This window comes from Coleofasciculus sp. D1-CHI-01, from assembly GCF_040218875.1.
GTDB lineage: Bacteria > Cyanobacteriota > Cyanobacteriia > Cyanobacteriales > Coleofasciculaceae > Coleofasciculus.
The window spans coordinates 1-108,525 of record NZ_JAVJQP010000028.1; the positions used below are offsets into that span (position 1 = coordinate 1).

Sequence of the window (108,525 nt, forward strand, 5' to 3'; positions counted from 1 at the left end):
TGATCAAGTTTATTCAAAACCCGCCCTGACCGAGTGTGAGCGTTTTAGATATGTGTTTCCCCAGTAGGGGCGGGTTTAGGACTTTCATTATTGCCATTGATGATCAACTTTATTCAAAACCCGCCCTGACCGAGTGGCTCTTGTCCCTAACCCCATAAGCACCTATTTCAACACAATCATTTGATTGGTTTGGGCTGATTGGCAAGCAGCGTCTCCAACCTGAAGCGCATATAAACTGGCTTCACTCGACACATACAGAGACTTTCCATCCACCAGATGATCCAATACCATTTGCGTATCTTGAACAAATAAACCGCGACGCCCTGCTACAGTGATGGGTTGTTCTTCCTCACCGCGAATTAATTTACCTTGATCGCTCTCAAATACCAACGTACCTCGATCACCGTGGACTTCAAACGTCCGCAACCTCTGCCAAAATACGTCTCCTTTACCATAGGTGACGTGGGCAATTAAACCTTTGGCAAACTGTAATTGAGCCGTACATAGACAGGCACTATAATAGTTTGAGTGCTGCCAAAACTGAGCATTACAGCTAACGGTTGCGACGTTGCCAAATAAATTAGTAAATCGATGGATGTGGGGTAATGCGGCTTTAAAGGGAAAGCCAAATAAGTCCCGATGGTATGTCCAACGCTGCGGTGCTGGATGTTTCGGCACAATTGTGACATATCGGGTATAAAAAGGAGTGCCAATCTCTGGTAATGATTGCTGTAAGGCTTGATGTAAGCCGCCTAATAGCTCAATATGTTCCACATGTAGGAGTTTGCGTTGAGCTTGAGCAAGGGCAATTAGGGATTCGGCTTCTGTCGGATCAAGGGAAATCGGATATTCGACAACAACATGCTTCCCTGCGGTTAAAGCCGCCCTGACAATCGCCCCATGATCGCGATTAATTGTACAAACAAAGACTAAATCCACATCCGGATGTGCTACCACTTGTTGCCAAGACTCGACAGCGCTAGTTTGGTGACGTTGTACAAAGTCTTGCACCGTTTCGGGGGTATGCCCACTGACAACCACAAGCTGCGATCGCGCATCCGCCTGTAAGGTTTGCGCCCGCTGGTTGGCAGCGTATCCAGTCCCGACGATACCAGCCCTAATGGGCAGTTGATCAATCATTTGTGAATGAGTCCTCGCTTCAAAATCCCCCTATTCAGCGACTATAAACCAATAGCTTTCTGGTTATTTTACCTTATTTTGCTTTCTCGAAGACTCTTTTTTCAACAAAGCACCAAATCCGAGAGCGACACCTGAACCGAGGATAGTCAAGGGTTCGGGAACTGGTTCGCTAGTGCCTACTTTGATTTGATACGCAAGGTTAGAGCGAGTCGGTTGATCTCCAGTCCAATCGAAGCTGACTGTACCCGTCAGCGTAAACGGTGCTGAGATATCTTCAACCAACACATAGTCTACATCGTCACTATCGTCATCACTTGGAGCAGAAAAGGTATTCAAACTATCAATATTAAGCCGTACATTGCTGTTGGCTGTTTCTTTGGTACGAATATATATCGTATCAATTGGATCGCTAAAAGCTTGGCTGCTTAGTAGTGTTCCACCAACGTTATAGTTGACTGTTGAGCCAGTATACTCCAGTGTGAAATCATAGACTGTACCATTCCCCCAGACAAACTGAGCGGATTGCACAGGAGTCCCAGCTTTATCATTAATCCCTAACTCTCGCTCAGCAGGGTTCAAACTGTTATTACCAATTCGCCCTTCCGCCACGAAGACTTCGGTAAATTCCCCACTATCAATTAACCCATCGAACTGGTCATCGGTAAAGTCAGGTAGACTCGTGACTGTAGCGGCACTGGCAACACCCGAAACGAGAGACAGACCCACAGTGGCTAAACCAACGCCTAAAGCAACTCCAGCCGTTCGGAACGAAAATTTTGAGTAGATGCTATTCATAGTTACACCCCGTATATGTACTTACCTAACAGTATAATTCTCTCAAGAGAGAATTTCTGTGAAGTGTTGATGAAGTAAGATCCAAATCCTAGCGCAAAATCCATAGTTATGTTAAGTCAACAAAAATTGTCAATATTTTTTAAGTAGGGTCGCATTTTCATGCCAGCCAATAAGGAAAAACTGGAGCATTGTCTATAGTTATTCTCAATTAGCTAGACAGATGTTAGCTGAATATCCCAGAATCAACCCAATAGAGGCTGTTGGGAAAAAAAAGCATTAGGAGAGTTGATATCTAAGTAGTTTCTTGCGGTTGAACTTAACTCTAATGGCACTGAAAAGCGTGCATTTTTGGCTCGCCGAAACTCTTGATATAGCGTAGGGTGGGCATTGCCCACCAACATACCAGTCAATACCATTCAACTTAACTCCCCTCGCCCAAACGATATCCCTTCCCGTATACCGTGTGAATCAATGGGGCTTCACCAGGAGCCTCTATTTTTCGGCGTAACAAGCGCACTAAAGCCGCTAAGACATTACTACTAGGTTGTTCTTCATCCTGCCACAACTGCTGATAAATTTCCCTATGAGTCAACAGTTGACCCGAATGACGCATAAAATAGTCCAGAAGCTGAGTTTCTTTTTCTGAGAGTTCAATTAATCGTCCATTGCGATAGGCGAGTTGATTGTCCACATCCAGTTCTAAAGAAGCGACACGCAACCGAACAGGCGCATTGGTTTCCGTCGCCATTGAACGCCGCAGCAAGGCGCGAACCCGAGCCAGTAATTCTCGCAATTCAAAGGGTTTAACTAAATAATCATCCGCCCCTGCATCCAATCCCATCACCCGATCATCAAGGGTGTCTTTAGCCGTAAGGAAGAGAACCGGCGTCGTTTTCCCTTGCGATCGCAACTGTTGACAAAGCTCTAACCCCGACTGATGCGGTAACATCCAATCTAGTATAAGTAAGTCATAGTCGCTTTGCATGGCTAACTGGCGTCCCGACTGTCCCTCATACGCCACATCAACCTCGTATCCCTCGCGTTTCAGGACTCGGCTTAAAGGATCGGTGAGTTCAACTTCATCATCAACCAACAGAATACGCATTATTTGTCATTCGTCATTTGTCATTCGTCAGGAATAACAGGGAATAGGGAATAGGGAATAGGGAATAGGGAATAGGGAATAGGGAACAAGGTAAGGTAGAGTTTTGAGTTAACTTCCCCAGCTTCCCCAGCTTCCCCAGCTCCCCCAGCTTCCCCAGCTTCCCCAGCTTCCCCAGCTTCCCCAGCTTCCCCAGCTTCCCCAGCTCCCCCAGCTTCCCCAGCTTCCCCAGCTCCCCCAGCACCTCTGCTCTCCCAACCGACAACTTTTCCAGCGATACACTATATCATGGTGGATATTGCTGCGCTTAAAGATGCCAATGTCTGTGTCCCGGCTCAATGTAACCGAAGGCTGGCTAGAAGCCAATCAGCAGTATTTGATGGGAGAGATTGCGCGAGTGCGTCAAGCCTTGGAACGCAAGAGTGATCAAATTATGACAGGGATCTCTCTCACCTTAACTAATGGCTTCTATCCCAATGGAAATGGTTCCTACCATCAACCCGACACATCGCTTTCACCGCCTCCCTTGTTAGATCAGCTTTGCCAAATGTTTGGGCTATCCTCATTTGAGCGAGATTTACTGCTGTTATGTGCGGGGATGGAATTTGAAGCCTCTTGGGGGTTGCTCTGCGGCATCGCTCAGAGTAATGAACAAATGAATTATCCCACATTTGCTCTAGCGTTGAATATATTACCCCATGGACATTGGGGAGCGCTGACGCCTGATGCACCGTTGCGCCACTGGCGGTTAATTGACGTGGGTGAAGGGTTTACATTAACCAGTAGTTCGCTACGGATTGATGAGCGGATTTTGCATTACCTGCGCGGCGTGCAATATATCGATGAGCGCTTGGCGAGTATGGAGGAACCGATGCCTTTACCGGGTATTTTGGTATCCTCTCATCAGCAAAGTGTGCAACAAATTGCTACAACCTGGTTACAGGTGGGCGAGGGTACATTTCCGGTGGTGCAGCTATGTGGAGAAGATGTTACCAGTAAACGGGCGATCGCACGAGCCGTATGCGATCATCTAGGGATTAATCTCCATGCCCTTTCTGCTGAATCTTTACCCACAAATACCAGTCAACTGAATATCGTTAAGACTCTCTATGAACGGGAATGGGCATTAAGTAGCACGGTTCTAATGCTCAACTGTGATCATCTCGAAACCAATGATCCAGCCAGAGAAAGCGCGATCGCCCGTTTCCTCGAAAGCCTGAACACACCCTTAATTGTCACCAGTCGCGATCGACGCCGCCAACGCCAGCGCCCAATTATTACCATTGATGTCCATCATCCCACCAGTGATGAGCAGCGTTTAATTTGGCAAAACGCTTTAGCCGATAAAGCCGCAAAACTTGAGCCTTCAATCAATCTATTAGTCTCTACATTTAACCTCAGCGCCCCCAATATTCATACCGCTTGCTTAACCATCAAAGGAATGGATAGTGAGACGCCCGAAGAAGATGAACAACCTATACAACCTATAGACGAAGAAAGCTACAACCCATCTGCCCTTCCACCCTTTACCACTAAATTGTGGGACGTTTGCTGTATTCAAGCCCGTCCCCGCATGGAAGAATTAGCCCAACGAATTGACACAGCCGCCACTTGGGACGATTTAATTTTGCCGGACAGAGAACGCACTGTCTTGGCAGAAATTGTCACCCATGTGCGCCACCGGATGAAGGTCTATGAAAGTTGGGGATTTGCTGGAAAAAGTCGCCGGGGGCTGGGAATTAGCGCTTTATTTGCTGGTGCCAGTGGAACCGGGAAAACCATGGCAGCCGAGGTGATCGGCAAAGAGTTACGATTAGATGTTTATCGGATCGACCTCAGTTCCGTTATTAGTAAATATATTGGAGAAACTGAGAAGAACTTACGCCGGGTTTTTGATGCCGCAGAAGGAGGCGGATCAATCCTGTTATTCGATGAAGCAGACGCATTATTTGGTAAGCGTTCTGAAGTCAAAGACTCTCATGATCGCCATGCCAACATTGAGGTCAGTTATCTGTTGCAGCGCATGGAATCCTATCGAGGGTTGGCGATTTTAACCAGCAATATTAAAAGTGCCTTAGACCAAGCCTTTCTGCGCCGGATTCGCTTTATTGCTCAATTTCCTTTCCCCAACGCGGAGCAACGCCAAGAAATTTGGAAACGGATCTTTCCGAAACAGACACCAACCGAAAAGCTCGATTATCGGAAATTGGCAAAATTGAATGTGGCAGGGGGTAATATTCGCAGTATTGCCATGAATGCAGCGTTTCTAGCGGCAGATGCTGGGGAAGCCGTGCAGATGAAACATATTTTGCAAGCCACTAAGAGCGAATATGTGAAACTAGAGCGACCTTTAACCGATGTGGAAATCAGGGGATGGGTTAAATAAGAGGTTTAGGGATTGTCACAATTCATGTAGAGACGTGTCATGGCATGTCTGCCAATTTTATGTAGGGGCGGGTTTAGGGACAATTGTAGGGGCGGGTTTAGGGACAATTGTAGGGGCGGGTTTAGGGACAATTGTAGGGGCGGGTTTAGGGAATCAATTCAGATATCCACCAATAACGGAACAACAAAACCCGCCCTCCCCACCAATAACGGAACAACAAAACCCGCCCTCCCCACCAATAACGGAACAACAAAACCCGCCCTCCCCACCGATAACGGAACAACAAAACCCGCCCTTCCCTAGGATTGCTATCGGAGGATGTCACAGGAAATTGCTAGCCTAGAACCATTAATACTCAACAATCTATCCCAGAAGGTCAAGCCATGAGTAACCGGGAAACCCGAAAACTTGTCCACCAGGAAACCCAAACCCTTGCCCGTGAAGTCAAAACCCAGGCTACCATTTTAGGCGGACTCGTCGCGGCGATGTGGGGTTTGGAACTCATTGATTTAGTTATTTTCCAAGGCGCACTCGACAGTTATGGTATCTTACCCCGAACAATTATTGGGTTAAGGGGTATTCTATTTGCCCCATTTCTCCATGGTGGTTTACCTCACCTGATTGCTAATACGGTTCCCTTTCTCACCCTCGGCTGGTTTGTCATGTTACAAGAAACCAGCGACTTTTTTATTGTCACCGCCATCACGATGGTTGTTAGTGGTTTAGGGGTTTGGCTGATTGGTTCTCCCGGTGTTCACATTGGCGCTAGCGGTCTAGTTTTTGGCTATCTGGGTTTTCTGCTATTGCGTGGCTATTTTCAACGCAATATTCCCTCGATTTTACTTTCCCTTCTCGTCGGATTTCTCTATGGAGGCGCAATTTGGGGGATTTTACCAACGGTTCCTGGTGTATCCTGGGAAGGACATTTATTTGGGTTTATTGGTGGAATTATTGCTGCACGCCTGTTATCTCAGCGTAAGGGATGAGGAATGGGGAAGCATGTAGAGACGCGCCATGGCGCGTCTGGAAGATGAGGGAGATGGGGGAATTAATTCAACACTTGATCGGGGCGGGTTTAGTTACCTTTGGGTTAAGTAAGAAACGATAATAGTGAAACCCGCCCCTACACACCGCCCTCGAAGGTTGTAAAGGGTCAATATGTTCCCAATTATTAATGGCAAAACAAAAATTTCCTTATTTGGTTGGTTCTAAATGGACAGCCACACAACAAACCTGGGGTTGGCGACATTTTCAAGTTGTCAATCGCAAAAATCAGGGTCAATGGGTTTTTGCCGAAATGGTGGCATCCTGTGACCCGACTGTTCGCTTTTGGCTGAATGCTAAACAGCTTAAATATCGCGATCTCTGGCAACCGGGGTGGCAGTCTTTACAAGAAATGAAGGAAATGGAAGAGGATGAATTATAAAGTGAGGGGTTGGCTGGAGGAAAAAAACCGTTCAATGAATACTCAATAGGATATAAATATCCCGATCCTATAAAAATAGTGTTGCTCAGGTAAGGTCTTATGAAAAATCATTCGTCAAAGTTAATTATTGCTTTAGCTTTCATCATTTTTCCGTTGAGTTGTGCTGCTTCTACCAGTGGTAGAATTTGCCAGTATAATCCTGATTCTGGAAAACCTAATCCTTTGGGAATGAGGTCATATATTACCATTACAGAAGACGAGGGAAGTACGATTGTTACTTATGAACAGTTCCCCTCAAATGTTGATGAAAATGTTACTCTGACAACGAAACGGGAACTCACGTTTCATGATACTCCCTTGGACACAGCGCGGGTTATTCTCCTGCAAAACAAAAATTACTATTCTGAGTTAGTTGGGTATGATGACCCCGAAGGATTTGCCCCTGTTAATGAAGTACTAACCTGTGAGTCAAACTGATGGGAGGTTACGTTTGAATATCTAAAGGAAAAATGAGCGTAGTCTAAGGCTCTAATTGTAGGGGCGGGTTTAGCCACTGTAGGGGCGGGTTTAGCCACTAAAACTAGCTTGTTACCAATAGCTGAACAACAAAACCCGCCCTTGCTGGTTACCAATAGCTGAACAACAAAACCCGCCCTTATTTACAAGGCTAAGATGTATAAATAAGTCAATATAATCACATGAAAAGGTTATTAATTACAGGTGTTAGTGGATTTTTGGGTTGGCATACTTGCCAGTTGTCAAAACGAGAATGGAATGTCTATGGAACTTGCCTTTCTAAATCTGTCAATAGTTCAGATATAAACATACTAAAAGTTGATTTAACTCATTTTCAGGAAGTTAAGCAGATTTTCCAAACTATTAAACCTGACGCGGTTATTCATACGGCGGCTCAATCGAATCCTAATTTTTGTCAGGTACATCCCCAGGAAACGGAGACAATAAATGTTACAGCCTCTGGGGATATCGCGGGACTTTGTGCGGATTATGGCATTCCTTGCATATTTACATCTACTGACCTGGTATTTAATGGTTTAAATCCACCCTATCGGGAAACTGATCCGGTTTCACCAATTAGTTATTATGGCGAGCAAAAAGTTAGGGCTGAGACTCTGATGTTGACCCGTTATCCTCGGACAGCAATTTGTCGAATGCCTTTAATGTTTGGTCAGGCTACACCAACGGCGAACAGCTTTATCCAGCCATTTATTGAAACGTTACGAGCAGGAAAAGAGTTAAGGTTATTTATTGATGAATTTCGCACACCTGTGAGTGGAACCACCGCAGCGAAAGGCTTATTGTTAGCCCTGGAGCAGGTTCAAGGATATCTGCATCTGGGCGGAAAAGAGCGGATATCACGCTATGAATTTGGTCGTCTCCTGGTTGATGTGTTACGATTACCCAAGACTGGATTAGACACTTGTCACCAAGCTGATGTAGAAATGCCTGCGCCAAGACCTCCAGATGTTTCCTTGGATAGTTCCAAGGCGTTTGCGTTAGGATATAATCCTCTATCCTTGCGAGAAGAATTAGAGGCATTGTGGGGAAACAAGAAATTCTAAGTATCTAATTTATTTTCAATAGACTGTAGGGGAGCAAACCTTGCACCCCCGACGATGCACCCTATAAAACCCAGAAATTACATTAGGATGATTAGTTTACCTTATTCTTCTTTCTCGAATGCTCTTGCTTGAGTCCAACTCCAAAGCCTAATGCGGCGGCTGAACCAAGGATTGTCAGGGGTTCAGGAACAGAAGGAAGTTTAGTTATTTTGTAGGAAACAGAATCACTGAAGTCTCCATTGATCAAAGTTGCTCCTCCAGTTACCATGCCACCAATTTCTTGCGGAAGTGGCAGTATGTCAAATAGAGTGAGACTCTGAGAAGACGTGCTGAACAGCATATCGGTTTGGGAACCATTGGTAACAAATTCCCCTTGAACAAATTGGATATTTCCCAAGTTTAGAGCAACCGACTCAATTGCATCCATTGAATCGTTGGTGGTGAAGTCACCTATATCTACGTTGTTTATTGTTGTTGAACCCCCCAGTGCTGGTGATACAACGTCTATACCATTGATTCGTAGATCATATTTCATTGAAGCGGCTGTAGCCGGGGATACATTGACCATCGTTACGGTAGCGGCAGTGGTAGCAACTGTGAATGCAGCCAGCCACGGTGAGTAGCTAAATTTCATAAATTGGAAACCCTGTAGTAAGTGAAACAACTGTGACAATTAAATGACTAATAAAGGAATGTTTCCTCTATCTTTAGAAGTATTTATAAAACTATACTTATTTGTCTTTGTCAAGTCAATCTCATTGATTATTCTTTATGCTTTATATAAGTTAAGTGATAATTTTAACAATACACAGATTTTGTATTGCACGTTACATTTTATAGCTATAACTAAAACTAGCAATTATATGCCAGAAACAGGATGTATGATTGGGTGTCTAGGTATTTATTCAGTGAGAGGATAAAGTCATAATTTCTACGGGAATTCGCAAGATAATCTTAGCGAAGTGAGATAAGCCGAACTTAAATTTAAGCGATCGCGGCAACTCTTGCCAGGAAACTGGGACAAAGCCAAAGCGCCTGTAGAACTGGGCTAAGCGCGTCCCCAAGCATTCCAGATAAAGGGGGTGGCTGGCTTGGCTAATCAGATGCTGCGTCAGCAGGGTTCCCAAACCGCGATCGCGCCACTCTGGGGCGACAACTAAACTCCCTAACTCCTGGGCGTCAGCAAACTGGCGTAACTGCCCACATGCTACCACCTGTCCCTGACATTCAATCACCCAGAACTGTTGCCATCGTAACTGCGTCGGATCAAGTTTTGCCCCCAGTACCAATCGGAAAATCGCGCCCCGATCCCCAGAATCGGCGCGTCGGAGGGTACAGTTGGCGGGTAGAGAAGGCTGACTCGTATGCATATAGGATGATTTATTGGGTGCGATCGCTGATTTTAATGGTTCGAGAGTACCCGAAACCTGATACATTTACCGAGTATCGGCTCTTCAAATTTATGGATTGACTATGAAAGTCTTGGTTATTGGTGGCGATGGTTATTGTGGGTGGGCAACCGCCCTGCATCTATCCAAAAAAGGATACGACGTCGGGATTATGGATAACCTGGTGCGCCGTCACTGGGATATGAAACTGGGTGTAGAAACCCTGACGCCAATTGCACCGATTCAACAACGTATCCAGCGTTGGCAGGATCTGACGGGTAAATCCATTGACTTGTTCGTCGGGGATATTACCGACTACGATTTCCTGATTAAATCCTTGCATCAGTTTGAACCGGAGGCAATTGTTCACTTTGGCGAACAACGATCTGCCCCATTCTCGATGATTGATCGCGAACATGCGGTACTGACTCAGGTGAATAATGTCGTAGGGACATTAAATATTCTCTACGCCATGCGACAAGACTTCCCTGATTGCCATTTGGTCAAACTGGGGACGATGGGTGAATATGGCACGCCGAATATCGATATCGAAGAAGGCTATATCACCATCGAACATAATGGGCGCAAAGATACCTTACCCTATCCCAAACAACCCGGTAGCTTCTACCACCTCAGCAAAGTCCACGATAGCCATAATATCCACTTTGCTTGCAAGATTTGGGGACTAAGGGCAACGGATTTGAATCAGGGCGTCGTCTACGGTGTCTTAACCGAAGAAACCGGAATGGATGAGATGCTGATTAACCGCCTCGACTACGATGGCGTTTTCGGTACTGCCTTAAACCGTTTCTGTATCCAGGCGGCGGTGGGTCATCCCTTAACGGTATACGGTAAAGGGGGACAAACCCGGGGCTTCTTAGATATTCGGGATACCGTGCGTTGTGTCGAACTGGCGATCGCGAATCCGGCTGATCCGGGTCAATTCCGCGTATTTAACCAGTTCACGGAAATGTTCAGTGTGGGCGACTTAGCCGTGATGGTGAAAAATGCTGGAACCCATTTGGATATCGATGTGGATATTAAGCACCTGGATAACCCACGAGTTGAGTTAGAACAGCACTATTTCTACGCCAAAAATACTTGCCTATTAAGTTTAGGACTCCAACCCCATTACCTATCGGATTCCCTGATTGATTCCTTACTCAACTTTGCCAGCAAGTACAAGCACCGTGTAGATGAAAAACAAATCTTACCTAAGGTGTCTTGGCGGCGCTAACTCTCTCGACCATCGGTTCAGGATTCAGGGGTAGGGAAGATATAAAATATCAAGAAAAATGGGGGTTCCGGTGATGGATGTTCCTATTTTTTCAACCCAGCTCAGTCTAGAACAGTTCACACTGATCACTGAACCGATGGTTTCAATCATCTGCTGTATGTTCCGAGAGCTTGTCATCACAATGATAAAATCGGCAATTCTGCTCGTGTTTGTAGTCTTACCCGGTTTCGCTGTCTCTGCTATCAGTGCTTATTATCTTGTGCCAGAATGGGTAGAATTAGAGCGTCACCATGCTTATTACCAGAAGTTGTCTCAATCTCCGTCCTCAACAATGCGGGATTTATCCATTGCCCAAGCCGCAGAAAATAGACATCGAATTAACTGTTTTGCTGAAGGTGTGGGCGTTTTACTAGGGGGAATTATCGCCGCCATTGGTATTCATGGACTCTGTACCTTACCGCCAAAAAACGCTGAAGATCCTTAGTTGTTCTAACTGTCGCCATCAAGGTGAGGATGAATAGTACTGAAATTTTGGCTGGTGGGTTTCGACTTCGCTCAACCCACCCTACGGTATATAAGGATTTCGGCGATCCAAAAACGTTGATTTTAGTGCCATTGAGGTTAGGACAGATATAATGGCTGAGACCCTATATCCAGTAACAACCCTCCTACCTTCTGCCTCCTGCCTTCTACCGTTTGCAATACCACTCCGCACACAGTCACACGATCATGCGAATTGCCTTATTCACTGAAACCTTTTTGCCCAAAGTTGATGGAATTGTCACGCGACTGCGGCACACGGTTGATCATTTACAACGCAATGGTGACCAGGTTCTGGTAATCTGTCCAGATGGTGGACTCACAGAACACAAAGGTGCCAAAATTTATGGCGTTTCCGCTTTTCCATTACCTTTATATCCCGAACTGAAACTGGCATTACCTCGACCCGCGATTGGTATGGCGTTAGCTGAATTTAAGCCGGATGTAATTCATGTGGTGAATCCGGCGGTATTAGGGTTAGGAGGACTCTATTATGCTAAAGCGATGCAAATTCCTTTAATCGCGTCCTATCATACTCATTTACCCCAGTATCTTCAGCATTATGGGTTAGGGATGTTAGAACCGGTGATGTGGGAATTAATTAAGGCAAATCACAACCAAGCCCAGCTTAATTTATGTACCTCGACGGCGATGGTTGAGGAATTGAGAGGGCGAGGGATTGAACGATTGGATTTGTGGCAACGGGGGGTGGATACAGAGACATTTCGTCCCAGTTTGGCGTCTGAGGACATGCGATCGCACTTGTCTCAAGGACACCCGGAAAGTCCCTTGCTGCTGTATGTGGGGCGGTTGTCGGCGGAAAAGGAAATTGACCGGATTAAACCCGTTCTGGAATCCATTCCCGGTGCGCGTTTGGCATTAGTGGGCGATGGACCCCATCGCAGCGCCCTAGAAAAACATTTTGCCGGAACTCCTACCCATTTTGTCGGGTATCTGACGGGTGAACCGTTAGGATCTGCCTTTGCGTCAGCGGATGCGTTTATTTTCCCCTCCCGTACCGAAACCTTGGGATTAGTGCTACTCGAAGCAATGGCGGCGGGGTGTCCAGTTGTTGCGGCGCGTTCAGGTGGGATTCCCGATATTGTCACCGATGGGGTGAATGGCTATCTGTTTGACCCCAGGGATGAACAAGGCGCGATCGCGGCGACTCAACGTCTGTTTCAGGAACAAACCGAACGGGAAACCTTACGCCAAAACGCTAGGGCGGAAGCGGAACGCTGGAGTTGGTCAGCCGCAACCCGTCAGTTACAACAGTATTATCAGGGCGTCGTATCAGCGCGATCGCTCTTACCTGTGGCTTAATTTAGGATATTCATTAGGGCACGATATTCATTAGGGCACGATATTCATTAGGGCACGATAATATCGTACCCCTACCCCATCAATATCAATGATCCCTAAACTGTTGTAGGGGCGACCCGCTTGCATTAATTAACAATTCCATTCCATTCAAGTTGCTCGGGTCGCCCTTTCCTCAGCGTTAAGATATTGGAGCCTTAGCGCGTCCCGGTGAAATCAAATTCACCGAAGGATTACCCAAAACGCGATCGGGTAAAATCATGCGGCGGTTGTTGCGATCGCTCGCTGCGGGTCAAGAGGTAACAGGCGATACTTCGACCTTAGAAGATCGTAGCGTCCTCGACAAATTACGGGGTGGCGCTTAATGCGGAGAAGCTTGTAGAGACGTAGCATGCTACGTCTGGGAGCAGGTGAGATTGTAGCTGATCAATGTAGGTAGGGGCGCAAGCCTTGCGCCCCTACTCAGGTTCTGCATCAAACCTATTCGCTTAAGCGATCGCCTTCTACAATGAAAGCATCAGACCAAATTCGAGGAGAAAGTCATGGCAGCAGAACGAGAATTTGATGATGCTCTACATGAAGCTGGCTTAGAGGCGGCTAAGGTACTGAAAGAGTTTCTCAAGAATCCACCAGAAGGAAACGCTGAAAACGACGCTAACATGGTCAAAGTAAAAGTTGCGCTTCAGGTATTGGCGATCGCCAATGATCTACCCACTCCCCCATTTTTTATCGATTCAAGCAATCAAGCTTAAAATAGCCGGAAAATCAGTTCCGACAATCACAATCAATTGATAGACGTTTCGGCGAAACGTCTCTACCTTCTCCCGCCACACTTCGCAGGCGTGAATATCGCGGCGGGAGTTGTATAGCACTACGCACTCTAGTTAGGACAAATGAAGAAAAATTCAAATCCTTCAATCCCTTGATGAGTAAGCGTTTTTATTCACTATTGCCCATTGCCTATTGCCTAGCGCGTAGCGCTATACAATCTAGCTTTGGCGACTTTTTCGATAGGGAATTTCAGAGTCAGTCAGGTTGGATTGGATAGGTTCGTAGTAACGGCAAGACTGACAAGGACCCTCTGGATTAACCGCACAACGCACAAGTTCAGAATTCGCATTATATTCACAACTCGCATCGCCCAGCACCCAGCGCCCATCAACCAAACTTTTCTCCGTCGGACGTGAAGCCGATTGGACGTATAGGGCAATTTTATGTAAACGATAACGCCCAGATTTTAGAAGATAGCGATGGCGACGCTCTAAAACAGCATAGGTTTGACCGTTATAGTCAAGATAATTACCCGGCTGGGGAGTCCAATCTAATCGGATATTACCCAGACTCTGACGCGATTGCGTCAGGATTAGCTCTGCGGGAAGAGAATCTGGCTCCATAGTGAGTGATAGGTGTGATGATGACTACACTTGGATGGTATCGCAATCATTGTTGTCATTCGTCATTCGTCATTCGTCATTTGTCATTCATCCTTTGTTGACTCCCCCATCTTCCCATCTCCCCATCTCCCCATCTCCCCCAACTCCCCCACGCCTCCCCTGGGGTGTGGGGTCTGACCCATATCCCTCAAATGGTTAGGATAGTTCATATTGGATAAAAGTGTTGATTCAATGCAACGGTCAGGAAACTCAGTAAATCCAAGGCGGTAGGGGTTTCAGTTTTCAACACCTCGGCTTACCTCGACTTCGCTTGGTAACACGCTCGGTTTTGACGCTGAATTGCGACAGACTTAATTGCCGCGAAGTCAAAACGTCAATCGGAGGTTCTGTCGGACTGCTGTCTATGTAAGGGGACTTGTTTCCTCCCCATACATAAATGACAGAGGATTCCATTCGTCCCCTCACCAACCCAGATTTTCGATGAAAATTTCAGTGAGACTTATACCTGGTGCGCTATCTGATTTATTCGCTCAAGCTAGCAGTTCTGGTAATAGGTAAAATCGAGGGAGGGTATTGCCCCTTGCCCCTCTCTGTTATCATTAATCGCTTTATTTCTACTTAGGGACTTGCGGCTTAATAATATACCAATCAAGCTTGGCTGAGTTGATGAATACAGCTTTCCTCACTGGTACTTTATTTTTACGCAGCTCCCTTAGCCCAGAGAAGCGCCATTACTCATATTCGGTTGGGTGAAATTCGATCAAGGACAGGTTTTGTGGATTGGTTATCGGTTACAAACTCTCTGGAGCGCGTCAATCCGCCCCGACAATAGTGTGACTTCACTCTTTTAGAATGGACAGAAAAAGAAGGTACAGAGTTAGATTATTGACAAGTTGCTACGTGGCGGCTTGATTCGATTCCTTTCGGTTTAGTTGATAGTTATTTTCTACGACTTCCTATTTGCCACGTCTCTTTTCTTTAAGCCGATTCAACTTAATCAGGAGTCTTGGGGAATAGTATTTTGACCTTCCAATAATCTTAGATAGGAATAGGGTACAGATAGGGGCCAAGTAATTGTAGCCACAACGAAACAAACTCCACAGCTCAGTCTATCGTCTTCCGATAACGTATTATCTTCTTTTAAACAGGTAAACCACTTGTTTAACAAGCGCACCGCTACGACTAAGTAAAGACTAACTGAGCTAACTAGCATGATATGCAACATGAGAAACTTACCTTCAAGAATTGTTTTTTCAGCGCTAACGGCTGGTTAAGTCCTTCGCTTTTTATCTAGTATACTGAACGAATTGCTTCCCAAAAGCCTATACTACCTATATTTACACAATCTTCACTGTCGCATTTTTTCCTTAACTGTATCTTAATAAAGGGAGTTGTTATCCGTCGCCGTTTTGTGATACTCAGGTGAACGGAGTCTGGCAGTACGTGTCAAGTAGAGAAATGCAGTTGGCGATCGCACCCAAATGAGCCACCTCATAGCCATGGGTGTTTTGTGTCGGGAAACTCAAGCAGGCGGCGCGGGCAACATGACCCAACTTCATGGCAATAGACGCATCGCTGCCAAACCCACTAATTGTGGCAAGCTGTAAAGGAACACCAATCCCATTCGCCGCCTGTCGCAGTTCCCAGTTGAGTCCCTCATCGTAAATCCCGTAGCCATCCTGAGACAACAGCACAGGTGCTTCCCCATCTTCAATTGGGTATTCTGAGGAAAGAGGGCAGATTTCTAGGGCGATTAAAGCATCAAGCGAGTGATTTTGGCTAAAATACAACGCGCCAATTGCGCCAACTTCTTCCTTCGCCGACGCCACTAAATAGGTATCTACAACCGGAGTTTTCACCTGTTCTGCGAGGCTCAACAGAATCGCCACAGACGCTTTATTATCCAAAGTATAACTGGCAATGTAATCCTTGAGGCGTATGGGTCGCTTGCGGTGTTTACCCACAACCATGCGCGTTCCGGGGCGCACCCCAGCGGCGACAAGTTCAGCCAGAGTACATTTCGTTTCCACCCAAGCCTCTTCCCAACGTAGGGGAGCGGTTTCTTGTTGAGCTTTTTGGGGCGATTCATGGGAAACATGACGTGATCCAAACGAAAGAATGCCACTCAAGGTTTGATTATCACCCAATAAATCGACAACTCCTTCCCCATACACCCAAGGAAATGAGCCGCCGAGTTTGCGGACTTGTACTCGTCCCAGTTCGTCTATCGATTTAACAATACCGCCAATTTCATCTTTATGAGCGGTAATCGCAATCGATCGCTCAGAGGTTTGACCCGGAATTTTAGCAATAATATTCCCAGCTCGATCCTGCCACGATTCAACGCCTAAGCCTTGCAATCGACTGATCAGAAGTTGATCAATTTCCCGTTCTGCACCACTAGGAGAATGATGCAGCACTAACTCTTCAATAGTATTAAATAAATGGTCGTAATTTGAGGACGGCATGAATGCGATAAAGTCACGCAATAAAGGCGAATACTACTGATCTAAGCTAGCTTCATTCGTAGTTGCGCTTGTAGTTGCGCTTGTAGTTGCGCTTGTAGTTGCGCTTTAGCGCCATAAACACCTCAGCGCTGACTATAAATCTATGGATGTATTACATCGATTCATAAAACGCTTACGTCAGTGCTATTCAGCTCAAATCAACCAACACGATAACATACTCGTTCTATATCGGCAATAACAAATAATTCAACATTTAAAGCAAGAGACGTTATTGATACCAGACACAAAATTCCCATCCCTGTAGGGGCGGGTTTAGGGATTAATCTTTCTAGCGTGTGATAATTGAACAGGCAAAACCCGCCCTTCCTATCCCCTAACTTATCAGACGAATCAGATTAGGCGTGAGAATCGTCCTGGTTAAGGTTCAGTGGTTGTCGCCTGGAAAAAGGATTGCGCCTCAAACCCTAACCCCTGTGCCAAAACCGAGTTAGGAAATTGCCGAATCGTTTGATTGTACTGTTGTACCGCCTGATTATAACGCATCCGTTCTACCGCAAGGCGATTTTCTGTCCCGGTTATTTCATACTGAAGGTTCGTAAATAATTGACTCGATTGTAACTGAGAGTTATTGGCAGCATAGTCTTGGAAACGGTTAATTGCTTCATTCACTTCTTCGACAGCCGCCGCTTTTTTCTCTGGGGTATCCGCTTGTAAATAAGCCTGACGAGATTGCTGCAACAAAGACACAATTTCTTTTTCGTGTTCGCTGTAAGCTTGAGTGACTCGAACTAAATTAGGAATCAAATCAGCCCGCCGTTGAAGTTGATTTTCCACTTGCGCCCATTTAGCCTGAACCACAGAAGCATGGCGGGAAAATGAGTTATATGTCCCGATACTCCAAATCGCACTAACAGCCAGAATACTTGCACCAATTGTCGCTAGAATTTGGCGTTGTTTTTGACGCCGATTTTGCCGCGATCGCACCTCTTGAATTGCCTGTTGAATAAACTCTCCTGGAATCTGGGCTTCTGTACCCGCTTGTATGAGTTCGGAGGCGGAGTAAGCTTGGCTATGATTCGCATAATTGCGAGAGGCTAATTCTAAAACCTCTGACGTCATTGACTCAGGAATTCTCTTATCTAAATTATTCATTGTTTTACTTCCTTTTCATGGAATTTAAAGAAATTACCAACTCCCTCCAGCACCACCACCACCACTAGAACCACCACCGAAGCTACCACTGGAACCACTGCTACCACTACTCCCACTGGAACCTGTGCTGCCACTGTAACTACCATAACTGCCACTGTAGCTACTACTGGAAGAACGGCTACTACTTGAACTGCCACTAGAACTACGACTTGAACGGATTATTATTGCCTTTTCTTGGGAATAATCACAACATTTGCACTCGTCAATAATGAAGCGTTGACTTAAGCTATATGGCATCATTGCTTCTCTACGAGTTACGGTTAATTCTTGACAGTGAGGACATTTTTGATAAGATTGAGAATCTAAAACATAAGCCCGGATGTGAATTAACCGTAAAAGCATTTTTTTGCTACAGTGACGACAGTGCCAACCTTCAAATCTAACACTACCCAACTCTTGAGCAACTTTCTCAGGTTTGGTGAGCTGAGATGCAACTAAAGTTGACTTGACTTTTCTCAAGGACAAATGACAAGAGTTACACCGCAAAGACGGATCAGAATAGTATCGTTCCATGAATCGGGGAGAAAGAGGAATAGCAATAATTGCTCCTGAAATTAATGCTGAACTGATAATAACCCCCACTTGTCCAAATAAGTATCCCATTAAATAACCTATAATACTCTGGACAAAAAACACAAGGAAAAGAAAAATAAAAGGAATTAAAATCAGACCCCCTAGAATAACCGACCAGAAACCTGTTACTATTGCGAATATAATGAAGATAATGATTGTTGATCGATTAGTAGTCTTGTAGCGCGAGTGAAGCTTCTTAATTGCCAGTTTTAATAGCTTACATCCAATAGCTAAAGAGGTGACAATTATTCCAATTAAGACTCCAATATTTGCTAGAGGGGTAATCGCAACAGAAAATAGTACCAGAGCAAAAGTAGCAGAAAACGTGACCAGATAAGCGAAAATATAAGCTTTACGTTCAGGTGTATATCCTTGTTGTACTCGCGATCGCCCTGTTGGTGTAAGATAAATTGGATTACTGATTTTCTTGAACTGACGGTATCCTATCCAGGACAATAGTATACCGACCACACCCATTAACGCAATCCTGCCACGATGAGTAGCACTTAGAGATATCTCAGCTAGGGATATATCAGTAGGATTGGCTGAAAAAGAATGAGTGTTTTTATCTTGTAAAATCTTCACTAGCGCTTTCGTTCCCGCTAATACACCACCATCAAAGTCACCTTGTTTGAATCGGGGTGTAATCTTATCTTCAATAATCTGTCCAACCTGAGCATCCGGTAAAATTGGCTCAACTCCATAACCCGTTTCAATTTCAACGCGACGATCGCCAACTGACACCAAAAATAGTACACCATTATCTTCACCGATTTTGCCAATTCCCCAATAATTAAATAACTCTGTTGTAAATGCTTTTGGCGAAGCCAATGGTGCTGTTTCTGGCACAGTAACTACGGCGACTTCTATCCCCTTTTGTGCTTCTAACTCAGAAATCATTTGATTAAGTTGAGTTTCTGTAGAATCACTAAGGATATTTGCCATATCCGTCACCCAAGTGCCATTAACTTGTTGCGGATTGGGAACATCCTGTACAGTTAAGGCATAACTCAAATAAGGAAATAGGCAAAGCGCTAGACAAAATAGACTTGCCACAATTAGGCGTTGCAGTTTGGAAACTTTCATGGTTTAATTCTCCAATTAAACACAAGGTAAAATACATCATAAAAAAGAGTCTTAAAGGATGTCCGTGGAAATCGAGCCACTGTCTGATTTACCAACTCCCTCCAGCACCACCGCCGTCACTAGAACCACCGCCAAAGCTACCACTAGAACCGCTGCTACCGCTGGAACATGTGCTGCCACTGTAATTGCCATAACTGCCACTGTAGCTACTACTAGAAGAATGGCTATCTCTTGAACGCCTGCTAGGAGGAGTCGGCAAACATGGAATTGTTTCTGTTTGCTCTTGGTGATAATCACAACATTGACAATCGCTAATAATCAGACATTTACCCATACTATTTGTTGTTGCTCGCGTCACCATATTTTTAGTACGAGTTATCGTCAATTCTTGACAGGAAATACATTTATAAAAATTCTTGTAATTTTCTACATAAGTGCGAATGTGAACACCCAGACAATTCGGACATTGCCAACCCTTCAGTTGAATACTACCTATCGTTTCTGCCACTTTTTGAGGACGAGTGAGGTGGGATTGCAAATCGTCAGTACCGATGAGTTGCATGGGATATTTACAGTCAGCACAATGCATAGGTCGGTGGTTGAAGTCGGAATTCAAGTTTTGGGATACTCGCGATCGCGCATTGGGTTTGAGGAAGATAGCATTGGCTGATGGCGTTAAGCCGGGAATCGCTTCTTTAACTTGTTCCTGGTAATCACAACAGTGACACTCTTTATCAACCAATTGTTCACCCTTTTGATTCCAAGTAGGTACTCTCAGCACCTTTTCAATCTTGCGAGTGACAGTTAATTCCTGACAAGTGGGACATTTGTCAAAGTCTGATGAGTCGGAGACATAAGCAAAAATATGCACACCAAGCCCAGTTAACTGAGGATGACACCGAGGACATTGCCAACCTTTAAATCGAATACTACCGATGTCTTGCGCCACTTTTTCCGGTTGAGTGAGCTTAGAGTCTAGTGCGATCGCATCAAGTCGTTCCAATTGCTGCTGACAATCGGCACAGTGTAAAGAGCGATCGCGATGGAGACGTGCTTGAGTGCGGGTTTTTCCTTCCGGTTTTACCAATATTCGACGCTTTATTCCCGAATGGTTTCTAGTCGCTATGAGTAGAATAATTGGCAAACTAGACAACAATAATAGGACACATACGATAACTAACCAACTGATTAAAGAGGATTTGTTTTCAACCGAATATCGAGTATTGTGGCTAGTCGAGTCAGTATGGGCTTGAGGGGTTTGAGAAGGAGAAGTTGATTCAGCGCTTAGTACAGAATTTGTCGAATTTATTTCACCTCCCAACTGCACAACTAATGCTTGGGTTCCAGCTAATGTTCCTTCGTCAAAGTCACCTTGCTTAAACGGCGGAGTAATTTTAGTGTTGATAATTTTGGCAACCTGAGCATCGGGTAAAATGGCTTCAATACCATATCCGGTTTCAATCTCGACGCGGCGATCACCCGTGGAAATCAAAAACAGTACCCCGTTGTCCTGATCAGCTTTACCAATTCCCCAGTGATTGAACAACTTAGTGGTGAAAGCTTTAGGTGATGGCAACGGAGAGGTTTCAGGTAAAGTCACCACCGCAATTTCTGTGCCATTTTTCGCTTCTAACTGGGAAATTATCTGATTGAGTTTGCTTTCAGTATCCTGACTGAGAATATCTGCCATATCCGTTACCCAAGTACCATTTAGCTGCTGAGGATTAGGAACCTCTTCAACGGTTAAGGCTTGGGCAGAAAGAGGAAAGAGAAGCGTTAGACAGAATAAAACTCCCAAAATAATTGGTTTAATTTTAAGTAGAAACTGTTTCATCTTTCTAATATTCAATAAGAAATGTGAGAAACTTAATCACGATTACCAATCTCCACCTGCACCGCCGCCGTCACTATCACCCCCGTCAAAATCGCTGCGGTATTCATTCCCTTTAGAAATCACCACCGCAACCGCCACCACCACTAGAACCACCACCGAAGCTACCACTGGAACCACTGCTACCACTACTCCCACTGGAACCTGTGCTGCCACTGTAACTGCCATAACTACCACTGTAGCTACTACTCGAAGAACGACTACTCGAAGAAGTGCTGCTATAAACAGGGCGTAAACGTGGGATTGTTTCTGCTTTCTCTTGGTGATAATCACAGCAGTGACAATCGCTAATAATCAGCCATTTACCCGTGCTATTTGTTGTTGCTTGCTTCACCATCTTTTTAGTACGAGTTACTGTTAATTCTTGACAGTGAGGACATTGATAAAACTTACTGGAAACCGCCACATAAGTGCGAATGTGAATACCCAGACAATTCGGACATTGCCAACCCTTCAATTGGATACTGCCTATCGTTTGTGCCACTTTTTGGGGACGAGTGAGGTGGGATTGCCAATCATTATTACCTATTAGTCGCATGGGATATTGACAATCGGTACAATGTTTGGGTTGGTTGAAGTCAGAACTCAAACTTCGGGACACTCGCGATCGCTCATTGGGTTTGAGGAAGATAGCATTGGCTGGTGGCGTTAAGCCGGGAATCGCTTCTTTAACTTGTTCCTGGTAATCACAACAGTGACAATCTTTATGCACTACTTGTTCACCCTCTTGGTTCCAAGTGGGTTCTTTCAGTATGGTTTCAAGCTTGCGAGTTTTAACCAATTGACTCCAGACGATGTATCCGAATTTGATGGCTGAACAGACGGTGAAGGATTGCGACGAATTGGGTCAGTATTCGTTTGAGGTGTTGGCAATTCGGTTGACTCTGGAGTAATGGATTGTTTTTGAGGGTTAGCTGGTATCGGATTAACTGCACCGCCTAATTGCACAACCAATGCTTGGGTTCCGGCTAATGTCCCTGCGTCAAAGTTTCCTTGCTTAAAGAACGGAGTAATTTGAGCTTCGATAATCTTGCCAACCTGAGCATCGGGTAAAATTGGTTCAATACCGTATCCAGTTTCAATCTCGACGCGGCGATCACCCGTGGAAATCAAAAACAGTACACCGTTGTCCTCATCAGCTTTACCAATTCCCCAGTGATTAAATAATTCAGTGGTAAAGGCTTTAGGTGATGCGGCTGCAGATGTCTCAAGTACAGTCACCACCGCAATTTCTGTGCCATTTTCAGTTTCTAATTCAGAAATTATTTGATTCAGTTTATTTTCGGTATCCTCACTGAGAATTTCTGCCATATCCGTTACCCAAGTGCCATTCACCTGCTGTGGATTGGGAACCTCTTCAATGGTTAAGGCGTGGACAGAAAGAGGTGAGAAAACAGTTATACAGAATGGAATTATCCAAATAACCTGTTTGATTTGACCTGCAAAGCATTTCATAAATTCAATCTCCGATAAAAATTGCTAAAAACCTGACGCTGTTTGAGTTTGACGATAAAACTTTCAACATTGTCACTTGGTTTAGCTATTTCTTACTCGGAGTTAAGTCCTGCTTTTTATGCAAGATATCAATTGTTGTCAAATTTATTCATAGACTGACGACAACAATGCCAAATCTGAGTCATTTGAGATCTTGCCGTACAGGGAATAAACTCCAAGTAATCTAACGTTGTCCAAAATCCAAGTAAATAATAAGGCTTTGTCGGCAAATCGCTACTAAGAATGAAGCATTTGTATCTAAAATTTGAAAAACTTCATAACGATTACCAATCTCCACCTGCACCGCCGCCGTCACTATCACCCCCGCCAAAATCGCTACTACTGCTACTATCGCTACTGCTACTGCAATCATCACTACTGCTATACCAAATAGCACTGCTAGAACTACTGTTATCCCAGCTACTATCATTTTGCCAGTCACTACTGCCACTCGAAGAAGAACGGTTACTATTCTTGCGAAAACGACTGTGGGAACGCTTACCCCTTGATTGACGTGTAGACTGGTAAATTATGACAATTGGTAGTCCCACGAGTAACAATAACACTATCAATCCTATCCAGGTGGATATATTAGCCTGAGATACTTGGATCGAAGACTGGGAATTAGTCGCGATGATGCGATCAAATTTAGGCGTCTGGGAAAAGTTAATCGGACTAATTTCACTCTGTATGTTGTCCATGATAACCTCTAATAAACTATGACCTGCTGGCTATTGATTGAAAACTGGAGAGGTTTCGAGTCTGGATGTTGATGCAAATGTCGATGTCGTTTTGTTCAGATTGTAATGACAACAAATTTGAGTAGAGGGCGACCCAACCTAATTGAATGGAATGGAGTATTTAATTAATGCAAGCGGGTCGCCCCTACAGTCCAGGCTACGGGTGTTTCGGATTATCAATAAGGAGCGATCGCACTCAAGGGAGGCTGCTTAGAAATCACCGCCAGCGCCACCACCGCCACTGTCTCCGCCACCAAAACTACCACCACCGGAATCGCCACCACCACTGTAGCCACCGCCACCATAGTCACCGCCACCGTAATCACCGCCCGTGTAACCGCCGCCTGTGTAACTACTACTTGAAGAACGGCGACGCGAGGAACGACGACTCGAAGAACTGCCATTACTATTGGCGACTAGAAAAATCACGACCGTTGGCACACCTAATAGTACGAGTAATGCCAGTAAAGCTTCTCCAGAGGATTTATATATCTTAGATTGGGACTCTAAAGACGTAGTATGACTAGCGACTTCAGTATTCATTTTAGCCGTCGGCAAATCGGAATTAATCGGATTGATTTGGTTGTCGGTGTCTTTACTAACAATCGCTGCCATTTCTGTGGCAAAACCGCTATTCACGGGTTGCGACTTGGTAACGTTTTCAACTGTTAATGCTTGTGCCGCAATGGGTGAAAAAACTGTGAGGCAAAATGGAACTGTCCAAAGTATCTGTTTGAGTTTAGGGGCAAAAGATTTCATGATTTCAATCTCCGAAAAAACTTGATGTTGATTGGGTTATGTGAGAACGCTGTAAATTCTTGAACCTGCGTCGTCTGTCTCTTACTCGCTATTAAGTCTTGGCTTTTATGCGAGAGGTTGATTGTTGTAATATTTCTTTACAACTTGATAGTGTCGATTAACTAACTTAAGGGTTGGTAGAAAGTGATGCGATCGCTGATGGCGAAGACAGCGCCACTACAAACCCAGCTAAGGGAGTGTATCTTAGACTCAAGAGTTTGTAGTCAGCGCTTGACTTATGGCACGCTTGGTGTAACTACGAACCAATATTGATTCCGTTTAGAAACCACCACCGCCACCGCCACCGCCACTGGAACCGCCGCCAAAGCCGCCACCACTGGAACCACCGCCACCGCTGCAACCGCCGCCGCCACTGGAACCGCCACCGCCAAAGCCGCCACCACTGTAGCCACTGTAGCCACTACTTGAAGAACGACGACTACTAGAACGATAACCGCTAGAACTGCTATCACTATTTAGGGCTAGAATAAGCACTCCGACGGGTATGCCCAATAGTATAAGTATTGCCAGCAAAGCCTCGTTAGAGGATTTATAAATACTGTCTTGTTGCTCAAAAGATGTAGTATCACTCGCGACTACAGTACTCGTTTCAGTAACCAAGGCTTTTGTTTCGTTGAATGTGGTTTCTTCAACAGTTAGGGCTTGGGCAGCCAGAGGGGAGAAAATGGTTAAACAAACTGGAACTGTCCAAATCATCTGTTTGAGTTGACGTGCCAAAGGTTTCATGGTTTTAATCTCCGATAAACTGTTGATGTTGATGAGGTTATGGGGGAAAACTGTATTTTTTTGAAGTTGAGTGATTTGTCTGTTATTCATGGTTAACTCCTTAGTTGTCTACAAAAGGTCAATTTGAGGAATGATGTTTCACACATTTAGCAAGCATCTGTTATCGACTGAATGTGGTCAAAATCTGTAATGATAAGCGAACATGAGTTAGAAACCACCACCGTCACCGCCACCACCACTGGAACCGCCGCCAAAACCACCACTACTTGAACCACCGCCACCACTGGAACCACTGCAACCGCCGCCACTACTGTAGCCACTGTAGCCACTACTCGAAGAACGACTACTACCAGAACGAGAACTACTAGAACTGCTAGAACTGCTATCGCTATTTAGGGCTAGAATCAGCACTCCAACAGGTATGCCCAATAGTATGAGTATTGCTAGCACAGCTTCGTTAGACGACTTATAAATACTGTCTTCAGGAGATGTGGTATTACTCGCGACTACAGAACTCGTTTCGGTAACGACTGCTTTTGTTTCATCGAATGTGCCTTTTTCAACGGTTAGGGCTTGAGCAACCATAGGTGAGAAAAGGGTGAGACAAACTGGAACAGTCCAAAGCATCTGTTTGAGTTGACGTGCCAAAGGTTTCATTGTTTTTATCTCCGATAAACTGTTGATGTTGATGAGGTTATGGGGGAAAGCTGTATTTTCTTGAAGTTGAGTGATTTGTCTGTTATTCACGGTTAACTCCTTGGTTGTCTGCAAAAGGTCAATTTGAGGAATAATGTTTCACACGTTTAGCAAGCATCTGTTATCGACTTGAGGCAGTCAAAACCTGTAATGATCCAAGCGAACATGAGATTAGAAACCACCACCGTCACCGCCTCCACCACTGGAACCGCCTCCAAAACCACCACTACTAGAACCACCGCCACTACTAGAACTAACACTGACACCGCAACTACTAGAACTACCGCCACTACTGGAACCAACTCTGACACCGCCACCGGAAGAACGACGCCTGGAACGAGGTTTGGAACGACGCTTGGAAGAAGAGTTACTATTGCGATTCGCGGCGAATAGGACAATGATTCCCACAGGTACTCCTATGAAAAGGAGTAATGATTGCAACGTTCCTCCAGAAAAGGTTTCTTGTTGAGATGAAGATACAGTCATCGTGCTATTGGTCGTTTCTCTATTTGCTTGTAACGTTTGGATAGCATCGCTTGTTTGGACGTTATCCCCTAAGTGAATAACCAATGCTTTGGTTCCGGCTAATGTTCCTCCGTCAAAGTCACCTTGCTTAAAAGGCGGAGTAATCTTAGTTTCGATAATCTGACCCACCTGGGCATCAGGTAAAATTGGTTCGATACCATATCCGGTTTCAATCTCGACGCGGCGATCGCCTGTGGAAATCAAAAACAGTACACCATTGTCCTCATCAGCTTTGCCAATCCCCCAGTGATTGAACAACTCAGTGGTAAACGCTTTGGGTGATGGGGATGGAGAGGTTTCCGGTACAGTCACAACGGCAATTTCTGTACCATTTTCAATTTCCAACTCAGAAATCATCTGATTAAGCTGGCGTTCCGTATCCTGACTGAGAATATCTGCCATATCCGTTACCCAAGTGCCATTTCGCTGTTGGGGATTAGGAACCTCTTCCACGGTTAAGGCGTGGGCGGAAAGCGGTGAGAGGACAGTGAGACAGAAGGGAACTGCCCAAATTGCCTGTTTGATTTTAGTGGTTATTGTTTTCATGATGTATTTCCTCTAAACGTTGGAGTAAGTTCGCTACAGTCATCAGGCTGCACTTGCTGAGACAGAATCAGTTTCCCAAGGATGAGATGAAATAGGTGACTTTTCTGCCTCACATAAAAAGGCGATCGCAGGCTTGTTAATGCATAGAGAGGACATTTGCGTGAGTGATTGTCCCGGTTGGTGGATTTCTACATCCGTCAACACAATGAAATTTCGAGAATTATTGAGCATATCGGAGAGTCGAGAACGATAGCTATTAGGAAGGGCAGAAACTGCCATATCACCAAATATTTGAACGTTATTTAGGGTTAAAATCTTGACTCTCATCGAATTCTTCCTCAAATTTCACTCATGCTGTCTGCTGACACCCTGTTTGTTTTTACTCATTCTTGTGAGCTATTTATGTTATAGCCTCCTTGAGTGAGCCTTGTCAAGGGGGAAGTACAAACTTTAAACCGCCTTAGGATTCAACGCCAACCGAAAGCTTAACGTCCTATAAAGACTACTGGATGGGAGTTTGAGTCAATTTAAACCGTACAAAATGCCCTGGAAAGTGGAGGAACGTGAGTTATGTGAGTTATGTGAGATATAGATCAACCCCTACAACAGTTAGGACTGATAACCCACCTGCATAAGAGAGGAGCAGGGGGAGTAGGGGAAGCAGGAGGAGTAGAGGAAGATAAAATCTTGAAATATCATTGAGGCGAACCATGGCAAACATCCACAGCTTTACCCCTCAGCCCACAGCCGATGGCTCATTCACCTTCTTTTCTGAAGCGTTTGGTGAATATTTCCACAGCACTCAAGGGGCAAAAACGGAAGCGTTATTAAAATTTGTGGAACCTTGCCACTTGAAACAAAAAGCCCAACAGCAGGTTGTGCGTCTGCTGGATGTCTGCTACGGCTTAGGCTACAATACGGCGGCGGCTTTAGAAACGATTTGGACAATTAACCCCAGATGTCGAGTTGAATTAGTCGCTCTGGAATTAGACCCGACTGTACCGCGAAGCGCGATCGCACATCATTTTCTCAGTGGCTGGAATCACCCGATTCCCGAACTCCTAGAGTGTCTGGTGACAACCTCAGAAGTTAAAACGGATCAGCTTCAGGCGCAACTTTATTTCGGCGATGCCAGAAAAAGCATCCAGCACTTGTCTCAGTTGAACTTTCAAGCTGATGCTATTTTTCTCGATCCCTTTTCTTCCCGTCGCTGTCCCCAATTATGGACGGTGGAATTTTTCCAGCATTTAGCCAACTGCTGCGCCAAAACAGGTAGACTAGCAACCTATTCCTGTGCGGCTGCTGTCCGTAGCGGCTTAATAACGGCTGGATTTAAGATTGGTCCGACACCCCCTGTCGGGGGACGACAACCGGGAACCGTGGCAAGTTTTGACGCTTCCACTCTACCCCCTCTCTCAGAGCGATCGCGTCAACATTTGCAAACCCGTGCGGCTATTCCCTATCGTGATCCTCAACTTGCGGATCAGGCTGAGATTATTCTGCAACAGCGGCAAATTGAGCAGCAAGCCTCTACTCTCGAACCCACCTCCCACTGGCAAAAACGTTGGTCAGCGAAAGAGGGATGAGGGAGCGAGGGGAAGCAGGGGGAGCGGGGGAAGCAGGGGAAGCAGGGGAAGATGAGGGAGATGGGGAAGAATTGTAGAGACTCCTCCGGTGGAACGTCTTTTGTAGGGGCGGGTTTTACCACTCACGTTTCGTTTTGACCCCTGATATAACTAAACCCGCCCCGACCTCACCGTTCAATTATCACAAATGACGTAGCTTGCTTCTCAAGGGTAGCGAGTATGACGAATGACAAAGGACAAATGACCAATGACTAATGACTAATGACTAATGACTAATCCCCCACAGGAACGCAGCAACACCTAGTAAACACAAGATACCAGATATCCCTGCTAAGGGATTATCTCCTATTCCCGTTATCCATATCGGTCCTTTTCTGGTATAAGAAATCAGTTTGGCTTCCTGAAGACAGGTTAATCCCCAAATCCAACCCGCATGAAGTCCCCAGGCTAAGCCTAAACTCCCCCCATTCACCCACCGGGCTAAAACTAATACCATACCCATTAGCCACAATCCAGGGACCTGAGGGATCGTCTCTTGTTGTTCCCAAATCAAATGCAATAGAGCAAAAATCAGACTGGATATTACCGCCGCTATTGCTAGAGAATAGTCCTGTTGGAGTTCCGTCAGAAGGAACCCGCGAAACACCAATTCCTCGATTAATCCAATCCCTAGTCCTATTCCACATATTGGCAGTCCAATCCGGGTCAATTGCTGCCAATTTTCTCCATGCCAATCCACCCAGCCTACTAGCCATTGTCCCGTAAAGCTGATTCCTAAACTCAAAATTGCCACGCCCAATCCCCCGACTAAGGATATCAAAATCCGCGTCGTCCAGTCCCAGCCATAGTCGGGAAACGATGTATCTTCTATCTGTGTTGCCCCCCAGATAATTAGGGGGGCAATGAGGTAAAGAACAGCGACGAAGGGCAACTTTTTCTGTGCTGCCAAAGGCTTAGGAGGATGCCATTTCAGTCGGGTTGCGATCGCGATGGCTAAAGGCAACCACAACAAAGACCAAGCCAGAAAAAAAACCGCGACTTTTACCAGCGCCGATGCGCTTATTAGCCAAATAATACACGGATTATCTGCCTGATCAAAAATAGCCATAAGCGCGATCGGCAAACGGTGAGGAGCTATAGTTTTTACGCAGCTGCTTTCATGCTGCCAAGGATGGATAATGTGAATTACCCATCCTTTTTAGCATGAGCTGCCTCAAACCCCTGCGGCTTCTAATTCCTCTTCAGACTCCTCAGATGTATCCAGATCCACCTGCTTGAGATGGATATGCTTGTAGCCCAGTTTAATTTCAAACTCATCACCGGGCTTTAATCCCATTTCCTGAGTGTAGGTTGAGCCAATCACAATCTGACCATTTTTATGGACGCTGACTCGATAAGTCGGTTCCCGACCACGACCATCTTTTGCTCCCTCTGGATCTAGGGGAACACCTTTCGCCGCTAACACCGCATCATAAAAATCAGTTAAGTTGACGCGGGTCTGACCTGTTTTACTTTCGGAGTAATAGCCACAGCGTTTTGCTGTTTCTCGCCGAGGCAAGTGAGAAAGCTCTTTTACTTTTTGAAGTAAGGCTTTCCCCGTTAATGCATTAGCTTGGGTCTCTGCCATAATTTCACAGACTATCCTTTATTTTTCAGGATGGTAAACGTCGTATGCTGCCAAGTGTATTTGGCTATATAAAAAATATATCGTTAAATCTCTGGTTTTGGTCAAGATTTTTTTGATCATTTATTAAAATTTCTAGGAATTTGAGCCATAAGGATTTTCTGGAGACGCCAAAGCCGCTTCTTAGGTTAAAATTTTAACCAAGATAGGACTCCGTGGCAAAAGATCGAACCTGAAGTATGTTCAGATCAGTGATCCATCTGGAGACTTGGCAGGTCATCTGGGAAAAATTTGACCAGACACAAGGGAGAGAGCATCTATCAGCAGAAAATCAACACTCCCAAGGATGAATGGTGAGTAACCGCCGATTGTCTTAGACTGTAGTCAGTTTGCTAAATATCGTGGCTAAATGCTCACGGACAAGTTGAGCGAGTGCCTTCTGGCAATATTTCTCATCTATATTTATGGGCGACCAGGAAATGAGGGGGTGATGGTCAATGGGTAGGTTGTGACTCCTGAGAAGGTGGTAATTTTCATATAGGTGTTGAGATACAAAGAGAGCATATCACTATGCAAGTTGCCTTTAAAATCATTCGACAGACTCAAAATACCTCCCCCACTATCGAGACTTACAAGTTAGATGTGGAGGAAGGAAACACGATTCTGGAGTGCCTGAATCGGATTAAGTGGGAGCAGGATGGAACCTTAGCGTTTCGCAAGAATTGTCGCAACACAATCTGTGGTAGCTGTGCGATGCGGATCAATGGTCACTCCGCACTGGCTTGTAAAGAAAATGTGGGCAATGAATTGGCGCAGATTCCTGAGCATCATCGTCCAGAGATTCCGGAAATCACAATTGCCCCCCTAGGTAATTTGCCCGTGATTAAGGATTTAGTCGTGGATATGCGGAGCTTTTGGGACAACTTAGAAGCGGTTGAACCCTACGTTAGCACAGCCGGACGAACCATTCCAGAACGGGAATTTTTACAAAGTCCCCAAGAGCGATCGCGCCTGGATCAGAATGGTAATTGTATCATGTGTGGCGCTTGTTATTCAGAATGTAATGCTCGCGAGGTTGATCCCACATTTGTTGGTCCTCACGCCCTCGCCAAAGCCCAACGTCTAGTCGCCGATTCTCGCGATACCGCCATAGAAAGTCGCCTGGAAAACTACAATCAAGGCACTAAGGGGGTGTGGGGATGTACCCGCTGTTTAATGTGTAACGCCGTTTGCCCAATGGATGTCGCCCCCATGGATCAAATCGGTAAAATTAAACAAGAAATTCTGACTCGCAAAGACAAGCAAGCCAGCCGATCAATCCGCCATCGCAAAGTCTTAATTGATTTGGTCAAACAAGGAGGTTGGGTTGATGAGCGCAAATTTGGTATCCAAGTGGTGGCGAACTTCTTCCGAGATATTAAAGGAATGCTCAGTTTAAGTCCCCTCGGATTACGGATGCTAGCCCGTGGTAAATTCCCCCTAGGATTTGACGCCTCCGAAGACACCGCCCAAGTGCGATCGCTGATTGAATCCGTCCAAACTTTAAAATCTGAGACACCAGAGGAAGAAATTTTACCAAAATCATGACATCTCAAACACCCACCCCAGAAGAATCGACAACAGAAACCCCCAACCAACCCGAACCCGCTTTTGGGTGGACACCTTACGCCGAACAAATCAACGGACGGTTTGCCATGATCGCATTTGTGGCTTTATTGCTGATTGAGTTGATTACAGGTAAAGGTTTGTTAACCTGGTTAGGTTTGATTTAAAGGGAACAGGGAACAGAATAGTGTAGAGACGTAGCATGCTACGTCTCTACACCCCCATCTCCCCACACCCGACACCCGATATCCGACACCCGATACCCGATACCCGACACCCTGACTACCAACGAGAATCGTGCGTCACTGAATTCCCCCCAATCGCCACCGCCCGTAAATTGTATGATCCGGTTTGTCCGGCTTCATAAGCATTTGCCATTAACAAATAGATCCCATCGCTGGGTAAAATCACCGATAATCGGGCATTGGTGCCACCACCGCTATCATCATCTTGGGCTAAATCATTACCATTGGGATCAAGCAAAATTAAATAAGAATCGATTTCCCCACTGGTCATATCAATTTGCACTCGCTGACCTGCCTTGCCTTCAAAGGCATAGATGTCAAAGAAGCTGTTATCGTCCGCTAAAACATGACTTCCTTGACCCAGCCGACCGGGAATCACTGTACCATTTAGGGCTAAGGGTTGGGGAGGGCGGTGAGTCGGGGAGGGGCTGGGCTGCTGCACCGTCTGGGGCGCACGTCCATTGCGTACAGCCGCCAGAAATGGGCGAATTCTATCAATGCTAATCGCAAAGCCAATTCCTAGATTCCCCCCGCTAGGACTGCCCAAAATTGCTGTATTCACCCCAATTAACTCACCTTGAGAGTTCAGTAGGGGTCCACCAGAGTTTCCTGGATTAATTGTGGCATCGGTTTGAATTAAGCCCCGTTGTTGGTCAATACGGCTAACAATCCCGACTGTAAACGTGCCTTGAAACCTGCCAAACGGATTGCCAATGGCAAATGCCCGTTGTCCAACTTGCACGGGGCGAGGAGCCAGAGAAATCGTCGGTAAATTGCTAGGAGTGCGAATTTTGAGAACCGCTAAGTCTAGACCATTATCCCCAAACGCTACCACATCCGCGCTCAGGCGTCTGCCATCGTAGAGCGTTACCGTAACCGTCGGGAAACCTGCGACAACATGAGCATTGGTGAGGACTAATCCATCGGCGCTAATAATACTGCCACTGCCTGTACCTTCTACTGTATCAATGGAAACTACTGCCGGACTAGCTTGTTGATAAACCTGAATATTAATTTGTTCATCAATATCTTGAGCCACTGCCACTGTTGAGCATAGCCAGAGATTCAGCCAGTCAATTGGTGCGATCGCGTGGAGAGTCGTAGCACCAATCGCAGTCACAGTAGCAAGGATTCCCGATATAGCAATACGCAGGCGTTTGGTACTCATGGTTGATGGTCATTGAACCTCAAGGTCTAGTTTTATGGTGGCTTATGATTAAATCATTGATCAGTAATTATGTGACAATTTTTTGGGGATACACCGTAGGAAAAGCTGGGGGAGCTGGGTAAGCTGGGGGAGCATGTAGAGACGTAGCATGCTACGTCTGGGAGCCGGGGGAGCAGGGGAAGCCGGGGGAGCAGGGAGAGAAAGTTATATCTTTGAATGCAAGGTGTTATTATCACTTAGGTTTTTTCCCTTAAAACTTTCTGCCTTGGAGACTTTGGCTATATGTAACAGAGAGCTGAACCAATAAAAGTGAGCTAGCTCCTATATGTGAGTCCGGCGAATGACGTAGCTTGCTTCTCGAAAAGCTAGTATGACAAATGACAAATGACGAATGACGAATGACAACTTATTCAGCGCAAGGTCTTAAGTTGGAGCTGCGCTTCATTATATTGATCAATTCTGCCGTTGTCGAGATGTAGCTTAGAGGCTTGCTCGAAGTCGTTAATCGCTTCCATTGTATTTCCTAGTTCAGCATGGGTTAATCCTCGACCCGAGTAAGCAAAGGCATTATTGGGATTAAGTTGAATGGCTTTGGTATAATCGTCTAGAGCGCCAGAGTTATCGCCAAACTTTCGGCGGACAAGGGCGCGATTGGTGTAGGCGACGCTGTTGTTGGGATTGAGTCGAACGGCTTGGGTATAATCTTCGAGCGCTCCTTGGTTATCGCCTAACTTACGACGAATTTCCCCACGATTAATGTAAGCATTCTCATAACTGGGTTCAATGCGAATCGATTGGCTGCAATCTTTGAGTGCTTTTTGATAGTCTTTAAGATTTAAGTGGGCAATACAGCGATTGTTGTAAGCGATGTGGTTATTTGGATTCTGAGTAATCGCTTCCGTACAATCTGCGATCGCGTCTCGATAGTTTCCTAGGTTAAACTTTGCCTGACAGCGATTTGTGTAAGCCATACTATCGGTAGGGTCAATCGCGATCGCTTGGGTATAATCGTCTACAGCACCCTGATAGTCTGCCAAATGAAATCGGGTTCTGCCTCGATTGTAATAAGCCTTAGCATTATTGGGATTTAACTCAATAGCTTGCGTATAATCTGCCATGGCTTCTTGTTGATTACCCATCGCCCCCAGCACTAATCCTCGTGCCGCGTAAGCTTGGGCATTTTTGGGATTGAGCTGAATTGCTTGATCGAGATCTGCAATCGCAGCTTTATACTGGTTCAGTTGGTAGTTGCTAATTCCTCGATGGTAGTACACTTGAGCATCATTGGACTTTCGTTGAATTAATTCGGTAAAATCTTCTACAGCGCCTTGCCAATCTTCCAAATCGTAACGGGCTAGTCCTCGCTGATAGTAAGCATTTGTATTACTTGGAGCAAGCTCGATAAGTTTAGTGTAGTCTTCTATAGCGGCTTGATGCGCTCCCAAATCATCGTAAGCTATTCCCCGATTCCCATAAGCTAATGGGTTGTTAGGATTAAGCTGAATTGATTCATCAAACGCCTCAATCGCGCCCTGCACATTACCACTTTTTAGTTGTTCCACTCCCTGTTCAAAAAACTCTTGGGCTTTTATCCGGTCTGGATTTTGTCTTAGCAGCCCCATTAATCCCAGCCCAATGGCTAAACTTATTCCTCCCACCAAAATGGGCAAACGCCATCGCTTCAGTCTGGATTGATTAGCTGATTTCGGCAATGCTTTTTCGGGAAATATTTCCCAATTGCCAGAATCAGCAATGGATGTTTGGGTCGAGGTGGATATCAGGGGGGATTCTACTTCGGGTTCAGGGGGTTTAGCTGCCAAGGTTAGCATTTCTTGAAACCGGATTAACCCTTGATCGTCCTTGGGCTGTTGACCGGATTTTTTCAACGTATTTAAGGGATGATCGGGAACAAATTCTTCGACTAGATAAAATTTTTTATTTTCGACAAAATAGTTAACAATATCTGGATTTTGGTTGGTTTGTGCCAACCGTTCCAGGGTTTCAGATTTATGAGTCAAGAGAAATTGCAGCCTACGAAGTGCCTGAGGATTTTTTGTGGGCAACTTGAGTTGTCGGATCACGCAAACCGGGCAATCGGGATGGCGAGTATCGGCGGCTAGGTAAATTAATCCTGAGACACCTGAGCCTAAAATCCTGACAACGCGATAACGATTATTGAAAACCTGATCGATCATGGCAGCCTAGCACCTGGCTTATCGCCCTAAAGCATCCGTTTGGGGTCATTTTCAGTGTAGTCTGATCCCGAAAGGGAAAGGGGACAGGGTGTAGGGTGTGGGGTATGGGGTGTGGGAAAATTCACTCCTGTTAACAATCTCAAGGAGAGACTTGGGGAGCATCAAGAGCCTCATTTTTTTATCCCGAACCACCAGAACCGAACCGACAAGCATCCTATTTTTACCTTTATCTTCCCGACACTCTACCCCCTACACCCCACACCTTGCCTACTCTTCACGTTTCTTGTCAGCCCTTCAGTCTAACTGGATTACACCCTCTGTCTGGTTAAATCTAGGATTAATTCCGCTAACTGGGGAGTTGCGCCAAGGGGTTCACCGAACTCAAGTTGGAGTTGAGGGTATTGTTGTTGTAGATCAAGGACAGATTGCGCGATCGCGTCTGTAATTCCACCAGCAAACAAAAAATAAGGCACAATGGCGATATGCTGATATCCAGCCTCCGCTAAAGTAGCGACTCGTTGACTGAGCGTTGGTTCGATTGACCAATAAGCGTCGATTGCGCCTAATTTCTGGGCTAAGGTGGCGACTGGCTGGTTACCACCAGGGCGACGTGTGCCATGAGAGATTAAAATTTTAATCGGAGCATTTAGGGGTGGCTGTTGATTCACCAGCAGTTGTCCTAAATGGGGATGTACTCCGATATGAGGTTGCAGGTTGATGGTTAATTTTTCCCCTAACCGTTGTTGTGCGATCGCTACTTCTTCCGGGATATCCTCCATCACATGTACCCCCGGTAAGAGAAATAAGGGCAAAGCTTGGATCTGCGGGTAGCCAGTTCTTATCGCTTGAGTCGCAAACTGACAAATTTGTTCATGTAAGGATAGAGGTGCTAGTTCTAACGTGGCAGTTCCGACGCGAATCCTCAAGGCTTGACTTGCCTCACCTTGACTCGCTAACTGCTTCTGGAGTAACTGTGCCAATTCCTCTAGTCCTCGCTGAGGACGTGGATCTCGGCTTCCGTGAGCAATAAGTAGATAAGCAGAGGAGCTAGGCAAGAGTCTTAATCGTTAATGAAGATTACTTAGTAAACAATTGTATCGTCTGAAGTCGGAATTATAAATTATAGCGCTACAAACCCCCATCAATGGAAGAATATCATCGGTTGGCGAGAGTTAAAATTTGTCCAGTTACCGTATTTCATTCAATTTGGAAAATGGTCGATCATGGAGAGAATATATCACTTACCGCTCTGTCTGCAAGAAAATATGGCAAAAGAATATGGAAAAGACACTGTATTGGAGCAATTAACCATGATTGAGCATCACTACTGGCTGTGGTATTCCAACTATTTCGCTCAAATCGTTGCCGCCGTTGATGTTCAATCGGACAAGTAAGCGATTAGCATTGAATCGTTTCTTTCTCTCGTTTCAGGAATGGTAATGAAGTGGGAGAAGAATGAGTGGAAACGTAATTCCAATTTCGCTCTTGACGATTACCTCCTTTACTCCGCAAGAAACCCACTAAGTTTTGCAAAAGTGATGGCGTAATCCCTTGTTTCTCTGACGCTTTAGACAACTGAGCGGGTAAATGCTCAATTTCTTGAGTGGGCAAAATACCAGCCAACAGAGGTACTTCCTCAACTAAACCTACAGTCATCAGGGTAAATGCGACATGCTGCACTTGTTCAACGGGAACATTTAGTTCTTTTGCGATCGCAGACAACGAAACTGTCCCTTGCGCTCGTTCCCATACTTGCTCCTCTAAAGGATACAAGCGATAAGCAGGACTACCCGCCATGATACTAGCTAATCCTGAATTTGGATCAGGTAGTTTATCATGGAGATTATCCCAATTTTTCAGTAATCGCAACCCTCTCAATGTGGCTTCTGTCGCTGAGATGCTCAATCCCGTCATTTCTTTGGTGGGTATGGGAGCGTTTGGAATAAATTTAAACTGACCTTCCTTGAGTTCAAATAACGTACACACTCGCTGCAATACCTGATTCTGAAAAAGCTGCTTTAAATGTTCGATTGACAAGATTCCGTGATGTTTGAGGCTCAACCCCAAGGGTTTATCAGTTGGACATAGCTGTACAAGTTTTGTTACTACGCGCTGGCTCACTCCCATCTGTTCAGCAATCAATTTCACTAACCCTTGATGATCTAATTGATGTGCTGCCGCCACAATACGTCCCTGGTAAACCCAAATGTAATAAATTGTGTTGAGTGGAGTGGGATCTTCTGGCAATGCTCCTAGCGTCAACACTCCAGTTTTCTGTCCTTTCTCTAGAAACTGGAAAATTTCTGGTATTGAAAAGTCGGATAAGGAACTGGTAATCGACATAATTGTTGAATTGAACGCTACGCAGGATAATTTTCTCTACTACTAACGCATACTACGCTTTATTGGCTTAGTTCGTAAGGTTTCAGCCGCCTTGCTTTTCAATTCTTTACTAGCCGTGAGCAAATTGTCGGTTTTTTGTTATCTACTATACGAAAATCCAGTGATTTGCTGCCAGAAACCTGGCATTTAGCGCTAAAGGTTTGCTCTAAAATACTAAAATTTGTTAAGCTATCGGCTCAGTCTTTATTCCTAAGTATCTATACCGGCTCCCAAACCGATCAAGGGGATGCATGGCACTATTGAGTATGTCATCTCAATTTGATGCTTATCCTGCTGGTGGATTACCTCAGTAAAATCACTGAATAATTATCTAAGATGTTAGCGATTGCTCACAATCTTAAATCTAAACAAAAATCACAAACTCTAACCTTGTAAAAATTGATACAGTTAAATCCTTGAACTTGATCAGGACGAGAGTCAGAAGGAATCACCAGTGCTTGCTGTGGAGCATCGAACCTGCCTGCGATCGCGAAGATGATTCCTATCCACGCGGACTATGATGTTGAAGTGGTGGAAGGCAAGTTGGAATTGGACTTGGGAGAGTACGAAGCCAAGGTTTTAGTCTGGCAGTGATACAAGTAAACTATTCCGGCTTACAGGGGATTGCTTAAATTCCCTGCTCTCTCCTGTTCCCTGTTGCCGAGGAAGATGGGGAAGGTGGCTTATCATAGTATATAGGGATGTATGTAGGGATTAAGCATAAACGACTGTCTGGGTTCATCTAAAAGGTGGACATCTTGCGAGTAGTGGTTTAAAGCACTAAAACAGGGCAAGCAGGTTCCTGGGTTATTCACCATTAAAAACCTGCATGTAAACCATGATTCGGCGCGACTTCCTCCCCAACGCTAAGATGGGGTATCCAGCCGCCAAAGATGGATGAATAATCAACACTCAAGCCAGTTTAGACTTATAATTTTGACACAAGTCCCCACCTGAGCTATGTTTAACCGTTTCCAAGATCTATTTTCTAAGGGTAAAAAGGGTATCGGGATAGAATTAGCACCAGAACGTATTAGTATCGCCCAACTGCGAAAGCAAGGTCAGGGCTACAAGCTGGTGAGCCTTCATACCCACGAAGTTCCCGAAGGTTTGTTTGACGGAGGGAAGATTATCGATGCCGCCAGTTTAGCTGAACTGGTGACTGAAATTCTCGATGAACATAAACTCAAAGTCGAGCAAGTCGCCACGGCTGTCCCCATGCGGGAAGCGGTGATCCGAATTATTCCCATTCCCGCTGAACTTGATGACACTGAACTGCGAGATATGGTTCTCAACCATGAAGCTGGTCTATACTTACCCTATCCGCGCGAAGAAGTGGATTTAGATTACCAAAAACTGGGCTTCTTCATGGACGAAGATGGGATTGAAAAAGTACAAGTCTTGCTGGTGGCAACACGCCGCGAGGTGACTGACACCTATCTGGATACCTTCCAACTGGTGGGGTTAAAAGTGGATGTCCTGGAAATCAATAGTTTTGCCCTGATTCGCACCATCCGCGAGCAACTGCGACAATTTGCTCCCCAAGAAGCGGCTGTATTGGTGGATATAGAATTTGATAGTACCGAAATTGCGATTATTGTCGATGGTGTCCCCCAGTTTTCCCGCACCGTTCCCATTGGCACATTCCAACTCCAGAGTGCCTTGTCGCGGGCGATGAATTTACCGACATCCAGAAACACGGAACTCTTGCAGGGAATGACGATACCCAACACCCCGGTGGATGGCATTCGCACAGGTGCCACGGGAATTAATCCGGGAATGGCAGCACTGCTGAGAGTTTTAGGTGAACTCGCCGATGAATTGCGTCGTTCCATCGACTTTTATTTAAATCAGAGTGAAAATCTAGAAGTGGCTCAACTCCTCCTCGCTGGACCTGGTGGCGGAATTGGACAACTGGATGAATTTTTCACCCAACGATTAAGCTTGCCTACCACTCAGGTTGATCCGATTGCGGCACTATCCTTAGAGATGGAGGAAGATGTTCCCCCAGTACAACGACCCGGATTGGGAACGGTACTAGGATTAGGATTGCGGGAGGTTTAACCCTAATGTATAGTCTCGATATTAATTTTCTTAAAGATAGACCCGATTATCGCCAACCCGATAAAGGGTCTGAGTCCCCCAAAGCCAAAAAACAGATTCAAATGGGGGAAATGACGCCGCTGATTATAGGCGTGATTGTCGGGTTACTACCGCTGGCGTTAGTCGCTGGAATCGGTTTTTTGTGGTTACCTCAGCAAAATGCCAAGTTAAATCAGGAAATTGCTGAAATCGACGCCGAACTGCAAAGCTTGCAAGCGGAAAAAAATAAAATTAATAACCTGAATACTCAAATCCAAGCGGTGAGACAAGAAACCGAAGCCTTGGCAACGGTCTTTAATCAAATTAAGCCTTGGTCAGCCATTCTACAGGATATTCGCGATCGCGTCCCCACCGGCGTCCAAATTCAAGCGATTGAACAAACGGAAACCGAAACTGAAGCGGGTGAGGGGACTGAGGGTAGCGCCCCCTTACCCACAATTAACGTGGAGATTTCTGGCACAGCGCGTTCATTTGATGATGTGAACAACTTTCTGCTGACGCTACAGCAATCCCCCTTCTTTCAAGACGAAGAAACTCATATCGTTAGCGCTCAACTGGAGGAGAACCCCGCTGAGTTAGAAGTACCCGAAAAGGAAGGCGGGGAGACGGTGGCTGAGATAACCTACGAGTTGCCCAAAGTGGTAGGCTATACCGTTGAAACGAGCTTGACAAATGTCCCCGCTTCTGAGCTATTGCGCGAAATTGACCGCAAAGGAGCGGTGGGATTAGTGGCTCGGATCAAAGCCTTACAGCAGATTGAGCAAAATCAGGCAACGGAGACACCTAGCCCAGCTCCAAGCCCCAGCCCAAGCCCAAGCCCAACCGAGACAACTACGGAGTGATGTAACTATGACTTATGCTGATCCAGATTTTATCCCCGTTGAAGAGCAGGAGGAAGAACCCAGTTATCCGGTGGCGTTTGGGATTACCTTTACGCCAAAAGTGTCCGGAATTCTCTTGGCTATTTTAGGACTTGGTGGGGCAGCTTATCTCGCCTGGAAAGTTGTGCAACCAGCCTGGGTTGAAAACCAAGGGTTAAGGACGCAGCGTCAAGAAAAAGAGGGTCAACTCCAAGATCCCCAAGAAATTCAGCAGCTGATTCAACAGAAACAACAGGAATTGGCTCAGGTCAAGCAGCAAAACCAAACGGTGACCGGTTTATTTGCAAATGAAGAATCCATCAATACCTTGCTGCTAGATGTGAATCGGTTTGTCAAAGACAGAGAAGGGACGTTGACAAGTTATGAACCTGTCGAGGTCAATGCAGAAGAAAGTGATATCGTTACCGATGGTTCCCTGGGAGCCGCCGTTAATGGCAAACTCAAACGCCAAAGCTTCGAGTTAGAGATGGAGGGCAGCTTTGACCAAATCCAGTCTATTTTACGGAGTATTGAGCGACTGCAAACCCTAGTCGTTGTCAAAGAGTTGACGACAGATATCAGCACACCGCAAGGGCTGTTGGTCGATGACAAAGGCGAGGTGATACCCATTGTAAAGAAAGACGAAGAAATTATCCCCGGTGCGAAACCAACTTTGACAACAACCTATAGACTGGATGTGTTGATGCCCTTGAGTGAGGAACAAAAGCAGGCAGAAATGGAAGCGGCAGCAGCCGCTGAAGAAGAAGCTCAGTAGAGCAAGGGGAGTAGGGCTGTAGGGGCGGGTTTTATAGATAACGTTGTGTTGGTGTCGAATAGCTTGACTAAACCCGCCCTTGGGGAAGCAGGGGGAGAAATTCTTAACCTTGATTAATTTCTAATTTATCCCCAACATCATTATGATTAAGGTGGTTTAGAGGTCATAAGTGAGGAGTGAATTGTGAGACAGGAGCAACTGTTCAGTGGAATCGCGATCGCGACTGCCGTCTCCCTATCGATAACCCAACCCGTCTGGGCGGCGACGGCTCAAGTTACCGCAGTACAAATCAATTCCAGAGGCAGTAGTTTAGAACTGATTCTGGAAACCCAAGCCGGGGATCAGCGCCCTCAAGTTTTCCCGGTGAACCGGGGTAAGGATTGGGTGGCGGATATTGTCAATGTTCGGTTGAATTTAAGGGAGGGCAATAGCTTTCGCCAAGATAACCCCATGCCCGGTATTACCGCCGTTACGGTGAGTCAAATTGAGCCGAACAGCATTCGCGTAACCGTGAGTGGGGATGAAAATTCACCTCAGGGTCAAATTCTTCAGCAAGAATCTCAGGCAATTACTCTAGGAATTAGTCCTGCTCCCAGCAATCGAGCCGCCGTTTCGATTCCGGTTTCCTCGCCCTCTGGGGATTCAGCGTCCATCACTCCATCCACGCTACCCTCCTCATCCACTCAACCGAATAGCGCGAGGACTAGAGAAAATGTCAGTATTCCCCAGCTAGGAAGTAGAAGTGCAGGGACGCAGGGAACAGAAACAATTAACGCCGCTTCGAGTAATATTGCCGCTCAATCTGAGATTACCACTCCAGCGAATTTCAATCTTAATCCAGTACCAGACAATCAACAGAACATTTCCATTCCGGTTGCTCCGCCACCCAGAGAATCAGTCTCAAGCGTTCCCACTCTAGCCAATCCAGGGACAACTCGCTCCACTTCAGACTTCTCATCTCCCGCCACTCGCCGATCCCAATCTCAGCGTTCTAATTCACCCCCAGTTGTTGCTCAAACCCCGACACAGGACTCTCCTGAACCCACTCAAGCTCAACCCACTCCCGTAGTTCCAGCACCTTCACCTGATGTTTTAGTTCCCAATCCTCAAATTACCATCGATGGGGTTCCGGCTTCACCGGCGGGGACAGTACAACCTGTAGCCCCTGCACCCCCCTTCTTACCCAGAGCTGTTGCGCCACCCGTAGGAGATATCGCGGTTTCCAATCTGAATGCTGCCGCCAGCGAGATTGACCTAGGAACAGCGGCGGTAGTGCCTCGCCTCTCCTTACGAGAAGCCCCTGTGCGAGAAGTATTGGCACTCTTGGCGCGTTCTGCTGGATTGAACCTGGCTTTTGCTGGAGGAGCCGGTGGTGAGGCAGCGGCGGCGGCTCAGGAAACGATTTCCCTGGATTTGGAAAACGAACCAGTCCAAGATGTGTTTAACTATGTTCTCCAGCTTTCTGGACTCCAGGCAAACCGTCGGGGACGTACTATCTTTGTCGGTGCTCGACTACCCCAAGCGGCACGTAATGTTATTAGTCGCACGTTACGGCTGAATCAAGTTAGTGTTTCCAGCGCTTCTGCGTTTCTGGCAACCCAAGGAGCAGAAGTGCAACAGGTAGTTACCCCGATTGAACGAGAATTCAATCAAGAAACAGGAGCCGTGATTCGGGAAACCGAACAGCCTGCCGAGTTGAGACCCCTCACCGTCAATCAACCTGGGGAAGCATCAGGTGCCTTGTTGCTGAGGGGATTATCGGTTTCAACCGATGAGCGATTGAATGCGATTACCCTGGTGGGCGAACCGCGCCAAATTGAACTGGCTTCTGCATTCCTGACGCAATTGGATCTGCGGCGTCGTCAGGTGGCAATTAATGTCAAGATTGTTGATGTTAACTTGTTGGGAGAAGATGCCTTTAATAGCAGTTTCTCTTTTGGCGTTGATGACGGCTTTTTTGTCGTAGATAATGGGGCAGCAGTCTTTAATTACGGTGAGTTTAGACCGGCGAACCAACTGAACGTAAGCGGCAGTACGGTTTCGCCACCGGTTATCCAAAACCCCTTTGCTGGAGCTGATGTGTTTCTCAGTCCTGATAGTTTCATCGATGTTCAGGCTGCAGCACCCGGCACCATTACTATCAATGAAGCAACTGGGCAGATTACTAGAGATCCTCGAGGAACAGCTAGATTTTTTGCGCCTATTATCAATTTAGACAATCCGCTTTCAGCAGGCATTATTACGTTGACACAACCGACAGACAATATCATTACATTTGACCAAGATGGAAATGCTTCTGTAACCCAAGGAGAACCGGCTGAGATAACAGTTGGTTTACCCTCCCTATTTCAGTATCCACAAAGATTCCTAGCTGAATTGCGAGCGCAAATTACCAGTGGCAATGCCAAGATTCTCACTGATCCGACACTCTTAGTCCAAGAAGGACAAACAGCCGGTGTGAATTTAACTCAAGAAGTTGTGGGGAATATTGAGCGGCTAACAGAAACCAGTGATAACTTGACAACAGTGACCGTAACGGCGGAGATTCGGGAAGCGGGTTTAGAACTGGGTATCACCGTTGATGGCATTGACGATAATGGGTTTGTAACCTTAAACGTCAATCCTCGCATCACGTCTATTCGTGAAACACAAGATCTCAGTATCGGAGATGATGTCAACGAAATTGCGCTTCTGAACGTGCGGGAGCTTAATTCCGGTCAGATTCGTCTACGCGATGGACAAACGTTAATCCTGACGGGCATTATTCAGGAGAGCGATCGCACAACAGTAAGGAAAGTACCAATTTTAGGCGATTTGCCGATTTTGGGAGCGTTGTTCAGAAGTACAAACCGGGTAAACCAACGTCAAGAGGTGATTGTGTTGCTCACACCTCAGATTCTAGATGACTCAGAACGTGGCGCTTTTGGCTACAACTACACGCCAGGGCGAGAGGCGCAGGAAGTTTTACAGCGTCGAGGGTTTCCCACGCAGGGGGGTTTCTAGACCATCGGTTCAGCCGTAGGGGCACGGCAGTGCCTATCCGTGTCAACTTAAGGCTGAAACCCTTACTTAATAAGAGATCCCCCCTAGCCCCCCTTAAAAAGGGGGGAACCAGAAATTAATCAAAGTCCCCCTTTTGAAGGGGGATTTAGGGGGATCTAAACTTTGGGCGCTAGTCATACAAAGTCTTAAGTTGACACGGATGCAGGTCGGTGCTAACCGACAGAAATCGGGGAACTAATGCGCGTTTTTTCGGCACAGTTGGCGGAATAATGAAACGGTATAGTCAGTATTTATACTCAAAAATCCCGAAATCTACATAATTTAAAGGTTTCAACGTTCCATATCTGGCAATCAGCCATTAGAATAATGCAGTGAAACTTCGAGCCGGTGGGTGTTTCGGGCATTTTTTCTGGAAACCTCTGGTTTTGGGGGTCAAATAGTGAACTCTAGACTAATGGGTTAGAGTAAGCGTTGACCTTTGATTCACGCAGAAATAAGGAGATTTATGATGAACAAGGGCGAATTAGTGGATAAAGTGGCGGAAAAAGCTGCTGTGACTAAAAAACAGGCGGATGCGGTGTTAACTGCGGCATTGGAGTCAATTATGGAAGCTGTCTCTGAGGGCGATAAAGTCACCTTAGTTGGCTTCGGTTCCTTTGAATCGCGGGAACGCAAAGCCCGTGAGGGACGCAACCCCAAAACTGGCGATAAGATGGAAATCCCGGCGACGAAGGTTCCGGCGTTTTCTGCAGGGAAGCTGTTTAAGGAAAAAGTTGCCCCTCCCAAGTAAGGGTGTTAGTCAAGCCTGATTGGTGAAGATAACAGACAATGTAGAGACGTAGCATGCTACGTCTCTACAGACAGATTTTGAGGAGATGTGATCCTTGAAACGACCCATTCACGGGGGAAATCTAGCCTGGGCAGCTGCACGGGTAGGTTGTTCCCCTTCCCTGATTCTGGATTTTTCGGCGAGTATCAATCCTTTGGGACCGCCAAAATGTGCGATCGCGGCGATTGAGTCTCATCTGGATGACTTAGTTGCTTACCCGGCACCGGATTACTACCCGTTACGAGTAGCTCTGAGTCAACTCCATTCCACGCTTAACCCTAACTGGATTCTACCGGGGAATGGCTCGGCTGAGTTGTTAACCTGGGCAGCCAGGGAACTCTCAGAACTGGAGGAAACGATTATTTTGACTCCAGCCTTTAGCGACTACCAACGAGCGCTGAGGGCGTTTAATGGCAGAATCAGGGGGTGTTTTTTCTTCGGGGAAGATGGGGAAGATGAGGGACTTGTCTCAACACTCAGTCAGGGCGGGTTTTGCCCAAAGGTTATCATCAATAGCCACAAGCAAATTCCTAAACCCGCCCCTACATTAGGGCTTGTCTCTGGCAAAAATCAGGGTTTGCTGCTGAATAATCCCCATAATCCGACGGGTCAATTATGGGATAAAGTCAGCCTGCTGCCTTATTTGGAACAATTTGCCCTCGTGGTTGTGGATGAAGCCTTTATGGACTTTTTGCCACCGGATCAGCAGCAAAGCCTGATTCGGTGGGTGCAGGATTATCCGAATCTGGTCATTTTGCGATCGCTGACTAAATTCTACAGTCTGCCTGGACTCCGTTTAGGTTATGCGATCGCTCATCCTGAGCGGCTAAAACGCTGGCAAAAATGGCGTGATCCTTGGTCTGTAAACGTCTTGGCTGTGGCGGCTGCGATCGCTGTGGTACAAGATCAGGCATTTCAACGCCAGACTTGGGACTGGCTACCCGCCGCGCGATCGCATCTGTTTCAAGGGTTATCATCGTTACCAGGGTTACATCCCTATCCCAGCGCCGCTAACTTTCTACTGGTACACTCAGAACACTCCTGTTCCCAACTGCAGGAAGACTTACTCAAGCACCATCGTATTCTAATTCGGGATTGCTTGAGCTTTCCGGAATTAGGCGATGGTTATTTTCGAGTAGCGATTCGTACTCAAGCGGATAACCAACGTTTATTAGATGCTTTGAAAGATGTTATAAGTTAGAAATTATGAATCGGAATTATTTTTTTTAAACGCAGAGGAACGCAGAGGTTAGCGCAGAGGAACGCAGAGGAATTGGGAGTATTGGGGTGAAAAGTTTATAGAATTGGATAAATAATCGGAATATGACCAATGAACCATGAACTATGAACCATGAACCATGAACTATGAACCATGAACCATGACAAAAGATTATGACCTTATTGTAATTGGTAATAGCAGGGCGGGTGCTTATGCTGCATTGGCTGCGACTCAATTAAAGGCTCGTGTTGCCTTGATTGAACTAGAAAACCTCCAGAGCAACTGGTTAGGTCAAGAAGCGCTTTATAATCAGGCATTGATGCAGGTGGGGCGAGTTCTTCAGCAAGTACGGAAAGCACCTAAATTTGGAATTGATTCGGCTAGAAATGACTCAATTCCCGATACGGCTGAGTTAAAAAAACAGTTAGTTAAACAATCAGGGGAAGTAGGTAGAGACGAGCCATGGCAGGTTGAGGAAACCGAGAAAGAGGATATTAGAACGTATCTGAGTCCTTTTGAGTCAACCGCCCACTTTCCTACTGTAGAAATTCCTGACGCAATGGAATGGGCAGAGATGGTGGTTTCTACCTGTTATGAAGCGACTTCTCCAGCAATTTTGGCATCCTTTGGTGTAGATATAATTTCTGGTAATGGAGAATTTTGTCGCTTACCTCACCTGGGCTTTGTTGTCAATAACCGACGCTTGCAAGCAAGGGCATATCTGATTGCAACGGGATCTTGCCCAGAAATTCCTGATATTGATGGGCTAGAGACAATCCGTTACTGTACCCCTAGAGATATCTGGAAGTATGTAGACACGTCTCAACACAAAGTTATCGGGGCAAATTTGACTGATATCGTTCCTCAAGAAACCGATAAGGTAACCAAACCTAGTCCTCAAGGAAAACTGGAGAACATAGAAGAAACTATTCCATTTCAGTTACAGAAAAATTGGTTAGTTGTTGGTAGCACTCCCAATGCGATTGAACTCGCTCAAACATTAGCGCGGCTGGATTGTCAGGTGACACTGGCGGTGAGTGAGGCTCTTATTTTTCCCCAAGAAGACGCAGAGGCGTCGCGTCTGGTGCAAGCGCAATTAGAAGCCGAAGGAATTCGTGTTTTGACTCAAAGTCCGGTGACTCAGATAAAGTGGATTGAGGGAAAAAAATGGGTGCAAGTGGGAAATCGAGCAATTGAAACCGATGAAATTTTGTTGGCGACGGGTCAAACGCCTAATATTGAATCGTTAAATTTAGCAGGGGTTGGGGTTGAGTTTTCCCGAAAAGGGTTGAAACTCAATCCAAAACTGCAAACTACTAATCCCCGTATCTATGCTTGTGGTGATGTGATTGGCGGTTATCAATTTGAGCATATTGCCGAATATGAAGCCAGTATTGCGATCAAAAATGCTTTATTTTTTCCACGATGGACTGTGGATTATCAGGGCATTCCTTGGGCAATTTTTACTGATCCAACCTTAGCACGGGTGGGGTTAACGGAAGCGCAAGCCAGACGGCGTTATGGTAAGAATGTTTGGGTGGTGCGACAGTATTTCAAAACTTTGGATAAGGCGCAGATTCTGGGTGAAACGACGGGATTTTGTAAACTGGTGCTGCGTCGGAATGGGACGATTTTAGGTGGATTAATCGTGGGAGCAAATGCTGATGAATTGATTGGTGCGATCGCGCTATTAATTCGTCATAAAATTAAAGTGGGTTCACTGGCTAAAATGCCGCAAGCTTCGCCTACAATGTCAGAAATTCTTTATAAAACGGCGCAGGAGTGGCAACGTCAACGGTTAGAGAGTAATAAGATGTTACAAAATCTGCTGGAAAGCTTTTTTAACTGGCGACGGAAGTGGTGAGTTGATATAGCACTACGGGGTACGGAAAGGACATCAGTTAGTCCAAGAGGGAACAGGGAACAGGGAACAGTAAAGAATGTCCACGCCCTGCCTTAGTACTGTTATACATACGGATGTAGAGACGTTGCCTGTAACATCTCTAGCAACATCTCTAGCAACATCTCTACAATAGTGGTTTTTTACTCTCTGTCTTAAAATGTAACCACACTGCGGATGGATTCCCCTTGATGCATTAAATCAAACCCCTCATTTATTTTTTCCAAGGGCATGACATGGGTAATTAAATCATCAATATTAATCTTACCCTCCATATACCAATCCACAATTTTCGGAACATCGGTGCGTCCCTTTGCGCCCCCAAAAGCCGTTCCTTTCCAAACCCGTCCAGTTACCAATTGAAAGGGACGAGTACTAATTTCTTGTCCGGCGGCAGCTACTCCAATAATTACACTCACGCCCCATCCTTTATGACAACATTCCAAGGCTTGGCGCATCACATTGACATTACCAATGCACTCAAAACTATAATCGGCTCCACCTTTAGTTAACTCCACCAAATAAGGAACTAAATCTCCCTCGACTTCACAGGGATTAACAAAATCCGTCATGCCAAATTTTTCTGCCAATTCCCGTTTATCTGGATTAATATCAACGCCAACAATTTGACTCGCGCCTACCATTCGCGCCCCTTGAATCACATTTAAGCCAATCCCACCGAGTCCAAATACCACAACTCTGGAACCGGGTTCAACTTTGGCGGTATTAATCACCGCACCAATTCCCGTGGTTACGCCGCAGCCAATATAACAAACCTTCTCAAAGGGCGCATCTTCGCGAATTTTCGCCACGGCAATTTCTGGTAATACGGTATAGTTGGCAAAGGTAGAAGTTCCCATGTAGTGATGCAGCATTTTGCCATGACTTGAGAACCGACTTGTGCCATCGGGCATGACACCTCGTCCCTGAGTTGCCCGAATCGCCTGACAGAGATTGGTTTTGAAACTTAAGCAATACTCACAGTTCCGACATTCGGGTGTGTAGAGCGGAATCACATGATCGCCAGGTTTAACGCTTTTTACCCCGTCTCCAACCTCGACGACGACACCAGCACCTTCATGTCCTAAGATAGCGGGAAATAGTCCTTCTGGGTCTTTGCCAGAGAGGGTATAGGCGTCGGTATGACAAATCCCTGTTGCTTTAATTTCAACCAGTACCTCCCCAGCTTTGGGTCCCTCTAGCTGCACAGTTTCAATGGTTAACGGTTTCCCGGCTTCGTAGGCGACGGCTGCTTTAACGTCCACGTTTTCCCTCCTGCTTTTTCCACTATCGTTTAGTGTATCGCTATCCCAAATGACCAATGACCAATGACAAACCCAGTTATTCTCGTTCACGGTATTTTTCGCACCTCATCAGTTTTCCGCAAACTCTCTCCCTACCTCAAAAAACAAGGTTTTTCCGTTTATACCCTTGACCTAAAACCAAATAACGCCACATTGGGTTTAGACCAAATGGCAGCCCAATTAGCTAATTTTGTCAACCAAACATTCCCCCTCAACCAACCCATTGATTTAGTCGGTTTAAGTATGGGAGGACTCGTCACCCGCTATTATGTGCAGCGGTTAGGTGGAATTAACCGAGTGCAGCGTTACATTACCATTTCCGCCCCCCATCACGGCACCTGGTTAGCCTACTTATTGAACCGTCGCGCCTGCGTGCAAATGCGCCCAGGAAATCCTTTGCTAGAGGATTTAAACAGAGATGTCCAGATGTTAGAACGCCTCAATTTTACCTCAATTTGGACACCCTGGGATTTTATTATTATTCCGGGTAATAGTTCACGAATGCCCGTGGGTCAAGATGTGAAAGTTCCCGTTTTAGCCCATGCTTGTATGGTGATTAATCCACACAGTATGCAAGCAGTAGCTTCAGCTTTATCCGAACCCTTTTATCAGATTAAGGCAAATTAGGTTTGTCGTTCGTAGTAAGGGCTTTAGCCCTATTTAAATCATAGGTGTCACCTCAAAACCGATCGCCAATCGCCGCTAACTCGTGACTGCCGAAAATTGCCTCTGGATGAGCATAAAATTTAAACTCCATTAAATTATAAAAGGGGTCTTGTAAAAAAAAGGTGCGATGTTCGGTCACATCACCTGGAAAGCGTCGCTTCGGTTGCTGATAGAATTGAAGCTGCTGCTGTTGGGCGCGATCGCATAAGGCTTGCCAGTCAGCTTCAGCGGTAAAAATCAAGCCAAAGTGACGCGGATAAATTCCCCGTTGTGGCGTTAAGGGTTCATCAGTGAGATGGGCTACCAGTTGATGCCCATAGAGGTTTAAAATGACCGCTTGACGGGTTTCTCGCCCAATGTCACAGCCGAGTCCTCTGCCATAATAGTCTTTGGTTTGCTCAATATCACTAACGGGAAATGCCAAATGGAAGAGAATGGGATTCATCGCTACTACTTGAAGTTCTGCCTAATCCTATAATCACCCTAAACGGTTATTCATCGATCGCATACCCGAAACTGTCGCCTACGATACACCCGGCAACGTCCTGTTAACCGTTAAGATACGTCAGGGTGGGATCAGGGCGGGTTTAGTCACCTCTGGGTAAGGTTAGAAACGATAATAGTAAAACCCGCCCCTACACACTCAAAACTCAACATTTAGTAAATGCTTGCAACCTTCAATTCTCTCAACCCTTGGCTTATTGCCGTCGTCTTGAATACAGTATTATTAGCGATCGCCTGGGTGATCCCCAAGCAACTCCTCACCCGCGCTGGAATTCTCCACGCCTGGGCGTTGGGAATTGTGATTTGGGGGACGTTAGGCTGGCAAGGGTATCTGATTGTTATGGTTTATTTCCTAGTCGGTTCTGCGGTTACCCGTATCGGTATGGCACAAAAAGAAGCAGCGGGGATCGCGGAAAAGCGTTCAGGCGCTAGAGGACCGGAAAATGTATGGGGTTCCGCCCTAACAGGTACGCTTTGCGCGGTGGGCGTTCTTTTCTTGGATGAACCCTATCGCAGTTTCCTCCTACTGGGGTTCGTCGCTAGTTTTGCCACTAAGCTTTCTGATACTACCGCCAGTGAGGTGGGTAAAGCTTACGGTAAGCGCACCTTTTTAATCACCACCTTACAACCTGTATCCCCCGGAACCGAAGGTGCAGTTAGCTTAGAAGGAACTCTGGCGGGGGCTGTCGCCTCGGCTGCGATCGCGGTTCTGGGTTGGGGCGTTGGCTTTATAGACTTGACAGGTGTTTATTTTTGTGTATTAGCTGCCTTTATTGCCACTAACCTAGAAAGTGTGATTGGTGCCACCTGGCAATCTCAGGTCGAATGGATGACTAACGAAGTCGTGAATTTTATCAATACGTTAATTGGTGCGATCGCGGCTATCCTGTTTGTCGTCATCTGGCACAGTATCATGGGATTAGCCGGATAGTTGATCGCAGAAGCCAGAAGGCAGAAGGGAAAAAAGTGGCAAGGTACAAAGAAATGATGGCTCTTTAGCCAGACATAACCTCAAAGAAAAGTCCTCAGTCAAACAACTAACTAAGGACCAATGACCAATGACCAATAACTATTCTATTGGCCGACCAAACACCATTTGTAAAACCATCGGTTGACCATCATCGCGATGATATTTATCCGCCCAAGCGCGAATAATCTCATCAAGTTCTGCCATGGCTTGATCAACATTTTCCGGTGGAATATCCAATTCCTCCAACACCCGCATCACACCGCCCTGACGTTCTGCCCACTCTTTCATCAACCGGAAGTACTGCGCCGTATCCTCCACCATCGTGTAGGTACGTTCTTTGCCATCTACAGGCGAATACGAGGCACTGGTCAGAGCATAATAAGGTAAACCCCAAGGACAATCAATGCGCGTCACGGTTCCGGAGTACAGCAAACGCCTTTTGATATGCTCCGCCATGGCTTCTGAAAGAGATGCCCGCCGTTCTGGGGGTAAATCTTCCTGAGAACGACTGTGCAGGAACTCAATCAATTCCATGAACTGTAAAGAACTCACCACTTGGGCATCTGGGAGATGATCCGGCAGTTTTTCTTCGAGAATTCGCTTTTCTTCCTTGTGCAGGCTAGTGCCAGAGATCCGCGATCGCCCGGGTTGCCAGGGATACTGATCCATCCACACGTAAGGAAACTGGATCAAATAGCGGGGTTCTTGAGATCCCAGCATTTTCAGCAGTTTTCCTTCCGTTAATGCCTGTCGAACTTCTTCAACAATAACCTTGACCCGCTTTGGCTCAATATGGTGTAAATGTCCGGTCATCCGGATATTTTCACTCTGTTCCAAAAAGGTCGTGTAAATCGCACATTTAGCAGCCGTTGCCGCCGCATCTAGAAATGCCCCATGTCGGTGTCCACTGGTTCTCATTGCGCTGAAAGCCAGATATATCATAATCTGATCCATGGCGCTGGGGCTAAGGCTTTTGATCAGATCGAGATGATTAGTCATTTTAGGGAGCGGTCACATCGCATGGGTACAACAGAATAAAAGGTAATGACGAACCCACGGCTTCACCTAAACCAGCGAGTCCAACTTAAACAGCAAAACATGCGCTTAACAATTTAAAGCACCCTAATATTAAAGTCTAAATTCTCCTTAGATTATAGACGACGGAAGATAAACAACCCAGGAGATACCATTAACTGGAAGACCCCCTGGATGGGTCACAACTAGGGGGGATAATTCTTCCAGGAAAGTATATATTATATCAAATGGCACTAACTACCTATGCCCAAGTAAATTCGCGCCGTCCACTACCCCGGTGACAAATCTGGGGCGCGAGGGTGTCTTGGGAGGTGAAGAAACGCCGTTGTCCACCGCGATTGGTCTCAGGACCTTGAGGACCCGCATCTCCAGTTTTCACTAAAGACAATAGCGAGTGGGCAGGAGTAGACTGAAAAAGTGAGACCGAGCGATCGCGAATATCATGAGCATTGACAGCCAATGAGAGCGTAAGCAGGCTCACTAACGTAACAGAAGTGTAAAAGCGCATAGCAGATGTCCGTGTCAGGGTTTCTAGTCCCTGTTACGGACTCTTTACTCATGGTTCAGGAAAAATTCCCGTCAGAGTTATTGTTGATTGTGTGAAGTTTAATGGTAAACTAGCCTGTTTATCTTTCGTTTGTTCCCAATTTGGGTGAGGGGAATTGGGGTGCAGAGGTACACAGATGCCATGGCACGTCTGGGAGCAAGAGAAAGGTTGTAGGGGCGGGTTTTACCAATAACATTTTGGAGACAACCCCTAACCTCACTAAACCCGCCCTTTTTAGCGCAACAGGAGCAGATTAATTCCTGATCAGTGCAAACGGTTCACCAGCAACCAGTTTCCCGCTGGATTAAAACATCCCCACCCTTGTAGCTGTTGCTGATGAGGATAATGCTGGAGTTGCTGATTAACATCCGGTTGTATCGTAATCAATATCCAAATTTGACCCATAAGACTTTCAGGTTCACTCAGGGTAATCATGTAATCCTGGTCAGCACGACGTTGGAATATGCCAGTGAAATAGATTAAGGTATATGATTGGCGATTGGTGATTAGTGATTGGTGATTGGGGAAATTCTCTACCATCTCCCTTATCTCCCCCTGCTTCCCCTGCGCCCCCTGCTTCCCCTGCTCCCCCATCTCCCTTATCTCCCCCTGCTCCTCAACCATGCCCGAACTGGGATACTCTTCTGGATGATCCAAGTAATAACGTTGCCAATACCGCCAATCGGGATCATCAAGGGATTTGTCAAATAAGGGCATCACAGCAGCCGGGGCAATAGTATCGCCCAACAATGCCTCTTGAATATGTCGGACAGCTAACTCCCTCGGCTGACAGCCAAGTTCCACACACAACGCCGCTGCCATTCCTGCGGCTTGACCCAGATTCATTACTACAGGCTGCAACCGCGTCGAACCATTGGCAATGTGAGAGACCGAAATATTTTTATCACACACCAACAAACCATCCATTGACACGGGTACAAGGCAACCATAAGGAATCGTAAACGGTGTTCCTGTCCAACGCCCTCCCCAACGGATGGATTTTGGGGCTAAGGGAAAGGTAAAACCGGGATAATGATGGTCATTGGCATAATTGCCCACAGCAATTCCGGCAAAAGTGCTTGACTCATCGACAGGCAAAGGCGCAACTTGACCTCCCGTTATCGGTAAAATCTCTTGTTCCCGCAACGTCACCATCCCTGCCAGACGCCGACTTTCTCGATAATAAGGATGTAGGGCGTAAGCCCCACTACCGAGGGACGCATCCGGGAACATATCATCAGCTAACCCATAACGCCGTCCCAGTTGAGATTGAATAAAATTAGCAAAGCCTTGACTATGCCAACGGGCTTCTTGAAGAAACTGCTGTCGGGATTCATCCGATTCCACTAAGCGCCCCACCCCCTCACCATAATCATTGCCAGATTGGGGCCAGTTCAGCATAAACAGTCCCCCAGGTAAGCGTCCGTAATTGAGAAAGGATTCCACCCCATAACCCTCCCACGCGCCGATAAACTGTTCTGGTTTGTATTCAGGTGGGGGCGGAATTTCTGGTGCTGTATCGCTGCCAAAATCTTTGAGGATAACCACCCAAGTTGGTGCTTGAACTGGATAGCGTTGAGTCAAGTCATTGTCAGCAACAGGCGCACTCGGTTCCCCAAAGCGCGATCGCAACTCCCAACCCCAGTGATAGGGAATCTCAGCTAATTCCAGTACATCTCCCAATTCCGTGGCGTCTAGGATGACTTTGGCGTGAATTACAACATCAGCAAATTGCACCCCCGTGACACAATCCCCTGCTTTTAATACCGCTAACGGCGTTTGTCCCGCAATCCACTTGAGGTTGGGTAATGCTTGCACCCAATCTGTAAAGATTTGAGCGCCAATTCTAGGGTGGTAGGTAAACAAACTCACCCACCCATTATCAAGTCCTCCAGGCTGTCGCTGTTGGAGTTCTCGCAAAAATGCGCCCCATAACCCGGTTTGCCACGCGGCTAATTCATTGCCATCGGGCGCACAGACACCTGCTGTCGTTAGCATTCCTCCTAGCCAAGAAAACTCGCTGACTAGAATGGTTTTGACGCCTCGACGTGCCGCTTGGATGGCTGCACTTGTGCCACCTGTACCACCACCGACAACTAAGACTTCTGTTGTTAATTCATTCACAGCGATCAAAAAATGGGTCGCGGATAGTGATTATCATCACTCCTGGATCAGAGTCAAGTCACAGATACTTTTTGTAATAAATCGTTACATTATGAATAACATAAATTTACAAAATAGCTCAACAAAGGAGAACGATTATGATTAGCCCAATGGTTATCCTAGTTTCATTGTTTGTCGTCGGTTGGGTCGCCGTTGCTGTATTAGGGACTCAGGCTTACTTCCGAGGCGAACAGAGGAAGCCAATCCATGATCGCAACTGGCGTTCTGAGTCCTTTGAGCAGCTAGCCGAGTCGATCACAGGGACTCAGACGAATTACAGCGATCGCACACCAGCTTACAAGATGGATGCTTATGCGAGCAATAATTTGCCTTCCTAACCGCCTCCCTGTTTGATCAACGCTTTTAGCCGCATTTGCTGTTAAGGACGATGGTGACGGTAGGAAACTAAAAGTAGAGATTTGAGTTGTGGGTTATGAACTCAAATCTCGCTAATTTTTCTCTAAGCCAACGAATCACCTTATCATGTTGGGTGTAGAGATAGCTTAACCTGATGTTTGCATAGTTAAGGAAGCTGAAACCATGATTCAGAAAGTACAAAAGAGTGACGCGGAGTGGAGACAACAGCTTACCCCCGAACAATACAAAGTGACCCGACAGAAGGGAACGGAACGCGCCTATACCGGAGAGTATCACGACAACAAGCAGCCGGGAGTCTACAAATGTGTCTGTTGTGGCAATGACTTGTTCACCTCCAAAACCAAATATGATTCTGGCACGGGTTGGCCCAGTTTTTGGACACCGATTGATGAAGAAAGCATCAAATATGAAGCCGATAATACGTTGTGGATGCGTCGCACTGAGGTACTCTGTGCGGCTTGTGATGCTCACTTAGGTCATGTATTTGATGATGGACCAGAACCAACGGGTCAGCGTTACTGTCTAAATTCTGCCGCGCTAAACTTTGTCAAGTCCGATCAGGCTGAATCAGAATCTGAGGCGGAAACTGATAAATCTGCAACTACCTAATCTGACTCCAGATCAGCGATTTGTCCATTTTGGCATGACCAGCCCAATTCAAACCATTAAGTTAGATCAGTTCCTCAAGTGGGTGGGTGTCGCGTCCACAGGTGGCGAAGCAAAACTGATGATTCAAGACGGTGATGTTACTGTTAATGGCATTATCGAAACTCGACGCGGACGTAAATTAGTTGCAGGCGATTTGGTAAGCGTACAAGGAGAAACCTATAAGGTGGGAACTCCACTTTAGCCATAGGTGAGCAGCGATTTTTTGAACCCTATCCGCTTAAAAAATAGCGAGGGAATTCTCCAACGTCCAGACGTAAGTACTTGTCTCTACATGGCTATCCTCCAGGGAGAACAAGTATTTAGCCGCTTATCGGGGCGGGTAAGAGGCGCTCAACGGTGTTACACAATCTTTAACACGTTTGCCCAACCCGCCCTAATCTGTAACATGAAGGTCGGTTTATTTACGGTATTAAGGGATTGAGATTAACGGAAATGAGAAAAATAAATGGCAGGCTGTTGAATCTTAGGGATAGCTTATAGTTCCCATTCGTGACAGTGAATTAGTATGTCGTCTAAGTTTGTTTCAAACTCCTTCCAGTCACTAAACCAGATGTCCCTATTATTATCATTTACTGGATAATCTGCATCCCATTCGTCGATAAAAGCATCCGCATCCCAGTCTTGTGATAATACATCTGCATCCCATTCCTCCAAATATACGTCCTTATTGTTATCTGTGTCTTTTAAAAGAAGTTCTATATCTCCTTCGCTGACTGTATAATTGGTAAATACTCTCATTGTTAGTTCCCCGTTTGCTCTCAACTCAATCTAACTAATCAACCAAATTACATCTAAATCATCTCCCATTTTTCGGGAAATTATTGTAATTTAATCCATAAAATATAGTGATTATTCTCACTATTTAGTGTGATAAAATTGTGAAAAATTTGTGATTCTCCAATCATTTAGCTGTGATTAATGTCACAGATTCTTCGGGAAAACCCCAGATTGAGATGTTGCCAGATCTTTTTTATATACCTTTGGTTATCTTCTTTTCATAATGCTCAATAGATGTAATTAAAACTTTACATTTGTGTCAATAATTGTAAATAAGCTGTTCGGCATTTAAATTGGGATACCTAAAACCCTGAAAGGCAACAGCCAACAGGCAACAGGGAATATACAATTTAAATGCGTTTTAGCTTATAACTGTCCTGATTTATGGGTAAATCGGAAAGATACCGTTACAAAAGTTTAGGGATTATAAAAATTATTAGTTGAAAGCGCTCCCGGAGCAAGGCTGTAGGGGTGGGTTTTACAGCAGTGGATGATCGGGTGAGAGAGCAGATCACCCCCATGACCTGCGTTTAGCGATGCGGAGTGCGATCGCTAATGCCGAATGGCGACGGGAACGTCAACGCCACCAAGAGCAGTATCGCTTACAACGGCTAATTGAGAAAGCTCCCATTGGTATTGGCATTGGTTCGGCAGACGGTGAAGTTAGGGTGATCAACGATGTCATGCTGCACCTACACGGGTTAAGTCGGGCAGAGTTTAAGCAACAGGGCATGAACTGGCGTGACTTTATGCCACCCGGATTGTGGGGTGAGCCGTCAACCGTTCGGCTGAGCGCTCACGCCGAAGCCCGCCGAGAGTAGGGGTTTGGTCACCAAACGCCTCTGGTCGGAATCTCCCTGCGTTTACGCCGGGGAGGATGTCAATCAGGAAAACCCAAGCGTGAGAGATCGCTGGGGTAAGAAAGTGAGATTGTAGCCACTATCTAGATTATCACTTCCTTCATCTCAGAAAATAGGGAATGATACCAAATCCGATGAAGTAACCCCCTTTAGCCCTAGGGGACTTTTTCCTTGAAGCCTTCTGCCTTCTGCTATAAGTGGAATTTTCCGGTACAGTGTCATCTGGTAAAAGTCTGAGGGATATAGCTTGGTCATTTCTTCCCACAGACAGACGATAACCAGCTTTTTACATATCTAAAGTTAAGGGTGACAACTTGCTAGCGCTTGTCGGGAGCATGGAGCGTAAAAGTACATCAAGTTCAAGTCGGTTGGGTAGAGCGTAAGCGAAACCTAACAGGTTCTCTTAAGGGAGTTGGGTAAAGTACCTCAACCCAACTAAATTCGGCTCCCCAACATCCTTAGTACATCAGGTAAACGTATTCTCTTCATAACCGAAAATTACAGGAGATTTAATCATGACCAAGATAGCAATTAATGGTTTCGGGAGAATTGGTCGAGCTGTTTTTAAGATTGCCCTTGACAATCCAGAATTAGAAGTCGTTGATGGTGATCTAGTTAAAGTCATGAGTTGGTATGACAATGAATGGGGATATGCTTCCCAGATGGTTAAAGAAGCGGTTCGCATGATCAAAGAATCAAAACAAACGGCTAGTTAATTTCAGCAAATAGCGATTGGGTTTAATGTAGGCTTGTAGGGGCGGGTTTTACTACTATCGTTTCGATTGCACCCATAAGTTACTAAACCCGCCCCGACTGCCGCAGATTTTGAGACTGTTTCATTCATAGTTCTATTTTATTTCTGTTAACGTTAATTATGACGAGCAAGACTAATCAGTACATTCGTTGGTTTGAAAATCTCACCTCTGATGATGTGTCAATGGTTGGCGGAAAGAATGCTTCATTAGGTGACCCGAAGATATTGCCAGGGAAATTCGCGAAGCTTACGACCAACTTAGTCAACGCTATGATACTCAAGATGTAGATATCGCGGCGAGAAGTAGCGCGACGGCTGAGGATTTACCGGAAGCAAGTTTTGCCGGTCAACAGGAAACCTTTCTCAATGTGACTGGCTATGAAGAATTACTAGAAGCCTGTCGTAAATGTTATGCCTCATTATTTACCGATCGCGCGATTAGTTATCGACAGGCGCAAGGCTTTGACCATCTGAAGGTGGCGCTTTCGGTGGGGGTGCAGAAGATGGTGCGATCGGATAAAGCCAGTGCTGGCGTGATGTTTTCCCTGGATACTGAGACTGGCTTTCCCGATGTAGTTGTAATTAATGCGGCGTGGGGATTGGGTGAAAATGTGGTACAGGCGACTTGTTTATCGTGCAAGCGCGTCCGGAAACGGTTCAATCCCAATTTGATGTCATTGATGATGGACTTAAGGATTTCATACTCGCTATGGTAAACCGCTTGCAGGTCAATGTGATCTTGGAACGGTGTGTCTACACGATTGTTTGGATGATCTTCAGTGAAGGCTTCATAGATGAGCTTGCCCTGACTATCAATGACGGCAATTTCGCTGAGTTCGCGTTTTCCCTCCGTGTCAATGGTCAATGACGACGAAGTTTTGCTCTGTCATATCCTCTAAGATTGACTTGCCTGACTATATCATGGGCAAAATACTGAACTAATATTTGAACCTGATAATATCTTGCCAAACTCCTGCAATCGATGTTAGAGTATATACGGTTGATTTTCGGTAGAGTAAGCTTGTTTCGATTTTTTCGATTTCGATTTTGTCCGCAGGCACTTCTCCGATGTAACTCGCTACAGGTTCAGTAAAAAGGAAGTGCCTTATGTCTATTTACGTTGGTAATTTGTCCTACGATGTCACTCAAGAGGATTTGACGGAAGTTTTTGCCGAATACGGTAACGTCACTCGCGTGAGTGTACCAAAAGACCGTGAAACCGGACGTCCGCGAGGGTTCGCTTTTGTGGAGATGGAGTCTGAGTCTAACGAAGACAGTGCTATTGAAACCCTTGATGGTGCTGAATGGATGGGACGCTCAATGAAGGTTAACAAAGCAAGACCACGGGAACGAAGCAATGGGAATCGCGGTGGCGGCTATAACCGTGGCTCTTTTTAACTTAACTGGCGAGGGGTTTGGGGAGCTATAAGTCCCGAACTGTAACCGTGAGGTCAGTGTCGGGATACATGGACTCCCCAACTTCGGGGCATTGAACCCCTACTCAATTGATTGAATCGTGTTAGAGTTGAACCATGATCTAAAAACGTATCCAGGGACTCTGGAGAAGCAAGAAATTGGCTCTCAAGTCGAGGTATCGGGGGCAATGTGCCTAGATAACTGGCGTAGGGGAGCAATGCCTAATAGCGATATTAGGAAGCCCTTATTGTAATCTTCGATTCGATGTTGGGATGATGTCACGTGTGTCATACTGATATCACTACACTCCATGAGAGCGGTGATATATATAAATCGCGCCTTGTGAAAAAACTTGTTCACCGCTATAGCATTAAATGTTTAGCGGTGGGAGTGTCAAAAGCTGATTTCCTTATTTTTCCCTGAAATTTAGGAACGATAAGGAATTAAGTTATTATGGCTTTTGAAATTTGAGGGCAGGTAAATGTCTGCCCTTTTTGTGTTGAGCTTCAAAGGAGATAAGCATGGCTCAAGTTATTATTGGAGAAAATGAAGGAATTGAATCTGGACTTCGGCGATTTAAGCGCAAAGTATCTCGTGCTGGGATTTTCTCAGACATGAAGAAGAACCGCTTTTTTGAAACTCCCTTAGAAAAGCACAAACGCAAGGAAATAGCCAGACACCGACAACAACGCAGATATCGCAAACGGCGGTAAGAAATTGTTTGTGTTCTTGACCTTTTCCCCTACGTTAGTAAGGCTTCGCAGACCTTAAAAGTCAAAAGCTTTCCCTCAAAGGTTGTGAAGGGTCAAGTGTAGGGGCGGGTTTAGCTACTCAGGTAAGCGGGTTAATGATAACCTCTCAAAAAAACCCGCCCTCAGTAACGTATTCGTAGGAGTGTTCGCCTCTCCCTGAGTTATTTAACCGATGTTTTAACGTATCTATGGAACTCGCAAGGTAACTCGAATCGTTCCAGTAACAGATTCTAAAGTAGACCAGCCTAAGAGCGATCGCCGAATTGGATCGACAATGGTGGTATCCTGTAACGTTGACTCGATATCGTCGAGGATTACTCGTTGAACAGCACCATTGCGAATCTGTAACTCAAAGATAATTTCTCCTGTGAAACCCTCTGGGAGATTCAGGGATTGTAAATGTTGAGTCAGAGACGTGATCGCATTCTCTGCTTGTTCCGGTTCTAATCCTTCAATCTTCATCACCTCAAGTTGAGCAGAACCTTGGCGGGTTATGTCAACAGAGTCTGACTCAAGCCTAATTCCCCCACCGCCTCTAGTTCCTCCAGCTTGTCTACTCAGGGGTATTGCAGCAGAGGAGGTAGGTGCAAAGTTAGCGGTTCCCCTCATATTCCCGACATCATCCGCACCAAAAATCCCTTCATAACTCACCCCTTCTGGTAACTCAACTGGAACTTGTACCCGTCGTCGTGTTCCATCGGGTTCCACTCGGACTTCTTCACTCACCGCCACAAATGCCGTATATTGCGATAATAAATTATAATCTAACGCTGTCTGCGTCACCGCTTCTACACCCGACTTGATTTCACCGCCAAACATTTGATTCATCAAGTCTTTGATCCGGGCGCGTCCCCATAATTGGGCAATCGCCGGATTATCACTACTCTGATCAAAATTAACCGATAGGGTTTGTTCATACCGTTGACCCCCCGCCGCCATTCCAGTAATCTGAATCGTGCCATTGCGACGGTCTGATTTCCGTCCAAACAAAACCAAAGGCTGATTGGCAAACAAATCGGGTGCAGCTAGGGGGTAGATTTGCGCCGATGTCCCCTCTCCTTGCCAACTGACCTGAATATTCGTTAATACTGGATTATTAATTTGGCGGAAGAATGTTTCAACCACCTCTTGCGTGGGTTCATCCTGACGAATGATTTGGGCTGTACCCCGCCCCACTTCAGCTAAACGGTTCAGCAAGAAGCGATTCACCGAACTCCCGACGCCGAAACTATAGAGGCGATTACCGGGTTTGAGTTGTCGTTGTACCTCAGCAATTACCTCCGCCTCATTACCAATATAGCCATCGGTGAGTAAAACCACACTTCGCAGGCGATTCGGTGCAGATGGCGGGAAGTTTAACACCGCCCGTATCCCATTCATTAATTCGGTACCGCCATTTGCCTGCAATCCATTAATATAATTCAGTGCCTGAGTGCGATTTTGGGCGGTATTTGCCAAAGGTTGCGGCGACAGTTGAGTCGTCGTATTGGCAAAATCGATAATCGTAAACGTATCATCAGGATTCAACCCATTAATAAAGCGGCGCATTAATTCCTGTGACTTCAGCAACGGTTCACCCCGTTGAGAACCCGATGTATCCATGAGAAAGACGACATCCTTGGGTACTATCTCATTGGGACGATAGTCTAGGGCGGGAATCAAGTAAAGGGCAAAATGTCCACCCCGTTCATCGGCTTGGGAAAGGATGGTGGCTTGTGTGCGATCGCCTGCGACTTGATAGCGTAAAATTAGGTCTTTGTTGGGAATTGTGTCTTCTGCGCCTAACTGTACTTGTACCGTTTCACCTCGGCGTTCGCTGCGAATCTGATGGGAGGGGGAACGCACCTCCTGAATCGGTACACCAGCATTAATCTCTACGGTTACATTAATATCATGTCCTGAACGAGTTCCCGGCTTGAGAACTGGGGGGGTAATTCGGGAGGCGTCGGGGACTTGGTTCGTATTTCCACTATTATCCATGGGAGTACCCGGAATATAGCGGGGTCCAACAACCATGGGAAACACAAATTCATAGTCACCGCCCTGAAATTTTAGGCTATCGGTGTAGCGAATTGTGACATCAATCTGTTCTCCGGGTTTGATATTCGCCAGAGACTGGGTAAAGATATTGGCCCCTTCTTGTTCTAGGAGTCCCGCCGTTCGTCCTTCCTGACGCGCCTGTTCGTAAATGGCTTGGGCTTCCTCACGTTTTTTAATCTCGCCTTTAATCGTGCGATCGCCGATTTTAATTTCCATATCATACACCGCCGCCTCATCAGGCAAGGGGAAGACATAGACAGCTTCTAAGGGTTCCGCAAAGGGGTTTTCAAAGGTTTGTGTTACTTCAACTTGAGAGACATTTCCTGTAACTTTGGCATTCACCTCGGTATGCTTGAGGGGAAAGACTTGCTGTTGTCCCTCTTCCGATTGAACGTATAACCCGCCAACCGGAGGTTCTTCTGGAGTGTTGGCAAGCGTTTGGCTGATCACTCGTGTCGGTATCTTAGCCGGAACTTGAGCTAAGGTTATCGGAACAACTACGAAGATACCACTTAGGCATAAAGTTATGGGTATAGCCTCGACAAATTTCATACACGTCTCATTAAAAAAGTTTGGAAAGTTTATGTAGTTTATGTAGGGTGGGCAAGAGTTATAAAATTCAAAATGCTTATCGTATCGTTCGTTGCTCTTACCCACCACAGCAGTACTTTAAGCTGATTACCAGTAAGGCAAGATATGAGTATAACTTAAAAGAGTTGGGAGTGCGAGAGTCTTAAGTTGTGACTATCGGGTAATCCAGACTGATAACAAGGATGGGAAGTTTCGCCACATCTACTCATCCTCCTGATCAAATAATTCTAACAAACCCACTGTACCCACAAAGAATGTATAAGTTCCATAGACGATGGGTGTCTTTTGTCTAGAAGGCGCATAAGCCGCCGCGATAATCGCTTCCACTAAATGAATGGTAACGGCAATACGCCCCAGCCAAAAAACGGGTTCCAGGATTGTGGGGACACTCAGATCACTGAATAAAGCATAAATATTCCAGAGTTCTAGTGCAATTGCGCCACTGATCAGACTGGTGGATATAACTTTTATGGCGTTGAAAAATTTTTTTTTTGTTTGATGGACTTTAACTGCATAATTTAGAGTCAAGCATTTTGAACGTTCATTAGCTTACCATAAAACTTCCTGAATATTTCCTGATTCTGCCGCAAGGTCAGGAATTGTAAGGATTGTAGGGATTATTGGGATTATTGGGATTGTAGGGATTGTAGGGGCGAGTCGCTGATAAAATGTGGCGGTGTCATAATTAACTTGTCTCGACTCGCCCCCGTCCAATGTACGCGGTGTTTACCTTTAATTTCCGATACCCGATGCAGGGCGACCCGATAAAATTAATAGGTTGGTGGTGTTCATTTGTGCAGCGGGTCGCCCCTACAGGGTTTGTTTTTAATTGCTGTTTTCTTTAGTCCGACTACTTATGTCTATCCCTAAAAATCGAATAGGAGAGCTTTTCTTAAAGCCAATTATAAGCATCGTGATTGGTCAAGATCAAATCCAGTTCTATGAAACCATTGATTGGCAAAAGCAGAGTGAACGTTTCCAACAAACCAATTTCATTTATCCTGACTATTATAGCCAGCCAAATTTTCATGGTATTCAAGGTGGCTATCTTAATCCTATAGCGGCTATTAGCTATGATACTGTGACGGCTTATGCTTCCCCACCCAATGAAACTCGGATTCGCGAACAGTTAATAACGATTATTGAAAAGCCACCCAGTCGAATTCTTGATCTGGGTTGTGGTACAGGTTCGACAACATTGATGTTAAAGCAGGCGTTTCCGGAAGCCGTTGTTATCGGATTGGATTTGTCTCCGTATATGCTGATTGTGGCAGATTACAAAGCACAGCAAGCAGGACTAGAGATACAATGGCAGCATGGTTTAGCTGAAGCGTCTGGTTTTGATAATGCTTCGTTTGATTTAGTCACAGTCTCCATGGTATTGCACGAAATGCCACCCCAAATTTCCCTGTTAATTGTACAAGAATGCTTTCGCTTGCTCAAACCTGGAGGACAATTGATTATTCTGGATGGAAATCAACGGAGACTTCGTTATGCTCACTGGTTAATAGAACTCTTTCGAGAACCGTATTCAAAAGACTATGCTGCTCATAGTGTCGAAGATTGGATGATAGCGGCTTTTTTTAAACAGGTGCGAACCAAATATGTGGGATGGATTCATCAAGTAACGTCTGGGATTAAGCCGATAATACAATAATTTAGGGTAGATAATATAAGTCGAGAAGCAAAAATTTTAGGAATAAATTAATGTTTTTGATGGGAATATCATTTTAGTGCTGAATAGGATAAAATGATTTCTGATTAAAGACTGATTGATCAGTCGAAACTATATGTCCATAAAAAACGCCGGATACTGGATTGAAAAGCTGGGACTTCAAAACCATCCAGAAGGAGGATATTACAAGGAAACTTATCGTTCTGATGAAGCAATAGCCCACGAGAGTCTACCCAAACGATTTTCGGGACGCCGTAATTTACAGTCGCTCCTGGATTTGATTTTAATGATTTTGAATTAGGCAAGCGAGACGAATTAATCAAATGTCATTCCCAACATCAATCTCTGATTGAGAAAATGACACGAATTTAACAAAAATTTAAGACGCGATGACAACCATAGAATGGATTCAGGAACTGCTAGGACAACGTTTGCAGCCTTTAGTCTTGGCGATTACCAATCTCGGTTCGGAATACGCCTACATCGCTTTACTCACCCTCTATTACTGGTTAATTGACCCATGGACAGGTCGCCAGTTAGGACTACTCTTAGGGATTAGTTATGGGTGTAATACAATCCTCAAAGAACTATTTGATATGCCTCGTCCCTTCGAGTTAAATCCGGACATCGCTTCTGCTGACGCGATCGCGACGAGTGAAAATGCATCGTTTCCTAGTGGACATATTCAAGGTTCAGCCACCTTTTGGATTTACTTATCGTTACACCATCGCCGTCTCTGGCTATGGGTGTGGAGTCTCATTATTCTTCCCCTAATTGCCGTATCGCGCCTCTACTTAGGGGTTCACTTTCCTCTCGATGTAGTCGCCGGATTGATTGTAGGTATTCTTTTTGCTGCAATAGGTACAGCCTGGTCTATTCCGGTAAAACCGAGGTTTATTGTTCGGGTTACAGTTGTCATCCTGACGTTTTTTATCGCCAGTTTATGGGAACCTTTAGCGCGTTCTTTAGGAGTCATTACAGGATTTTTTCTCACTCAACCTCAGTTTACACCGCCCTCTACTTGGAAAAGGCGATTGCTCTTGGGCGGAATCGGTTTAATTTTAGTCTTAACCCTTTTTATCGGTTCAAGATGGATTTTAGGGGACTGGCGAAATCAAGGATGGGTTAATTATTGGCGCTATAGTCTCCTTACCCTATTTGCTACTGAGATTGTACCTAGACTACTTCATCGCCAAACGGGGTAAATAGTACAGGTAAGATTTGGGTAGATTTTATGATTAAATTGGGCGCACGTCGGTGCGCCCCTACAGTTTTTTGCTATAATTCTAATCCATCACTATTAGCTATGCCACACCCGATTTAATTCTAAAATCTATTTCCCTAGTTTAGCTGTATGATTCCATTAGGTGGAATGGTACTGAAATTTTGGCTGGTGGGCATTGCCCACCCTACGGTTTATCTAATTTGGTCAAAAACTCGCTGCTAAATCCTACAGAATTATAGGGAAAGAAACCAATACAATTAGGGGCTAAAGCCCCTACTACAAACTGGTATCCGTAATTTCACCGAAGGATTACCCGCCATCCTCACAAAATTGGGTACTTTTTCGGTCAACAGTTTGCCTAAAAGTGATGAAAATTAAGGAAACCATCCCTGTATAACCGCTTCTAGGATAAGACTTCTCATGGGCAATCCCGTGCAGCATACAATAATTCAAGCTGACCCTAAATGGCAAGCTTTTTTCCATTACTCAGCCGATCTCTTCTGTATTATCGAACCTGACGGCAGGATTGGACAACTCAACCCCGCTTGGTGCAAGGTTTTGGGGTGGGTGCCGGAAAATGTGCGATCGCGCCGTTGGATTGAACTTGTCCATCCAGAGGATGTCACCGCCACGCTGACGGCTTTAGCCACGAAAGCGGTTCCTGTTTCCTTTCGGAACCGTTATCGCCACCGTGAGGGGAACTACCACTGGTTAGAGTGGACATGGAACTACGACGAGGCGGGATATGGGTATGCTGTCGCCAGAGAAATCACTGATCCACTCTCCGGAAAATGTGAACTGGATCGCTTTTTTAACATGTCCGTTAATCTCATGGCGATTGCGGGAAGCGATGGGTATTTCAAACGAGTAAATCCCGCCTTTGAAAGGGTTCTCGGCTATCCCCTAACGGAACTTTTAACTCAACCCTTTCTAGAATTTGTCCATCCCGATGATCGCGCCGCCACCTTAACTGAAATAGAAAAACTGGCGACAGGTACGACATCCATTCAATTTGAGAATCGCTATCGCTGTCAAGATGGTTCCTATCGCTGGTTAGGTTGGAATAGCGCCTCATTTCCAGCTAAAGGGTTAATTTATGCGGTGGGACGCGATATTACTGAACAGAAGCAGACTGAAACCATTCTCCAAGAAACTCAAGAACGGTATGAACTGGTAGCAGAAGGATCAAATGATGGACTTTGGGATTGGAATCTGCTAACCGATCAGGTTTACTATTCTCCCCGTTGGAGTCAAACTTTAGGGTATCACGTCGATGAAATTTCCGATCGCGCTACTGAGTGGTTGAATCGGATTCATCCAGGCGATCGGGAACGAGTACTGGCTACGTTTCAAGACTATATTGACGGATTAACCCCTAGCTTAGAACTGGAACACCGCCTGCTGGATAAAGACGGGAATTATCGCTGGATTTTATCCCGTGGCGCCAGTTTACGCGATGCTAACGGTAAGCCTTATCGAATTGTCGGGTCAAATCGGGATATTAGCGATCGCAAGCGTACCCTGTCTACACTGCGGTTAACTCAAGAACGCCTGCGTTATCTCCTGTCTCATAGTCCGGCGGTACTCTATAGTCGCCAAGTTTCCGGGAACTATGGCATTACGTTTATGAGTAATAATACAGCAACTGTCGTCGGATACTCTGCCCAAGACTTTATCACTGATCCACAGTTTTGGGCAAATCATATTCATCCCGAAGATGTTCCCCGTGTTTTCGCCAATTTACCCAAACTTTTTGACACGGGACATTATCTTTATGAATACCGCTTCTTACATCAGGATGGCACTCACCGCTGGATGCATGATGAACTGAAACTGATTTGTGATGAAGCCGGTAACCCCTTGGAAATGGTTGGCTTTTGGACGGACATTACCGAAAAGAAGCAAGCCGAAATTATTCTGCAACAACAAACCAAAGCCTTACAAGACGCCCATCAACGCTTAGGATTCCATGTCGAGAATTCTCCCTTAGCTGTCGTGGAATGGGATAACCAGTTCCGGGTGCAGCGTTGGTCAAAACAAGCGGAAAAAATCTTTGGTTGGACAACGCCAGAAGTATTCGGAAAGCGTTCAGCCGATTGGCAGTTTATTCATCCCGACGATGTTGAACTTGTCCGCCAATAAATGAGTGGGTTACTGGATGGGAGTACCTCCAGTGTTGTCTACCAAAATCGCAATCTAACCAAAGATGGCAAAGTGGTAATTTGTCAATGGTACGAATCAGTTCTCCTGGATGAATCCGGTAAAATGGTCTCAATTTTGTCCCTCGTCCAAGATATCACGGAAGCCAAACAAACCGAGGAAGCCTTGCGCCATAACGCGGAAATGCTGCGGCTGCTTCTGGAATATACCCCCGCCGCGATCGCCATGTTTGATAAGCAGATGAATTACCAGTTAGTTAGTCGCCGCTGGTTAGAGGACTACACCTTAGAGAATCAAGATATTATCGGCAAAAATCACTACGAACTGTTTCCCGAAATTCCCGATACTTGGAAACAAATTCATCAGCATTGTCTCCAGGGGGCAAGTAAACAATGTGACGAAGACTTATTTATCCGCGCCGATGGAGAGAAGCAATGGATTTCCTGGGAAATCCGTCCTTGGATTGGCAATAGTGGCGACATTAGCGGCATTATTATGAACACCGAAGTCGTCACGGAACGCAAGCAAGCCAAAGAAAAACTCAAAGAACTAAATCAAGAACTATGGCAATCCAATCGCGACTTAGAACAGTTTGCCTATGTCGCTTCCCACGATTTACAAGAACCCTTACGCGCCGTCAATAGTTACGCCCAACTTCTCAGTCGTAAGTATCAAAACCAACTGGATGCCAAGGCAGATAAATACCTCCATTACATTATGGACGGGGCGACGCGGATGCAGCAATTAATTAATGACTTGCTGGAATTTTCACGGGTGGGAACGCGAGGGAAACCCCTACAACCTACGGATAGTGAGACAATTATCCGACAAGCAATGGAGAATTTAAACGTCGCGATCGCAGAAAGTCAAGCGATGGTTACTTATGACGCCTTACCCACTGTCATTGCTGATCAAACTCAATTAACTCAACTCTTCCAAAACCTAATCGGTAACGCGATTAAATTTCGGAGTGAAACCCCACCGAACGTCCACATTTCTGCCCAAAACCAGGGAAACGAATGGACGTTTGTCGTTCGAGATAATGGGATTGGCATGGAATCGGAATATTTAGAACGCATTTTTACAATATTCCAGCGCTTACATTCTCGCCGCGACTATCCTGGAACCGGAATTGGTTTGGCTATCTGTAAGAAAATTGTCGAACGTCATGGAGGACGAATTTGGGTCAATTCTGAATTAGGGATTGGCACAACCTTTTATTTCACGATTCCAGTTTAATTGTCTAATCTACCACTATTCAATTGATCATTCATCATGACCATGACTTTTATTAAGACAATTCGACCGATAGAAATTCTCCTAGTTGAAGACTCTCCCAGCGATGCTGATCTCACCGTTGACGCCTTTAGTGAAGCCAGAGTTCTCAACAATTTACACTGGGTTAAAGATGGCGTGGAAGCCCTAACTTTTTTACGACGTCAAGGTCAATATAGCGATGTTCCCCGCCCAGATTTAATCTTGCTTGACCTGAATATGCCCAAAAAAGATGGACGCGAGGTTTTAGCGGAAATAAAAGCGGATTCGCAACTAAAGCGCATTCCAGTGATTATTCTGACCACATCAGCCGCCGAACGAGATATTCTCAAAACCTACGAATTGAATGGAAACTGTTATGTAACCAAACCTATTGATGTCGAACAATTCATGTCAGTCATCAAGCTAATTGAAGCCTTTTGGTTAGCTTTGGTTCAACTACCTTCGGAGTAACAATAATGTCGATATTCCCACCCATAAAAATATTGCTAGTCGAAGATAACCCGGCTGATGCGGATCTGTTGCAAGAAATTCTGGAAGACGCCGAAGAAATGCCTTGGTCACTGACGCACGTTGAACAACTCAAAACGGCGTTATCAACAGTACAAAATAACGACTTTGATGTCGTGTTATTAGACTTATCTCTTCCCGATAAACAAGGATTAGGAACTGTGGCAAAAACCCATGAAACTGTCCCCGATTTACCCATTGTGGTTCTCACGGGATTAAATGATAAAGTAACTGCCTTAGAAGCCTTACGCCAAGGGGCGCAAGATTATCTAGTTAAAGGCAAAATTGATCATGAATTATTGACCCGTTCAATTCGCCATGCTATTGAGCGATCGCAAACCTTAAAGCGACTGCGCCAGAGTGAGGAGAAACTGCAACAGCTTAACGAGGAACTGGAATGTCGTGTGGCTAAACAAACGGAAGAACTACGACAAAAAAATCATGATTTGCAACAAGAGATTGCCCAGCGCCAGCATTTAGAAGCTGAACTGCGCCAGAGTTTAACTAAAGAAAAAGAACTCAGTGAACTCAAATCCAATATTATCTCCGTCGTCTCCCATGAGTATCGTACCCCCTTAGCCACGATTCTCTCATCCAGTGAATTACTGCAACATTACGGTCATAAATGGCAGGAAGATAAAAAGCAGCGGCATTTCCAACGAATTCAAAATACAATTCACCACATGACTCAGTTAATTAGTGATGTGTTATTAATTAATAAAGCAGAAGCGGGTAAACTGGAATTTAAACCTGTTCCGCTGGATTTAGAGGCATTTTGCCATGAATTAGTGGAAGAGTTACAACTGACGGTGAAAACGCCGCATCAGATTGGGTTTCGCCGTCAAGGTAGGTCACGTTGGGTTTGTCTCGATGAGAAACTATTACGACAATTTTTAACCAATTTACTGTCAAATGCGATTAAATATTCCCCAGAAGGAGGAACGGTACAATTTGACCTCATGTTTGACGCTGATCAGGTCACATTCACGATTAAAGACCAAGGAATTGGGATTCCCGAAAAAGAGCAAGATCAGTTATTTGATGCCTTTTATCGCAGCAGTAATGTGGGGACAATATCGGGAACCGGATTAGGACTAGCGATTGTCAAAAAATGTGTGGAACGCCATCAGGGTGAAATTGCGGTAGACAGTGAAGTAGGCAAAGGAACAACGTTTATTGTGACGATTCCAGTGGAGTCTGAACTGTCACCAGAATCGTTAAAGTCGGGTGCGTTAGCGAAGCGTTCCCAAAGGGTAGCGTAACGCACCGAAAATGTTCGTAGTTTGTAGTAATCCATTAAATAAAGGGCGGGTTTTGTTGTTCAGTTATCGTTAAGCCACCCAATTGAGTCCCTAAACCCGCCCCTACAATGGATTGATATTTTTTTTACATTAGGGTTTAAAATTTTTCATCCTCCCTACACTCATTCAACAGGAACGCCAACGTGCCGCCAGAGCAGAAAGAGCGTTGCAACAACAACAACAACAAACGGTTATTCTACTATTTTCCTTGCGTTTAAGTCTAGAACAAATTGCTACTGCTTGTAATCTTTCTGTAGCATACTTCAGCGTTATTATTGAGTGAGGGGATTAGGAATCCGGTTCTTTTTTCCCGATCAAAAAATAAGTCATCATCTCCCCCTTCCCTTTCACCAGAATCATTCCCCGTTCTTGAAACACATACTGATCCTGTAAATCTTTATACGTCGCGGCTGTCACTTGAATTGTACCCGGAAGTCCATGAGATTCCATGCGGCTAGCTGTATTTACCGCATCTCCCCATAAGTCATAAATAAACTTTTTCCTGCCAATGACACCAGCCACTACCGCGCCTGTATTAATACCAATGCGAATATTCAGTTCAGCATGATACTGGTGATTGAACTGTTTAATTACCTGTTGCATATCCATCGCCATTTCTGCGATCGCAGCAGCATGCTTATCACAGGGAGTCGGTAATCCACCTACAACCATATAGGCATCGCCAATGGTTTTGATTTTCTCCAAGCCGTAAGTTTCGGTAAGCTGATCAAAGGCAGAAAAAATTTCATTGAGTAACTTAACTAATTCTGTTGGCGATATCCGTTGGGAAAGCTGGGTAAACCCCACAATATCCGCAAATAATACAGTTGCTTCTGTGAAACTATCGGCAATCGTCTGCTGGTTTTGTTTCAAGCGATCGGCGATCGCTTTAGGTAAGATATTTAACAGCAGGAGTTCTGATTTTTCCCGTTCTACCTCAATCGCAGCCATGTCATCGAGCGATCGCACAATATACATCACCAATGTTCCGGTTAATAACAAGCCACTCAACAGCGTGACTCCAGCCAGAGGTGGAATCGCTAAACCTGAATTCTCTGGTATTTCCCAAAAACGGAGTGACAATTCCTGATCCGCGATTTGAATCGAGTGATTGTAGAAAACAGAGTTCTGGCAAGATGATAAATCCGGCTTCATCTCAACTGTTTGTGTCCGCGATTGATACAGTGCCAGATACTGTTCAGCAGCGGGTAACGACGGATCAGATAGGCAAAAATTGAGTGTATCAATCTGAACTCCTTTCAGTGAATTTGTGATAATTTCTTCTAATGAATAAACCCCAATCATTGCCCCCCGAAAAGCTTGACGGCGACTGTCTGGCGTATTATGAGGCATATCCTCATGGTAAAGCGGTAGCAAAATCGTTAGACTATCAGGCGGTTTACCCGGTATCTTGAGCTTACTGGTGGCGACTAGGCGTCCTGTTGTGCGAGCTTTTTCTAGTATATTTTTACCCACCGGATGAGACGCTAGATCAAAACCGATCACATCTTTTTGTGCAGAAAAGGTAATCGGAAAATAATCCGAACGCGCTTTAGCAATTACCTGTTTTTTTTTAGAATTGTATTCATAAATATAGAAATTTGTCAATCCCCGTTCTGCCATTTTCGCTTCATAACTAGGGCGTTCCTGTGCCGACACTGGTTTCAGCCAACCCAGGGTTAAAATCCCTGAATGGATAGATAGAAAATGTTGGGTAAACGCTTCATACTCCTCTTGCTGCACCTGATCAGACGCTTCATGAAACGCACCCAAGGAGACAACCATATAATAATATTCATCAATTTTACGTTGAAATGTGGTCGTCAGGTGATCGGTTCGCTGTTGCAATTCTGATTGGGTTTGATGATTTGACCATCCCCAAGCCACTGTCGTTGCCACAATTGAGAGTCCAATTCCCACCGTTAAGGTTAACCCAACGGGAATATAGCGATAAAGTTTAGCCAACACGGGTGTATCGGTTTTAAGCATAAGCCAAGCATTTCCATTCATTAACCTGGTACAAGAACCGTTCAAAATACCAGTTTGACCGTGATCGCACCCTGCTTTTATCTTGACTCAACGGATTTAATTGTCAAGAGAGGGAATAAGTTTTTTATCGGCTGTACTTTGCCCTTTTGCTTATCTTCACAAAATAAGATTATATATCCGGATCTTTTTTCCTGGTCAAAAAATAAGTCATCATCTTCCCCTTGCCTTTCACGGGAATGATACCCCGTTCTTGGAACTCGTAGTTATCGTGTAAATGTTGATACGTCGCGGTTGTCACTTGAATGCTATCTGGAAGTCCATGAGATTCCATGCGGCTAGCTGTATTGACCGCATCCCCCCATAAGTCATAAATAAACTTTTTCGTGCCAATCACGCCAGCTACCACCGCACCCGTATTAATGCCAATGCGAATACTTAGGTCAGTATTATGCATAGTATTAAACTGTTGAATTTCCTGTTGCATATCCAGCGCCATTTCTGCGATCACAGCAGCATGATCAGGGCGTGGTGTCGGCAAGCCACTGGCAACCATATAAGCATCACCAATGGTTTTAATTTTCTCCAAATTATGCTTCTCTGTCAGATGATCAAAGGCGGAGAATATCTCATTGAGTAAGTTAACCAATTCTGTTGGTGAGATTCGTTCAGAGAGTTTGGCAAAGCCAACAATATCCGCAAATAGAATCGTCACATCTGTAAATCCATCAGCAATACAAATTGGATTTTGTTTTAATCGTTCGGCAATGGTTTCTGGTAAAATATTGAGCAATAAACGTTCAGACTTTTCTTGTTCAACCCGCAATTTTTCCGCTGTCCGCTGACGTTCGCTAATTTCCCAGGTGATCCGCTGAAACATCTGATTAAAGGCTGTCATGACATCACCTAACTCATCATGACGCTGAACGGATAAAGCATAGAAATTGGGATTTAACTGATTGTGGCTAATGGCTTCTCCAGCGTTAATTAAGTCTTGACGAAGTTTTAGGATGGGAACAATGACGGTTTTCCCTAACACCAACATCGTTGTTCCCGTAACAAACAGTGAAATTAACAAGACTAAACCCGCGATTCTGAGAATAAAAGCGTATAACTGGGGTTGAATCGAGGATGCATCATGACGAATGATAATGATATAAGGTTTTCCGAGTTTTTCGGCTGACCAAGCCACATCATATCGTTGCCCCTGCAATTTACGAACATGGGGAAGATCAGACTGTTGAATATCCTGGAAACTAAGTGTAGGAGATTCACCAAAGATTCCCATCGGTTGTCCGTTTTCTTGGTAAATGGCAACGCCTAAAATAACCTGAGAACCACGAGTTAACTTGACAACTTCCTCCCCAAATACAATCGGAGACATATTTTGTTGGGTCAATCGCACGACACTCTCAACGACTTCTCCGGAAACGTCCTCCAATTGACCAAGGAGTTCATGTTTGCGTCGATAATATGATGGGATGAGAATCAGACTTTCGATAAAAATTAGGCTAATAAATACCCAGAGCGTAATTTGCTGAGATAAACGGGATTGAAATAAGCGAAGTAGATTTAACCATTGAGATGACATCAGATTTTTGCTGCACTAAATCGTGGGACTTATGGTGATATCACCCTGGTTAAGCCAAAACGCATTTAAATTGTGCATTCCCTGTTGCTTGTTGCCTGTTGCCTGTTGCTTTTCAGGGTTTTAGGTATCCCAATCTCAATGCCGAACAGCTTAGGTAATCGACTTCAGCACTAAAGTGCCTACTACGGAACTTCATCCTCTTGATTTAGATATGCCACATCAAGCTGAAAATTGCAGGGTAAGCTCATCTAATTTAGTATAAATTGTACTTGACAAAAGTCAAAGTCATTTGAGATTCAGAAAGTTTGCGATCGCGCCCCTGGCGGGGTTAAGCCAAAACCGTTGTCAGGCGGTCATTATGGAGCAAGACAAAAGGGAAAGCGATCGCGCCCTGGATATGGGTCAACCTGACTGGCACAAGCAAACCGATAAAAAATGTACTTGACATAGCTAGCTTGCATAAGTGAGATTATCGCACGGAAATCCGTCAAGTCTGGTCGGTTCCAGTTTCTGCTATTGGCGAACTTTACCAACCCCGACTTTGGGTAGGAATTCAAAGCGTTGTTATGGTTGTCCGGGTGCGCCGTCTTTGGAATCACACTACTCGTGATGTTCAGTTTTATCTGATTTCTTTACACAGTGACGCCCTATTTTTAGGTCGAGCTATCCGCAAACATTGGGGTATTGAAAACCAGGCTCATTGGACTCGGGAATTGTACTTTCGCAGAAGATTCTTGCCGTATTCGTTCCTTCCACAGTCCCCGGAATTTTTCTCTACTCCGACGCATTGCTCTTAATGTTCTCAATCGCGAACAAACTTACCAACGTAGTCTCCGGCAAAAAATGAAACGGACTGCTATGGATAACGATTATATGATTCGAGTTCTTTCCTCTGGTTTCATTGACTCTACCTTAAATTCCTCTGAGTCCTTATGTCAAGCCTAATTGAGATGCTCTTACCCTGCTGAAAATTGTCTGAGTTTTATATTACTTATTTATTATTTAATGAGGGAAGCCCACATTCCCATTTAAGACCAAAGTCTAAACCAGAATGTGAGCTTACCCTGTCAGGGCTTCACGGGTTCATTTATCTGCCTTGATATAGGGTTTTTAGGCAGGGTGCTTTCGCTTCCTCTATTGTGCAGCCGAACCTCAGCAGATTGGGTGTAGTTTTGATGAAATCTACTGGGATAAATATTAAATTTCTGTGAAAGTTGCTCCTCAAGGTCGCTTTTGACCAGTTAAAGTACTCAAATAGATTTTACGGTTAAATCGGGCGCAGGGGGAGCTGGGGGAGCTGGGGGAGCTGGGGAAGCTGGGGGAGCTGGGGAAGCAGTATTGTACCTGCTTCATTGTCTTTTAGCCAATTAATTGAGAGTAATTAGCATTTGGCTTCCGTCTGGCTTAAACTAGGGGACGGGAGTGAAATCCGGCTTAAACTCCCTGTCATGGCAGTTCTTATGGAAAATTTAATGCCTGACAACGGACATTAATGATAATATATTGCATTTTGAGTGAAAAATGAATCCCTGGAGTTCCCAACCCAAAACTGGTCAAGTGATTGACATTAATCAAGCCGATCGGTGGCAAGTGTACCGCCGTTTACAGGAACTATCGATCGCGAGTCACTGCGGGATGAACCAGCCACTCACGGCTGAGATTCATGATCCGGTGACAGCGATTCAACTGTGGAGTGTCGTCAGACAGTTAACCGTACCACGCCGAGATCTAGCCTCTTGGCTGGAAGACTGCTGGCGGCTTCCTAGCCGCAGTAGGAAGAGGGGAAAATGAGGGAGCAATGTAGAGACGTAGCATGCTACGTCTGGAAGCAGGGGGAGGTAAGAAGCGATAGTAGTGCAATCTACTCCTACACCCATCTCAAAACTAGGTTCCCTCGAAAGTCGTGAAGGGTCAAAAACATTCTATGGAACAAGCAGCGATTCTACATTTAGAGGACATTACCAAGCACTATGATCAACATACGACTCCAGCCGTTGATCGGGTGACACTAACGTTGCGTCAAGGTGATTTACTGGCGTTATTAGGTCCCTCTGGCTGTGGCAAAACGACTCTATTGCGGATAGTGGCAGGGTTTGAGCGTCCTCAGTCGGGACTGGTTGTTTTGGCTGGACGCCCGGTGGCGGGTTCCGGGTATTGGACACCCCCAGAACAACGGAACACGGGTATGGTGTTTCAAGATTATGCCTTGTTCCCTCATCTGAATGTGGCGGAGAATGTGGCTTTTGGCTTGAAAAACCGCCGCAGCGGGATGAATCGAACATCCATCCAGAAAAATACGGCTGACGCGATCGCACTGGTAGGATTATCAGGATTAGAGAAACGCTACCCTCACGAACTATCCGGAGGACAACAGCAGCGAGTCGCCCTCGCCCGGGCGTTAGCACCACGTCCCAGTTTAATCCTGTTAGATGAACCCCTGAGTAATCTGGATGTGCAAGTGCGTCTGCGGTTGCGCCAAGAAGTGCGATCCATCCTTAAAGAAATCGGCACATCCGCAATTTTTGTCACCCACGACAGAGAAGAAGCCCTATCCATCTCCGATCAAGTGGGAGTGATGCGGGCGGGATGTTTAGAACAGTTGGGAACCCCTGAAGAAATTTATACTAACCCAGCCTCTCGTTTTGTCGCTGAATTCGTCACCCAAGCCAATTTCTTACCCGCCCGTCGTCGGGGACAGTTATGGGAAACTGAGGTGGGTTCGTTTGAAATCAGCAATAGAGAATGTCCCAATAACATCCAATTCCCAAATGACGCCATTCCTGATTCTGGAGAACTAATGCTGCGGGAAGAAAACGTAATTCTCAAGCCCGATAATGATGCACCCCTCTTAATTCGCGATCGCCATTTTTTAGGTCGGGAGTATCGCTATTGTCTCCAAACCCCGTCGGGTAAAGAACTCCATGCTCGCACCGCCCTGAATACACCCTTACCTGTGGGAATCAGAGTTCAATTATCTGTGGCTGATCCATCGATCCCAATTTTTCCCACAATTGCTACAAGTACACCCATAACTCCAGCCTATAGCGCTACGGGCTGGGCAATGGGCAATGGGCAATAGGCTTTCTTTGAAGAAAAACGCTTACCTTACAAGGGATTGACCCTTCGACTTCGCTCGATTGAATGGCTTCTAATCCTTGCATCACCGGATGGGGGACAGGAATCACATAACTGGTTGGTTCAAGGATGACGACTTTCAACCTTGTCAATCAAGTCCTCCGCCATCTCCACCGCCATCAGGATCAGTTTTTGTTCGAGCTGTCCTTGGTGTCCCTCATCACTGATTGTGGCGTAAATATGAGGATTAGCCAGCATCCCTGCGAGTAATTGGGATGCTATTTGTTTAACGTCATTCGTTTTTGAGTCCATGTTTAACACCTCTGGAGTACAGTAACATTTTCGGGGGTTTGGTAACCAAACCCCTACCCAAATCCTCAAAACTCAAAACTATGGATCACCAATCCGGGTTAGGATCGATTTTACTTTGAAACTTTTATCTATGGTGAATGATGCTTATGAAGCGCTACTTATCCCGTCTTGTTGCCCTTGTCCTCGTGGTTGCGATCGCGCTAACAGGGTGTTCGTCCAGCAGTACTGGCTTGGTTGGCAATTATCGCCAAGACACCCTGACCGCCTTGGACTCCTTGAGAGCGGCTATTGAACTACCAGACGATGCGCCTGATAAGGCAGAGGCTCAGTCAAAAGCGCGTCAAAGCATTAATGAGTATATTTCTCGCTATCGTCGAGATGGCTCTGTCGCTAACCTGAGTTCGTTCTCCACGATGAGAACAGCTCTCAATTCTTTGGCTGGGTACTACAGCTCCTATCCCAATCGTCCCTTACCCCAAAAGCTCAAAGATCGTCTAGAGCAAGAATTCCGGCAGGTGGAGCGAGCGATAAGACGCGGCGCTTGACCTGATTTAAAGGGAGATGGAGATGGGGGAGCAGAGGGAGCTGGGGGAGATGGGGGAGCTGGGGGAGCTGGGGAAGCAGAGGGTGATGAGGTGTAGAGACGTAGCCTGCTACGTCTGGAACAGTCAGGGCGGGTTTTGTAGAAACGTTACCATCAATAGCTACAATAAAATCCCTAAACCCGCCCCTACACATTCACGCGCCATGCCCTCGACGGTCGTGAAGGTCAAAATCAGCATACCTGAGCGCAACTGTCCGGAAATAGGACAAAACGCTCAGAACTACAAAAGAACGTGCTGATTTTGGCATAATTTGTCGATTGGTTCGATCGTCTGTTAATACTAAAGACACTAACTTATCGTTCTTTTGTGATTTTTGTAGGAATGTCCAACGGTCTTGTCCCTAGAGGATGGCATTGGCGCTATTATTATCGCTCACTGGTTGCTGTCTTGCTGACGAGTAGCATCATCACTCAGGGCTACGTGGCTAAAACGGCTCAAGCTCAAACGGCTGCCTATTGCCACTTTACGGATGATGCGATCGCGCAAAAAGAAAGCCTGCGCCAGGGTGCGATTAAAGGAAATCCAGATTTCAATAACCGCTATAAAGCCATCGTCAAGCAACATGCTGACGTTTTGCGCCAATGTCGCGATCGCACCTTCCCCCAAGACCAAGCGATCTGGCTACGCCTCTATGCCTGTGATGTTCGTGCGGGTGCGATTGATGAGATTCTTGACCGGATTGTCAATCGAGGGTACAACAAGGTCTATGTTGAAGTCTTTTCCGATGGTCAAGTTTTACTCCCCGCCTCAGACAACCCCACCCCCTGGCCCCCCGTCGTGCGAACACCGGGATATGAACGGGTCGATTTATTAGCCCAGACGATTCAAAAAGGGCATGAACGGGGATTGCGGGTTTATGCTTGGATGTTCTCGATGAACTTCGGCTACAGGTATGCTCAACGCAGCGATCGGCAAAGTGTTCTGGCTCGCAATGGTCGCGGTCAAACCAGTTTATCCTTTGTTCATGACCAGTCCCAAGCCTTTATTGATCCCTATAATAATCAAGCTAAAACTGATTACTACCAATTGGTTCAGGCGGTGACGAAACGTCGTCCTGATGGTGTTTTATTTGACTATATTCGTTATCCGCGTGGCAGTGGCTCAGATTCAGTTGTCACGAAGGTAAAAGATTTATGGATCTATAGTGATGCGTCTCGACAAGCCTTATATAATCGCGCTCTTAATAATCAAGGGCGAGAACTGATTCAGCGCTATGTACAGGATGGTTCGATTAGTGCGGGCGATGTGGAATCGGTCAAGACGCGCTATGCCAACGAATCCACCCCAATGTGGCAAGGGCGATCGCCCTCTGAGTCAGATAGTGCAGCATCCATAAACTGGCAACTGTGGCAGCTTAGTGTGGCTCATGCGGCTCAAGGGGTGTTAGATTTTCTGTCCATGGCAACATTACCCGTTCAACGGGCGGGAATCAAAGCCGGAGCCGTATTTTTTCCCGATGGCAATCAAGTGGTGGGGCGAGGGGGGTATGATTCTCGACTACAACCTTGGGATCATTTTTCTCCATCCCTAGAATGGCATCCCATGTCTTATGGTGTTTGCGGTCATACGGGTTGTATTGAGAGCTTAGTCCGACGAGTTGTGGATAAGGCACCCCTGAATACCAAAATCACACCAGCACTAGCTGGAACCTGGGGTAAATCTGTCAGCAATCGCCCCTCTCTAGAAAAACAGATGCAGGCAATCCGCCAGCGAATACCCAATGTCAGTGGTATCAGTCATTTTGCTTTTTCCTGGCAAGATCCTCAATTTGACCGCGATCGCAAGTTCTGTCGGTTACAGTAAAGTTTCATCAGAAACTTTGTCCAGGCGATTGCTATGGGCGGAGTCGTTCGTAAGGCAAGTGAAACAATAATGGTAACGCTGCAATTGAGGCAAATTAGTGTACCGCCCGGACATCGGGTGCTGTTTTATGAGGTGGGTTGGTCGGAATTTGAAGCGATTTTAGCGGAATTGGGAGAGCATCGCGCTAGTCGAGTGGCTTATCTCGATCAAACGTTGGAGATTAGGATGCCTTTGCCGGAACATGAAAAAGCCAAGGTTATTATTGGAGATTTATTAAAGATATTACTAGATGAATTAGAAATTGATTGGGAACCCTTCGGCTCAACAACTTTTAAACGACAAGATATGATGGCTGGAATTGAACCCGATGATTGTTTTTATATCCAAAATGCAGCTCGGATGATTGGGCGAGAAAGTCTGGATTTAACCGTTGATCCGCCGCCTGATTTGGCAATAGAAATAGATGTAACGTCTAAGACTCAGTTAAGTGCTTATCAGGTGTTAGGGGTGCCGGAAATTTGGCGCTATAAGAATCGCCGATTGCAGGTTTATGTGTTGCAATCAGGAAAGTATGTTGAATCAGCGACAAGTCCGACGTTTCCTGATTTTCCCGTGATTGAGGAGATTTCTCGGTTTTTAGAGATGGCGCGACTATCGGGAACAAGTCAGGCTTTAAGGGCGTTTCGGCGATGGGTGAGGGACAGGGGAAATTAGCGGTTGCTGAATAAGGGTTGTGGTGGGGTTAGAGAGCAGGGGAAGCAGGGGGAGCAGAGGCAGCAGGGGGAGCAAGGGTACATTTTTCCTGACTCTCTCGCCGTAGGTGTCAATAATTGCTCTCATCCTTGTAGTGCGTTTAGCGAAGCCATGCCGCAGGCTTTGCATCTTGCTCGCTACTAATACCCCATTTAAATGCATGACAGCTTAGGACGAGCGTCTCCCTCGCTATTTTACATAGCTTAATGATGTAGTGATTAAACCGTTTCGGGAGGAAACCATCTTCACCCAGATGGCTGACTATTTAGGTGTACGCTATCGCTATGAGTTCACTCCTTCAATCTCCCTATCCGAGGAAAAAACCTGTCCATTGTTGCTGACACCAGAACATTTAGCGATAATGCCAAGTGAGTGGATCATACAACTCCATCAAGCAGCTAGCAGTCTTGTATGATGAACCAACTCATTGAGCAAATTTCGGCATCTAACGCTCCTTAGCTGCAGCCCTTGCCCTTATGGTTAATGAGTTTCGGTTTGATCACCCTACTGAACCTGACGCAACCCTTTTACCATGAGTAACCCAAAGAATCCCGGCTATGTCTTAATTGTTGATGATCAGCCTAACAATCTGCGTTTGTTATCGACAACTCTAACCGAGGCAGGATATCGGGTAAGAAATGCCATTAGTGCAAAGATGGCATTAATGGGGATCGAAAAGGCTTTACCGCAGCTCATTTTGCTGGATATTATGATGCCTCAAATGGATGGGTATGAACTGTGCCAGCACTTAAAATCCGAGGAACGCACCCAGCACATTCCCGTCATTTTTTTGAGCGCATTGGATAATGAATGGGATAAAGTAAAAGCCTTTGACGTGGGGGGGGCAGACTATATTACCAAACCCTTTCATGTGAAAGAAGTGTTATCGCGGGTGAATAACCAACTGACGATTGTCCGCCAGCAACAGCATATTGTTGAGCAAAATCAGCAATTGCAGTACCAAAATCAACAACTTCAGCAGCTTAACGCAGAGCTAATCCGCTCAAATCAGGACTTGGAAGAATTTGCCCGCATCGCCTCTCATGATTTGCGATCGCCCCTGCAAACGATGAAAGCGTTTGGTCAGCTTTTTTGCCAAAAATACCAGAGTTTGTTGGATGATAAAGCCGCTCACTACATGAATCGAATTTTAGAAGCAGGCGATCGCATGGAACAGCTAATTCAAGATTTGCTGAATTATTCACGAGTCGAGACTCAGGGAGAAGAATTTGAACCCACCGACTGTAATCAGGTGGTTGAGTCTGTTTTGGCGAATTTAGACAGTGTGATTCAAGAGCAGGGTGCTGTGATTACCTGCGAACATTTACCCATCGTCATGGCAGATGGCATCCAACTGGTACAACTGTTTCAAAACTTAATCAGTAATGCCCTCAAATTTTGCTCCCCGGAAGTTGCACCGGAGATTAAAATTGCGGCAGAATTGCGCCAAAAAACGTCTTCATTGAGTGATGAATTCGCTATGGTATTGCCGAGTACGTCAGAACCCACTGCGGTGAATGAATGGGTGTTTCGGGTTGAGGATAATGGGATTGGTGTGGAAGCGGCGTATTTTGAACGAATTTTTAAGGTATTCCAACGTCTACACACCAATGAAGAATATCCAGGTACAGGAATTGGTTTATCGATTTGTCAGAAAATTGTGGAACATCACGGCGGACAAATTTGGGTTGAATCATCTCCGGGAGTTGGAACAACCTTTTATTTCACGATTCCAGCGTTATTAACTCCGGAGGCGGGGAAACAGGGGGAGTAGGTAGGGTACTGCTGAATAAGTGTTGTGGTGAGGGGGAGCGGGGGTATCCGAGATCCCACAAACCAACACCTATAGAAACCCTGTCTGGGCAATCCACAGGAATAAATATACCGTAGGGGCGACCCGCCTGCATCAATGAACACCACCTATCCACTCAATTGTATCGGGTCGCCCTTTACTCAAACTAAATTGTCAGTGATATGAAATCTAATGGTGCGTTACGCTTTGCTAACGCACCCTACAGTTTGGTAATAATTTTACGGCAATTGTGTGATAATTTGTCTGGTTGCAAATTGTATTTTTTTAACGCAGAGGACGCAGAGGTTAACGCAGAGGTTCGCAGAGGAATTGGGGGGTAGGTGTCTCCATTCCCCGTTCCCTGTCAAACCAAAGATGCCAATGTTGTACTAAATCGCTCAACTTCGGCTTCGGTGTTGTAATAATGAACAGAAGCCCTTAAAACAGACGCCAACCCGCGTGCGTCCATATCTAATCGCGTGCCTTGGGCGGAAGAAACCGATAGATTAATCTTTTTTTCACTCAGTAACTGCTTAATTTCACTGGGTTCTTTTCCCGCAACCGTAAAGCTAACAATCCCGCATTTTTTCTGCCCTAAATCCTGAACCTTCACCCCATCAATATCACTCAGTTGGTCACGTAATCGTTCCGCCAAATGACGAATCCGATGCTCAATCGCTTGGCGTAATTTAGGAATAGAAATTTGCCCAAATTCATCATTGGGAATCACCTCAATAGTTGCCCCTGTCTTGCGAGCAACTTGCAGAAACGCAATGAAATTACTACCATATTCTGATACGCCCGTAAGGATGCGATCGCCTTTCTGAAACGGTATGCTATAAAACCCCATATCCCAGGCTCTGGTGGCATTCTCAATCAGGGCAACCTCCTGCCGCTGACAGCCTAACAGTGTCGCCACGGCATCATACACCCGTTCCACTGCCTCAACTTGCTGTGCTGCCGCTTCATAGCCTCCGATTTGGGCTTCTAATTGTAAATGCCCGACAACGGCATCTAAAACCGGCTGCGGCATTAATGCTGCACCCGCATTATTAAAATGTAAAACCGTCTTACAGCCCGGTGTGTCTTGACGGGCGCGTTGCCAATCCAATTTGACACTCCCCACCCTATAAGTGCGGGGATTCTTTGTTCAACGACTCAACTTGCCTTGATAGGATTTCTCCAATCAAAGTAGAGGTCGAATCTCCCAAAGCGTTCGGATTCAACATCACTGTTCCGACGAGCCTTTCTTTTTGCGTGAAACTCGTCTAGCTAGGAATCTTAGACGCTTCTCGCCTTCCCGGTAAAATCGGGGATTGGGTTCTTGATGCCCATTGCTATCGGTATAGAACTCTTTGAGTCCTACATCCAACCCAATGGCTTTCCCTGTCGGCTGACTCTCTACTTTATTCTCGGCATTGACCAAGAATTGAACCAAGAATTGAACGTAGTAGCCATCGGCGCGACGGACTAACCGCACCCGCTTTATCTGAGCGAGTTGATAGAAATTTAAGTCCCACGTCCCTTTGAGCTTGAGTTTGCCAATTCCTTTTTTATCTGTGAAGGTTATTTGTTTTCGAGTCTCAGAAAGTTTCCAGCCGCTAGTTTTGTATTCAACTGAACGGCAGTTTTTCTTAAACTGTGGATAGCCTTTTTTGCCAGGAATCTGCTTTTTGCAATTGCTATAGAATCGAGCAATTGATGAATAAGCTCTTTCTACAGCCGTTTGACAAGCATGAGAATTCAAGTCCTTGACAAAGGGAAATTCAGCCCTAAGCGACGTGTTATAACGATACAGATCCTTTTGTCCTATGTTTTGGTTGTCCATCCAGTAACGGATGCATTTGTTGCGGACAAATTGAGCGGTTTGAATCGCTTCATCAATCGCTGAGTATTGAGTTGTCTTTCCTTTAGCCTTGAACTCGAAGACTAACATCTGACGTGGAACAACAACTCGACATCAACATGGTAACACAGAAAAAGTCGTCCTGGAAGGTGTTCCTGAGCGTGTCGAAGGACGAGGCTTGAGACCCAAATATTCGGTCATGAGCAAAAAAGTACCTGGGCATTCAATTCTGTCCGCTTCACTAAGAAATTTGAACAAGCATCAAATCCCTACTTTTCCCTGTTCCCCATTCCCCATTCCCCACTCTCAACCGTCAACTTTAATTTTGTCCGACTATTTATGTTACCTTAGAAAGGTTGTCAAAAATCGCACATTCAGGATTTCGGGTGTTTCCCACCAGGAAATCCGCCTGAATGGAGGATAAACCCGAATAAGGAGTTTAAATTAATTATGCCAGTCGTCTCTTTGGCTCAAATGATGGAAGCCGGGGTTCACTTCGGTCATCAGACCCGCCGTTGGAATCCCCGCATGGATCAGTACATTTATACTGCCCGAAATGGTGTTCATATCATTGACTTGGTGCAAACTGCCCAGCTGATGGAAGAAGCCTACAGCTACATGCGAATCGCCACCGAACAAGGAAAACGCTGTCTGTTTGTCGGTACCAAGCGGCAAGCCGCCGGAATTATTGCCCAAGAAGCCAGTCGTTGTGGTGCGTACTACGTCAACCAACGCTGGTTGGGAGGAATGTTAACCAACTGGGAAACCATTAAAGGGCGGGTTGAACGATTAAAAGAACTGGAACGCCGGGAAGAAAGTGGTGCCCTTGACCTCTTGCCGAAAAAAGAAGCCGCCGTACTGCGCCGGGAACTGGGCAAGTTGCAAAAATATCTCGGTGGCATCAAAATGATGCGGCGCATCCCCGACATTGTGGTGATTATTGACCAGCGCCGGGAATACAATGCCATCAAAGAGTGCGAAAAACTCAGCATTCCCGTGGTATCGATGCTGGATACGAACTGTGACCCGGATGTGGTGGATATTCCGATTCCCGCCAATGACGATGCGATTCGGTCAATTAAACTGATCATTGGTAAGTTAGCCGATGCCATCTATGAAGGGCGTCACGGGGAACTGGAAACAGAGGACGAGCAAGAGTTTGCCCAAGCCATCGAGGAGATGGAAGACGAATACAGCGAGGAAGATATGGACTCCTTTGAGTCAGACGAGGAAAGCCAGAACAGCGCCGAGGAAAGCCAGAACAGCGCTGAGGAAAGCCAGAACAGTGCTGAGGAAAGCCAGAACAGCGAAGAATAAGCGGCGATGCATTTTCAGGCTCACCCGATACACTGGGGTTATCTGTCCGTTGTTCAGTGGCACTGAGTAGTTACCAAACCGGAGTAATGGTTAGACTTACCGATTTGCTCCGGTTTTTGTCCGATTTGTTCCAAGATAGTGCTAATCGTTAACACGACAAAAACAAAGGAGGAATAAAGGCAAGATGGCGGAAATATCAGCAAAACTCGTCAAAGAGTTACGGGAAAAAACTGGCGCAGGTATGATGGACTGCAAAAAAGCCCTCAAAGAAAATGAGGGCGATATGAACAAAGCCATCGAATGGCTGCGTCAGAAAGGAATTGCCTCAGCTGAGAAAAAATCCGGTCGGATGGCGGCTGAAGGAATTGTGGGTAGCTATATCCACACTGGGGGACGAGTTGGTGTCTTAGTGGAGGTCAACTGCGAGACGGATTTTGTGGCTCGTCGCGAGGAATTCCAAGCCTTAGTCAAGGATATCGCGATGCAAGTGGCAGCTTGTCCGAATGTCGAGTATGTTTCTGTGGAGGATATTCCCGCCGCTATTACCCAACGAGAAAAAGAAATTGAAATGGGGCGTGATGACCTAGCGAAGAAACCGGACAATATTAAAGAGAAGATTGTTCAGGGGCGGATTGAGAAACGGTTGAAGGAATTATCATTAATGGATCAACCTTATATCCGAGATCAAAGCAAATCTGTGGAAGAGTTGGTCAAAGAAACCGTTGCGCTGTTAGGAGAAAATATCCAGGTGCGTCGCTTTACCCGCTATGTTCTGGGTGAGGGGATTGAATCGGAATCATCAGACTAAATGTCGCGTCGCTGAAGCCGTTTATTGTAGGGGCGCATGGCGTGCGCCCTTAGTTATCGGAGAAAATTTAACTTCCGATTTAAGAAAAATACACCCAAGAACGTTAACAGTGGTGGGTTACGGCGGATAGTTAATTAAATGGGTACCGCTTTAATGAAAGTCCGCCTAACCCACCCTACTGGACTGACACAGCTAAAATTGTGGGATAGATTTATCGTTAAATCGTATCGTTAAATCGGGCGCACGTCGGTGCGCCCCTACAATGCTAATCAACCAATTAAGGTGTGCCACGCCACTACGTTTTTTGGTAAAAAGGAGACCTATCGGGAGTAGTAGCAGATAATGGTGAGCGCAATTGAACGCATTGAGCAGGACTTAGGTAAGATGGAGGGAGCGATCGCACATCTGGCTTCCCAACTTCACGACAGTTACGCCACCTATTTGACCGTGTTGGGGCAAACCGTGCAAAAACAGTTAATGCTGGCAGGTTATCAGGTGTGTACTCAAGGCTATCCCGACGCCTTTTTAAGTTTGTCCTTCAATCAGCGCCAAAATTTACAGCAAGCCTTGCGTCAGATTGGCAAGGAAGGACAAGACGAGTTACTTTTACACCTACAGCTTCCTCAAGACCTATCCTTAAGCCTGGACGATGAACTAGAAGACGAGGATGAGGAGTTAGAACCGCTGATGGAGTCAACGGAATCCTCGGCGGAAACGACGACGAATCCATCTCCCGATTCAGCCCTCACCCCCCAAAAACCGATTCTGCCGGATCAACTGCTACAGTGGCAAGAGATGCTCGAAGACCAAATTGCTCTCACCTTGCAAACGGTTTCCGTGGAGACGAATCATCTTTTACAACAAGAGGGTATTATTCCTGATAAACTACCCCCAACTGTCCTGGAAGCGGCAACCAAAGCGGATGCGGCGGGTGAAAGCAGTCCGGGTTCAAATCTACTCAACCTTTTAGTCGAAACCCAAACGCCGGAGGATGACGATGATTCAACCCTAACCAGAATTATTGCGGTTAACCTGCGCCTATCCGAAATTGAGTTTACAGAACCGCAATTGGTCAAAGTGCGGAATCAAATCCGTAACCTGCTTGCCCATACCACTAAATTTCAGCGACAATATCGTAAAAAACAACGGGAGTGGGCAGTAGTTCAAGCCGAAGCAGCATGGCGGGCGAGTTGGTTTGAGGATTAGTTATAGCGCTAGGCAATAGGCAATAGGCAATAGGCAATAGGCAATAGGCAATAGTGAAGAAAAAAGCTTATTAATCATCAGAGATTGTGAGTACAGAATTTCCAGATTGGACACGATTGCAAAAAGCGCTAGCGGTGGAAGCCGAAAATGGCTTTACTGATTTACAGGGAAATCAGTATCGTTTTAGTGAGTTTCTTTGCCTCAGTTTGGGCAAGACACCCAACGGACTTCTCCCGGTGGAACGACGCAAATGGCAGTCAATTGCGGCTGAGTTTGAACGTTATCATCATCAGACGGTAGAAGCGCGTCAACATCTGGTGGTAGATACGCAACAGTTCCTCAACAAGCTGCAACAGGAACTTCAGCGCCGGGAATGGGAAAAGACTCATCCGCCTCAAACATCGATGGTTAAATCTCCCCAGACTACGCCTCTGGTGGCGGAAACCTCCAAATTAAACGTTAATTTTACCCTGGACTCACCGTTGTCCGAGTTACCCGATATTGGTCGTCGCCGCAGTGATTATTTAGGGCGTTTGGGAGTATATACGGTGCGAGATATGCTCTACTATTATCCGAGGGATCATATTGATTATGCCCGTCAGGTGAATATTAAAGAGTTAGTCGCCGGGGAGACGGTAACGGTAGTGGGTACGGTGAAGCGTTGTAACTGTTTTACCAGTCCTCGGAATAAAAAGTTATCGATTTTTGAGTTATTAATTAAAGATAGTACGGGTCAACTGAAACTGAATCGCTTCTTTGCCGGGAATCGTTTCAATCATCGGGGATGGCAAGAACAACAAAAACGTCGCTATCCAACGGGGGCAATTGTGGCGGCGTCGGGGTTGGTGAAAAAGAATAAGTATGGGATTACTCTGGATACCCCGGAAATTGAGGTTTTAGACCATTTGGGGGGGAGTATTGATTCTTTAAAAATTGGTCGGGTGATGCCCGTTTATCCGTTGACCGAAGGGGTTCCCGCCGATTGGGTGAGACAAGCGGTGATGGCGGCGTTACCTGCGGTGAATCAATTGCAAGAGCCGTTGCCCAAGGGGATGCGCCAGCAGTATGATTTGATGGGAGTCAGTGACGCGATCGCGAATCTCCATTTTCCCACAGATACGGATACCCTCAGCCGTGCTAGACGCCGTTTGGTGTTTGATGAGTTCTTCTATTTACAATTAGGATTTCTCCAGCGGCGGAAAATGCAGCAGCAACAGCAATCCAGTGCTATTCTCGCGCCCACGGGGAAACTGGTTGATCAATTTTATCACCTGCTACCCTTTGACCTCACCTCTGCCCAAAAACGGGTGGTCAACGATATTCTCAATGATTTACAACAACCCACGCCGATGAATCGGTTAGTTCAAGGGGATGTGGGTTCCGGGAAAACCGTGGTGGCGGTGCTGGCAATTTTGGCGGCGATTCAATCGGGGTATCAAGCCGCGTTAATGGCACCAACGGAAGTATTAGCAGAACAGCATTATCGTAAGTTAGTCAGTTGGTTTAATTTACTCCATCTTCCCGTGGAATTACTAACGGGTTCGGTGAAGGTAAAGAAGCGCCGGGAAATCCATTCTCAGTTGGAAACTGGGGAATTACCTTTATTGGTAGGAACTCATGCGTTAATTCAGGACCCAGTGAATTTTCAACGCTTAGGATTAGTGGTGATTGATGAACAGCATCGGTTTGGTGTAGAACAACGGGCGCAGTTGCAACAAAAGGGACAATCGCCTCATGTGTTAACCCTGACAGCGACGCCAATTCCGCGAACCTTGGCGTTAACTTTGCACGGGGATTTGGATGTGAGTCAAATTGATGAATTACCGCCAGGGCGTCAAAACATTCACACGTCGGTATTAACGGGGAAGGAACGCCAAAACGCCTATGACTTGATGCGGCGGGAAATCGCCCAAGGGCGTCAGGTGTATATAGTCCTACCGTTAATTGAAGAATCAGAGAAATTAGATGTGCGATCGGCAGTAGAGGAACATCAGCGACTCTCTGAAAGTATTTTCCCACAATTTCAGGTGGGATTGTTACATGGGCGGATGAGTTCGGCGGAAAAGGATGAGGCGCTGAATGCGTTTCGGGATAATCAGACACAAATTATTGTTTCAACAACAGTAATTGAGGTAGGGGTAGATGTTCCCAATGCGACGGTGATGATGATTGAAAATGCGGAACGGTTTGGCTTGTCGCAGTTGCACCAATTACGGGGGCGGGTGGGACGCGGTTCACATCAATCCTATTGTTTATTAATGAGTGGGTCAAAAACCGATACCGCGCGTCAGCGTTTGGGGGTGTTGGAACAGTCTCAAGATGGCTTTTTTATCTCGGAGATGGATATGCGGTTTCGGGGTCCTGGGGAGGTTTTAGGGCGGCGTCAGTCAGGGTTGGCGGATTTTGCTTTAGCCAGTTTAGTTGAGGATCAAGAGGTGTTGAATTTGGCAAGAGATGCGGCGGAGAAGATTGTGCTGGAGGATAAGGCGTTGGAGAATTTGCCGTTAATTAAGGCGGAGTTAGATTATCGGTATTCTAAGTTAATGGGTGGAGCGATTTTAACCTGAGTGAGGATGAATGTCGCTAACCTGAAGAGGTGACAAGCCGCTCACATCATTGAGGCTGACTTTCGTTCTCCAATAGCTGAGAAAATGAAGCCACTCGTCCACGATTGACAAGTTTTTTATAAGCTGTCAATACTTCTTTCGCTAGTTCTTTGAGTGAATTTGCTGACTTAAATGTTTTTTTAATATCAAAGTTTTCATTCCCTCTGTCTTCAAATTCGGCATTTAAATCAATTATTATATCCTTCAGTATTAAATGAATACATTTGAATAAATTGACTTCATCAAAAGGAGTTTGACAAAAAGATTCTGGTTTTTTACAGAACTGCTTACCAACTTCATCAGTTGATAAAGCTTCTCCAAGTAGATAAAGGAGAATAAATTTAGTAACCTGATACCTGCTAAATAACTCTGGCTTAATTTCACCCAAGTCTTTCTGGATTTCGTTATATACTTTAAAAAGTGTAACGATTCTCCCACCAGTTACTTCTGGACGTGCAAATATAGTTTGATATAACTCATCAAATATTTTATTGTTGCTTTGAATAGACCAAGGCTCTCTTTTATCAAAGGTGAGCAAAATTTGTCCTGCAATCTTATTATCTATAACGGTGCGATTTTTAGAAACCTCTCCAGATTTAATCTGATAAAAGTATTGCGGATAGTTTTCATCTATCTCTCGTTGAATTCTGACCTGAGTTGCCGTATTTGAACGAAAATCTCTTACTTTAATTCCATTTTGATTATTGCTGTTATACGTAATTTTAGGGATTAGCTCAGAATTAGATTCTACCTCAATTATACGGGTTAATATTCGTAAGTCTTTAGTAACATGATTCTTTTTGTCATAAAGACAAGATAAGCTTTGACATCCATTTACAACGGCATAATCTGCAATCTTTATTTTGCCATCTTCCGAAGTATCTAATTGATTACAAACAATAGTTATTCCGTTGTGATATAGCAAAAATAGGTTATGCTCTGATTTATTGTCAATACTTTTTAAAATATCTTTATTTACTTTTGTTCTCCCTAGACTTTTTCTTAAATTCCAATCAAAAATTTGTTGATTATGTATTCCCTCCATTTTTACTAAATCTGTTGCAGACAAAGGAGCTATTACAACCTTAGCTTCATTATCAACATTGTACTCGGCATAGTCTAAACCAAAAACATCAAAAGATAGCTCTGATGTCGCCCGAATTGCTTTGTCACTCGCCACATACATTTGAGAAATGAAAGATTTATCCCAAACTTCCAGTTTAACGGATGAAGCAGTAGCATCAATCAAGCTATCAGCATTAGAATCTTTGTCTGCATTAGTCACAAAAATTCCACGTATTGAATATCCTGATGAATCTAAAACATCTTTATGTTCAATAAGCAAATTTTTAAGCTGCTGGTTACTCGTCGAACCCAGCGATTCTAATCCTTGCTCTGTGGTTAATTGGTTCAAGCTTCCAATAAACTCTTTGAGTTGACTATCGCCTAAAGTTTTATTTTCTCTTTGAACACTTGATGGATTGTCACTGCTACTCTATTCTTCTGAGCAATATGAGTGATTTCCGCTAGAACTAGAGTAGGAACAAAAATTTGAACTTCGCCTGCTTCAGCCTGGGTAAGAATCTGATCAGCCATGGGCGATAAACGTTTATCCTCAGTAAGAAACCATACCAGGACATGAGTATCTACTACATAGGTATCCATTTTTTACCTCAATCTTGCCAATTATAGGCATCCCGAAAAACAGCTTGTTTTGCCGCTTCTATATCCTTATCTGTGATCTCAACATCTTTCCATAATCCTTTTAAATGAGTTTGACGCTTGGTATTCTGAACTTGATGAGCCACAAGTTGTCTTAAAGCTTCCAATTCTTGTTGGATGGCTTCAATCCGTGCTAAAACATACTCACTCATTGATTAACATCTCCTCTAGTTCAAAAGTAAACGGATGCCGTTTCACCAAAAAGCAATAGCGCTTTTTAATCCATCTGTGCTAACTGTTACTAACCTCTCGATTTATCTATCTGTTCCGAGCATCCAACTACGTCTATCCTACTGCCCCAATCAGATTTGAGTCAATTGAAAGACTTGGGTTAATTGTGACACAGCCAAAAGGTCAGTTGGTAGATGCGCGATCGCACGACAGCAGCAAACCCCCTGATTTATACTCATTTTTGCTTAAACTGCACGCTTGGACAATTTTCGTCGGGTAGCATAGCTGTATAGCAGTAGACACATCGATTAGGACTTTCGGCATCATTGTAGAGACGCGCCATGGCGCGTCTCTACATAAATGATGTGTCCTAACCGCTATGGCGGTTGCTATACATACTTAGAGTGTATCTCTGAGGAATCGGCTGAGGAGGAATGAGTGAGACTGAGATAAAATAACCATAACCTTAGCTTATGTCACCCCTCCAGGTTTATGGCGCTAAAGCGCAACTACAAACCGAACAACATAACCGTTATGAAAGTAGAGTCCATTTCTATTCAAAACTTCAAGCTATTTGATCAAGAAATCAAAATTGAGTTTAAGAATAAAGTCCTTGATGAAGTTAGTGATCAATTTTTAATCCTCGGCGACAATGGCACCGGTAAAACAACAGTATTACAGGCGATAGCTCTCCCCTTAGCATTAGCCACCCGACAAATCCGCCGCGTTACAGAATTCGACTGGATTGGATTTCTACCACAACGATATCAGCGATGGGGAACTCCTCGCATTGAACTCGATATATCCTTCACCGATGAAGAACTAGAAATCACTCAAACTCTGGCTCATCAATGGCATAAGGCTCAACCCAATTTACCCTTTGTTGAACCGGGAAATAGTCGGTTAGTTCATTTAGTCTTAGACGGTGAAAATTGTAGTGCCGGAACAGCATCAGAGTATTGTCAATTTGCTGGACGTTACTATGGGATTCAGCTACTCAAAACTGATCCATCGGTTCGTTCGCTATTTTCCCGATTACCCGGATTATTCTGGTTTGATCAGTTTCGCCATGCGGGTTATACCTCACCTTCACCGACAACGAATGATCAACTATCTGAAGATAGAACGCTTGATTCTTATCATAGCCGCATCTCTTTTGATTTTGGTGTCTCTAAGCTACGGAAGTATCTGAATGGCTGGAGACTCGCCCAGCTATTGCAGGAATTACCGCGATCAGTCAAGCAACAGTCATGGCTTTGTGCTTAAATCGATTCATTATTCCTTGCCCGCCAGCGCTGGGTTCAAGTTGGCTGGCATCCCCCCATAGATTAAGTAAAATGTTATGTCTAGTCTCAAAGATGCCCTGTTTGCCTTTATCCTGGTTGCACTCCTGATTCTGGTGGGGCGGTTCATTCACCAAAAAATCCGTTGGATACAGAAACTCTACATTCCCGAATCCATTGTCGCGGGTGTGGTGGCGCTGATGTTGGGACCCCAAGTTTTGGGTGCGATCGCAAATCCAACTTCACCCCTAGCCAATGGTGTCTTCCCTGAATCCATTCGGGATGTGTGGTCACAGTCTCCTGGGGTATTTATCAATATCGTCTTCGCCGCCTTGTTTCTGGGTGAATCGATTCCCCATCCCCGAGACATCTGGAATAAAGCTGCACCTCAGGTTGTATTTGGTCAAAGTTTGGCGTGGGGACAATATGTAGTCGGGATTTTACTCACCTTGCTAATCCTGATCCCTGTCTTTGGAATCGATCCCACAGCAGCCGCTTTAATTGAAATTGCCTTTGAAGGAGGACATGGTACAGCCGCAGGGATGGCGGGAACGTTTCAAGAGTTGGGGTTTCCCGATGGCGCTGACTTAGCTGTCGGATTAGCCACGGTGGGGATTGTGTCGGGGATTGTCACCGGAACGGTACTGGCGAATTGGGGGAGACGCCAAGGCTATGTGCAAGGCGTTCAGCAAAATGTAGCTGAACCGGAATGGTTTGAGGATTACACCCACAGTGAAACCCCGCAAATCCGCAGGGCGCGATCGCGCTTGATGCGGAATATGTTAATTGATCCGCTGTCGCTGAACTTTGGCTTTGTCGGATTAGCGATCGCGATCGGTTGGTTACTTCTGCAAGGATTAGTCTGGATCGAGTCAGTGACATGGGGTGTCGGCGGATTTGAAATGATGACGTATGTCCCTCTCTTTCCCATGGCGCTAGTTGGCGGGATTATTGTCCAGTTACTCATGGAACGGTTAGGACTCCATCCGCTGATTATTCGCCCTTTAATGAACAATATTGCTGGAGTCGCCTTAGATATTGTCGTCGTTACCGCCTTAGCCACCATTTCTCTAACCGTACTCGGAGAAAACTTTGGTTCTTTTCTGCTGCTGAGTATCGCTGGGATAACTTGGAATATTTTTGGCTTCCTATATCTCGCCCCGCGTGTAATTCCCTCCTACTGGTTTGAACGGGGGCTAGGTGATTTGGGACAATCCATGGGAGTCACCGCAACGGGTATTTTATTATTGCGAATGGTTGACCCTGACAATCGTTCTGGTGCTTTTGAAAGTTTTGCCTACAAACAGTTGTTTTTTGAACCCATTGTTGGCGGTGGATTATTCACCGCAGCTGCACCGAGTCTGATTGCTAGATTTGGTCTGGATTCCATCTTGTTTCTCACTAGCGGGATTCTCGTCGCTTGGCTGATTTTTGGATTTCTCGCATTTGGTAAACAAGCCAGACGAGCCAGAAAAGCGGAAAAAGGAATTGAGTAAGGATAGGATTCGGCGGGGCTGGGGGAGGGTGTAGAGACGTAGCATGCTACGTCTCTACTCCACCGTTAACTTTTATCGTACCTACCTTAAAATAAGCATATCGACGAATCAGAAGGTATCTAGTTGGCTTTTTAGTCCCGGATTGCGGTCACGGGGTTTGTAGGAAAGTATGCTATCCGTCTGCTTTTACATTTGTAAGATCCATGCTCACACATCACCGCTTACCTGTTTGTCTTTCGGTTGTATCCACTGATCTGCCGATTTGGTTCACAATCGAAACGGCGGCTACGCTGTATCAAAAAGAACGCGATCGCTTTCATTTGCTGCTGAGAGAACCCCCACTCCCAGCATGGGAATCCCCACACCCTCCCCAAACGGGTGCCACGGATGTCGTCAAGCGCACTCCCCAACGACTCCTGTGGCTCGAAATTTCCCCCTACCGGATGATTATGACCATGCAGGCAAACGGGAACTTGAGTTATCGTCATCGTTGGGAACGGGGGGTGTACGGTATCAGTCGCTATTGGCTTCATGAAAAGGCGACGAAGAAGCATCAGTCGTTGCAACTGCGAAATTATACCCGGATGCTGAAACTAGAGGGATACCCCTTACCCCAAAGCTTGGAACTTGACTATGAACTCTGGTCTGGTAAAGTGCACCTGGGTCACTACCTTCTCCGGCTACGGATGTACCATTGATGGGATGGGGAATTAGGACAAGAGAATTTTGATTACCAATCCAGTTTTTGCTGGATTTATTAATTATTCGTTATAAATAGAAAAATATATTGTTATGCAACCAGATAATAGAATTCCGCTGGGTTGATGAGACCAGTGCGGCTAGATCAGGAGCATCATGGTAACATTTCGAGATATTCTCACCTATTATCGCCCGTACTGGGGCATCTCGATTTTGAGCATAACGGCTGCCAGTCTATTGGAAATTATTGATTTAGTGGTACCTTATGCGATCGGGCAGATTCTTAATGTCCTATCCGATCAACCGTTGGTTGACATCCTCCCCCCCTTACTTCGTTGAAGGTGGGGATTCCCATCATCGCTGACGGGGGTTCTTGGCTCGTCGAGCAACCTTACTTTTTTGGGTTTCCCCATCCAAGCAGAGGGTCATCTCATCCCCAGGCGTTACTTTCCGAGTGCCCCTCGGTAGTTGTGCCAGACCTTGTAATGCCTTCATCAAAATGTTGATGGCGGCGTTGATATCTCGGTCATCTAAGTAACCGCAATGCGGACATTTATGAGTGCGAGTGGACAAGGCTTTCTTCACTTCCTGTCCACAATTGGAGCAGTCCTGAGATGTGTAGTGAGGCGCAACAGCAATCACTGGTACATCAAATACCTTGCCAAAATACTCTAACCACTGCCTAAACAACGTCCAGCTAGCGTCAGATATTGACTTGGCTAAATGATGGTTTTTGACCATGTTCCGCTTTCCTCAAAAATCTGGGATTCTCTACTTTATTGCCATCAGAGTCAGTGTAGAAATGATTTAAACCAACATCTATTCAGGGAACTTGCACCACAATTATTATTGCTCACCGACTGAGTACGGTACGCGATGCCGATAAAATTGTGGTACTGGATCAAGGTAAGATTGTAGAAATCGGGAGTCATGATGAACTGTTGCGTCATGAAGGGATTTATTGGCGGTTACACTCGCTGCAAGAAACAGGTGGGTTATACTAAATCCGAGTTAACTGTCCCCTTTTTGCTATAGCAGTAGACACATCAATTAGGACAAACGAACTGTTGTAGAGACGTTGCATGCAACGTCTCTACCAAATGATGTATCCTAACCGCTACGGCGTTATTATTAAATTTTTCGTTTAGGAATCGCATATCTGATGCCACCTTTTTTACCGATAACATCTCCTTGGTAACGCGGGATAACATGAATACTCGTGTGCATCATCTTTTGTCCCGCCTCTCGATTCACATTGAATCCCACATTAAACCCATCCGGATGAAATTGATCCATTAAAAACCCTTGGACTTGGTTGACCATGAACCAGCAAGCGGATTGTTCTTTAAAGTCCAAATCAAAATAATTGGCAACATGACGTTTAGGAATCACCAGAACATGACCTTTACTGGCTGGATACCCATCAAACATAGCATAAGCTGTGGCTGACTCGGTTAGGACTCGCAGACTTCGGCGAGGGTTACAAAAGATACATTTATTGGACGAATGCCGTTGATAGTTATAATGAACGTATTCGTAAATTTCGCAATATTCGTCTAGGTGAATGGATTGGAATGGGAGTTTGACAACGCACTGATACGTCGGTTTCTTATGAATATAATGTTCTCGAAATCCTTCTTTTTTCAGATCTCGCCTCACCGCATAATAGGCTTTTCCACCGGGTTTTAATAAATGTGAAACATTCATCAGAACAGTTGCTTGTTCTTCAGCAAAGAGAACATTTAACACATAAAAGCAGAGGATAGTATCAAATTTAACAGTGGGATATTCGGGGAAATAGTAAGGGTCATATCCGGTAATATCAAAGCCTTTTTGCCGCAGACGTTTGACATCATTACCCAAACCACAACCAAAGTCTAAAATTTTGCCGTGAAGCCGATTTTGTTCGAGGAGAATCTGTCCGGGAAAGGAGAGATAAACTCTGTCTTTGGCGGTGAGATGACTGAATTTATTGGCTTGCTTTTTCATCGGACAGGAATAGAGTTTGTAGTAAGCGCTTTAGCGCTTCTGGCACTAAAGTGCCTACTACGAACTTTTCTTGAAAGATTTGAGTCACTTTATCCGAGGTGACATTATCATACCGTTTGAAGCGACTGGAAAACAGATAAATGGTGATACCATTCGCATCTAACTGTTCGCATTTTCGGGCGACAGCTAAGGTAGATTCCTGAACCGTTTCCCAACGGGTTTTTCCACCAGGTTGGTCCGGTGTGGACATGCTGCCGCTTTTGTCGATAATTAAGGTGTAGTCTCGATCTGGCATAACAAACATCTCTGATTCTTCATCAAGGGAACAGACTGTAGGGTGGGCATCGCCCACCAGTCTTACGTCAGTTCCATCGGTTTTAGGGGTTAAGGTTATAAAACCCACCCCGCTTAACGTTTAATCCTGAATCGCGTTCAACAAGATTTCAGGTAACGTCATATCTGCCATATCATCCAGGGTAACGGTGTCAACGATATCAAATTTGGCACCCGCCCCTTGCAACTCATCATCGAGAATCTTGAGAAATCGCGTGGCTGTGGGATCGTTACCCACTTGAATCAGGGAAATTGCCAATTCTTCATCTTTGTCCATGTGGCGTGATGCTTCCACAATGACTCGCATCACGGCTTTGCGATCATCCGGTTCCCCATCGGTGATCACTAAAATGGTTTCGCCTTGGGGTTTGGTTTGTCCAGCGGATTTGCGCTGAAAGTAGCTATTGAGTGCATCCTGAAGTACACTGGCTAAGTCAGTCCGCCCCATGGGATCATTTTCTAAGAAGATTTGTCCCACTTTGTCTGAGGTAACGCTATCGTAGCGTTTAAAGCGACTGGAAAAGAGGTAAACGGTGATACCATCGGGGTCAAACTGTTCACATTTTCGGGCGAGGGCGAGGGTTGATTCTTGGGCGGTATACCAACGGGTTTGTCCACCAGGTTGGTCAGGTGTTGACATACTGCCACTTTTATCGATGATTAGAGTATAGTCGCGGTTTTCCATAATTGAATCTGCCATAAGCTTTGTTATTGGTCATTTGTCATTTGTCATTTGTCCTTTGTCCTTTGTCCTTTGTCGTTGATGCAACCCACTAAAGACTTGAGACAAAGGAGTGTGGGTCAGTTCGGAGGCGCGATCGCAAAACTATTGTTATTCAATAGCGTACCGTCTTTTGCGTTTAAACCGTGGAGGTTTACTTGTCTTCTTACATGCTCGCCTCCAAGCCTCAACCAATTGCCTGAGCGCATACTGAGGAGCGCATTTACTCACCTGGTAGTACCAGGGGCAGATGGGCTTCACCATCGCAACCAACCATTTATGGAGGTCAATACCAGTGGGAAACTTAATCTTGTCGGATGGGTTATCGTGATTGTGGTCTAATATCTGCTTAGTTAATCCCAGTCCCCAATTCCAGGCGTGACGGGCTGTACCCGCGTGTTTGGCTAACAGTGTCCTCTGCAAGTTATTCAGCCTTAGCTCTGTTTTGAATCCTAATAACATTGACACCCATTCAATGTGACACTGTTATTATACAACCATAAGTTTTTGTCTGAAGAAAAAATAAATCTGAGGTAGTTTTCCGGAAATATCTAGAAATTACCTGTGAATCAAATTCTAATCATCAACCCTCGATAGGATCATGGTTTTGCGAGTCATCGAGGGTCTGGAATTTGGCTGAATGATCAAAGCGGCTGAATCCCTGATCGGATAAGGGTTTGCCCCCCTCCGGCTCGAATAAGCGTCTCGCAAAATCTGTAATGCTTGCTGGGTAAGGCTTTGAGAGAATGTTGGATTGTTGTTTTTTGGTGGATATGCTGTATAATTGGATGTCAGAGGCAGTTAACTCGCAAGTCGTGGTTAGAGTGACCTCTGGGAGCGGGTTCTGAGGATCGGCGTTCCAATGACATTAGATCTCCAAAGGAGATTGAAACTATATTGCGATAAGCCAATATATCTTCCGACAAAGTTCCAATGACATTAGATCTCCAAAGGAGATTGAAACAGCGATCGCGATCGCCCTCCAGGGAAAATCGGCTCGTTCCAATGACATTAGATCTCCAAAGGAGATTGAAACCAAACGGTTAAAGGATGCAAAACACTCAAAAGCTTGTTCCAATGACATTAGATCTCCAAAGGAGATTGAAACACGTAGAGCCTCCCCCTGGTGCGTTGGTGAAAAGCTAGTTCCAATGACATTAGATCTCCAAAGGAGATTGAAACGCTAGAAGAAGTTGAGACCCCAAGGATTAAAGCTTGTTCCAATGACATTAGATCTCCAAAGGAGATTGAAACGAGAGATACTCTGACTCTAGGGGGGTTTACTTTGTGTTCCAATGACATTAGATCTCCAAAGGAGATTGAAACAGGACTTGGACTATCTCATTATCCGGACTCATTCCGGTTCCAATGACATTAGATCTCCAAAGGAGATTGAAACACTTTGGCAAGCCAACGCCAGAGGAACAGGCTAGTATAATAGGTTCCAATGACATTAGATCTCCAAAGGAGATTGAAACTGCGGGAAGGAAGCCAGCCACAGGACGAGCAAGCATCTTGTTCCAATGACATTAGATCTCCAAAGGAGATTGAAACGGGGGATGGCTTGGGATGGTTGCGCTAAGACCATGCGTGTCCAATGACATTAGATCTCCAAAGGAGATTGAAACGACTGGGTGCTGTTTGGTCAAGGTAACGCTGCGGTGTTCCAATGACATTAGATCTCCAAAGGAGATTGAAACGGCTAAAAATGCCAGAATAACAGCGGTAATCAGGCTAATGTTCCAATGACATTAGATCTCCAAAGGAGATTGAAACAACGGGGAACAATTCCGTCCAGCCTGGAATGGCAGGTTCCAATGACATTAGATCTCCAAAGGAGATTGAAACATGGACTTTCGCCCGTAAGTCGTCGGGTAGGTCATGTTCCAATGACATTAGATCTCCAAAGGAGATTGAAACCACGGGGAACAGTTGACGCCCCGTGACTATATCCCCGTTCCAATGACATTAGATCTCCAAAGGAGATTGAAACGAGTATCTCCCTTTCCTTCTCTTCTTTGAGGTAGCGCTTGTCCGTTCCAATGACATTAGATCTCCAAAGGAGATTGAAACAAGATCATGTACAATTGTCACTTCAACTAGATGGGTTCCAATGACATTAGATCTCCAAAGGAGATTGAAACGAAGAATTAAAAGAGGCGATCGCATCTCATTTGTCCCCAGAGTTCCAAATACATTAGATCTCCAAAGGAGATTGAAACTTAACGAGACTGAATCAGTCGAGGCAAGTTCGGTTCCAAATACATTAGACAACGTTTTAGACTATAAACCAGTCCGCGCAGGCGGACTTTGTGTGTGTAGCAGCGATTTTAATCGCCTCCTCAAAAGAGGATACTGTCATCGGATTTGGGTTCTGTAGTCAAATCCACTACAGCCCCATTGATTTAATCAAGGAGTAGACTATTACTGCTGAATCTGAACCGATGACAGACTTCTCCTCGATTCTCCAAGACTTCGTTCCCGCCATTGCGCCGAAACTGCGAACCGGGTTGCAATTCCATCGCACTCTCGCCAAAGGGGGAACCAAACCCGATGGTACGCCATTCATCAATTCGCGCACCGGGGAACCTTATCTCATCACCACGCAGCTAACCCATGTCTTAGTCGGGTTGAGTGCGTTATCCCGACTCCTTACCTATCTGCATCACCATCATCTCCTCTCACAACCCGTCACCGCTTCCCAGTTTCGCCGGGTTTGTGCGCTATTTAGTTTACATGATTTGCATAAAGATGAGCAGATAGTACGGGAAGTGAGTCGTGCTGATACCTCGATTCAACCCGCACAAATGCTGGCAATTGCTAATCGGGTGGGGTTAACGGATTGGTTGGGTGCGGATGATTTGAATGGTTATGAATATCGCGAAGCTATGGTACATTTGAGTGACTCTACTCATGGCGATAGGAAGCATTGTCGGGGGGAGATTGATTATGAGCGACTGTATGAATTAGTCCGGTTGGCGGATACCATGGCATCGGTTCAAAGTCTGGAGGAAGGAACGAGGGGGTTAAAGAATCGCTTGAAAGACTTGGCGCGGCGGTTAAAACATCTCCAGTTTTATTACCACAAAATTACTGATTATCGTGGCTTGACAACAAATCTTTACCATCAGGCGATCGCACAGACATTACAAACTCAGTATAATCTCTATCCGCTCTTATTTTTTGCCAATGGGACGCTGTATTTGAGTCAGGGTGAACTTCAGGACTTTAATCGAGATGAGTTGCTCAATTCTGTGGTTCAATCCTTTAACCATTCCTTGCAACAGTTAGGCGAAAAACCGGGAAATCAACCGGAGTATAATCGCAAAACTCAGCGATTTGAGAACTATGTTTTTACCTTTTGGACAGCCGCCCAGGTGTTAGAGTTTCTTAAATCTAATTCTCAGGGGAAAGTTAAACCCGGTTGGTTTCAGGAAATCCTGCACAAACGGTTTAATTCCTACTTTAAAGACGCCTTTGGGGATCAGGAGAAATTTCAGGAACTCTTTCACATTGAACCAACGCGCGATCGCGACCCGAATTTTGCTGAAAAATGGGCAGCGGTGAACCGTTATTTGGGCGGTGTTTTGAACCTATTGCGGGATGTTTATTTATCCCCGGATGAGAGTTGGGTAAAGGTGATTTCCTGGCTGAGTCAGCAGTTACAACTGTCTCCCTCTTTACAAACCAGTTTAACCGAATCTGCCTCTAGTTTCAATCGGGCGGGAACACCGGAATTTAGCCAGATTATGGCATATCATTACTTGGCACAATTTAACCTGAATGGAGATTCAGCTTTAGTGACGCCCGTGGAGACAATTCTGGATACATTGCACCAACAATTATCCCCTCCGATTATTGCCCTAGATAGTCCCACCAAGCGGTTAAATTATGTGGAAGATGAATTAGCATTACAGGACGATACATTTAACTTTATTCACCAATCTTTAATTCTATCATGGTCTATAGACTCAGACAAGTTAATTGATGATCCCTTACCCCTCGTCACCGCCAAGAAAAAGACAGGTTCACCCAAAGCCATCTGTAGCCTGTGTAATCGAGTGATTCCCAAAGGGATGAAAGCCGCGACGATTAAAAAAGATATTTTAGAGGATTCTCTCAAAGAATTTTCCAATCGCTTAACGCCCAAACGTAATGTCACCTCTCGACTCTGGTGTCCCCAATGTTATTTGGAATGGACAGTTAGGAAACTCGCGGGATTAGGGTATGCGCCAGGGGCGGAGTCTAGTAAATCAGAACGGCTGTATTTTTTCATTCTCCCGAATCCCTTATTAACCCCAGAACTATTAGACGTACTGCGAGATAGACTGCAAATTCTGCAACGGGGAACCACGGTTAAAATTCGGCAGTATGGTAAGGGAACACCGAGTATTCCTAAAGTCTGGTTAACTGAACACAACTTAACCGATACAGGACAAGGAAAAGACTGGTTAGACACAACAGTAGAGGTATTAAGTGAAGAAGCCACACGCCAGACACAACGGATAGAAGAAAAAGGGAAACGGAATGCAGGCGATCGGATTATTAGTTTTGGTATATTTGATGATGAGGATGGCGATAATCTGGATTTAGACACCGACGATGACACTGATAATCCAGCCAAACTCCCCAGCAACTTTATCCTAGTTACCCTAGAAGCCTCGGCGTATAATAGTGGTGAATCAATTAAAGCCACCGAACTCTGGATGCGGGGACTTTTGACCGCCTTAGTCTTACAAGACTTATTAGGAATGCGGGTATATTTAACCGATAAACCCTACTTACCCGTCGCCTATTTAGACCAAGTAACCGAAGCCTTAGCCTTAGAGAGTGAACACCCCGCCTTGCGGTCAATTTTAACCGATAAGCGGGAGAATTCAAAGCCTCTCCAAATAAAAAAATATATTCCGCTTCCCTCTCCTTGTAGGAGAGGGCTAGGGAGAGGTTCGGAGAGAGGTTTGGAGAGAGGTTTTCCAGATTCCGTGAAAAGTAAGCAACCTATCCCTGCAACCCTATCCAATCAACTGAAGGTAAGAGGGATTCCAATTGATGAAATTTGGTATCGAGTTTGTGCATTGTGGGTAGTCAATGAAAGCCTGAGTGAGAAAGAGAGTACCATTGCTCAACGGTTAACCGAAGTGAATCGAAATGAACTAGCGGGGGCGCGATTTTTTGCCGATTATCATCGCCATAACACTCATAATGTTCCTGACGTATTTCGACAAGCTTGTCACATTTTACTAGAGTCCTTTGAAACTGTGGAGGGAAATACCAACAGAATGAGCTTAAAAAACTTAGCCGAAACCATTGCCAGTCAATCCCTGGAGTTATTTTTACCAAGAACCCCAAAAGATGGCAAGGGTAAGGCAAATCGGTATGAAACAATTTATCGAACCGCGATTACTGAACTCAAAAAAGTCTCGCGTCAGCCGGACTTAGAAACGGAAGAACTGATTGGACATATTGCCGGAACCTTAATTAAACGATTAGAACGACTGGATACCGGGATTTCCTTCCCCTTTATATTTAAAGATGAGGACAAAAATCAACGGGCGCGTCAATTTGCCCAAACCATTGTCGTGGACTTATTTGAACAACGGTGTCACCGCAGTTTTTCCCGGCTGAGTCGCTATGAAAATGACTTAGCCAATGGAGTATTTTTCTATGTGAGTGAACAACTTTCGGCAAAATGGGCGCAATGGAATCAACAGAAACAACAACGGAAGGTTAAATCAGATGTAGGGGCGACCCGCTGAATTCAATCAACAATTGGCAGCCGTTTAATCAACTCGGGTCGCCCGGAATTAGACAAAATCAGATGTAGGGGCGACCCGCTGAATTCAATCAACAATTGGCAGCCGTTTAATCAACTCGGGTCGCCCGGAAAATGGGGCAATCATTAATCAGGTTTCGACTGAACAGGATAAAAGGACGCAACCCATGTAAGTCAAGGACGCAACCCATGTAAGTCAAGGGCGCAACCCATGTAAGTCAAGGGCGCAAGCCATGTAAGTCAAGGGCGCAAGCCTTGCGCCCCTACCACTCCGACATAAAAAAAAATTATTCATTCGTGAGGACAATTACCCATGACTGTAACCAGCTTAGACAAGTATTCCCGCTACTTTCATCAATCCATCCCCCACTTCCGCCAAAACAAATACATCCAGATATTAGTTCTGCGAGAAACCAAATCCTACGCCATCTTCACCACCGAAGGTGACGCCCTAGATACCGAACAATTACAAGCCGGTTATTGGGGTAAAAATGCTCAAACCACCGTTGACCGCGTAGTGATGTTTAAACGTAAACAAATCGCCCCCGAACGGCGTACAGGCAAAGCCCTATTACGACAATTTGGCTTAGTCGGTGATAGCGAGAAATCTAAACAGCCCAAACCCTGTTATTTAATGGAAGGAATGTGTGGTGAATGTCCCGATTGTGTCCTCTATGGATTTGCCGCCGTTCAAGGCGAAGGGTCCCAAAAATCACGCCTCCTCACCGATTCCGCCTTTACCTTAAGGGGATATCCTCAACTCCAGAAACAAATTAAACTGAATGCAATTCAAGATAAAACCCAAGGCGGTGTGGCGGGTTCAGCGTTTGCGGAACGGGATACCTTAATTCCCCAGGTATTTCTCCCTTGTGTGGAAACCTTAGTTGATGTAACAACCGATGAATTCGTCTATGTTTTAGGCAATATTCTCCAGACAACCCGTTATGGTGCAGAAGCGAATCGGGAGGGGTATATTCGCAATCATATTCTGGGTATCAGTTTCGGGACGGTGGAAAAGTTATCAAATTTAGACTTAACCCAGCGACTCTATGATAAATTAGCGCCTCAAGGACAGATTGCCGATTCCCTAAATCTGTCTGATTTTATCAATTCCCAGGGAACAGAAAGGGCAATTCTGGATGTCTTTACCGAGGTTTTGGCAGAAATTCCGGGACATAGTGTGGCAATGTCAGGGGCGGAACTTAAGGAATTGCTGAATCAAGTCTATTCAATTTATAATCAACTCGATTCCTGTCAAGACTTCTTCACCCGTTTAGATGCAGCAGCAAGAACCTACTCAGGAGGGCGGAATTAAGTGGAAGTGTATCGCTATCGCCTCCAATTTGAGGATTATCTGTTCTATGCGACAACGGAACGGGGAAAAGTCTTTGAGACAGGGTGGTTTATCCATAATTATGCCCTAACCTATGCCTTGGGATTAGCGGTTTCCGAGTATCGCCAATCGTCGCAAAAACCCCTCTATCGGGAACAATTATCCCCGGTGAATCAAGCGGGACTTTATTTCACACCCGCCACAGTTTTACCCGTGACTCGGTATCGGATTACCCAGTTTAATACGATGGGGGAAACCTTTTATTTAGGGCGAGAAAAGTCATCCGGTTATCCTAGTTGGGGATATGCCAAACTATTTCGCCCCCGGTGTCAGGGAGGAGTTATCAAGAATCAGGGGAAAGCAATGTCCCAGGATAATGCGACAGGCTATTTAATTTGTCGAGATAGTTTAAGCCAGGGGGTAAACTATTTGCGGGATTACCATAAAAATGAGCAACTGAACCTCTTCCCCACCCAGTATCTGCGACTGGGGAAATTCACCGCCAAAGTCAAAATGAGCCTCACCTTAGCCCAATCCGTAACCATCGTACAGCAAACGCGATCGCTGACTGGACTGTTGAACTGGGCGGATTTAGCCAACAAACCCCAACGCTTTGACTTAATCGCCTCCGCCTTACCCACACGACTAATAGAAGCAGCATCTTTTACCCCAGCCTGTGCATTAATCCAAGCCGAATTTAGTCAGGAACCCACCCGCGTGTATTTACCAACCGATATGGCGTATTTCGGGGAACCGTAGGGGCGCACCGACGTGCGCCCTTTACCGATAGCATCTGGGCGGGTTTAATTCCATCTAGGTGAAACCGAAAGGATAATAGTAAAACCCGCCCCTACAGAATACCTCTACCTGAATCAGGGCGGGTTTAATTCCATCTAGGTGAAACCGAAAGGATAATAGTAAAACCCGCCCCTACAGAATACCTCTACCTGAATCTGGGCGGGTTTAATTCCATCCGGGTGCAACCGAAAGGATAATAGTAAAACCCGCCCCTACAGAATACCTCTACCTGAATCAGGGCGGGTTTAATTCCATCCGGGTGAAACCGAAAGGATAATAGTAAAACCCGCCCCTACAGAATACCTCTACCTGAATCAGGGCGGGTTTAATCACATCCGGGTGAAACCGAAAGGATAA

The 108,525-nt window shown here is 45.5% G+C and carries 96 protein-coding genes, 11 pseudogenes and 1 CRISPR repeat array; of the genes and pseudogenes, 60 read left to right on the forward strand and 47 right to left on the reverse strand.

The window, feature by feature from the left end:
- Positions 1-162: 162 nt before the first annotated feature.
- The 3 genes from RIB93_RS05245 to rppA all read right to left on the reverse strand — a co-directional run bounded on the left by RIB93_RS05245 (position 163) and on the right by rppA (position 3,040).
- Entirely contained in the window at positions 163-1,140 is a 978-nt protein-coding gene (locus tag RIB93_RS05245; RefSeq protein WP_446370975.1) for a Gfo/Idh/MocA family protein, read from the reverse strand.
- A 63-nt stretch (positions 1,141-1,203) separates the two neighbouring features.
- Positions 1,204-1,935, reverse strand: a complete 732-nt coding sequence (locus RIB93_RS05250) for a PEP-CTERM sorting domain-containing protein (RefSeq protein WP_446370977.1) — start codon at positions 1,933-1,935, stop codon at positions 1,204-1,206.
- Positions 1,936-2,356: 421 nt separating this feature from the next.
- Positions 2,357-3,040: a two-component system response regulator RppA gene (rppA, locus tag RIB93_RS05255; RefSeq protein ID WP_446370979.1), complete on the reverse strand. Its 684-nt coding sequence runs from the start codon at positions 3,038-3,040 to the stop codon at positions 2,357-2,359.
- A gap of 316 nt (positions 3,041-3,356) precedes the next feature.
- Between rppA and RIB93_RS05260 the strand changes: the two genes are divergently transcribed.
- From RIB93_RS05260 to RIB93_RS05285, 6 genes are all read left to right on the forward strand, one after another.
- A complete protein-coding gene (locus RIB93_RS05260) occupies positions 3,357-5,423 on the forward strand; it encodes an ATP-binding protein (RefSeq protein WP_446370981.1) in 2,067 nt (688 codons plus the stop codon).
- 34 nt (positions 5,424-5,457) lie between these two features.
- Positions 5,458-5,766, forward strand: a complete 309-nt coding sequence (locus RIB93_RS05265) for a hypothetical protein (RefSeq protein WP_446370983.1) — start codon at positions 5,458-5,460, stop codon at positions 5,764-5,766.
- 40 nt (positions 5,767-5,806) lie between these two features.
- Entirely contained in the window at positions 5,807-6,409 is a 603-nt protein-coding gene (locus RIB93_RS05270; RefSeq protein WP_446370985.1) for a rhomboid family intramembrane serine protease, read from the forward strand.
- A 188-nt stretch (positions 6,410-6,597) separates the two neighbouring features.
- Positions 6,598-6,849 (forward strand): TIGR02450 family Trp-rich protein, encoded by a 252-nt coding sequence (locus tag RIB93_RS05275; protein WP_446370987.1) that lies wholly within the window; start codon positions 6,598-6,600, stop codon positions 6,847-6,849.
- A gap of 99 nt (positions 6,850-6,948) precedes the next feature.
- Positions 6,949-7,326, forward strand: a complete 378-nt coding sequence (locus tag RIB93_RS05280; RefSeq protein WP_446370989.1) for a hypothetical protein — start codon at positions 6,949-6,951, stop codon at positions 7,324-7,326.
- A gap of 221 nt (positions 7,327-7,547) precedes the next feature.
- On the forward strand, positions 7,548-8,429 hold the full coding sequence (locus RIB93_RS05285) for an SDR family oxidoreductase (protein ID WP_446370991.1): 882 nt from the start codon (positions 7,548-7,550) through the stop codon (positions 8,427-8,429).
- Positions 8,430-8,520: 91 nt separating this feature from the next.
- On the opposite strand, the gene RIB93_RS05290 is transcribed toward RIB93_RS05285, so the two are convergent.
- Positions 8,521-9,063 (reverse strand): PEP-CTERM sorting domain-containing protein, encoded by a 543-nt coding sequence (locus RIB93_RS05290; protein WP_446370993.1) that lies wholly within the window; start codon positions 9,061-9,063, stop codon positions 8,521-8,523.
- A gap of 271 nt (positions 9,064-9,334) precedes the next feature.
- On the reverse strand, positions 9,335-9,799 hold the full coding sequence (locus RIB93_RS05295) for a GNAT family N-acetyltransferase (RefSeq protein ID WP_446371142.1): 465 nt from the start codon (positions 9,797-9,799) through the stop codon (positions 9,335-9,337).
- Positions 9,800-9,902: 103 nt separating this feature from the next.
- On the opposite strand from RIB93_RS05295, the gene RIB93_RS05300 reads away from it, so the two are divergent.
- From RIB93_RS05300 to RIB93_RS05320, 5 genes and pseudogenes are all read left to right on the forward strand, one after another.
- A complete protein-coding gene (locus tag RIB93_RS05300) occupies positions 9,903-11,054 on the forward strand; it encodes a UDP-sulfoquinovose synthase (RefSeq protein ID WP_446370995.1) in 1,152 nt (383 codons plus the stop codon).
- Positions 11,055-11,127: 73 nt separating this feature from the next.
- A complete protein-coding gene (locus tag RIB93_RS05305; protein WP_446370997.1) occupies positions 11,128-11,538 on the forward strand; it encodes a hypothetical protein in 411 nt (136 codons plus the stop codon).
- Between the two features lie 245 nt (positions 11,539-11,783).
- Positions 11,784-12,917, forward strand: coding sequence for a glycosyltransferase family 4 protein (locus RIB93_RS05310; protein WP_446370999.1), 1,134 nt, complete (start codon positions 11,784-11,786; stop codon positions 12,915-12,917).
- A gap of 182 nt (positions 12,918-13,099) precedes the next feature.
- Positions 13,100-13,279 (forward strand): annotated as a pseudogene (locus RIB93_RS05315) (hypothetical protein); the annotation flags it as partial.
- A gap of 177 nt (positions 13,280-13,456) precedes the next feature.
- The gene (locus RIB93_RS05320) at positions 13,457-13,666 is read left to right on the forward strand and encodes a hypothetical protein (protein WP_446371001.1); all 210 of its coding nucleotides are present in this window, start codon (positions 13,457-13,459) and stop codon (positions 13,664-13,666) included.
- Here the strand turns inward: RIB93_RS05320 and RIB93_RS05325 are convergent.
- The 15 genes from RIB93_RS05325 to RIB93_RS05395 form a co-directional block, all read right to left on the reverse strand.
- Positions 13,649-13,786 (reverse strand): hypothetical protein, encoded by a 138-nt coding sequence (locus RIB93_RS05325; RefSeq protein ID WP_446371003.1) that lies wholly within the window; start codon positions 13,784-13,786, stop codon positions 13,649-13,651. The genes RIB93_RS05320 and RIB93_RS05325 overlap by 18 nt on opposite strands.
- Before the next feature lie 117 nt (positions 13,787-13,903).
- Positions 13,904-14,308 carry a DUF6464 family protein gene (locus RIB93_RS05330; protein ID WP_446371005.1) on the reverse strand — a complete coding sequence of 135 codons (405 nt, stop codon included), beginning with the start codon at positions 14,306-14,308 and terminating at the stop codon, positions 13,904-13,906.
- 997 nt (positions 14,309-15,305) lie between these two features.
- The gene (locus tag RIB93_RS05335) at positions 15,306-15,521 is read right to left on the reverse strand and encodes a hypothetical protein (RefSeq protein ID WP_446371007.1); all 216 of its coding nucleotides are present in this window, start codon (positions 15,519-15,521) and stop codon (positions 15,306-15,308) included.
- Positions 15,522-15,726: 205 nt separating this feature from the next.
- Positions 15,727-16,776, reverse strand: coding sequence for a M42 family metallopeptidase (locus tag RIB93_RS05340; RefSeq protein WP_446371009.1), 1,050 nt, complete (start codon positions 16,774-16,776; stop codon positions 15,727-15,729).
- A 417-nt stretch (positions 16,777-17,193) separates the two neighbouring features.
- A complete protein-coding gene (locus RIB93_RS05345; protein WP_446371011.1) occupies positions 17,194-17,928 on the reverse strand; it encodes a LemA family protein in 735 nt (244 codons plus the stop codon).
- A 33-nt stretch (positions 17,929-17,961) separates the two neighbouring features.
- Entirely contained in the window at positions 17,962-19,647 is a 1,686-nt protein-coding gene (locus RIB93_RS05350) for a TPM domain-containing protein (protein WP_446371013.1), read from the reverse strand.
- Between the two features lie 88 nt (positions 19,648-19,735).
- Positions 19,736-21,481, reverse strand: a complete 1,746-nt coding sequence (locus RIB93_RS05355; protein ID WP_446371015.1) for a TPM domain-containing protein — start codon at positions 21,479-21,481, stop codon at positions 19,736-19,738.
- A 112-nt stretch (positions 21,482-21,593) separates the two neighbouring features.
- Positions 21,594-22,319, reverse strand: coding sequence for a hypothetical protein (locus RIB93_RS05360; protein WP_446371017.1), 726 nt, complete (start codon positions 22,317-22,319; stop codon positions 21,594-21,596).
- Positions 22,286-22,993: a TPM domain-containing protein gene (locus RIB93_RS05365; RefSeq protein WP_446371019.1), complete on the reverse strand. Its 708-nt coding sequence runs from the start codon at positions 22,991-22,993 to the stop codon at positions 22,286-22,288. Before RIB93_RS05365 ends, RIB93_RS05360 begins: the two co-directional genes overlap by 34 nt.
- 323 nt (positions 22,994-23,316) lie before the next feature.
- Complete coding sequence (locus RIB93_RS05370; protein ID WP_446371021.1) at positions 23,317-23,733, reverse strand: hypothetical protein; 417 nt, start codon at positions 23,731-23,733, stop codon at positions 23,317-23,319.
- 249 nt (positions 23,734-23,982) lie between these two features.
- Positions 23,983-24,531, reverse strand: coding sequence for a hypothetical protein (locus tag RIB93_RS05375; RefSeq protein WP_446371023.1), 549 nt, complete (start codon positions 24,529-24,531; stop codon positions 23,983-23,985).
- A gap of 318 nt (positions 24,532-24,849) precedes the next feature.
- Positions 24,850-25,407 carry a hypothetical protein gene (locus tag RIB93_RS05380; RefSeq protein ID WP_446371025.1) on the reverse strand — a complete coding sequence of 186 codons (558 nt, stop codon included), beginning with the start codon at positions 25,405-25,407 and terminating at the stop codon, positions 24,850-24,852.
- A 117-nt stretch (positions 25,408-25,524) separates the two neighbouring features.
- Positions 25,525-26,064, reverse strand: coding sequence for a hypothetical protein (locus RIB93_RS05385; protein ID WP_446371027.1), 540 nt, complete (start codon positions 26,062-26,064; stop codon positions 25,525-25,527).
- A 120-nt stretch (positions 26,065-26,184) separates the two neighbouring features.
- Positions 26,185-27,084, reverse strand: coding sequence for a TPM domain-containing protein (locus tag RIB93_RS05390; RefSeq protein WP_446371029.1), 900 nt, complete (start codon positions 27,082-27,084; stop codon positions 26,185-26,187).
- A 42-nt stretch (positions 27,085-27,126) separates the two neighbouring features.
- The gene (locus tag RIB93_RS05395; protein WP_446371031.1) at positions 27,127-27,411 is read right to left on the reverse strand and encodes a DUF6812 domain-containing protein; all 285 of its coding nucleotides are present in this window, start codon (positions 27,409-27,411) and stop codon (positions 27,127-27,129) included.
- Positions 27,412-27,794: 383 nt separating this feature from the next.
- Here RIB93_RS05395 and RIB93_RS05400 point away from each other — a divergent pair, with 383 nt between their 5' ends.
- Positions 27,795-28,670 (forward strand): tRNA (5-methylaminomethyl-2-thiouridine)(34)-methyltransferase MnmD, encoded by an 876-nt coding sequence (locus RIB93_RS05400; RefSeq protein ID WP_446371033.1) that lies wholly within the window; start codon positions 27,795-27,797, stop codon positions 28,668-28,670.
- Positions 28,671-28,935: 265 nt separating this feature from the next.
- Here the strand turns inward: RIB93_RS05400 and RIB93_RS05405 are convergent, their stop codons facing one another.
- Positions 28,936-29,778, reverse strand: a complete 843-nt coding sequence (locus RIB93_RS05405; protein WP_446371035.1) for a CPBP family intramembrane glutamic endopeptidase — start codon at positions 29,776-29,778, stop codon at positions 28,936-28,938.
- A 105-nt stretch (positions 29,779-29,883) separates the two neighbouring features.
- Positions 29,884-30,297: an AbrB family transcriptional regulator gene (locus RIB93_RS05410; RefSeq protein ID WP_446371037.1), complete on the reverse strand. Its 414-nt coding sequence runs from the start codon at positions 30,295-30,297 to the stop codon at positions 29,884-29,886.
- Between the two features lie 567 nt (positions 30,298-30,864).
- Here RIB93_RS05410 and RIB93_RS05415 point away from each other — a divergent pair.
- Both RIB93_RS05415 and RIB93_RS05420 read left to right on the forward strand, forming a co-directional pair.
- Positions 30,865-31,881 carry a succinate dehydrogenase/fumarate reductase iron-sulfur subunit gene (locus tag RIB93_RS05415; RefSeq protein WP_446371039.1) on the forward strand — a complete coding sequence of 339 codons (1,017 nt, stop codon included), beginning with the start codon at positions 30,865-30,867 and terminating at the stop codon, positions 31,879-31,881.
- Positions 31,878-32,066, forward strand: coding sequence for a chlorophyll a/b-binding protein (locus tag RIB93_RS05420; RefSeq protein WP_446371041.1), 189 nt, complete (start codon positions 31,878-31,880; stop codon positions 32,064-32,066). Before RIB93_RS05415 ends, RIB93_RS05420 begins: the two co-directional genes overlap by 4 nt.
- A 115-nt stretch (positions 32,067-32,181) precedes the next feature.
- Here RIB93_RS05420 and RIB93_RS05425 read toward each other — a convergent pair whose 3' ends face one another.
- The 3 genes from RIB93_RS05425 to RIB93_RS05435 all read right to left on the reverse strand — a co-directional run bounded on the left by RIB93_RS05425 (position 32,182) and on the right by RIB93_RS05435 (position 36,562).
- A complete protein-coding gene (locus RIB93_RS05425; RefSeq protein ID WP_446371043.1) occupies positions 32,182-33,312 on the reverse strand; it encodes a trypsin-like peptidase domain-containing protein in 1,131 nt (376 codons plus the stop codon).
- Between the two features lie 410 nt (positions 33,313-33,722).
- Positions 33,723-35,507, reverse strand: a complete 1,785-nt coding sequence (locus RIB93_RS05430) for a tetratricopeptide repeat protein (protein WP_446371045.1) — start codon at positions 35,505-35,507, stop codon at positions 33,723-33,725.
- 308 nt (positions 35,508-35,815) lie between these two features.
- A complete protein-coding gene (locus RIB93_RS05435; RefSeq protein WP_446371047.1) occupies positions 35,816-36,562 on the reverse strand; it encodes a sirohydrochlorin chelatase in 747 nt (248 codons plus the stop codon).
- A 168-nt stretch (positions 36,563-36,730) separates the two neighbouring features.
- Here RIB93_RS05435 and RIB93_RS05440 point away from each other — a divergent pair, with 168 nt between their 5' ends.
- Positions 36,731-36,901, forward strand: coding sequence for a hypothetical protein (locus RIB93_RS05440; RefSeq protein WP_446371049.1), 171 nt, complete (start codon positions 36,731-36,733; stop codon positions 36,899-36,901).
- Between the two features lie 4 nt (positions 36,902-36,905).
- Here the strand turns inward: RIB93_RS05440 and RIB93_RS05445 are convergent, their stop codons facing one another.
- The gene (locus RIB93_RS05445) at positions 36,906-37,850 is read right to left on the reverse strand and encodes a DUF4388 domain-containing protein (protein WP_446371051.1); all 945 of its coding nucleotides are present in this window, start codon (positions 37,848-37,850) and stop codon (positions 36,906-36,908) included.
- Between the two features lie 999 nt (positions 37,851-38,849).
- On the opposite strand from RIB93_RS05445, the gene pilM reads away from it, so the two are divergent.
- From pilM to RIB93_RS05480, 7 genes are all read left to right on the forward strand, one after another.
- Positions 38,850-39,953, forward strand: a complete 1,104-nt coding sequence (gene pilM / locus RIB93_RS05450; RefSeq protein WP_446371053.1) for a type IV pilus assembly protein PilM — start codon at positions 38,850-38,852, stop codon at positions 39,951-39,953.
- A 5-nt stretch (positions 39,954-39,958) separates the two neighbouring features.
- Positions 39,959-40,834 (forward strand): PilN domain-containing protein, encoded by an 876-nt coding sequence (locus RIB93_RS05455; protein WP_446371055.1) that lies wholly within the window; start codon positions 39,959-39,961, stop codon positions 40,832-40,834.
- A gap of 7 nt (positions 40,835-40,841) precedes the next feature.
- The gene (locus tag RIB93_RS05460) at positions 40,842-41,627 is read left to right on the forward strand and encodes a hypothetical protein (RefSeq protein ID WP_446371057.1); all 786 of its coding nucleotides are present in this window, start codon (positions 40,842-40,844) and stop codon (positions 41,625-41,627) included.
- Between the two features lie 183 nt (positions 41,628-41,810).
- A complete protein-coding gene (locus tag RIB93_RS05465; protein ID WP_446371059.1) occupies positions 41,811-44,630 on the forward strand; it encodes an AMIN domain-containing protein in 2,820 nt (939 codons plus the stop codon).
- 508 nt (positions 44,631-45,138) lie between these two features.
- A complete protein-coding gene (locus tag RIB93_RS05470) occupies positions 45,139-45,420 on the forward strand; it encodes an HU family DNA-binding protein (RefSeq protein ID WP_446335223.1) in 282 nt (93 codons plus the stop codon).
- Positions 45,421-45,514: 94 nt separating this feature from the next.
- Positions 45,515-46,660, forward strand: coding sequence for a threonine-phosphate decarboxylase CobD (gene cobD, locus RIB93_RS05475; RefSeq protein WP_446371061.1), 1,146 nt, complete (start codon positions 45,515-45,517; stop codon positions 46,658-46,660).
- 178 nt (positions 46,661-46,838) lie between these two features.
- Positions 46,839-48,542: a dihydrolipoyl dehydrogenase family protein gene (locus tag RIB93_RS05480; RefSeq protein ID WP_446371063.1), complete on the forward strand. Its 1,704-nt coding sequence runs from the start codon at positions 46,839-46,841 to the stop codon at positions 48,540-48,542.
- A 191-nt stretch (positions 48,543-48,733) separates the two neighbouring features.
- Here RIB93_RS05480 and RIB93_RS05485 read toward each other — a convergent pair whose 3' ends face one another.
- Entirely contained in the window at positions 48,734-49,843 is a 1,110-nt protein-coding gene (locus tag RIB93_RS05485) for an S-(hydroxymethyl)glutathione dehydrogenase/class III alcohol dehydrogenase (protein WP_446371065.1), read from the reverse strand.
- A 63-nt stretch (positions 49,844-49,906) separates the two neighbouring features.
- Here RIB93_RS05485 and RIB93_RS05490 point away from each other — a divergent pair, with 63 nt between their 5' ends.
- Complete coding sequence (locus RIB93_RS05490; RefSeq protein ID WP_446371067.1) at positions 49,907-50,509, forward strand: esterase/lipase family protein; 603 nt, start codon at positions 49,907-49,909, stop codon at positions 50,507-50,509.
- Positions 50,510-50,561: 52 nt separating this feature from the next.
- Here RIB93_RS05490 and RIB93_RS05495 read toward each other — a convergent pair whose 3' ends face one another.
- Positions 50,562-50,993, reverse strand: a complete 432-nt coding sequence (locus RIB93_RS05495) for a VOC family protein (protein ID WP_446371069.1) — start codon at positions 50,991-50,993, stop codon at positions 50,562-50,564.
- Positions 50,994-51,212: 219 nt separating this feature from the next.
- Between RIB93_RS05495 and RIB93_RS05500 the strand changes: the two genes are divergently transcribed.
- Positions 51,213-51,983: a TIGR00297 family protein gene (locus tag RIB93_RS05500; RefSeq protein WP_446371071.1), complete on the forward strand. Its 771-nt coding sequence runs from the start codon at positions 51,213-51,215 to the stop codon at positions 51,981-51,983.
- A 138-nt stretch (positions 51,984-52,121) separates the two neighbouring features.
- Here RIB93_RS05500 and hetR read toward each other — a convergent pair whose 3' ends face one another.
- The 3 genes from hetR to RIB93_RS05515 form a co-directional block, all read right to left on the reverse strand.
- Entirely contained in the window at positions 52,122-53,021 is a 900-nt protein-coding gene (gene hetR / locus RIB93_RS05505) for a heterocyst differentiation master regulator HetR (RefSeq protein WP_446371073.1), read from the reverse strand.
- Positions 53,022-53,298: 277 nt separating this feature from the next.
- Positions 53,299-53,565: a heterocyst-inhibiting protein PatX gene (gene patX / locus RIB93_RS05510; RefSeq protein WP_446348031.1), complete on the reverse strand. Its 267-nt coding sequence runs from the start codon at positions 53,563-53,565 to the stop codon at positions 53,299-53,301.
- Positions 53,566-53,868: 303 nt separating this feature from the next.
- The gene (locus RIB93_RS05515) at positions 53,869-55,737 is read right to left on the reverse strand and encodes an FAD-dependent oxidoreductase (RefSeq protein ID WP_446371075.1); all 1,869 of its coding nucleotides are present in this window, start codon (positions 55,735-55,737) and stop codon (positions 53,869-53,871) included.
- A gap of 140 nt (positions 55,738-55,877) precedes the next feature.
- On the opposite strand from RIB93_RS05515, the gene RIB93_RS05520 reads away from it, so the two are divergent.
- The 3 genes from RIB93_RS05520 (at position 55,878) to RIB93_RS05530 (ending at position 56,995) form a co-directional block, all read left to right on the forward strand.
- Entirely contained in the window at positions 55,878-56,105 is a 228-nt protein-coding gene (locus RIB93_RS05520) for a photosystem II protein, Psb35-related (protein WP_446348214.1), read from the forward strand.
- Between the two features lie 202 nt (positions 56,106-56,307).
- Positions 56,308-56,754 (forward strand): peptide-methionine (R)-S-oxide reductase MsrB, encoded by a 447-nt coding sequence (msrB, locus tag RIB93_RS05525; protein ID WP_446371077.1) that lies wholly within the window; start codon positions 56,308-56,310, stop codon positions 56,752-56,754.
- 34 nt (positions 56,755-56,788) lie between these two features.
- A complete protein-coding gene (locus RIB93_RS05530; RefSeq protein ID WP_446349898.1) occupies positions 56,789-56,995 on the forward strand; it encodes an RNA-binding S4 domain-containing protein in 207 nt (68 codons plus the stop codon).
- Between the two features lie 293 nt (positions 56,996-57,288).
- Here the strand turns inward: RIB93_RS05530 and RIB93_RS05535 are convergent, their stop codons facing one another.
- Positions 57,289-57,552 carry a hypothetical protein gene (locus tag RIB93_RS05535; RefSeq protein ID WP_446371079.1) on the reverse strand — a complete coding sequence of 88 codons (264 nt, stop codon included), beginning with the start codon at positions 57,550-57,552 and terminating at the stop codon, positions 57,289-57,291.
- 575 nt (positions 57,553-58,127) lie between these two features.
- Here RIB93_RS05535 and RIB93_RS05540 point away from each other — a divergent pair.
- The 6 genes and pseudogenes from RIB93_RS05540 (at position 58,128) to rpsU (ending at position 61,334) form a co-directional block, all read left to right on the forward strand.
- Positions 58,128-58,412 (forward strand): hypothetical protein, encoded by a 285-nt coding sequence (locus tag RIB93_RS05540; RefSeq protein WP_446371081.1) that lies wholly within the window; start codon positions 58,128-58,130, stop codon positions 58,410-58,412.
- A gap of 554 nt (positions 58,413-58,966) precedes the next feature.
- A pseudogene (locus tag RIB93_RS05545) lies at positions 58,967-59,044 on the forward strand (glyceraldehyde 3-phosphate dehydrogenase NAD-binding domain-containing protein); the annotation flags it as partial.
- Positions 59,045-59,167: pseudogene (locus tag RIB93_RS05550) on the forward strand (type I glyceraldehyde-3-phosphate dehydrogenase); the annotation flags it as partial.
- 253 nt (positions 59,168-59,420) lie between these two features.
- A pseudogene (locus RIB93_RS05555) lies at positions 59,421-59,825 on the forward strand (PEP/pyruvate-binding domain-containing protein); the annotation flags it as partial.
- Positions 59,826-60,312: 487 nt separating this feature from the next.
- Positions 60,313-60,603 carry an RNA recognition motif domain-containing protein gene (locus tag RIB93_RS05560; protein ID WP_446371083.1) on the forward strand — a complete coding sequence of 97 codons (291 nt, stop codon included), beginning with the start codon at positions 60,313-60,315 and terminating at the stop codon, positions 60,601-60,603.
- 539 nt (positions 60,604-61,142) lie between these two features.
- Positions 61,143-61,334: a 30S ribosomal protein S21 gene (gene rpsU / locus RIB93_RS05565; protein ID WP_006103066.1), complete on the forward strand. Its 192-nt coding sequence runs from the start codon at positions 61,143-61,145 to the stop codon at positions 61,332-61,334.
- 225 nt (positions 61,335-61,559) lie between these two features.
- Here the strand turns inward: rpsU and RIB93_RS05570 are convergent, their stop codons facing one another.
- A complete protein-coding gene (locus tag RIB93_RS05570; protein ID WP_446371085.1) occupies positions 61,560-63,965 on the reverse strand; it encodes a VIT domain-containing protein in 2,406 nt (801 codons plus the stop codon).
- A 240-nt stretch (positions 63,966-64,205) separates the two neighbouring features.
- On the reverse strand, positions 64,206-64,532 hold the full coding sequence (locus RIB93_RS05575) for a hypothetical protein (protein WP_446371087.1): 327 nt from the start codon (positions 64,530-64,532) through the stop codon (positions 64,206-64,208).
- A 385-nt stretch (positions 64,533-64,917) separates the two neighbouring features.
- On the opposite strand from RIB93_RS05575, the gene RIB93_RS05580 reads away from it, so the two are divergent.
- From RIB93_RS05580 to RIB93_RS05605, 6 genes and pseudogenes are all read left to right on the forward strand, one after another.
- Positions 64,918-65,661: a class I SAM-dependent methyltransferase gene (locus RIB93_RS05580; protein WP_446371089.1), complete on the forward strand. Its 744-nt coding sequence runs from the start codon at positions 64,918-64,920 to the stop codon at positions 65,659-65,661.
- A gap of 133 nt (positions 65,662-65,794) precedes the next feature.
- Positions 65,795-65,980: a cupin domain-containing protein gene (locus RIB93_RS05585; protein WP_446371091.1), complete on the forward strand. Its 186-nt coding sequence runs from the start codon at positions 65,795-65,797 to the stop codon at positions 65,978-65,980.
- A gap of 88 nt (positions 65,981-66,068) precedes the next feature.
- Positions 66,069-66,884 carry a phosphatase PAP2 family protein gene (locus tag RIB93_RS05590; protein WP_446371093.1) on the forward strand — a complete coding sequence of 272 codons (816 nt, stop codon included), beginning with the start codon at positions 66,069-66,071 and terminating at the stop codon, positions 66,882-66,884.
- Between the two features lie 440 nt (positions 66,885-67,324).
- A pseudogene (locus RIB93_RS05595) lies at positions 67,325-70,303 on the forward strand (PAS domain S-box protein).
- Positions 70,304-70,345: 42 nt separating this feature from the next.
- The gene (locus tag RIB93_RS05600; protein ID WP_446371144.1) at positions 70,346-70,792 is read left to right on the forward strand and encodes a response regulator; all 447 of its coding nucleotides are present in this window, start codon (positions 70,346-70,348) and stop codon (positions 70,790-70,792) included.
- A 5-nt stretch (positions 70,793-70,797) separates the two neighbouring features.
- Entirely contained in the window at positions 70,798-72,111 is a 1,314-nt protein-coding gene (locus RIB93_RS05605) for an ATP-binding protein (protein WP_446371095.1), read from the forward strand.
- Positions 72,112-72,438: 327 nt separating this feature from the next.
- On the opposite strand, the gene RIB93_RS05610 is transcribed toward RIB93_RS05605, so the two are convergent.
- Positions 72,439-74,139, reverse strand: a complete 1,701-nt coding sequence (locus tag RIB93_RS05610) for an adenylate/guanylate cyclase domain-containing protein (RefSeq protein WP_446371097.1) — start codon at positions 74,137-74,139, stop codon at positions 72,439-72,441.
- Positions 74,140-74,308: 169 nt separating this feature from the next.
- On the reverse strand, positions 74,309-75,727 hold the full coding sequence (locus tag RIB93_RS05615; protein WP_446371099.1) for an adenylate/guanylate cyclase domain-containing protein: 1,419 nt from the start codon (positions 75,725-75,727) through the stop codon (positions 74,309-74,311).
- Positions 75,728-76,016: 289 nt separating this feature from the next.
- Between RIB93_RS05615 and RIB93_RS05620 the strand changes: the two genes are divergently transcribed.
- From RIB93_RS05620 to RIB93_RS05635, 4 genes and pseudogenes are all read left to right on the forward strand, one after another.
- Positions 76,017-76,172 (forward strand): hypothetical protein, encoded by a 156-nt coding sequence (locus RIB93_RS05620; protein WP_446371101.1) that lies wholly within the window; start codon positions 76,017-76,019, stop codon positions 76,170-76,172.
- 25 nt (positions 76,173-76,197) lie between these two features.
- A pseudogene (locus RIB93_RS05625) lies at positions 76,198-76,672 on the forward strand (ISAs1 family transposase); the annotation flags it as partial.
- A 576-nt stretch (positions 76,673-77,248) separates the two neighbouring features.
- The gene (locus tag RIB93_RS05630; protein ID WP_006103078.1) at positions 77,249-77,518 is read left to right on the forward strand and encodes an Asr1405/Asl0597 family protein; all 270 of its coding nucleotides are present in this window, start codon (positions 77,249-77,251) and stop codon (positions 77,516-77,518) included.
- 133 nt (positions 77,519-77,651) lie between these two features.
- Positions 77,652-78,806 carry an ABC transporter ATP-binding protein gene (locus RIB93_RS05635; protein WP_446371104.1) on the forward strand — a complete coding sequence of 385 codons (1,155 nt, stop codon included), beginning with the start codon at positions 77,652-77,654 and terminating at the stop codon, positions 78,804-78,806.
- Between the two features lie 119 nt (positions 78,807-78,925).
- On the opposite strand, the gene RIB93_RS05640 is transcribed toward RIB93_RS05635, so the two are convergent.
- The gene (locus RIB93_RS05640; protein ID WP_006103047.1) at positions 78,926-79,114 is read right to left on the reverse strand and encodes a hypothetical protein; all 189 of its coding nucleotides are present in this window, start codon (positions 79,112-79,114) and stop codon (positions 78,926-78,928) included.
- A gap of 146 nt (positions 79,115-79,260) precedes the next feature.
- Here RIB93_RS05640 and psb27 point away from each other — a divergent pair, with 146 nt between their 5' ends.
- From psb27 to RIB93_RS05665, 5 genes are all read left to right on the forward strand, one after another.
- On the forward strand, positions 79,261-79,659 hold the full coding sequence (gene psb27, locus RIB93_RS05645) for a photosystem II protein Psb27 (protein WP_446371106.1): 399 nt from the start codon (positions 79,261-79,263) through the stop codon (positions 79,657-79,659).
- 381 nt (positions 79,660-80,040) lie between these two features.
- Entirely contained in the window at positions 80,041-81,522 is a 1,482-nt protein-coding gene (locus RIB93_RS05650) for a family 10 glycosylhydrolase (RefSeq protein WP_446371108.1), read from the forward strand.
- Positions 81,523-81,591: 69 nt separating this feature from the next.
- On the forward strand, positions 81,592-82,236 hold the full coding sequence (locus RIB93_RS05655; RefSeq protein WP_446371146.1) for a Uma2 family endonuclease: 645 nt from the start codon (positions 81,592-81,594) through the stop codon (positions 82,234-82,236).
- Between the two features lie 253 nt (positions 82,237-82,489).
- Positions 82,490-82,690, forward strand: a complete 201-nt coding sequence (locus RIB93_RS05660) for a hypothetical protein (protein ID WP_446371110.1) — start codon at positions 82,490-82,492, stop codon at positions 82,688-82,690.
- 117 nt (positions 82,691-82,807) lie between these two features.
- The gene (locus RIB93_RS05665; protein ID WP_446371112.1) at positions 82,808-84,049 is read left to right on the forward strand and encodes a sensor histidine kinase; all 1,242 of its coding nucleotides are present in this window, start codon (positions 82,808-82,810) and stop codon (positions 84,047-84,049) included.
- 382 nt (positions 84,050-84,431) lie between these two features.
- On the opposite strand, the gene RIB93_RS05670 is transcribed toward RIB93_RS05665, so the two are convergent.
- Both RIB93_RS05670 and RIB93_RS05675 read right to left on the reverse strand, forming a co-directional pair.
- Positions 84,432-85,178: an aminotransferase class V-fold PLP-dependent enzyme gene (locus RIB93_RS05670; RefSeq protein WP_446371114.1), complete on the reverse strand. Its 747-nt coding sequence runs from the start codon at positions 85,176-85,178 to the stop codon at positions 84,432-84,434.
- A gap of 120 nt (positions 85,179-85,298) precedes the next feature.
- Positions 85,299-86,003 (reverse strand): annotated as a pseudogene (locus RIB93_RS05675) (RNA-guided endonuclease InsQ/TnpB family protein); the annotation flags it as partial.
- A 360-nt stretch (positions 86,004-86,363) separates the two neighbouring features.
- Between RIB93_RS05675 and rpsB the strand changes: the two are divergent.
- The 4 genes from rpsB (at position 86,364) to recG (ending at position 91,811) form a co-directional block, all read left to right on the forward strand.
- Entirely contained in the window at positions 86,364-87,230 is an 867-nt protein-coding gene (rpsB, locus tag RIB93_RS05680) for a 30S ribosomal protein S2 (protein WP_446371116.1), read from the forward strand.
- Positions 87,231-87,414: 184 nt separating this feature from the next.
- On the forward strand, positions 87,415-88,038 hold the full coding sequence (gene tsf / locus RIB93_RS05685) for a translation elongation factor Ts (RefSeq protein WP_446371118.1): 624 nt from the start codon (positions 87,415-87,417) through the stop codon (positions 88,036-88,038).
- Positions 88,039-88,380: 342 nt separating this feature from the next.
- A complete protein-coding gene (locus RIB93_RS05690) occupies positions 88,381-89,244 on the forward strand; it encodes a hypothetical protein (RefSeq protein WP_446371120.1) in 864 nt (287 codons plus the stop codon).
- An 86-nt stretch (positions 89,245-89,330) separates the two neighbouring features.
- Positions 89,331-91,811, forward strand: a complete 2,481-nt coding sequence (gene recG / locus RIB93_RS05695; protein WP_446371122.1) for an ATP-dependent DNA helicase RecG — start codon at positions 89,331-89,333, stop codon at positions 91,809-91,811.
- A gap of 46 nt (positions 91,812-91,857) precedes the next feature.
- Here recG and RIB93_RS05700 read toward each other — a convergent pair whose 3' ends face one another.
- From RIB93_RS05700 to RIB93_RS05710, 3 genes are read right to left on the reverse strand one after another with little or no spacing between them, the layout of a single operon-like run.
- Positions 91,858-93,264 (reverse strand): AIPR family protein, encoded by a 1,407-nt coding sequence (locus RIB93_RS05700; RefSeq protein ID WP_446371124.1) that lies wholly within the window; start codon positions 93,262-93,264, stop codon positions 91,858-91,860.
- Between the two features lie 32 nt (positions 93,265-93,296).
- The gene (locus RIB93_RS05705; RefSeq protein ID WP_446371126.1) at positions 93,297-93,515 is read right to left on the reverse strand and encodes a PIN domain-containing protein; all 219 of its coding nucleotides are present in this window, start codon (positions 93,513-93,515) and stop codon (positions 93,297-93,299) included.
- Positions 93,516-93,523: 8 nt separating this feature from the next.
- Positions 93,524-93,724 carry a hypothetical protein gene (locus RIB93_RS05710; protein ID WP_006103023.1) on the reverse strand — a complete coding sequence of 67 codons (201 nt, stop codon included), beginning with the start codon at positions 93,722-93,724 and terminating at the stop codon, positions 93,524-93,526.
- 553 nt (positions 93,725-94,277) lie between these two features.
- Here RIB93_RS05710 and RIB93_RS05715 point away from each other — a divergent pair.
- From RIB93_RS05715 to RIB93_RS05730, 4 genes are all read left to right on the forward strand, one after another.
- Entirely contained in the window at positions 94,278-95,009 is a 732-nt protein-coding gene (locus RIB93_RS05715) for an AAA family ATPase (RefSeq protein ID WP_446371128.1), read from the forward strand.
- Positions 95,010-95,085: 76 nt separating this feature from the next.
- Positions 95,086-96,522 carry a sodium/glutamate symporter gene (locus tag RIB93_RS05720; RefSeq protein ID WP_446371130.1) on the forward strand — a complete coding sequence of 479 codons (1,437 nt, stop codon included), beginning with the start codon at positions 95,086-95,088 and terminating at the stop codon, positions 96,520-96,522.
- Positions 96,523-96,725: 203 nt separating this feature from the next.
- Entirely contained in the window at positions 96,726-97,220 is a 495-nt protein-coding gene (locus tag RIB93_RS05725; protein WP_446371132.1) for a hypothetical protein, read from the forward strand.
- Between the two features lie 157 nt (positions 97,221-97,377).
- Positions 97,378-97,560 carry a hypothetical protein gene (locus RIB93_RS05730; protein WP_446371150.1) on the forward strand — a complete coding sequence of 61 codons (183 nt, stop codon included), beginning with the start codon at positions 97,378-97,380 and terminating at the stop codon, positions 97,558-97,560.
- Between the two features lie 15 nt (positions 97,561-97,575).
- On the opposite strand, the pseudogene RIB93_RS05735 reads toward RIB93_RS05730, so the two are convergent.
- Positions 97,576-98,044, reverse strand: a pseudogene (locus RIB93_RS05735) (RNA-guided endonuclease InsQ/TnpB family protein); the annotation flags it as partial.
- Here RIB93_RS05735 and RIB93_RS05740 point away from each other — a divergent pair.
- Positions 98,040-98,225: pseudogene (locus RIB93_RS05740) on the forward strand (hypothetical protein); the annotation flags it as partial. The pseudogenes RIB93_RS05735 and RIB93_RS05740 sit on opposite strands and share 5 nt — an antisense overlap.
- Positions 98,226-98,352: 127 nt before the next feature.
- Here the strand turns inward: RIB93_RS05740 and RIB93_RS05745 are convergent.
- The 4 genes and pseudogenes from RIB93_RS05745 to RIB93_RS05760 all read right to left on the reverse strand — a co-directional run.
- Positions 98,353-99,210, reverse strand: a complete 858-nt coding sequence (locus tag RIB93_RS05745; RefSeq protein WP_446371134.1) for a bifunctional class I SAM-dependent methyltransferase/HIT family protein — start codon at positions 99,208-99,210, stop codon at positions 98,353-98,355.
- 49 nt (positions 99,211-99,259) lie between these two features.
- Positions 99,260-99,505, reverse strand: a pseudogene (locus RIB93_RS05750) (hypothetical protein); the annotation flags it as partial.
- A 120-nt stretch (positions 99,506-99,625) separates the two neighbouring features.
- The gene (locus RIB93_RS05755; RefSeq protein ID WP_446371148.1) at positions 99,626-100,231 is read right to left on the reverse strand and encodes a vWA domain-containing protein; all 606 of its coding nucleotides are present in this window, start codon (positions 100,229-100,231) and stop codon (positions 99,626-99,628) included.
- A gap of 165 nt (positions 100,232-100,396) precedes the next feature.
- Positions 100,397-100,726, reverse strand: a pseudogene (locus RIB93_RS05760) (helix-turn-helix domain-containing protein); the annotation flags it as partial.
- A 394-nt stretch (positions 100,727-101,120) separates the two neighbouring features.
- Positions 101,121-102,486: a CRISPR direct-repeat array (repeat unit 37 nt; unit sequence GTTCCAATGACATTAGATCTCCAAAGGAGATTGAAAC).
- A 222-nt stretch (positions 102,487-102,708) separates the two neighbouring features.
- On the opposite strand from RIB93_RS05760, the gene cas10d reads away from it, so the two are divergent.
- From cas10d to cas5d, 3 genes are all read left to right on the forward strand, one after another.
- A complete protein-coding gene (gene cas10d / locus RIB93_RS05765) occupies positions 102,709-106,020 on the forward strand; it encodes a type I-D CRISPR-associated protein Cas10d/Csc3 (protein WP_446371136.1) in 3,312 nt (1,103 codons plus the stop codon).
- Between the two features lie 330 nt (positions 106,021-106,350).
- Positions 106,351-107,352 carry a type I-D CRISPR-associated protein Cas7/Csc2 gene (cas7d, locus tag RIB93_RS05770; protein WP_446371138.1) on the forward strand — a complete coding sequence of 334 codons (1,002 nt, stop codon included), beginning with the start codon at positions 106,351-106,353 and terminating at the stop codon, positions 107,350-107,352.
- Positions 107,353-108,129 carry a type I-D CRISPR-associated protein Cas5/Csc1 gene (gene cas5d, locus RIB93_RS05775; RefSeq protein ID WP_446371140.1) on the forward strand — a complete coding sequence of 259 codons (777 nt, stop codon included), beginning with the start codon at positions 107,353-107,355 and terminating at the stop codon, positions 108,127-108,129.
- Positions 108,130-108,525: the final 396 nt, after the last annotated feature.

Bases quoted from the DNA above. Each gene is read 5' to 3' on its own strand.
- RIB93_RS05290 (WP_446370993.1), bottom strand. From the start codon at position 9,063: ATGAAATTTAGCTACTCACCGTGGCTGGCTGCATTCACAGTTGCTACC.
- RIB93_RS05365 (WP_446371019.1), bottom strand. From the start codon at position 22,993: ATGAAATGCTTTGCAGGTCAAATCAAACAGGTTATTTGGATAATTCCA.
- RIB93_RS05410 (WP_446371037.1), bottom strand. From the start codon at position 30,297: ATGGCAGAGACCCAAGCTAATGCATTAACGGGGAAAGCCTTACTTCAA.
- RIB93_RS05245 (WP_446370975.1), bottom strand. From the start codon at position 1,140: ATGATTGATCAACTGCCCATTAGGGCTGGTATCGTCGGGACTGGATAC.
- RIB93_RS05310 (WP_446370999.1), top strand. From the start codon at position 11,784: ATGCGAATTGCCTTATTCACTGAAACCTTTTTGCCCAAAGTTGATGGA.
- RIB93_RS05280 (WP_446370989.1), top strand. From the start codon at position 6,949: ATGAAAAATCATTCGTCAAAGTTAATTATTGCTTTAGCTTTCATCATT.
- RIB93_RS05540 (WP_446371081.1), top strand. From the start codon at position 58,128: ATGCGGAGTGCGATCGCTAATGCCGAATGGCGACGGGAACGTCAACGC.
- RIB93_RS05610 (WP_446371097.1), bottom strand. From the start codon at position 74,139: ATGCTTAAAACCGATACACCCGTGTTGGCTAAACTTTATCGCTATATT.
- RIB93_RS05530 (WP_446349898.1), top strand. From the start codon at position 56,789: ATGACCAGCCCAATTCAAACCATTAAGTTAGATCAGTTCCTCAAGTGG.
- RIB93_RS05275 (WP_446370987.1), top strand. From the start codon at position 6,598: ATGGCAAAACAAAAATTTCCTTATTTGGTTGGTTCTAAATGGACAGCC.
- RIB93_RS05520 (WP_446348214.1), top strand. From the start codon at position 55,878: ATGGTTATCCTAGTTTCATTGTTTGTCGTCGGTTGGGTCGCCGTTGCT.
- hetR (WP_446371073.1), bottom strand. From the start codon at position 53,021: ATGACTAATCATCTCGATCTGATCAAAAGCCTTAGCCCCAGCGCCATG.
- rppA (WP_446370979.1), bottom strand. From the start codon at position 3,040: ATGCGTATTCTGTTGGTTGATGATGAAGTTGAACTCACCGATCCTTTA.
- RIB93_RS05390 (WP_446371029.1), bottom strand. From the start codon at position 27,084: ATGAAAACAATAACCACTAAAATCAAACAGGCAATTTGGGCAGTTCCC.
- RIB93_RS05350 (WP_446371013.1), bottom strand. From the start codon at position 19,647: ATGAAAGTTTCCAAACTGCAACGCCTAATTGTGGCAAGTCTATTTTGT.
- RIB93_RS05355 (WP_446371015.1), bottom strand. From the start codon at position 21,481: ATGAAACAGTTTCTACTTAAAATTAAACCAATTATTTTGGGAGTTTTA.
- RIB93_RS05375 (WP_446371023.1), bottom strand. From the start codon at position 24,531: ATGAAATCTTTTGCCCCTAAACTCAAACAGATACTTTGGACAGTTCCA.
- RIB93_RS05250 (WP_446370977.1), bottom strand. From the start codon at position 1,935: ATGAATAGCATCTACTCAAAATTTTCGTTCCGAACGGCTGGAGTTGCT.
- RIB93_RS05320 (WP_446371001.1), top strand. From the start codon at position 13,457: ATGGCAGCAGAACGAGAATTTGATGATGCTCTACATGAAGCTGGCTTA.
- RIB93_RS05570 (WP_446371085.1), bottom strand. From the start codon at position 63,965: ATGAAATTTGTCGAGGCTATACCCATAACTTTATGCCTAAGTGGTATC.
- RIB93_RS05425 (WP_446371043.1), bottom strand. From the start codon at position 33,312: ATGAGTACCAAACGCCTGCGTATTGCTATATCGGGAATCCTTGCTACT.
- RIB93_RS05500 (WP_446371071.1), top strand. From the start codon at position 51,213: ATGCTTGCAACCTTCAATTCTCTCAACCCTTGGCTTATTGCCGTCGTC.
- RIB93_RS05690 (WP_446371120.1), top strand. From the start codon at position 88,381: ATGGTGAGCGCAATTGAACGCATTGAGCAGGACTTAGGTAAGATGGAG.
- RIB93_RS05330 (WP_446371005.1), bottom strand. From the start codon at position 14,308: ATGGAGCCAGATTCTCTTCCCGCAGAGCTAATCCTGACGCAATCGCGT.
- RIB93_RS05430 (WP_446371045.1), bottom strand. From the start codon at position 35,507: ATGATCGATCAGGTTTTCAATAATCGTTATCGCGTTGTCAGGATTTTA.
- RIB93_RS05470 (WP_446335223.1), top strand. From the start codon at position 45,139: ATGAACAAGGGCGAATTAGTGGATAAAGTGGCGGAAAAAGCTGCTGTG.
- RIB93_RS05600 (WP_446371144.1), top strand. From the start codon at position 70,346: ATGACTTTTATTAAGACAATTCGACCGATAGAAATTCTCCTAGTTGAA.
- RIB93_RS05405 (WP_446371035.1), bottom strand. From the start codon at position 29,778: ATGGCTATTTTTGATCAGGCAGATAATCCGTGTATTATTTGGCTAATA.
- cas7d (WP_446371138.1), top strand. From the start codon at position 106,351: ATGACTGTAACCAGCTTAGACAAGTATTCCCGCTACTTTCATCAATCC.
- RIB93_RS05480 (WP_446371063.1), top strand. From the start codon at position 46,839: ATGACAAAAGATTATGACCTTATTGTAATTGGTAATAGCAGGGCGGGT.
- RIB93_RS05615 (WP_446371099.1), bottom strand. From the start codon at position 75,727: ATGTCATCTCAATGGTTAAATCTACTTCGCTTATTTCAATCCCGTTTA.
- RIB93_RS05445 (WP_446371051.1), bottom strand. From the start codon at position 37,850: ATGTCGATTACCAGTTCCTTATCCGACTTTTCAATACCAGAAATTTTC.
- RIB93_RS05380 (WP_446371025.1), bottom strand. From the start codon at position 25,407: ATGAATAACAGACAAATCACTCAACTTCAAAAAAATACAGTTTTCCCC.
- RIB93_RS05635 (WP_446371104.1), top strand. From the start codon at position 77,652: ATGGAACAAGCAGCGATTCTACATTTAGAGGACATTACCAAGCACTAT.
- RIB93_RS05725 (WP_446371132.1), top strand. From the start codon at position 96,726: ATGCTCACACATCACCGCTTACCTGTTTGTCTTTCGGTTGTATCCACT.
- RIB93_RS05560 (WP_446371083.1), top strand. From the start codon at position 60,313: ATGTCTATTTACGTTGGTAATTTGTCCTACGATGTCACTCAAGAGGAT.
- RIB93_RS05300 (WP_446370995.1), top strand. From the start codon at position 9,903: ATGAAAGTCTTGGTTATTGGTGGCGATGGTTATTGTGGGTGGGCAACC.
- cas10d (WP_446371136.1), top strand. From the start codon at position 102,709: ATGACAGACTTCTCCTCGATTCTCCAAGACTTCGTTCCCGCCATTGCG.
- RIB93_RS05655 (WP_446371146.1), top strand. From the start codon at position 81,592: ATGGTAACGCTGCAATTGAGGCAAATTAGTGTACCGCCCGGACATCGG.
- RIB93_RS05415 (WP_446371039.1), top strand. From the start codon at position 30,865: ATGCAAGTTGCCTTTAAAATCATTCGACAGACTCAAAATACCTCCCCC.
- RIB93_RS05455 (WP_446371055.1), top strand. From the start codon at position 39,959: ATGTATAGTCTCGATATTAATTTTCTTAAAGATAGACCCGATTATCGC.
- RIB93_RS05730 (WP_446371150.1), top strand. From the start codon at position 97,378: ATGGTAACATTTCGAGATATTCTCACCTATTATCGCCCGTACTGGGGC.
- RIB93_RS05440 (WP_446371049.1), top strand. From the start codon at position 36,731: ATGGAGAGAATATATCACTTACCGCTCTGTCTGCAAGAAAATATGGCA.
- RIB93_RS05630 (WP_006103078.1), top strand. From the start codon at position 77,249: ATGAATCCCTGGAGTTCCCAACCCAAAACTGGTCAAGTGATTGACATT.
- RIB93_RS05400 (WP_446371033.1), top strand. From the start codon at position 27,795: ATGGCAAACATCCACAGCTTTACCCCTCAGCCCACAGCCGATGGCTCA.
- RIB93_RS05535 (WP_446371079.1), bottom strand. From the start codon at position 57,552: ATGAGAGTATTTACCAATTATACAGTCAGCGAAGGAGATATAGAACTT.
- psb27 (WP_446371106.1), top strand. From the start codon at position 79,261: ATGAAGCGCTACTTATCCCGTCTTGTTGCCCTTGTCCTCGTGGTTGCG.
- RIB93_RS05745 (WP_446371134.1), bottom strand. From the start codon at position 99,210: ATGAAAAAGCAAGCCAATAAATTCAGTCATCTCACCGCCAAAGACAGA.
- RIB93_RS05495 (WP_446371069.1), bottom strand. From the start codon at position 50,993: ATGAATCCCATTCTCTTCCATTTGGCATTTCCCGTTAGTGATATTGAG.
- tsf (WP_446371118.1), top strand. From the start codon at position 87,415: ATGGCGGAAATATCAGCAAAACTCGTCAAAGAGTTACGGGAAAAAACT.
- RIB93_RS05640 (WP_006103047.1), bottom strand. From the start codon at position 79,114: ATGGACTCAAAAACGAATGACGTTAAACAAATAGCATCCCAATTACTC.
- RIB93_RS05335 (WP_446371007.1), bottom strand. From the start codon at position 15,521: ATGCTAGTTAGCTCAGTTAGTCTTTACTTAGTCGTAGCGGTGCGCTTG.
- RIB93_RS05605 (WP_446371095.1), top strand. From the start codon at position 70,798: ATGTCGATATTCCCACCCATAAAAATATTGCTAGTCGAAGATAACCCG.
- rpsB (WP_446371116.1), top strand. From the start codon at position 86,364: ATGCCAGTCGTCTCTTTGGCTCAAATGATGGAAGCCGGGGTTCACTTC.
- RIB93_RS05295 (WP_446371142.1), bottom strand. From the start codon at position 9,799: ATGCATACGAGTCAGCCTTCTCTACCCGCCAACTGTACCCTCCGACGC.
- RIB93_RS05260 (WP_446370981.1), top strand. From the start codon at position 3,357: ATGTCTGTGTCCCGGCTCAATGTAACCGAAGGCTGGCTAGAAGCCAAT.
- RIB93_RS05340 (WP_446371009.1), bottom strand. From the start codon at position 16,776: ATGCCGTCCTCAAATTACGACCATTTATTTAATACTATTGAAGAGTTA.
- RIB93_RS05665 (WP_446371112.1), top strand. From the start codon at position 82,808: ATGAGTAACCCAAAGAATCCCGGCTATGTCTTAATTGTTGATGATCAG.
- RIB93_RS05715 (WP_446371128.1), top strand. From the start codon at position 94,278: ATGAAAGTAGAGTCCATTTCTATTCAAAACTTCAAGCTATTTGATCAA.
- RIB93_RS05710 (WP_006103023.1), bottom strand. From the start codon at position 93,724: ATGAGTGAGTATGTTTTAGCACGGATTGAAGCCATCCAACAAGAATTG.
- pilM (WP_446371053.1), top strand. From the start codon at position 38,850: ATGTTTAACCGTTTCCAAGATCTATTTTCTAAGGGTAAAAAGGGTATC.
- RIB93_RS05395 (WP_446371031.1), bottom strand. From the start codon at position 27,411: ATGAGAGTCAAGATTTTAACCCTAAATAACGTTCAAATATTTGGTGAT.
- RIB93_RS05490 (WP_446371067.1), top strand. From the start codon at position 49,907: ATGACAAACCCAGTTATTCTCGTTCACGGTATTTTTCGCACCTCATCA.
- RIB93_RS05650 (WP_446371108.1), top strand. From the start codon at position 80,041: ATGTCCAACGGTCTTGTCCCTAGAGGATGGCATTGGCGCTATTATTAT.
- rpsU (WP_006103066.1), top strand. From the start codon at position 61,143: ATGGCTCAAGTTATTATTGGAGAAAATGAAGGAATTGAATCTGGACTT.
- RIB93_RS05305 (WP_446370997.1), top strand. From the start codon at position 11,128: ATGGATGTTCCTATTTTTTCAACCCAGCTCAGTCTAGAACAGTTCACA.
- RIB93_RS05720 (WP_446371130.1), top strand. From the start codon at position 95,086: ATGTCTAGTCTCAAAGATGCCCTGTTTGCCTTTATCCTGGTTGCACTC.
- RIB93_RS05370 (WP_446371021.1), bottom strand. From the start codon at position 23,733: ATGGACAACATACAGAGTGAAATTAGTCCGATTAACTTTTCCCAGACG.
- RIB93_RS05705 (WP_446371126.1), bottom strand. From the start codon at position 93,515: ATGGATACCTATGTAGTAGATACTCATGTCCTGGTATGGTTTCTTACT.
- RIB93_RS05420 (WP_446371041.1), top strand. From the start codon at position 31,878: ATGACATCTCAAACACCCACCCCAGAAGAATCGACAACAGAAACCCCC.
- RIB93_RS05590 (WP_446371093.1), top strand. From the start codon at position 66,069: ATGACAACCATAGAATGGATTCAGGAACTGCTAGGACAACGTTTGCAG.
- patX (WP_446348031.1), bottom strand. From the start codon at position 53,565: ATGCGCTTTTACACTTCTGTTACGTTAGTGAGCCTGCTTACGCTCTCA.
- RIB93_RS05585 (WP_446371091.1), top strand. From the start codon at position 65,795: ATGTCCATAAAAAACGCCGGATACTGGATTGAAAAGCTGGGACTTCAA.
- msrB (WP_446371077.1), top strand. From the start codon at position 56,308: ATGATTCAGAAAGTACAAAAGAGTGACGCGGAGTGGAGACAACAGCTT.
- RIB93_RS05460 (WP_446371057.1), top strand. From the start codon at position 40,842: ATGACTTATGCTGATCCAGATTTTATCCCCGTTGAAGAGCAGGAGGAA.
- RIB93_RS05270 (WP_446370985.1), top strand. From the start codon at position 5,807: ATGAGTAACCGGGAAACCCGAAAACTTGTCCACCAGGAAACCCAAACC.
- RIB93_RS05345 (WP_446371011.1), bottom strand. From the start codon at position 17,928: ATGAATAATTTAGATAAGAGAATTCCTGAGTCAATGACGTCAGAGGTT.
- RIB93_RS05285 (WP_446370991.1), top strand. From the start codon at position 7,548: ATGAAAAGGTTATTAATTACAGGTGTTAGTGGATTTTTGGGTTGGCAT.